Source organism: Salinicola rhizosphaerae (assembly GCF_014652715.1).
In the GTDB taxonomy this organism is placed as follows: domain Bacteria; phylum Pseudomonadota; class Gammaproteobacteria; order Pseudomonadales; family Halomonadaceae; genus Salinicola; species Salinicola rhizosphaerae.
On record NZ_BMZI01000008.1, the window covers coordinates 53,281 to 166,370 of the forward strand.

The window sequence follows — 113,090 nt, forward strand, 5'->3', positions numbered from 1 at the left end:
CGGGGTCGTCTGATTAACGATCGGAGGACGGCCTCTGCACCGATCAGCTCTCGATCTCCTCAGGCCGGCGGCGATTGCGAACCCGCAGGTAGATGGCGAAGGCGACCGAGACCGCGATCAGCACCCACAGGAAGGCGGCAATTGGGCTCTTGGTGAAGAAGATTGTCAGGTTGCCATAGGATTCGATGCTCTTGACGAAATAGACCTCCGCCGACTTGCCGAGAATGAAGCCGATGATCAGCGGCACCGTTTCCAGTCCAACCTTGTGCGCGACCCAGCCGAAGACACCGAAGATCAGCAGCGTCCAGACGTCGAACATGATCCCGTAGTTGATCGCATAGGCACCGACCACGCACATCATGATGATCAGCGGGTAGAGAATGAACTTCGGCACCTCGATCACCTTGGCGATGTGGCGAATCGCGAAGTACATGATGCCGAACATCAATACGTTCGCCGCCACCAGCGCGATCATCATCAGGTACCAGGTATCGAGATTATTGCCGATGAACAGCGGCCCCACCTGGATGCCCTGCAGCGTGAAGGCACCGATCAGGATGGCGGTCGTGGAATCGCCAGGTATCCCGAGCGATAGCAGCGGCACCAGCGCACCCCCGGTCAGTGCATTGTTGGAGGACTCGGAGGAGACGATGCCCTGCGGCGCGCCCTTGCCCATCTGGGAGGAGTCGCGCGAGAAATTCTTCTCCTGACTGTAGGCGAGCACCGACGCCGCGCTGCCGCCAACGCCCGGCAGAATCCCGATCAAGGTGCCGATACCGGAAGACCGTACCAGATTGAGCAGCTGTCCCTTGAAGACGTTGAAGCGAAACTTGGCACCACCCTTCAAGGAAATCTTGCCCTGGACCGCGTCGTCCTTGAAGCCTTTTTCGGCGTCGAGCAGCACGGTCGTCAGTCCGAACAGGCCGATCAGCACGGGCAGCAGCGAGAAGCCGTCAACCAGATAGTACTGCATGAAGTCGAACATCAGGCGCGGCTCGCCGTTACCGCCTTCCGTGATCGAATAGGTACCGATCAGGCTCAACCAGACCCCGAGCACGCCACTGAAGATACCCATCAGCATGTTCGAGCAGAGCGAAGCGATGACGGTCAGTGCCAGCAGGATGATCAGGAATTTTTCGACATAGGAGAACTTGATCGCGAAGTCCGCCAGCACCGGCGCGAAGAAGAAGAGTACCGCCGCACTGAACAGACCGCCGAAGACCGAGGCGACGATGCCGATCTTGAGCGCTCTCTCCCCCTCCCCACGCTTGGCCATCGGATAGCCATCGAAGGTCGTGGTGATCGACGAGGGTGTCCCCGGTATGTTGATAAGAACAGCAGGCACCATGCCGCCGGAAATCCCCCCGACGTAGAGCCCGAGTAGCAGCGCAATACCGTTTTCCAGACCAAAGGCGTAAGTCAGCGGCAGGCAGACCGCAACGGCCATGGTCGCGGTCATGCCGGGTATGGCGCCAAAGATGATGCCGATCAAGGTCCCCGCGGCGATTAGCCCGAAGAACATCGGCGTGAGATGGGACAGGATATCCATGAGAGTCGGCTCCGGCAGTCAGGTCGATGTGATCAAGGCAGCGTGATGCGAAACAGTTCGGCCAGCACGTACCAGGCCAGCGCCGGCGCGATCAGCGCGTTCAGCACCAGAATCACGAACAGGCGCCGTGTGAGATGATCGACATAGAGCAGCGACAGCAGAAAAACGAAGATCACCGACATGATCAGAAAGCTGTAGCCGGTGTTGGGGAAGACGTCGCTCAACACGCCCATCAGGTAGAAGTAGGCCGTGGTCAGCGCCAGCGTGCCGAAGAAGCGCTTGTGGTCGAACGCCCCTTCGCTACCGACCAGCACTCGCCCGGCGCGCTTGATCGCCGGCGCGATCATGCGAAAGCGGGTCACCACGATCACCAGCAGCAACCCCACCAGAATGGTGGTGACGATGCGTGGAAAGAACAGATGCGATTGGTCGAAGTCGATGGTGACATCGAACATCGACAGCCAGTGACTTTCCATGGAAAGCGACTCCTGCGCCGGCGCACTGCCGGCTTGCGTTCGGACGGAGGCGCCGGCCGATCAGGATCGGCCGGCGGTGACGAGAATCAGCCCTCGAGATCGTTGATGATCGTCTGGTTCTGATCGTTCTTCTCTTTCAGGTAGGAGGACGCTTCCTTGGAGGGCTTGAAATCCGGCACGAAGAACGCCTTCTTCAGCTGCTCCTGAATCTCGCCCTGGTCGTAGATGTCGCTCAGCGCATTGTCGATGCAGTCGATCGCCGCGGGGTCCATATCCTTGTTGTAAAGGAAGAAGAACTCCTTATCGAAGGTGAAGTCCTGGCTGTCGTCCATCGGCACGCTGACGTTCGGCGTGGTGTAGCCGAGCAGCTGCTCGCGCGTGGTATCGCCCATGCCCGACTCGTTGGTCTGCTGGATCGTATCTTCGCGCGCCGTGAGCCAGACGAATCGCATCGCCTTCTGATCGTCGGCCGGCAGTTGGGTGTACTGCTCATTGGCCTGCACGGAGCCGTTGATCATATCCACCGCACCATCGAACAACAGCTGGTTCTTGTCAGCCTGCGAGCCGGTGTTGACCGCGACGATGTTGCTCTCCTTGCCGGGATATTTCAGGCGCACGGCATTCTTGAGTGCGGAGAAGCCAATCTCGGAGACGCTGCCTGGCTGAATCGCGACGCGGATCTGCTTACCGTTGCCCGCCGCCTCGATGACGTCGCTCATCGACTCGTAGGGCGAACCCTTGGGCACCAGATAGGCGTTGCCGGGATTGATGGCAATGGTCGGCCCGACGACATACTGATCGAAGATATTGGGATAGCCGTTCACGCCGTAGAGATTGCCGAGGTAGGCGCCATCGTGAAAAATCATGATGGTGTTGCCGTGGCGACTGCGCTGGAGCGCCTGGAAGCCAGGCATCACGCCCACCGCATCGACTTTGGCATTGATGTCCAGCTTGTCGGCGAGTTGATCGACAACCATGCTCGAAACCTGGTAAGTGTCGCCACCGGTCGAGGTCGAGCCGATCACGACGCGCAGATTGCCGGGCAGCGGACAGTCGTCGGCAGCCTGTGCGGATACGCCGACACCCATGGCGGCACTAACGACCAGTGCCAGACAGGTTTTGCCCCAAATCGGTTTCATCTCGTTCTCCCCCAGTCCGTCCCGTTAGTCCGGATTCGTGGCCTTGGCCACACTCGCTCTACCGGCGGGCATTGAATGATAGCGTTATCATCGAACGCGTCTCGAAAGGTAAAGAAGGTCACTTTGTCAGACAATTGGACTTAGGTAGGTCGACCAAAGTCGAAGTCAAAAACTGCCAGTGGGTCAAGAACCTAGCGCGACTCGATGCTCGGCAGATGACGATGGTCGCATTGGTTGCAGAGAGAAGATGGCTTGGCAGAGGGGGAAAACGTGACGACAGAGGGGTTAACGACAGGAGGGCTGAAGACTCAAGGGGGCTACGACATAAGGGACTAAAGACATAAGAGACCAAAGACAAAGGGCCCACCGAGGTGGGCCCTTTGTCGATTCAGACGTCAAGCGTCAGGCGACGGTGACATCCTTGGAGAGGTAGACGTCCTGGATGGCGTTGAGCAGCTCCACGCCCTCTTTCATCGGTTTCTGGAACGCCTTGCGCCCGGAGATCAGCCCCATGCCGCCGGCACGCTTGTTGATCACCGCGGTACGCACGGCCTCGCCGAGATCGGAGTGCCCCTTGGAACCACCACCGGAGTTGATCAGTCCGGCGCGCCCCATGAAAGAGTTGGCGACCTGGTAGCGCGCCAGATCGATCGGATGATCGCTGGTCAGCTCGCTGTAGACCTTGTCGTGAGTGTGGCCAAAGCCGACCGCTTTATAACCGCCGTTGTTCTCCGGCAGCTTCTGCTTGACGATGTCGGCCTTGATCGTTGCCGCCAGATGGACCGCCTGACTGGTCAGGTCGGAAGCGACGTGATAATCGGTGCCGTCCTTCTTGAATTCCGGGTTGCGCAGGTAAGCCCACAGCACGGTGACCATGCCCAGTTCGTGGGCGCGTTCGAACGCCTCGCTCACTTCCTGAATCTGACGACGGCAGTCTTCGGAACCGAAATAGATCGTCGCGCCGACGGCGACGCAGCCCATGTCATGCGCCTGTTCGATCTGCGCGAACATGGTCTGCTCGTACATGGCCGGCAGCGTCAGGCTCTCGTTGTGGTTGAGCTTGAGCATCAACGGAATCTTGTGCGCGTAGCGGCGAGCCACCGAGGAGAGCACCCCGAGCGTCGAGCAGGCGCAGTTGCAGCCGCCCTGAAGAGCGAGCTCGACGATGTTCTTGGGGTCGAAGTACATCGGGTTCGGCGCAAACGAGGCGCCCGCCGAGTGCTCGATCCCCTGATCCACTGGCAGAATGCTGAGATAGCCCGTGCCACCCAGGCGGCCGAAGTTGAACATCGTCTGAAGATTACGCAGCACGTGCGGACTGCGGTCGTTGTCGGCGAAGACACGATCGACGAAGTCCGGGCCAGGCAGATACAGATCGTCTTTCTTGAATCCGCTGCAGGTGTAGCTGAGAAGGCTGTCGGCTTCGTCGCCCAGCAACTTGGCAATATCGGTCATGTTACGTTTCCTCTGTCCTCTAGATGGGTCATCCGGGGAATGCTCGACTTGGACTGCTTCCCTGCCATTTACCCGATGATGGAGCCCGGTACCCGGTGGGTGACGCTTTACCCGTCCCCCACTGGCCCGACCCGAGCTGTCAGTCTTGTTGTCAGCGGACTCTTGAACACCATCCGCCGCCACCTCGGCCACCGCCTACGCTCCCTCGAGCGTAGCGAGCACGCCGCCCGCGGCGTGCGCTGCCCGCTGGCTCGAGCCCTCTGCGCCTCCGCGTGAAGGTGCCCAACTCGCGGAAAGCGATGATCGACCAATGGCGTAAGCCACCGCCAAGAATAAGCGACAATGCGCCACAGTTCACGCCCGTGCACGGTATCTGCGCCCGATGTCGGTACATTGCCACGCGAGAGCGCCGCCGGAAGCCTTGCGGTAGCGGGCGCGTCCAGATTGTCACGTTTCGTATCCCCGCGCTGACTGAAAATCGTCATGGGAAAGTCTGGCGACCTGGCTCTCGTCTGGGTTCTGGTATCCTTGCCGCTCTTCTCCGCTGACTGAAAGCGACACTCAGGAACGACCCATGTCCGTGATGCGCGGCTTTCTATGGCTGCTGATTTTTCTCCTGCTGGGACAGACCACGGTCGAACTGCTGGCCCTGCCCATGCCGAGCGGCGTCATCGGCATGCTGCTGATGGCGCTCTGGTTCGTCTACCGAGGTGGCATGAATGCGGACATCGTCCACGTCAGCCAGCCGCTGATCGCGATGCTCGCGCTGCTGGTCATGCCGGGCGTTGTCGAGATATTTTTCGTCGCCGGGCGATACGCGAGCCAGGGTGTCTCGATCATCGCGGCGCTGGTTGTCGGCACGCTGCTGAGCGTACTCTCGAGCCTTCTGCTGATGCGCCGGTTCATGCCCCGGCTCGCCATCGACGAGCAGCCCGATGAGTGACGCGCTGGCGAGACTTCATCGGCTGCCCGGTCTCTGGTTCGACTCCCCCGTCGCCGCCATTGCGCTGACGCTCGGGGCCTACTTCTTCGGCATCTGGCTATTCAAGCTGATCCGCCGCCCGAGCTGGTGTCCGCCTCTGCTGATCGCTGCACTGGTGATCGCCGGCGTCATCGCCCTCTTGCCGGTCGATATCGAGGATTACAATCGCGGCGCCGCCTGGCTGATGCTGCTGCTCGGCCCAGCGACGGTCGCGCTTGCCGTCCCGCTCTACCAGCAGCTGCCGCAGATTCGCGCCCTGTGGAAGCCGATCCTGCTGACGCTGCCGCTGTCGGCAACGCTGGCCGCCTTCTATGCGCTGCTGATTGCCTGGAGCCTGGGAGCGTCGCACGATGTCCTCGCGTCGCTGGCGCCCAAGTCAGTGACCTCCCCCATCGCCTTGAGCCTCGCCGCACAGCTCGGCGGCTCCGCTGCACTGCTGATGGGCGCGCTGCTGGTCACCGGCATGACCGCGATCTTCGGCGTCGAATGGCTCGGGCGACTGCTGCGTATCCACGACCATCGACTCCTCGGCCTGGCGCTCGGCATCAACGGCCATGCTCTGGGCACCGTCCGCGCCTTCGAGCTCAGCAGCGTCGCCGGCGCGTTTGCCTCGCTCGGCATGAGCCTGACCGGCGCCTTCACCGCCGTGGTGCTGCCCCTGGTTTGGCATCTGCTGTTCTGATCGTACCTTCGGACATGACCGTTCCGCGCTGTCGCCAGCTCGGGTACCGACGTGTCGCAACTACAGGCGGATGCCTGACAACAGCCGCCGGCCAGCTACGCTGTAACGGACATGGACTTGGCACGGAGGCCAACCAATGACCCTTGCTAGCGACACCCGACAGGGCAACCCGACCCTGGTACTGATGCACTTCTTTGGCAGCTCTCACCACGAATGGGCACCGGTGCTGCCGCTGCTCTCTGCCGATATCCGCGTCGTCACGCTGGACATGCCAGGCTTTGGCCGGGCCAGCGACGTGACCGGGTACGACGTTGCCGCCATGACGCGGCATGTGCGGGATGCGATCGAATCCGCCGAGCTCGAGAACGTGATTCTCGTCGGCCACTCTTTCTCGGGCCGCATGGCGATGACCGTCGCCGCCGAGCGGCCAGACTGGCTGCGCGCGCTCGTCCTCGTCGCGCCGTCGCCTCCCGGCCCGCAGCCGATCAGCAACGAGGAACATCGATTCCAGCTCGACTTCGACTTCAGCGAAGCGCAGGCGCGTCAGTTCATCGACGGCGCCAGCGCGGTCACTCTCGCCCCGCACCTTTACCAGCAGGCGGTCGAGGATGCGATCAACGCCAACCCCGCGGCGTGGCGCGCCTGGCCCAGCGAAACCTACGCCGAAGACTGGGCCGACCGGGTCGGTACGCTCGACTTGCCGGCCTGGGTGCTGGTCGGCGACAAGGACCCCTCTCTGCCGCCATCGACCCAGCGCGAACTCGTCATGCCGCACCTCGAGCACGGCGAGCTCGAGGTCTTTCCGGGTTACGGCCATCTGCTACCGATGGAGATGCCGGAAACATTGGCCGAGCGCCTGCAGGCGATCGCCGCCAGGTTCGCCTGACGGATTCCCGGCTGGCGATACAGGTCGAACTCGACTCCCGGAGCGATCGACTGTGTCAAATTGGAGCGAGCTCGGCTTCCGGTACGATCAGTGAAGTCGGGTTGGAGTGAGGTCTGCTCCCAAAGGCGTTGGTCGCAGCGCCCGTCTAGGTCTGGCCGAACAAAAGCCGCCACAGGTTCAGCGCCTGATGCGCTCACGGCCCGGGAGGAATGCGCTACCATGCGCACTTCCGTTCCCCAACTGCGGCAGTGCGCCCCATGACCTACCGAGTCGCCATCAACGGCTACGGCCGTATCGGCCAGAGCGTGCTGCGCGCGCTGGTCGAGCGGCCCGACCTGCCTCTGGAAGTGGTCGCGATCAACGAGCTTTCGGATCTCGAGACGATCGCCTATCTCACTCGCTACGACACGACACATGGGCGATTTCCCGGTCGCGTCGAGACGCGTGATGGCTGCCTGATCATCAACGGCAGCGCGATCCAGATTTGCAGCGCTCCCGAACCCGAGGCGCTCGACTGGGCGGATCTCGGTATCGACCTGGTACTGGAGTGCTCGGGCAGCTTCAAGGATCGCGCTACCGCCGAGCGTCATCTCGACGCCGGGGCGGCAAGGCTGCTGTTTTCGCAGCCGGCCGAGGCAGACGTCGATGCGACCGTGGTCTACGGCGTCAACCACCACGTCATTGCACCGGCCATGCGCATCGTCTCGGCGGCTTCGTGCACGACGAACTGCCTGGTGCCGATTCTCGATGTGCTCGAACGCCACTACGGCGTCTCGCATGGCGTTACGACCACCATTCACTCGGCGATGAACGACCAGCCAGTGATCGATGCCTACCACCGCAGCGACTTACGTTTGACGCGCTCCGCGATGCAGTCGATCGTGCCCGTCGACTCCGGCCTGGCACGCGGTATCGGACGCCTGATGCCGCACCTTGCCGAGCGCTTCGAGTGCCTGCACGTGCGCGTGCCGACGATCAACGTCTCGGCCATGGACATGGCGATCTCGCTCGAGCGAGACGCCGATGCCGCCGCCATCAACGCCTGTCTTGCCGAAGCGAGTCGCGAACGCTACCTCGGACTGCTCGGTATTACCGTCGAGCCGATGGCCTCGGTCGACTTCAACCACGACCCGCGCTCGGGTATCGTGGATGCCACTCAGACCCGGGTGGCCGGCGGCCGCCTGCTCAAGCTGCTTTGCTGGTTCGACAACGAGTGGGGGTTTGCCAACCGTATGCTCGATGTCGCCCGTCACTGGCTGGAACTGCCGTCGACCGACGCGGCAATTCCCCACCACAAGGAGTGGAGTTCATGACCGTACGCAAGATGACCGATCTGGACCTGTCCGGAAAGCGCGTGCTGATCCGCGAGGATCTGAACGTTCCCGTCAAGGGTGGCAAGGTCACCAGCGATGCGCGCATCCGCGCCAGTCTGCCGACCATCCAGGCCGCGCTCGATGCCGGCGCGAGCGTCATGCTGATGAGCCACCTGGGTCGCCCGACCGAGGGCGAGCCGGCGGACGAGTTCACCCTCGCGCCGGTGGCAGCGCACCTCTCCGAACTGCTGGGCAAGCCGGTACGACTGGAGAAAGACTATCTCGGTGGCGAGGTCGAGATCGACGCCGGCGAGATCGTGCTGCTCGAGAACGTGCGCTACAACCCGGGCGAGAAGAAGGACGACGAGGCGCTCGCCAAGGCTTACGCCGCGCTCTGCGACGTCTACGTCATGGACGCGTTCGGCACCGCCCATCGCGCCCAGGCCTCGACCCACGGAGTGGCGCGCTTCGCACCGCAGGCGTGCGCGGGGCCGCTGCTGGCCGGCGAACTCGACGCGCTGGAAAAGGCGCTGAGCTCGCCCAAACGCCCGATGGCGGCGATCGTCGGCGGCTCCAAGGTGTCGACCAAGCTCGACGTGCTCTACTCGCTGGCCGACAAGTGCGATCAGCTGATCGTCGGCGGCGGGATCGCCAACACCTTCATCGCCGCGGCGGGGTACAACGTCGGCAAGTCGCTCTACGAAGCGGACCTGGTCGGCAAGGCCAAGGAGCTCATGGCCAAGGTCGAGATCCCGCTGCCGAGCGACGTCGTGGTTGCCACCGAATTTTCCGAATCCGCGGAGGCGGTGGTGAAGCCGGTCGATCAGGTCGGTGACGACGAAATGATTCTCGATATCGGCCCCGATACCGCCAAACGCCTTGCCGGCCTGCTCAAGAATGCCGGCACAATCCTCTGGAACGGCCCCGTCGGCGTGTTCGAGATCGACCAGTTCGGCAAGGGCACCGAAGTGATATCCCAGGCGATCGCCGCCAGTGACGCCTTCTCCATCGCCGGCGGCGGCGATACCCTCGCCGCCATCGACAAGTACGGCATCGCCGATCGGGTCTCCTATATCTCTACCGGTGGCGGTGCCTTCCTCGAATACGTCGAAGGCAAGACGCTCCCGGCGGTCGCGGCGCTGGAAGCGGCTGCCGACTGATCACCAAAGACAGTCGCCGGAAGACACTCGCCGCCAAAGGAAATCACGTGCCAGGGAAGGCCACCACGCTAGACGATTCACCCCTCGCGCCAGCCAGCCGCGGCGTACGGCTGGCCTCCATGGGCATCCTTCTTGCCGGCGGGCTCTGGGGCTTCTACTGGCTGCCGGTTCGCGAACTCGAGCAACACCACCTCGGCGGCGTGTTCGGCTCGCTGATCATCGCCGTCACGGCATGCCTGCTGCTGTTGCCCTGGGCTTGGCACTATCGCCATCGCCTGCGCCGGGCCTCGGCCAAGGGACTGGTCTCCGTGGCCCTCGGCGGCGCCGCTTTCATGCTCTACTCCATTGCGCTGGTCTACGGTCAGGTCGCGGTGGTCATTCTGCTGTTCTATCTCACGCCGGTGTGGAGCACGCTGATCGAGCGGTTCTGGTGGCGCTGGCCGCTGACCGGCCGCCGAATGGCAGTCATCGCGCTGGGGCTCGGCGGGCTGGGGCTGGTCATGAGCGGCAACGGTTCGCCGCTACCGCAAGGGCCGGGAGACTGGCTTGGCCTCGCTTCCGGCGCCCTCTGGGCCATCGCGTCCAGCGGCATGCGGGAGCACAACACGCTCGGCCCCGGCGAAGGGAGTTTCCTGTTTGCCATCGGCGCCGTGATCGCCGCCCTGCTGCTGATGCCGGCACTGTCTCCGGAACTGATAGTGCCCGACCTGCTGGTCAAGCGGCTCTCGATAATCGACGCGCCGTGGACTGCCGCCGGCTGGGCACTCGCCGCCGCGGGCGTATGGTGGGCCGCTTCGCTCGCGATCGTGGTCTGGGCAGCCGGCCATCTCGCCCCGGCCCGCCTCGGCATCCTGATGATGAGCGAGGTCCTCGTCGGCGTCTTTTCCGCCGCCCTTTTCGCCGGCGAACCGCTTGCCATGATCCAGATCATCGGAGCGGCGTTGGTCATCACTGCCGCCGTGATGGAGGTGATACCAACACCACGCACGGCAACGGGCTGAGAAACGCCCCCGGCCGCGGAAATCGAGGCCGAAGGCGAGCACAAGCAACCGCCAGGACCGGGTTTTGTCGCCGCCGGTGGCCTACCGGAAGCCCACCAGGGGACGAGCGGACACAAAAAAACCGGCTGCGATGAGCCGGTTTCTTCATGTTTGGCGGAGAGGGAGGGATTTGAACCCTCGATACCCGCGAAGGTATGCCGCATTTCGAGTGCGGTGCATTCGACCGCTCTGCCACCTCTCCGAATCGCTTCGGCTCATCGTCGCCGGTCGAGTAACGCGGCGGAGCCTCATCGAGGGGGCGCATCATAACAGAAAAACCGGTCCGCATGTGAAGCCTTCGTGACTCGCCTCGATGCCCTCGACATCCGCCTCGCGGACGCTGGGCATCTCGGCGCTCAGGGCGCCTCCTGCGCCTCTGACTGACCGCTTTCGAGCAGGCCGCGCTTGACCTCGCCTTCGCGCTTCATGCGCGCCAGAAATCGCTCGACGTAATCGGCCGCGGCCGCGTAAGCCTTGGGGATCGCCATGCACTGCTCGATGGTGGTGAACTGTCCGGGCAGCACGCGGAAGTCGGCATGCTCGCTGGCGTATCGTTCCAGCGGCTGGCGCACGCCCGCCGCGGCATCCAGGCGCTCCTCCACGAACAGTTTGATCGCCGCGGCAGAGGTCGGCGCCCGCTTCAGCGTGGCATGGCAAAGCTCGCGCGAGAGAAAGAGGTCATAGGCAGCGCCCTGCCCGACGGCGATAGTCACACCTTCGGCATCCAGTTCGCCGATATGATGGAACGGCGAATCCCGACGGACCAGATAAGTGCCTTCGATGATCACGTAGGGTTCGGTGAAGCGGACTTTTTCCGCGCGAATCGGGTCTCGCGCCAGGAACCCCAATCGCCAGCCGGCCTCGTCGACCGCCTTGAACGCCTCGCCGGCGGCGTCGAACGTCACGAAGTCGAGCTCCACCTCGAGCTCGGCCGCCAGCGACCGCGCCAGAAGTGCGGAAACGCCGACCGGCTGACCCTCCTTGCCGCGCTGAGCCAGCACCGGATTGCCGTAGTTGATGGCCACGCGCAGCTCGCCGTGCGGCGCGAGCTGTTCGCGTACAAAGGCTATTTCTCCGCTTTCGCTCGTCATACCGACTCTCCTTGCGCTGCCTTGCCTCGCGCCGCCTTGCCTTGCGCTGCCGCCGTGCGGTCTCCCGTTGATAACGTCTCGAACTCTTCGCAGCGGCATCCTCACGCAACGCCGAGACCACCCGGGAATCGTTGCCAGCGCTTTATCAAGGTAGCCGCTGCACGCACGCGGTGTTAGACCGCAAAGGTCTTAGCCCATCGCCGACAGACCGATCGCGTGCCCAGACGCGAGAAGCCCCCGCCGAAGCGAGGGCCGTCCACTGCTGCCAGCGCATCACGCCATCCCGGTATTAGGGCGCCTTGGCCGCCGGCAGGAATTTCGCCTTGAGCTTGCCAGCGACCAGCGGCAGGAAAGCGACCAGCGCGGCGGCGACCCAGAGCCCGATGGAGAGTCCCGACTGCCACAGGATCGCGGCATCCCCGCCGCTGATCGAGAGCGCTCGACGCAGATTCTCCTCCATCAACCCGCCCAGCACGAAGCCGAGTACCACCGGCGCCAGCGAGAAACCGAATTTGCGCAGCAGATAGCCGAACACGCCGATGACCAGCATCAGGTAGATCGCCATCAGATCCGAATGGAGCTGGTAGACGCCGACGAAGGCGAGAATCGCGACGCTCGGCACCAGAAGCCAGCGCGGCACCTGCAGCACCCGGGCAAAGACGCCGGCCAGCGGCAGATTGAGCAGCAGCAGCATCACGTTGCCGATGTAGAGCGAGGCGATCAGACCGCCGACCACCACTGGCTGCTCGCGAAACATCATCGGGCCCGGATTGATGTTGTAGAGCATCAGCGCGCCAAGAAGGATCGCGGTCGTGCCGGAGCCGGGAATCCCGAGCGTCAGCATGGGCACGAACGACCCCGCCGCCGAGGCGTTGTTGGCCGCTTCCGGCGCCGCCAGACCGCGCATGTTGCCGGTGCCGAAGCTGTTGTCATGATCGCTGATACGCTTCTCCGTGGTATAGGCCACCGCACTCGCCACCGAGGCGCCGGTTCCCGGCAGGATACCGATGACGAAGCCAATCACGCTGGAGCGTAGAATCGCCCACTTGCAGTGGAGCACTTCGCTTAGCTTGACCATGACGCGGCCGATCGGCGCCATCTCGCCGTCCTGATCGTGACGGAAGGCGTGCTCGAGCATCAGCAGAATCTCGCTGACCGCGAACAGCCCGATGATCATGACGACGAAATCGATACCGTCGTAGAGCTCGGGCATGTCGAATGTGAAACGCAGGACACCGGTGCCGGAGTCGACGCCCACGGTAGAGATCAGCACGCCCAGCACAGCGCCGATCAGCGTCTTGAGCGGGTCCTTGCCCATCATTGCGGACATCGACGCGAAGGCGAAGATCATCAGCGCGAAGAACTCGGCGGGGCCGAATTTCACCGCGACGATCGCCAGCAGCGGCGCGAACAGCGTCAGGCCGAGGATGGCAACGGTCGCACCGATGAACGAGCTGACGGCCGAGAGCCCCAGCGCCGGCCCGGCAAGCCCCTTCTTGGCCAGCGGGTGGCCGTCGAGCGTGGTCATCACCGCGCCGGCATCGCCCGGCACGTTGAGCAGAATGCTCGACATGCGTCCGCCATATTCGGACCCGGTATAGATGCCGGCGAGCAGGATCAGCGAGGATTCGGCCGGCAGCCCCAACGTATAGGCCAGCGGCATCAGGATGGCGATGCCGTTGATCGGGCCGATGCCGGGCAGCGCACCGAACAGCGTACCCAGCAACGCGCCCAGGAACGCCAGGCCGAGATTGAGCGGCGTCAGCGCGACGCCGAAGCCTTGAATCAGAAAATCGAACATCAATTGGCTCCCAGCAACGGCTCGATCCAGCTACCGGTCGGCAGCGAGATTCCCAGGGCGTAGGTGAACAGCAGGTAACTGCCGGCGGCGAGCAGCACACCGCCGATCAGCGCCTTGAGCGGCGTCGCACCGAACAGCCAGGCGATCGCCACACTGACGATTGCCGTGGTCGCCAGAAAGCCGAGATCGACGAACAGCGCGGCATAGACGAACAGCAACACCAGCGTGAACAGCAGACGCAGCAACAGCGCCCCGCTCGGCCACTGACCGCTCGGCCCCGGGCGCACGAACAGCACCACCGCCAGAATCGCCAGGAGTGCCGAAAGAATCAGCGGAAACGCCTTCGGCCCTACCGGGTCGTAGCTGAACGGCACGTCGAGATGCCAGGCCTGGACGGCGATGAACGCCGCCAGACCGAGCAACAGAAGACTCAAGATTCGGTCGGCGGCTAGATTCATTGGGTCAGACCCACGTCCTTGGCCAGCTGGGTGAAATCGGCAACCTGCTGGGTCACGTACTGGTGGAAGTCGTCACCGAATTTCGACATCGGAAACAGCCCACGACCTTCACGCAGCTTGGCGAAGCTCTCGGTCTCGCTGAGCTGCTCGAGACGATCCGCCCACTTCTGATACTCCGCGTCAGAGACGTTCGGCCCCATGTAGTAGCCACGCCAGATCGGCCACTCGACGTCGTAACCCTGCTCTTTCGCCGTGGGAATGTCGGCATAGGGCCCGCCCATGCGTTCTTCGGAGAGGGCCGCCAGGATGCGGATCTCGCCGCTGTCGAGCTGCGGTTTGAGCTCGGCCAGATCGCCGGTGAAAACCTGAATGTGCTCGCCGAGCAGCGCAGCCAGGGCCTCGCCGCCCCCCTCGAAGGAGACATAGCGCAGCTTGCGCGGGTCGACATCGTCAGCCTTGGCCATCAGCGCGGCTTTCATCCAGTCCTGACTGCCGATAGTGCCGCCCGCGCCGATCACCACGCTGGAAGGGTTCTGCTTCATCGCCTTCATCAGCTCGTCGAGGTTCTGCCACGGCGCGTCCTTGCGTACCACGATCGCGCCGTAGTCGACCCCCAGCGCGCCAAGCCAGCGCACGTCATCGACCTTGTGCTGCTGGCCGAACTTGCCCAGTGCCAGGTTGAGCGCCGCACCGGTACTGGCCGCCACGATGAGGTTGGGATCGTCGTCACGCACGCCCGTCACGTGGTTGTAGGCGACGGCACCGATGCCACCCGGCATGTAGCTGACCATCATCGGCTCATCGATCAGCTTGGCGTCCTGCAGGCCATTGGCGGCCAGTCGGCAGGTCAGATCGTAACCGCCGCCCGGTTTGGCCGGGGCGATACATTCCGGCGGCTTGGCCTGGGCCTGAACGGCGCCGGTGAGCAGCGCGCCGCCAGTCACGGCGGCGACCAGCCAGCGGCGGAGAGAGATAGATTTCGGCATGCTCTGCGTCTCCTGGGTTGTTATGCTCGCAAACCTGATCGCGGCTACCGGACTGACGCCGGTTCGAGCCGCATCGTGGCGATGCTAGAGCGCCAACCTGTCGCCAACCTGTCATCTAGTCCTTTGGTCTTATAAGACATTGGTCGTAGAGCCCGCGCCCGACTACCGCATCCGGCGGCCGTCAATCGGCTCGGTCCCACATAATGACCCTGCTCGAGGTTTCGACATGCACCTGCTGGTGATCGAAGACGATCCGCTGCTTTCGCGCTCGCTCTCCCAGGCGATGTCGCGCCACGGCTATACCGTCGATGCCTTCTCGAGACTCGACCAGGCCAACGGCGCGCTGAAACAGAGCCGCTTCGATCTGGTACTGCTGGATCTCGGCCTGCCGGATGGCGACGGTCTGTCCCTGCTGGCGACCCTTCGCGACCGACACGACGCCACGCCGGTGCTGATTCTGACCGCGCGCGACGCGCTGGAGGACCGCGTGCGCGGATTGGATCTCGGCGCCGACGACTATCTCGCCAAGCCGTTTTCGATCACCGAGCTGGAAGCTCGCGTGCGCGCCCTGCTCCGGCGCAGTCAGCAAAGGCTCGATAACAGCCTGCGCTTCGGGCCCCTCGTCCTCGACACCGGCTCGACCAGCGCCTGGCTCGCAGGGTCGCCGCTCGACCTGCCGCGACGTGAGTTCAGCCTGCTCGAGGCACTGATGCTGAGCACTGGCCGTATCGTGCCCCGCGAAACGCTCGAGGGCCGCCTGTTCGGTTTCGAGGCCGTGGGCGCCAATGCGCTCGACGTCTACGTCAGCCGTCTGCGCAAGCGGCTCGCCGGCAGCGGACTCGCCATCCGCACACTGCGCGGCCTGGGCTATCGTCTCGAAGAGACGCGAGAACAGCGCGCCGCAGGGCATGAAGAGGCAACCCGCAAGTGATGCCGGCCCCGGTCTCGCTCAAGCGTCGCCTTACGCTGTGGCTGGTGATCATCGTCGCCGGGCTGGGGACGCTCCTGCTGATCGAGGCCTGGACCAGCGCACGCAAGGCCGCGGATCGTGCCATGGACGGTCAGCTCGAGGCGGCCAGCCTGACCATCGCGGAGTCACTGCAGTGGCCCGACGGTACGCCGACGCTCGAAATACCCGCCTCGGCACTGCAGATTCTCGCCACGCGCTGGCAGGAGCGGGTGTTCTACTGGCTCCAGGCGGATAACGGTCGCATCATCACCCGCAACGCCGACCTGCCGATCACGCAAGTGATGGAGCAGCAGGCCCGATCCGGCCCCGTCTATCGCGACGCCGAGTTCGAAGGCGCGCGGATTCGGCTGGCCGGACGCGAAGTCGACTCCGCCGGCTGGGATACCCAGGAGCCGGTCCAGCTATGGGTCGGCCACACCCGTCACGGCCGCGACGTGCTGGCGGGCGAACTGTTCGAGAAGAGCGCCACCCGATTCGTTGCCATGGTGATGATCACGGCCGCGCTGGTCACCATCGCCATGCTCACCGCGCTGTCACCGCTCAAGGCGTTACGGCGGACGCTGCGGGCGCGTCGTGCCGATGACATCAGCCCGATCGAGCTCGGCGTGCCACGCGAGATGCAGGAGCTGCTCGATACCCTCAACCGACTGTTCGCCGATCAGCGCGGCCAACGCGACATGCTGCTGCGCTTCATTGCCGATGCGTCCCACCAGCTCAAGACACCGCTGGCCGGCCTGCAAAGTACCAGCGAACTGGCGCTGGCGGTCGAAGACCCCGCCGAATGGCGTCGCGCGCTGACCGCCGTGCAGGCAAGCGCAGGGCGCACCAGCCGCCTGGCAGGCCAGATGCTGAGCCTGACTCGCCTCGACCACCTCGGCCCGACACACGAGCGCCGCCCGCTGGCGCTCGATCGGCTGCTGCGCGACATCGTTATCGAGTGGGCCGAACGCGAGGCCAGTCAGGCGCACGACCTGGGGCTTGCGATCGAGGCATCGACGCCGGTGTGGATCGACGGCGAGGCCTGGGCGCTGGCCGAGCTGCTCCATAACTGGATCGACAATGCCTGCCGATATACCCCGCCCGGGAGCACGATCACGCTGAAGCTCGCGGCGATCGGCGACGACGTGCGGCTGAGTATCGAAGACGATGGCCCGGGCGTGCCTGCCGATGCCGTCTCGCGTCTGACCCGGCCATTCGAGCGCGCGCAGCGTCAGGACACCGAAGGCTCCGGGCTGGGACTCGCCATTGCCGATTCAATCGCGCAGCGACACGGTACACGACTACGGATCGAGACATGCCAGCCTCGTGGCCTGCGTTTGTACATCGATCTTTCACGTAGTGCCTCACCCCCGGAGTCCGCGGCATGAAGCATCGATCACCACCCCGTTTCCGCCTGGTGACCTGGCTGCTGGTCGGACTCTCTGTCGGCCTGATGGCGAGTTCGGCGGCGCGGGCCGCAACGCCGCTGATCATCGAAGCCGCGCTGGACCGCGACGTCTTCGAGCCGGTGCTCGAGGCGTTCGCCGCGGAGAATCCCCGGATCGAGCTCGACTATCGCGACCGCTCGACGCTGACCGTGGATCAGCGCGCCCGCGACACTCGCGATCCGCCGGACGTGGTGATCAGCTCGGCCATGCCCTGGCAGATGGCGCTGAGCAACGAGGGAGTGGCACAGCCGCTCGACGCCCCGGAAGCGGATCAGTGGCCAGCGTGGGCGAAGTGGCGAGACGAGGTCTTCGGTTTTACCTTCGAGCCCATCGTGATGGCGTATCGACTGGAACTCGCTTCGCACATGCCGCCACCGGAGACGCACCGCGACCTGCTCCAACTGCTTACCGACTACCGCGAGTGGCTTGATGGGCGTGTGGTGGGCTACTCCCCGCGTGACAGCGGCGTCGGCTATACGCTCTATCAGCAGGATGCGCGCTATACACCGCGAGTCTGGGATCTGGTCGCGGCCATGGGCGCGGCCGACGTGCATCTCGAGAAGACCACCCGAAAGATGCTCGAAGGGTTGAGCGATGGGCGCTATTGGCTCGGTTACAACCTGCTCGGCTCCTACGCCATGGTCTGGGCGCAGACGCATCCCGACATCATCGTGCAGGTGCCCAACGACTATTCGCTGGTGCTGATGCGCATGGCGTTCGTGCATCGCGACGCCCCGCATCCCGAAGCCGCGAAGCGCTTCGTCGCGTTTCTGCTGAGCCGTCGCGGACAGCACATTCTTGCCGGGCAGACGCCGCTGTTCAGCGTGCGCGATGACGTCGTCGGCCCTTACACCGCACAGCGACTGCGCGATCAAGTCGGCGATCACCTCTACCCGATTCCGATCAACGCCTCGCTGCTCGCCTTCGTCGATGCGCTGCGACGCCAGGCGTTCCTGCGCCGCTGGGACCGTGAACTGCATATCCTGACGGAGTGAACGTGCCGACGGCATGACCTCACGTTTGCCCCCACGCTTGCCCCACACTTGCCCATTCGGATAGCGCTTTCGCAGAACACCGAAAACCGCGCGTCAACGCCGACCTGCCTCGGCGGCCGCAATCGCGTAGAATGCGCTCCCCGGTTTTGGACGTGGCACCAGCGGCCACGGTCTTGACCTTCACCATTCATGTCATGGCACTACGCGTGCCGCCAAGCGGGAGAGCAGGATGAGCGTATCGGCCGTGCCTACGCAGTCGCTAACGTCCACCAGTCAGGCCAGACGTGCCGCCATCGGCAGTTTCGTTGGCGCCGTCGTCGACTGGTATGACTTCCTGCTCTACGGCATCGTCGCCGCGCTGGTGTTCAACTCACAGTTCTTTCCCAACGTGAGCCCGGCGGCTGGCACGCTGGCGGCGCTGGCGACCTTTGGTGTCGGCTTTCTGTTTCGTCCGCTCGGCGGGGTCGTCTTCGGCCACTTCGGCGATCGGCTCGGACGCAAGCGCATGCTGATCCTGACCGTCGTAATGATGGGTGGCGCCACGGCGCTGATCGGCCTGTTGCCGACCTACGCGAGCATCGGCGTGTGGGCGCCGATCCTGCTCGTCACCCTGCGCGCGATTCAGGGCTTCGCGGTCGGCGGCGAGTGGGGCGGCGCGGCACTGATGGCCGTCGAGAGCGCGCCTCGCGGCAGGCGGGCGTTCTACTCGAGCGGCGTGCAGGTCGGCTACGGCGTCGGTCTGCTGCTCGCCACGGGCAGCGTGTCATTGCTGAGTCACTACCTGGACGACGCCGCGTTCAACGCCTGGGGCTGGCGTCTGCCGTTTCTGTTCAGCGTGGTGCTGGTGCTGATCGCGCTGAAGATTCGCTCGAGTCTCGAGGAGTCACCGGAGTTCATCGCCGCCGTGAAGCAGGCGGATGACAAAGGGGCCGCCGAGCAGCCGACAAAACCGCCGATCGTCGAGGCGATCAAGCGTCATCCGAGCGCGTTCGTCACGATCATCGCGATGCGCCTGGCCGAGCTGTTCACGATGTATATCGTGACGACCTTTGCGCTGAGCTACTCGACCGGTTATCTCGGGCTGTCGCGCGACCTGTTCCTGCATATCGGTCTGCTGGTCGGCGCGATCAGCTGCGTCACCATTCCGCTATTCGCGTTTCTCGCCGATACCCTCGGACGTCGCCGCGTTTATCTGACCGGCGCACTGATCGGCGTCGCCGCAGCCTTTCCGTTCTTCAAGGCACTGGAAGCCGGATCGGTCGTCTGGATCGTCGTGTTCGCGGTAGCGCTCGCCAATCTCGCCCATGACATGGTGGTCTGCGTGCAGCAGCCGATTTTCGCCGAGCTGTTCGGCGCCAGCTATCGCTACAGTGGTGCCGGCGTCGGCTATCAGGTCGCCAGCGTCATCGGTGGCGGGTTCACGCCGTTCATCGCCGCGGCGCTGGTCGATCTCGCTGGCGGAAGCTGGACACCGGTCGCGGTTTATCTTGCCGGCGGCTGTCTGCTCTCGTTCGCCGGCGCGGCCTGGATGCTCAGACGGCGATAGGCCCCTTGCCTGTCCGCGGCCAGCGGCTCATGCTGCGGACATTCACTCGCATTCGACCGGAGTCACGTGAGCACCATCCTCGGCGCCATCATCCCTATCTTCGTGCTGCTGGGCATCGGCTATCTGGCCGTGCTCAAGCGTGTCGTCGACAAGGCGCACGTTCAGGGTATGGGCCGCTACGTGATCAACATCGCGCTGCCGGCACTGGTCATCCAGGCACTGCTGGAGCGGCCGCTGGGCGAAGTCTTCAACATACCCTACCTGCTCGCCTACGGCCTGGGGTCGGGGCTCGCCTTCCTGGCGATGTTTCTCTGGGTCAGCTGGCGCAGCGGCCAGCCGCTGGGACGCCGCGCGCTTTACGCGCTGGGGGTTTCCGCGTCCAACAGCGGCTTCATCGGCTATCCGGTCGCGGTGCTGGTGATCGGGCCGACCGCCGGTATCGCGATGGCGCTCAACATGCTGATCGAGAACCTGCTGGTGATTCCCACGGCACTGGTGCTCGCCGAGTTGAGCGAGAATCGCGGCGGCGCCTTCTGGCCGACGCTCAAGCCCGTCGCGCTTAGAGTGCTCAGGCATCCGTTGATTCTTGCCATCGTCGTCGGCACGCTGCTGGCGGCACTCGATCTGCACCCGCCCGCGCCACTCGCTCGCGTCCTCCAGATGCTGGCGGCGTCCTCCTCGCCGGTCGCGCTGTTCGTGATCGGCGGCACCCTCTGCGGGCTGCGCGTGCGCGGCATGGCTGGCGACGTGGCGCAGATCGCGCTGACCAAACTGACGCTGCATCCGCTCTGCGTGCTTTTGATGATCGCGCTGACTCCCGGCCTGACACCGGTCTTCGCCACCGCGGCACTGGTCTTCGCCTGCGCGCCGATGCTGTCGATGTATCCGCTGCTCGGTCAGCGCTACGGATTCGCCGATCTGGGCACGGCCGCCATGGTGATGGCGACAGTGCTCTCGGCACTCACGCTGGCGCTCGGCATCTGGTTCTCTCACGCCTTCCTGATGGTGTGAAATCGCCGCACTCGCAGCGCGCATGCGCGGCTGAAGCTGCGCGGCCCATGATCGCGTCGCTTCAGCCGCGGTTGGCGAGCGCGGTCTCCAGAGCGTCCTTGCCCTGCAGCGCTGAAATGCCCGTCGGCATCACGCTCAGAATGTCGCTGAAGACCTCGAGCGAGACCGTGCCCCGATAACCGGTCCTGTCCAGCGCCGCGAGAAACGCTTCGACGTTCAGCTCGCCATCACCGGGGAAGGCACGGCGGTGGCGGCTGATCGATTGCAGCGCCTTTTGATCGTCAGGGACGGGCCGCACCGTGGCATCCGCCAACTGGACCAGCCCGATGCTCTCGGCCGGAATAGTCGCCAGCGTCTTGAGCTCCAGATCGCGGGCGAGAATGTGATAGCTGTCCAGCACGATCGATAGTGCCGGATGATCGACCTGTCGGACGAGCTGCCAGGCCTCGCGGTAATCGCAGACGTGTCGCCCCCAGGCCAGCGCCTCGTAGCCGATGCGCATGCCATGCTCGGCGGCCAGCGTGGCAAAATCGTGAAGCGTGGCAGCGATATCGTCGGGCGCTTCGCTGGCGTCTTCGCGCGTGTTGCTGCACAGCAGCAGGAAGTCGCCGCCCAGTGTCGCGAGGGTCTCGAACTGTCGGCGCGCCGCCTCGAGTTTCTGACGGTGGGCCGGCGCCGGGAGTCCGTCGGCATCCCGAAACGGCTGCAAGGCGACCACCGCGAGTCCAAGGTCCCGACAGCGCTCGCCGACTTCCCTCGCCGTCAGCGCGCTGCCGTCCAGGTCGTCGACGAAGATTTCCACGCCGCCGAATTCGGCTCGCGCAATGGCTTCCAGCCTGGCATCCAGTTCACCGCTCAAACAGAGCGTGGCCATCGATCTTTTCATGTCACCGTCTCATCCTGACTGTCTCATCCCTGGGGAACGTTGCCTCAACATAGACCCCGCCATGGCCAGAACGCCAAGGCATCCAGCAACGGCCGAACAGCGTATGAGTGACTACCCTTGTCAACAGTCACCGCAGGAGAGTCATCATGTTGATCAAGATTGCCAAACCCAGCGATCTGCGCGAATCGGACGTCACCCCGGAATCGGTTTATCTTTCGCGCCGGCGCTTCATGGGGGGCGTGATCGGCGTCGGTGCAGGGCTGGCACTGGCTGGCCGCGCCCAAGCCGCGACCGGACCGGACTACGCGGATGTTCCCGCGGGCAACCCGCCTGGCTGGTTCGGCCCCAAGCTCGAGAATGCCAAGTGGGGCGCCGTCGTTCCCGCCGACCGCGACCTCGACAAGAACACCCCGTTCGAGGATGCGACCCACTACAACAACTTCTACGAGTTCGGCACCGGCAAGAGCGATCCGTCGAAGCGAGCAGGGTCGCTGGAGACCCAGCCCTGGAGCGTGGTGATCGACGGTGAGGTAGGCAACGGCGGCCGCTTCGCGCTCGAGGATATCGTCAAGCCGTCGCAGCTTCAGGAGCGCATCTATCGACTGCGCTGCGTCGAGGCGTGGTCGATGGTGATTCCGTGGCTCGGCATCCCGCTGAGTGAGGTGATCAAGCGCGCCGAACCTACCTCGAAAGCCAAGTACGTCAAGTTCGAAACCCTGGTACGACCCGAGCAGATGCCGGGACAGGACTCCTCGTTCGCGCTGATCGACTGGCCCTACACCGAAGGGCTGCGCATGGACGAGGCGATGCATCCGCTCGCCATTCTCGGGCTCGGCATGTATGGCCGCGAACTGCCCAATCAGAACGGCGCACCCTTCCGGCTGATCGTGCCTTGGAAATACGGCTTCAAGAGCATCAAGTCGATCGTGCGCATTTCGCTGGTCGAGCAGCAGCCGGTCAACTCCTGGCAGGCGATCGCCCCGGACGAGTACGGCTTTTACGCCAACGTCAATCCGAACGTCGATCACCCCCGCTGGAGCCAGGCGACCGAACGGCGCCTGCCCAACAGCCTGTTCAATCCGAACATCATCGATACCCGAATGTTCAACGGCTACGCGGATGAGGTCGGCAGTCTCTATGCCGGCATGGATCTGAGGAAACAGTTCTGATGGCGACTTCCCGTCGGATGCTCACGCTATGGCGTGTGGCCGTCTTCATCGCTGCGTTGGCGCCGCTGGTCTACTGGGGTTGGCAGGTCGCCATCAACGCCGCCGGGCCGGAACCGGGGCGCTACCTGCTGCTCAACATCGGCCAAGGCATTCTGTGGATGCTGCTCTTGACGCTCTCGTTGACGCCGCTGACCAAGCTCACACGCTGGAAGGGGTTCACCTTGATCCGTCGCCAGCTCGGTTTGTGGACGCTCGCGTACGCGGTGGCACACCTGCTCTGCTACGCGCTGTTCATTCTCGGTCTCGATCTTTCCCGGCTCGGCAGCGAGATCGTGCGTCGGCCCTACATCATCGTCGGCATGCTGGCGCTGGTCGGGCTGATCGTGATGGGGGTCACCTCCAACAAGTGGTCGATGCGCAAGTTGGGCAAGCGCTGGAAGACCGTTCACAAGGTCGTCTACCTGGTACTCGGACTCGGTCTTCTGCATTTCCTCTGGGTCGTGCGCGCCGATCTCGAGCAGTGGAGCCTCTATGCCGCCGCCGGCGCGCTGCTGATGGTCCTGCGCATTCCCCCCGTTGCCCGCCAGCTGCCGAAGATTCGCCAGCTCGGCAAGCGCCATCAGGGTGCTCGAGCCTGAGGAAAAAGAGCATCTCCACTAGACTTTGGTCCCAAGACCCCGGCATTGCGCCGGGGCTGTCGGTTAGGCTTGAGTCCCTCTAAGCAAATCCATCCGACCGGAGAGCTGTTCCACTATGAGCAAGAGCAAGCGCATTCTGGCGTATCGCCGCCTCAACGATCAGCAGCTCGATCAACTTCGCGAGAACTACCACGTCGATTATTTCGGCAAGCTGGAGTCACCCGACGATCCCGCCTTTCGTGAAGCGCTGGGCGAAGCCCATGGGCTCATCGGTGCCGGCGTCAAGATCACGCCCGAACTGCTCGACGCCGCCCCGCATCTCGAGGCGATCGCCAGCATCTCGGTCGGCGTGGATAGCTACCCGGTCGAGGAGCTGACCCGGCGCGGCATTCTGCTCTGCAATACACCGGACGTGTTGACCGAGACCACCGCCGACACCGGCTTCTCGCTGATCATGGCAAGCGCGCGACGGGTCGTGGAGCTGGCCGAGTACGTCAAACGCGGCGACTGGAAAGCGAGTATCGGCCCGGATCTGTTCGGTAGCGACGTCCACGGCAAGACGCTCGGTATGGTCGGCTTCGGTCGTATCGGCCAGGCGATCGCCAGACGCGGCGCACTGGGCTTCGGCATGAAGGTGCTCTACTCCAACGCCTCGCCCAAGCCGGAGATCGAGCGCGAACTCGGGGCGCGGCGCTGCGAATTCGATGAACTGCTGAAAACGTCGGACTTCGTCTGCACGATCGTGCCGCTGACCGACGAGACTCGCCGGATGATCGGGGCTCGCGAGTTCAAACTGATGAAGGAGAGCGCCATCTTCATCAACCTCGCCCGTGGCCAGGTGGTCGACGAAGCGGCGATGATCGAGGCGCTGAAAAGCGCTGAGATACGTGCCGCCGGTCTGGACGTGTTCGAGCAGGAGCCGCTGCCGGCCGACTCCCCCCTGCCGCAGATGGCCAATGTCGTGGCACTGCCGCATATCGGCTCTGCCACCCAGGAGACACGCACGGCGATGGCCCAGCGCGCCGTCGACAACATTCTGGCCGCACTCGATGGTAAGCGCCCGCTCAGTCCGTTCAATGTCGAAGCCTGGGGCGATCGGCTGGACTGAGTCTCTTGCCCTGCCACCACGTGTGACCTCAACGAGCCCGCGGTGTCGCCGCTGCGGGCACTTCCTGTCACTGCGCTACACGACCTTCCACCAAAGATGGATAGGCGCCACGCTCGCCCACCGCTAGCCTGCTTCCAACCCTTTTGGATCGATCCAAATCACGGAAGCCGCCATGCCGGACTCGTCTGAAGATCAGCCGTCTGACGTTTCAGAAGCAGCGTCCCCTCCAACGCGCGTGACGCTCAAGGAGATCGCCGCTCACGCCAGCGTCTCCCGCTCGACCGTGTCGCTGGTCATGCAGGAGAGTCCGCTGGTGGCGGCACAGACACGCGAACGCGTTCGCGCAAGCGCGCAGGCCCTGGGCTATGTCTACAACCGCGGTGCCGCCACGCTGCGGAGCGCTCGCACCTCGACGCTCGGCGTCATCGTCCACGATATCGCCAATCCGTTCTTCAGCGCGATGGTCGCGGGCATCGACGAGACGCTCCAGCGCAGAGGCTACGTGCCGTTTCTCGCCACCAGCGGCGACAGTCCCGAACGCCAGGCGCGCCTGATCGCACGGCTGCGCGAGCAGCGGGTCGATGCGCTGCTGCTCTGCCCGGCCGAGCAGACGCCTGCCTGCGTGATCGCCTCGTTCGCCGGCTGGCATATGCCCTGCGTCGAGGTGATGCGTCACGTCGGGGAAACGCCGCACGGCGACTTCGTCGGCGCCGATATTCCCAGCGGCATCGCCGCCGCCGTCGCCCACCTCTTCGCACAAGGCCATCGACGAGTCGCGCTGCTGGCCGGCGCCGGCGACCACTCCGCTGACCGCCAGCGTGTCACGGGTTATCGCGAGGCCATGCAGCGAGCCGGCCTCGAGACCGAGATTCGCGTGCACCGCGGCGAGCTTTCCCGGCGCGCCGGACTCGAGCGAACGCTCGCGCTGATGCAGTCACCATCGGCGCCGACGGCGCTGATCTGCCACAACGATCTGGTGGCACTCGGGGCGCTGCTGGCCCTGCAGCGTCTCGGGCTGGAGGCCGGCCACGACTGCGCCGTCGTCGGCATCGACGATATCGACGAGGCAGCGCTCGCCGAGCCGGCCTTGACCAGTATTGCCACCCAGCCTCGCGACATCGGTCAGGCCGCAGCCGAATTGGCGCTGGCGCGCATCGACGATCCCCGGGGGGATCGACGCCGGATCGTGCTGCCGGCACCGCTCGAGATTCGGGCGACGACTGCCTTTCCGCTCGGAACCCCACAGGAGTCCTCATGAGCCATCGCCACCTCTTCGCGCGAGCCCTCGGCCACGTCTTGCTGTTGCCGCTGCTACTGGCCGCGCTGATACCCACCGCGGCCCAGGCCCGCGAGCTGATTTTCGGCCACGGCGCCACCGAGGAGACCGCCTATCACCTGAGCGCGGAACGCTTCAAGCAGCTGCTCGAGGAGAAGACCGACGGTGAACTGACGGTCAGCATCTACAGCAACTCGGTACTCGGTCACGAGACGGAGATGTTCGAGCAGCAGACCGCCGGCGCGCTCGATCTCTCCATCGTCAATCCGGGCCTGATCTCGGAGTTTTCGCACACCGCCAGCATCTTCTCGATTCCGTTTCTCTACCGTGATCTCGACCACTGGCGCCATGTGCTCGACGGCCAGCCGGGGCAGGTGATCGCCGAACGCATCGAGGACGAGACCGGCGTCAAGGTACTCGCCTACTACGGCGGCAGTACACGCCAGATCGTCAGCACCCGACCACTCGAGAGCCTGGACGATCTGCAAGGCATGAAGCTGCGCACCAACCCGACCCGGCCGATCATCACTGCATGGGCGGCACTGGGCACGCAGCCGACGGTGATGGCCTACAAGGAGGTCTACACCGGCCTGCAGCTCGGCGCCATCGATGGCTTGCTCAATGAAGCGGAGTGGATCTACCGCATGCGGTTTCACGAGGTCGCGCCCTATATCGGCCTTTCCGGTCACGACATCACCGTGCGGTTGCTGACGATATCGGACGACACCTGGGATTCGCTGTCGCCGGACGAACAGCAGGCCGTGCAGGCCGCCGCCGATGAGAGCGAGCAATACGCCCGCGACCTGCAGATCCGGCTCGACAAGGAGTCGCGCGACAAGCTCAAGGAGGAAGGCGCCACCTTCTATCCGATGGATCGCGAACGCATGCAGCAGATCGTCGCTAAACCGCTCGGCAAGGTGATCGACGACATGGGCCTGCGCGATCTCTACGAACTCATCATCAACACGGATTGAGGAGACACTCATGGCATTCGCAACGGCTCTCGGCCGCGTCAATCGCCAGCTGGAGCGCGTCCTCAATGGCGTGCTGCTGTTTCTGCTGGCCAGCTTCATCGTGCTGATCGTCTATCAGATCGCAAGCCGTAACCTGGGATTCATGCCACGACTCTACTGGACCGAAGAGATGAGTCGCTTCGCCTTCCAGTGGATGATCATGCTGGGCACCGCGATCGGCGTGCTGCACGCCGATCACTTCGTGCTCGAAGCGTTTCCACGTGGCTCCTGGCCGGATCGCATTACGCGGGTGATTCGCGATATCGCCTGCCTGATCGTGGGCCTGATCTTCGTCTTTCTCGGCTGGGGTTTCGCACTCTCGGGATTCAACCGCATCGCCAGCGCCTCGCAGCTGCCGATGGTGGTGACCTACTCGACTTTCTTCGTCAGCGGCGTGCTGATCGTGCTGTTCAGTCTGCAGCGGTTGCTGTCGACGATGAGCCAAGGCCTCGACGCCATGGAGCGCGAGCTCGATACGCCGTCCGAAATCGATGCGCCAGGAGACGCGCCGCCGACGCAGACAATCGCCACGCCGGAGAAACGATCATGATGCCGACCGACTGGTTACCCATGCTGCCGTGGCTGCTGTTCGTGCTGCTCGGCGTGTTCATCATTCTCGGCGTGCCCATCGCCATGTCGCTGGTGCTGACATCGTTCTCGATCATCGTCCTCGACCCGCGCCTCATTCCGTGGGTGATGTTCCAGCGCATGTACTACGGCATGGATTCGTTCGTGCTGCTGGCGGTGCCGCTATTTCTGCTCGCCGGCAACCTGATGAATGCGGCCAGAATCACCGATCGATTGATCACGCTATGTCTCAATTTGGTCGGCCACGTCAAAGGCGCGTTGGCCCACGTCAACGTGCTGGTGAGCATGCTGTTTGCCGGAGTTTCAGGGTCGTCTACGGCAGACAGCGCCGGCATCGGTACGGTGCTGATTCCGGCGATGAAGAAGGAAGGCTACCCGACCCACTTCAGCGTGGCGGTCACCGCGGCCTCTTCGGTGATGGGCATCATCATCCCGCCGTCGATCAACATGATCGTCTGGGGCGCGTTGACCAGCACCTCCATCGCCGGGCTGTTTCTCGGTGGTATCATTCCCGGCGTGCTGATCGCCGTGGCGCAGTTGGCGATGAATCTCGGCTACGTGCGCCGCTACGACGTGCCGACCCGCCAGCGCGCCACTCTCAGGCAGCTCGCCAGTTCCGGCAAGGACGGTCTACTTGCCGCCGGCATACCGGTGCTGATCATCGGTGGCATCACGCTCGGCATCGTCACGCCTACGGAAGCCGCCGTCATGGCCGTGCTCTACGCCCTGCTGCTCGGCTTCGTCGTCTATCGCGAACTGACACTCAAAAGCGTGCTGAACGCCTCCACGGATACCGTTCGGCTCTGTTCGCTGTCGCTCTTCAGCCTGGTGGGTGCGGCAATCTTCGGCTATCTGATCAGTTTCTATCGCATTCCGCCGCAGCTGATGGCGGGCGTCGAGATCACCGATCCGACCACGCTGCTGATCGTCGCCACCATCGTCATGCTGCTGGTCGGCACCTTCATGGACTCGCTGCCGGCGATGGCGATCCTAGCGCCCATCTTCCAACCACTCGCCGCTCAGGCCGGCGTCGACCCGCTGCAGTTCGGCGTCATCAGCGTGATGGCGCTCGGTCTTGGCCTGATCACCCCACCCTACGGCCTGTGCCTGATGATCTCGGCCAAGATTGGCGGAATTCCGCTGCTCAAGGCGCTGGGCACCACGATGATCTATCTGCTGGTGATGCTGGTCGTCATTGGCCTGCTGATCGCCTTTCCTGACCTGATTCTCTATCTGCCTCAGACTTTCGGGCCTGACGCCGGGTGACGGCGTCCGGTCACAAAGTGTGCAAATAGCGCAACGTCTCCCGTCTCCGCTTGTCAGGGGACGACGGGGCGACTAAAGTTCAACCATCAGATGAAAACAGTGTTCCAAAACCTTGAAGTCGACACCCGTGGACGCCATGTTCGCATCCGCGCTCAACCATCGGGTCATCGACGCCGATAACACGGCAAGGCAACCGACCCTATTCATTCACTGACCGCGCCCTCGAGGCGACTCATCATGCCCGATCCGCTCTGTCTTCTTTTCGATTGCGACGGCACCCTGGTCGACAGCGAACCGCTGCTCGCCGAAGTCATGGCCAAATACCTCACCCAGGCTGGCCTGCCATTTCACGCCGATGATTACATGACCGATTTCCGCGGCTCGCGTTTCGCCAACATCGTGGCGCATCTCGAGCGAGTTCATGGCGAGATCGACGATGCGCTGCGCCAGCGGATCGAGACCGCCATGCGGGCCGAGATGCACGAACGCATGACCTCCGAGCTCGAGCCGATCGATGGCGTCGTGCCAGCACTGGAGGCGCTCGGGTCGCTGCCGCGCTGTGTGGCCTCCAACGGGCCGGAAACCAAGATCCGCCGCGCTCTCGACAGCACCGGCCTGCGCGGCTTCTTCGGTGACAACATCTACAGTGCCTACACCGTGGGTAGCTGGAAACCGGAACCGGGGCTTTTCCTTCATGCCGGGCGAGACATGGGCTTTGTCCCCGCCGACTGTATCGTGATCGACGACGCTGCCGTTGGCGTGCGCGCTGCGCTGGCTGCCGGCATGCGGGTCATTCACATCAATCGGTTCCCGGATCGCGAGCGCACCCCGGCAGGCGCGATCGGCATACACGGCATGCATGAGCTGCCCCGGGCGGTAGAGCGACTGATGCCCGCCGTGGCGGCCGCCAACCTCTAGTCGCCGCTTCCCTTGCATTGAACCGGACAGGGCCGAACTCGCACGAGTTCGGCCCTGTCGCGTCTGCGCTGCCTGTCGCCAGATTCGGCACTGGCCATCCATCGGCGTTATCATTTTCCAAACCGTTCCACCAGGTATCTGCATGCCATCACTACAGGATCAACTACGCGGTCTGGTCTACTCCACCGAGCACGGCGAAACCTGCCCCGACTGCCGCCAACCGGTCGCCGAGTGTGACTGCCGCGACCGCGAGGAAGCCGAGCGGCTCGCGGCGCTCGACGGCATCGTGCGCATTCGCCGGGAAACCAGCGGGCGCAAGGGTAAAGGCGTGACGACGGTTCAGGGCGTGCCGCTACCCAGCACCGAGCTGAAGGCGCTCGCCAAGGCCCTGAAGCAGCGCTGCGGCACCGGCGGTGCGGTGAAGGAAGGCGTGATCGAGATCCAGGGCGATCATCGCGACGTGCTGAAAAGCGAGCTCGAAGGACGCGGTTACACGGTCAAGCTGGCCGGCGGCTGACGCGTGAAGTCAGACGATAAACGGGAATTTTTCTCCGCGCCGTCGGTCCCATCGCCATCTCTACCTTAGAGAGATTCGATGAACGATACGAGAAGGATTTCGATGCTCGCCTCTCTTTCACTAGCCCCTGTTTCACTCACGCCATGTTTGCCACGCCGCCGGTTCATGTTCCGCTGGATTCTGGCCTTGCTGGCGTTGACCGCGCTGGCCGGCTGCGCCAGCGGGCCCCAGTTCGACACACTCGCCGCTCGAGTGGTCTCGAAGCAGCCGATTACGCTGCCCGCCGACGCCACCCTCGAAGTGCAGCTCACCGACGAGTCCACCGGCGACGTGCTCGCCAGCAGCCGCTACGAACGGCTGGGCCAGCTGCCGATCCCCGTGACGCTGCAGTACGCGCCCGAAGCGATCGACATCGACGATATCTATCGACTCAGCGCACAGATTCGCAGCAACGGCCGCATCGCCTATCTGAGCGATCAGCCGGTCTCCGTGTTCGGCCGCGACGACCCAAGTGAACCGGACATTCCGGTCGTGACGACTGGCGCGGACTCCACGCCGACAGAGGAGTCTGCAACCTCGCCTTGATAGCGATCGCATTCGGAACCACGCTGAAGCGGACGACCTTCATCTCGAGGAGAGAGACATGGAGAAACGCAAGCTCCCCGGCACCGACATCGAACTATCGCGCGTCGGACTCGGCACCTGGGCCATGGGCGGCCGCCTGTGGGGCGGCGCCGATGATCCGTCGGCCATTCGCACCCTGCATGCCGCCATCGAGCGCGGCGTCACGCTGATCGACACCGCACCCGCCTACGGCTTCGGTCACGCCGAGGAGATCGTCGGCAAGGCCGTGGCCGAGAGCGGGAAGCGCGACAGCCTGGTCCTGGCGACCAAGGCAGGCCTGGAATTCGAGAGCGGCGCGCCGGCGCGTAATGCCACCGCCAAGCGACTGGAAACGGAGCTCGAGGATTCGCTGCGCCGTCTGCAGACCGACTATATCGATCTCTACCAGATTCACTGGCCGGACCCGCTGGTCGAAATCGAAGAAACCGCCGAGGCCATGGCGCGGTTCTATCGCGACGGCAAGATTCGCGCCATCGGCGTCAGCAACTTCTCGCCGGAACAGTGCGACCGCTTTCGCGAGGCGGCGCCGCTGCACACGCTGCAGCCGCCGTACAACCTGTTCGAGCGCGATATCGATGACGATATCCTGCCCTACGCCGAACGCAGCGATCTGACGCTACTCACCTACGGCGCGCTGTGTCGCGGGCTGCTGACCGGCAAGATGTCCGAGGGCTACGCCTTCGAGGGCGATGACCTGCGCAACAAGGACCCCAAGTTTCAGCCGCCCCGATTCGCACAGTATCTGGGAGCGGTCGCCGCGCTGGAGCGGCTCGCTCGCGAACGGCACGACAAGAGCGTGCTGGCACTGGCCGTGCGCTGGATTCTCGATCGTTCGTCCCACACCGTGGCGCTGTGGGGAGCTCGCAGGCCGGCACAGGTAGAGCCGCTCGATGAGATCGACGGCTGGTCGCTGACCGACGCAGACATGGCCGATATCGATGCCATTCTCGCCGAACACGTGACCGACCCGATCGGCCCCGAATTCATGGCGCCGCCGGCCCGCCAATGAGCGTTACAGGCGCTTGCCGATCTCAGAACCCGGCTTCAGCCGGGTTCTGTCGTTTTCGTCCATCGAGATGATCGACCATTGCCGTCAGAGTCGGCCCGATCGCCGCCGAGACCTTGATGTCATAAAGCGCGTCGGCCCGAGTCGCTCCCAGGTTGAGGCAAGCGATCGGCTTGCCGTTGGCAGCGGCATGACGCGCGAACCGAAACCCCGAATAGACCATCAGCGACGAGCCGACGACCAGCATCGCCGAGGCCTCGTCGAGCGCGGCAAATGCGGTCTCGCTGCGCGCCTTGGGGACGTTATCGCCGAAAAAGACGACGTCGGGCTTGAGAATGCCGACGCGGCAGCGCTGACACGCCGGCACCTCGAAGTTCGAGAAATCGTGCCCATCGAGGTCGGCATCGCCATCCGGCCCCACCTCCGCGCTCAGCGAAAGCCACTGCGGATTGCGCCGCGCCAGCTCGTCATGGAGAGCGTGGCGCATCAGCGTGGCGCCACAGTTCATGCACTTGACGACATCCGCCTGCCCATGCAGATCGGTAACCCATCGCGACCCGGCCCGCTGATGCAGACCATCGACGTTCTGCGTCACCAGGCGCACGATACGTCCCTGACGCTCGAGCGTTGCCAGCGCGATGTGTGCAGGTCCCGGGTGGGCACCGGCCAGCGCACGAAAACCGACCAGGCTGCGCGCCCAGTATCGGCGCCTCACTGCCGCGCTGCCCATGAACGCCTGGTGGCTGACCGGCGGCGGCCGCTTCCAGTCGCCGCGAGCGTCACGATAGTCGGGAATGCCGCTATCGGTGCTGACGCCCGCCCCGGTGAGCACGAAGAGCCGGGGATGCGCGTCGACGAACGCGGCCAGCGCCTCGATGGAAAGTGTCGGATCCTCTGGCATGTCGTCTCTCGCTGCCGGACTCGGAATGCTTCACCATAGACGTTAGCCGCCAGCGTGCCGAGCCCGATCGTTCATCGACATGCCCGGCATCGCAGCCGATGCTCGACCTCGGCTAGAATGGGGCATCCTCTCGTCCAAGCTCCAAGGATCGATGCATGGCCTGGTTGGAGTACGTGCTGCCACTGATCTTTCTGACACCGCTGGGTGCCGCCGCCCTGGTGGCCATCACCCTGCGCGACGTGCAGACCGTTGGCCTGCGCTCGCCGCACGACGGTGAACCGATTCGCGAGATCGCCCAGGCCCATCGGGATCGGCTCGAGAAAGCGCGCATGGTGTTCTTTCTCGATGCGACACTGGCGCCGACACTGACGCTGATGCCGCTGGTCTACGGCATGGGCCGCATTCTCTTTGCCGAGGAGCAGAGCTGGCTCGAATGGTCACTCTACGGCGTCGTCAGCACGCTGCTGGCCATGCTGTTCTGCTTTCTGATCCTGCGCGACGTGCAGCGTATGCGGCGGCTGACTCGCAGCCTCGCCTGCGAGCTTGCGGTGGGACAGACGCTGGATCATCTGATGCGTCCGCTCGCCAAGCCTTATTTCGTCTTCCATGACTACCCCGCCGACAGTTACACCATCGACAATGTGCTGGTCACGCCACAAGGGGTGTTCGTCATCCAGACGATGGCAAGAGACTTCCCGCTCGACCTCGAAGGCCGACCCAACAACGTCGTCTCCGTCGAACACGAACGCCTGCGCTTCCCCGGCTGGAGCGAACGCGAGGTGCTGCGCAAGGTGCGTCTGTCGACCGTCTGGCTACGCCAGTGGCTGACACGCCATGCCAGGCTTTCCGTGCCAGTGCGCGGCATTCTGGTGCTGCCAGGGTGGTCGATCGATGACGAAACCGGTGCCAAGGCCGAGACGCGCGACGTCTGCGTCGTCGATGGTGCCGACCTGTCGCTACAGCTTGGCGACGCCAGCGACGAAGCGATCGACGACGCCACGCGCCAGCAGCTGGTCGAGGCGCTCGACAAGCGCTATCAAGCTTTCGCGCGGACCCTGACCAAGCACTGATCGCTGACCGGTAGTGCTTCTGCACCTCTCTTCCATCATTCGCAAGGAAACGCCATGCCCTCCCCCGATACCGCGACTTTCGATGTTCTCACCTTCGGCGAAGCCATGGCGCTGTTCGTTGCCGACGAGACAGGACCGCTGGATCGCGTCGCCCAGTTTCATCGTCGGACCGCCGGCGCGGATACCAACGTCGCGATCGGACTCTCTCGTCTCGGTTTCGACGTGCGCTGGCTATCGCGCATCGGCGCGGATCATAACGGTGCCTTTCTCCAGCGCGCGCTGGAGGCGGAGGGACTGGATTGCCGGCATCTCAAGCGGGATGACCAGCATCCGACCGGGCTGGTGTTCAAGGAGCGGGCCCTGGATGGCGCCGATCCGCACGTCGAATACGTGCGTTGCGGCAGCGCGGCGAGTTACCTGAGCATCGAGGACAGTCACGATGTCTCGCTGACGTCTGCACGTCACCTCCACGCCACCGGCATTCCCCCGGCCATTTCGGCGAGCGCCCGAGAGCTCTCCTTTCACCTGCTGAGCGAAGCTCGCAAGGCAGGGCTCTCGATCTCGTTCGATCCCAACCTTCGTCCGACGCTCTGGCCAAGCGAGGCGATCATGATCGAAACGCTGAACGCGCTGGCCGCGCAGGCAGATATCGTCATGCCGGGGCTCGCCGAGGGGCGTCTGCTGACCGGGCGCGATACGGCACGTGATATCGCCGCGGACTATCTGGATCGCGGCGCCAGGGCCGTTGTCATCAAGCTAGGACCGGAGGGGAGCTACTTCCGCACGGCGGATGCCGAGGGGACCGTGGCAGGTACGCCGGTCGCCAATGTCGTCGACACCGTTGGCGCGGGCGACGGCTTCGCCGTCGGCATCGTCAGCGCCTATCTCGATGGTCTCGACTGGCCGACCGCGCTTCACCGCGGCAATCTCATCGGCGCGCGCCAGGTCCAGGTCATCGGCGACATGGAAGGCCTGCCCAATCGCGCAGAACTCACCGACATGGAGCGCAGCGGCAGCGCGCTCTAGGCCCGCGATCGACGATTACTGCGAAAGCCTGCCAAGCCCGGCCAGTACGGCGGGCTTGAGCATTCCCAGCGCCTCGCCCGAGAGGCCGCTGAGCACGATTAGCCGGGTGCGCCTGCCATCGCGATAGCCCAACCACAGCGGCAGCTCGATGCGACAGAGCGTTTCCGGCTGCACTCGTAATACCCAGCGTCGCGGCTTCGCCAATCGCTCCCACAGCCACCAGCGTTCGAACTGGGCCGCGCTGGGTTGCCCGCCGCCCTCCAGCGGCAGGGCTTCCTGACTGCCGAGCGGATCGGTGCGACGGGCGCTCGGTTCATCACAAAGCCGTGCGCTCGGCAGCAGCAGCGCCCGCGAAAGATCGCTCGACCCGACCAGCCAGGCCGACGGCGATCGAGGAACCTTGCCGATTGCCATCGCCCATAGCGACAGCCGCGCCGGCTCGAAACGGTCGGCGCCGAAGCGCCCCAGCCGCTTGCGCACGTCCGCGGCGTCGAGCCGGTGAGATAGCCGCAGTGGCCTGTCGCTGTCATCTTTCTGCTCACGCTGCCGCAGCGTTCGAGGTTCACCCATTCGCCCAGCCCTGCAACAGCGCCAGTGCCGCCAGCGTGACGAAAAACCAGATCACCAATCCGATACAGCGCCGCCGCGTCAGCCTTGCATCGCGCCCGAGCGAAGCGGCGTTGGCACTGCGGCCTTTCAAGATCGCCTGCATATCCGGCGCGCTCTCGTCCATGGCGACATCCGCCAGCTGCTCTCGCGTCGGTGCCGGCGCGCTCAGGCTGACCAGGAAGCCTGCGACCAGCGAGACGATCAGGCCGACGAAATTCTGGTAGAGCCAGGAGATATCGGTATTCGAGACTGCCCAGACCGCCGCCATGCCGAACACGATACCGGCGACGGCTCCGCGGCCGTTGCTGCGGTGGCTAAGAATCGCGAGCAGGAACACGCCAAGCAGCGCGCCGTAGAACCAGGAACCGATGCGATTCACGGCCTCGATGACGGGCCCCAGGTTGCCGGCGAAGAAGGCGAAAAGGGTCGCGTAGATCCCCCAGAAGATCGTCGCCCAGCGCGAGGCCTTGAGATAGTGGCGCTCGTCGGCCTCCGGTTTGACGTAGCGTGCATAAAAATCGCGCACGGTGACCGCCGAGAGCGAATTGAGCGCCGAGTCCAGACTCGACATCGCCGCGGCGAAGACGCCGGCGATGACCAGGCCCGTAACGCCAATCGGAAATGCGTTGACCACGTAGCGCGGAAACAGCTCGTTGAGATTGTCCGGCGCCGTCATGCCATGCTGCTGATAGTAGGCCGCGAGCATCACCCCGATGAACAGGAACAGCAGCATCTGCGGCACCAGCAGATAGCCGCCGATCAGCAGCGAGCGCTGCCCCTCGGCAATCGAGGGGCTGGTCAGCACGCGCTGGATCTGGCTCTGATCGGTACCGAAGTAGGCGATATGCAGCACGATCCCGCCGATCAGACCGGCCCATAGAGAGTAGGTCACGGTGGGATCGAGCGAGAGATCGATGGTGTTGAACATATGATTCGCCGCGCCGAAAGCGAACACGTCACTCCAGCCGCCGGGCAAGCTGCCGACCATCAGCACCATGCTGAGGATGGCGCCGAGCCAGAGCACGAACATCTGGATCACATCGGTCCAGATGACGGCGCTGATACCGCCCAGAACGGTGTAGCCGACCGCAATGACCGCCATCAGAACGATGGTCAGATTGACGTTCCAGCCGGTGACCACGGCGAGCACGAGCGCCGGGGCGTAAAGCACGACCCCGGTCGCAAGCCCTCGCGCGATAAGGAATAAAAGCGCCGCCAGCGAGCGCGTCGCGAGGCCGAAGCGTCGCTCGAGCAGCTCGTAGATGCTGTAGATACCGGCGCGGTGAAAGATCGGCACCAGCACCACGATCAATACGGCCATCGCCAGCGGCACGTTGATAAAGGTCGCCAGCCGCTCCAGCCCGCCCTCGAACCCCCAGCCCGGCGCACCGATGAAGGTGATGGCGCTCGCCTGCGTCGCCATCACCGACAGGCCGATCGCCCATCCAGGGATCTTGCGGCCGCCGAGAAAGTAGTCCTCGGTATTTTCCTGATCCTTGCCGAAACGGACGCCGACCCAGGCGATGCCCATTACGTAGACGATCAGTACAACGGTATCCACCCAGGTAAAAGCGCCCACATCCCTGTCCTCGCACTGTTATTGTCGAATCGACATCGCCGTTGCCGTCGAACTGGGCATGTCGTCGAATTCGCATGGTTGTCGAATCGGCGTTGTCGTCGAACTCTTGCCCTCAACAAATGGCTTCTCCGTGAATCAACCATAGCACGCTCCGATCGGATGATCGGACGGGGCCATGGTCGTAGGGACGCCCAAAAAGAGACCGAACGCCGATAAAGGGAGCAAAAAACCAGGGTTAGTTTTCGCCACGGGGCTGGCCTCAAGCAAAGCGACCCGATAAGCGCAACGACCCGATAAGCGCAGCTGACAGAACGGTGACGTACAAAAAAGCGACCCCGGCCAGATGGCCGGGGTCGCTCGCAGAGGCAGTTGACAGTGGTCAGCCTGGCGGCTGTTCCGGGCTGTCGGGCATGTTGATGCTGCCCGGCTCCTCACGGTTGAGGTGCAGGAACTGCAGATGACGCTCGTACTGATCGAGGATGTCGTCGATGACCTGCTCGCGGGTATAGCCCATCAGGTCATAGCCCTGACTACCTTCGAGCAGATAGACCTCGAGCCGGTAGTAACGACCGCTACTGCGCGGCGTGCGCATGGCGAACGACGGCGTCGAGAACGGATGCGTCCAGATCTGGTAGGCGAAGTTCTGCTCGCTGCCGAGATGAACATAGATGGCCAGATACTCATCGCCGTTCTGTTCACCTTCATTGATCTCGACTTCAACCCCCTGTTTCACCAGCTCGTCGCGCACCGACTCCATCGCAGGGCGCCCGGTGTCATTCAAGAACGCCTTCGCTTCCTTGAAATCGGGGAACGACATGCTGCGTTTGAGACGCGTCTTCCAGTCGAAACCCTTCTCGCGGCTACCGGCCGACATTCTGCCAGAGAGCGAGCCCGCCAGGCTGAGCCGGTGGCTGTCTTCCTTGAAGGCTTCCACTTTCAAGGCCTTGTAGAGACCCGCGATCATGAAGAACAGCACCACCGAGAACGGAAGCCCGGTAATCACGACCGCGCTCTGCAGCGTGGTCAGTCCGCCAGCCAGCAGCAGCGAAAGCGTCAATACGCCGATTACGGCGGACCACAGGATACGCATCCAGATCGGGGCATCGCTGTTGACGTCCTTGAGCTTCGACGTGAAGTTCGACAAGACCAGCGCCCCCGAGTCCCCCGAGGTCACGAAGAACACGATGGCCAGGATGCTCACGGCGATCGTGGTGAAGACCGGGAACGGATACTGCTGCAGGAACAGGTAGATCCCCGCCGGCGGCGTCTGCATCACCTGCTGACCGAATTCGCTCGCCCCGTTCATCGCCATGTCGATGGCGCTGTTACCGAGGATCGACATCCAGATCATCATGAACGCGATGGGCAGCGTCAGCGTACCGGCCACGAAGGTGCGGATGGTGCGCCCGCGCGAGATACGTGCGAGGAACAGACCGACGAACGGGCCCCAGGCGATCCACCAGGCCCAGAAGAACAGGGTCCAGGCATTGAGCCAGTCGGTGGGCTGGTCGAAGGCGTAGGTGTCGAACGACATCGAGACGAATCCGGAGAGATAGTCCCCGATGTTCATCACCAGCGCATTGAGCAGGAAGATCGTCTTGCCGGCGAAGAGCACGAACAGCAGCAGCGCGATCGCGAGCAGGATATTGAACTCGGAGAGCCGGCGAATACCCTTCTCGACCCCGGTAACGGCCGAGATGGTCGCGAAGAGCACGATGAGCAGCACCAGAACGGTCTGCGTCCAGGCGCTCTCGGTAATGCCGAACATGAAGTCCAGCCCGTAGTTCAGCTGGATGACGCCGATGCCGAGACTCGCCGCGATGCCGAAGACGGTACCCAGCACCGCTGCGATGTCCACGGCGTGGCCAATGGGCCCGTAGATTTTCTTGCCAAAGATCGGATAGAGCGCGCTCGAGATGGTGAGCGGCAGATTGTGACGATAGCTGAAGAACGCCAGCGACATGCCGACCAGCGTATAGATGCCCCAGCCGGACAGACCCCAATGGAGGAACGTCAGCTGCATCGCGTGGCGTGCCGCGGCGATCTGATCGTCGGGCGCGTTCGGCGCGTTGTAGAACTGGGTCAGCGGCTCCGCCAGGGCGAAGAAGATGACGCCGATCCCGATCCCGGCCGAGAACAGCATGGCGGACCAGGAGAAGATGTTGAAATCCGGCCTCGAGTGCTCTGGCCCGAGCCGAATCTTGCCGAAGCGAGAGACGCCGAGGAACAGCACGAAGGCGAGATAGATGACGACTGTCAGAAAGTAGTACCAGCCGAATGTGTTGGAGATCCACCCCAGCAGCGCATTGATGATGCCATTCGCTTGCTCGGTAGCCACCATCGCCCATACCGAAAAGACGACGATGCCAATGACCGACCCATAAAAGACGACTGGATTCAGCCTGTCCCGGGCCGGAGAATTATTATCAGGGCTTGTGCTCATGCGGCTCCCATCATGTTGATAGTTAGCGTTGACGAACCGGCGCCGAAACGTGCGCCATCGCAGCAGCGTGATCGGCCGGGCCGTTCGTTTCCGTGTTCCCGCCGCGAGGCCTTGCGACCCCTCATGGAGTTAAGTCGACTTCGTCCGTTCCAGCCAGTCGATCATGCGTTCCGACATGATCTCTTCACTCTGGCGGCCGACGCATGGCCTTGTTCGTGAGTGCCGATCATCCAACGCTGACTGGATCGAGTACCGGCGGCCCCGGTCAGCGTAAATGGGCCCAGCCGGGCACCGGCGCTCTCTAGCAGTGCGACGGGCGACGAGCCACGAACAGACCTAGACGACTTGGCACGACCATCGATTTTTATTGATTGATCGTTCAATAAAAATACGGTGTTATGAAAATAGTTTCAACCAATAAGCAGAGATTACCGAGCTTCAGGCAAACCGCTCCCGCACCGCATCATTGTTCGATGAGGCGCGGAGAGAAAAATCACGGTCGGGCGCGATGAACTGCGCGAAAAGGACAGACGAGTATTGGCACTACTCGCCCTTGAGGCGTCCGCCCATCTCCTGAGCAAGTTCGACGGCATAGTGATCCGTCATACCGCCGATGAAATCGAGCATGCGGCGATAGCTGTCGTAGAGGGTCCAGGAGGGCTTCGGCGTATTCTCGCCGATCAGCGCCAGCACGCGCTGGTGCTTGAAGGAGGATTGGCCGGTGTGGTGCAGCTCATGGGCCGCGCCGATGAACGCCTCGAGCAGAATGCCGAGTGTCGTGTAGGCGCCGATCTCGAGCTTGGCCTTGCGCTCGTTGCGGAAAATGCGCTCACGCGCGAGCTGCTTGGCGGAGGAGACGCCCCAGGTCAGATCCGGATGGCACAGATCGAGCAGATCGTCCTCCAGCGCGCCATTGAGCAGTGCAGTCTCGTGCTGCACGAAGACGTCGCCGACCTCGTTGACCGCCCGCTCCATCGCCGCGCCACGCAGTGCCGCGATGCGTCGGCGCTGGGAGACACCGGCCGCCTCCATCTTCTCGTAGCCGGCCGGCGCTTCTCCGGCGATCGAAAGCAGCACCTTGGCCACCTCCTCGTAGCGCAGAATGCCCATTTCCAGGCCATCTTCGAGGTCGAGCAGCGCATAGCAGATGTCGTCCGCGGCTTCGACCAGGTAGGCGAGCGGATGGCGACACCACTTGTTCTCCCCCGCCTGCTTCATGCCGAGGCGTTCGGTCAATTCGATCAGCAGCGGTTTCTCGGACTGATAGCAGCCGAACTTGCCCATCTTGCCGCCGTGCTCGACGGTCCACGGATATTTCAGCAGCGTGCCGAGTGTCGCCGCGGAGAGCCGCATCCCCCCCTGGAACTGGTTGTATTCGATCTGGGTAACGACTCGAAACCCCTGGGCGTTGCCTTCATAGGTCAGAAGATCGCGCCGCTGCGCGTCATCGAGACCCTCGAGCAAGCCACCGCCCTGCTGCTCGGTCCACTTGAACCAGTCGCGAATGGCGTACTCGCCAGCGTGGCCGAACGGCGGGTTGCCGATGTCGTGACCGAGACAGGCAGCTTGCACGATCACCCCGAGATCGGCCGGGCTGACCCAGGCCGGCAGGCGCTCGCGAAGCTGCTCGCCGACGATCATGCCGAGACTTCTCCCCACACAGCCGACCTCCAGCGAGTGGGTCAACCGGGTGTGGATATGATCGTTGTCGGTGAGCGGATGCACCTGGGTCTTGCGGCCCAAACGGCGGAACGAGCCGGAGAACACGATGCGGTCATAATCCTTGTGGAATGGACTACGACCGATCTCGCCCCGCGAGGTGCGCGCGTCGTGCAGACGGACAGGATCGAGCAGGCGCTCCCATTGCATGGCGGTCATCGGGGTCTCCATAAAAAGTCAGCTGCGAGCTGCGAGCTGCGAGCTGCGAGCTGCGAGCTGCGAGCGAAACAGAATGACGCGCTTCAGTCTTGAGTCAAGTCGTCAGGCCGACGGCCAGCATATCGAGGATCGGCTCGTGGCTCGCAGCTCGCGGCTTATTCCTTCACGTCCATATATTCACGCGCCCAGATCCGGTACTCATCCAGTGTCGAATAGCGCGTCGAGAGCTGCGAGGCGTCCAGATCGTTGGTGGCGATGTTGCGCTGTTCGCGCAGACAGTCATAGGTTGCCTTGATCGCGGCGAAGTAGGCGGCGTGACCATTGACCACGACGCGCACGCCGAGCTTGGCCAACCGGGCACGATCGCGCAGCGCCGGATTGTCATAGGTGACCAGCATCAACGGCACGGTCAGCGGCTCGGCGAGCGTTTCCAGATGCTCGAAATCGCGCACGCCAACCAGGCAGACTGCATCGACGCCGGCAGCCTGATAGGCGCGAATGCGAGCGACGGCGGACTCATCGTCGAGCTGGCCGGCATTGGTGCGGGCGATGATCGACAGTGCCGGGTCGATACGCGCTTCCAGCGCCGCACGCATCTTGCCGACGCCCTCTTCCACCGAAATCAGATCGGTGGACTTGTGGCCGTACTGTGCCGGCAGCAGCGTGTCCTCGATCGTCAGCGCCGCCACGCCGGCCCGCTCCAGCTCGGTGATCGTACGCATGGTGTTAAGCGCGTTGCCGTAGCCGTGATCGGCATCGGCAATGAACGGCAGTCGGGCGACGCGGCCGATGCGCGTGGCCTGTTCGACGAATTCACTCAGCGTGATTAGGGCAAAATCCGGCGCCGCCAACACCTGCAGCGAAGCGACGGAGCCACCGAGAATACCGACTTCGAACCCGAGATCGGCGGCGATGCGCGCGGACATCGGATCGAAGACCGAAGCGGTGTAATAGCAGTCGTCGCTCTCCAGAAGCTGACGAAAGTCGTTGCGTAGATCGTGCTGGGAAGGACTTGCCACGAAACACTCCTATTAAGGACGTCGCGCAAGAGAAACACCCGCGCGGCGAAGAGGTGAAAGCCGCCGATAGCCGATGACACGGCGAACAGAGTGTCGACGGAATCGAAAATTCTACCACTAAAGTCTGACCAGGAGGTCGGGTGGCGCGAGGCCTGGCGCATCACCATGAATTGCCTGCATGTCGCTCATGAGAGGCCTTCACTGGCCGGTCGCCACGCGAGCCCGCATCATTAGCGGACTCAACAATCTATCGCGCCTAGCCGCATCATGACCATGGCGCATCTCGAGAGGCTTTCTCATGTCGCAGACGCATCCCCCATTCCGAGCCGATATCGTCGGCAGCTTTCTTCGTCCCGCCGCACTGAAAGAAGCGCGAGCTCAATTCCAACGCGATGACATCGACGCAACCGCGCTCAAGGCGGTGGAAGATGCGGAAATACGCCGCGTCGTCGAACAGCAGGAAGCGCTCGGCATGAAAGTCGCCACCGACGGCGAATTTCGCCGCTCCTGGTGGCACTTCGACTTTCTCGAGCACCTTGAAGGCGTGACCGGCTATTTCGGCGACCAGGGTATCCAGTTCCAGGGCAAGGAGACCTCGGCCAAGCAGATCCGGGTCGACGGCAAGGTCGCCTTCAACCCGACGCACCCGATGCTGGATCACTTCCGCTATCTGGCCAGCGTGACCCGCGTGATGCCGAAGATGACGATCCCCAGCCCCAGCGTTCTGCACTTCCGCGGCGGGCGCAGGAAGATCGACAGCGGCATCTATCCCAGCCTGGACGCGTTCTTCGCCGATACGGCCGATGCCTATCGCGATGCCGTTCGTGCCTTTTACGACGCCGGCTGTCGCTATCTGCAGCTCGACGACACCGTGTGGGCGTATCTCTGCTCCGAGAAGGAGCTGCAGGCAGCGCGGGATCGCGGTGACGACCCGGATCGACTGCAATCGATCTACGCCGAGATGCTCAACCACGCGCTGGCCGACAAGCCGGACGATCTCTACGTCGGTCTGCATGTCTGCCGCGGCAATTTCCGCTCGACCTGGATCAGCGAAGGCGGCTACGAACCCGTCGCCGAGACACTGTTCGGCAAGGTCGGCGTCGATGCCTGGTTCCTCGAATACGACAGCGAGCGTGCCGGCAGCCTCGATCCGCTGCGCTTCATTCCCGAAGGCGCTCAGCAAGCGGTACTGGGTCTGATCACCACCAAGGTCGGCGAGCTCGAAAACCCCGATGCCGTTCGAGCGCGACTCGACGAAGCGACGCAGTACGTCGATAAATCCCAGATCTGCCTGAGCCCGCAGTGCGGATTCGCTTCCACCGAAGAGGGCAACGACCTCGCCGAGCAGGCCCAGTGGGACAAGGTTCGCCTGGTGCACGATATCGCCAAGGCGTATTGGCCCGACGCCTGATCGCGATCATGCGGCAGGCGCCGGCCCAGAAGCCGACGCCTGCACGTTTCCGAGCTTCTCGGGACCGGATCAGCCGGTCGGGTTGCCGTCGTCCTGCCCCATCAACGACCCCAGCAGGCGACTCAAGAAGCCCTTGCGCTCGGGATCGGGCTCCTGCTCGATCAGCGCCTTGGGATCGATGCTGTCACGCTCGACGTGGATGAACGCAGCCTGGAACGGCGGCAGCGTCAGCGTGCCTTCGCGCAGATGAGCCGTAAACCCCTCGTGATAGACGATCTGTCCGGCACCCTCGGGGAGTCGGGTCGTGCGGGTGTCGTCGGTCAGGTTGAACACCGCCAGAATGGCCTGATCTCGCGAGACGCGCAGCCAGCCGAGCAGGTCGTCATCGAAGTCGCTCAGAATCAGCGTGCCCTCGACCATCGCCGGCTGTGACTTGCGCCAGTGCAAAAAGGAGCGCGTCACGCTCAGCGTGCTGTCGGCCTGCGTCTGCTGGCGCTCGACCGACAGACGCCGATGATGGAAGTCGACCGGCAGCCACGGCTCGACGGTCGAGAACCCGCCGCGTTCGCCGTCGCTCCACGGCATCGGCGTCCGGCAGCCGTCGCGCCCCTTATATTCGGGCCACAGCGCCAGGCCGTAGGGGTCGACCAGGCGCTCGTAAGGCACATCGCCTTCGGTCAGCCCCAGCTCCTCGCCCTGGTAGAGACAGATGCTGCCGTAGAGCGAGCAGAGCATCACGGTCGCGACCTTGGCCACCAGCGGACCCTGCTGCTCCATGTGCTCGTGGTTCGCCCAGCGAGACACAACGCGAGTGACATCATGGTTCGAGAGCGCCCAGCAGGGCCAGGCGTCGCCGGCGTAGTACTGGAAGTGCTCGATGATGTCGCGCAGCTGCTTGGCCTCGAATCGCGCATCGAACAGGTCGAAGGTGTAGGCCATGTGCAGGCGATCGTTGCCGATGGTGTACTCGACCATGCGCTCCAGCGGCCGGTCGTCCGAGATTTCGCCGACGGTCATGGTGTCGGGATATTCGTCCATCAGCGCGCGCAGCTCGCCGAGAAAGCCGAGATTCTCCGGCTGGCTGATATCGAACTGATGACGCTGCATCGAGTAAGGGTTGGACGCGGGCACGCTGGGCGTCTTGAGTTCGTGGCTGCCGAGCGCCGGGTTGTCCTGCAGTGCGACGCTGTGAAAGTAGAAGTTGGAGGTATCCAGACGAAACCCGTCGACGCCGAGATCGAGCCAGAAACGCGCGTTATCGAGCTGCGCCTTGCGAACCGCCGGATTGTGGAAATTCAGATCCGGCTGACACGACAGGAAGTTGTGCAGATAGTACTGCCGGCGCCGGCTATCGAAGGTCCAGGCGCTGCCGCTGAAAAACGACAGCCAGTTGTTCGGCGGCGTGCCGTCCGGCTTGGGGTCGGCCCACACGTACCAGTCGGACTTCTGATTCTGACGCGAGCTTCGGCTCTGCACGAACCAGTGATGCTGGTCGGACGTGTGGCTGAGCACCAGATCGATGATCACCTTCAATCCCAGCTCATGGGCGCGCTCCAGCAGCGCCTGAAAATCGTGAAACGAGCCGAACATCGGATCGACGCCGCGATAGTCGGTCACGTCGTAACCGAAGTCCTTCATCGGTGAGGGAAAGAACGGCGAGATCCAGATTGCATCGACGCCAAGCTCCGCGACGTAGTCGAGCTTGGCGGTGATCCCCGGCAGGTCACCGATCCCGTCGCCACGGGCATCCATGAAGCTTCGCGGATAGATCTGGTAGATGACGCTGCCACGCCACCATTGGCTCATGTCGGGCATGGATTCTCCACGGTTTCTCGCATGACGGACGTCTGCTGCCGCGCGCCGACGGCAACAGGAGACGACAGCGCCCGGCGAATCGCCGGGCACTCGTTAACAGCCTAGACGCTTTTCTTAATTCAAGTTAAGTGCTGAGACAGGTCACCATCCGACGCGTTCAGAAAACCGACACCGTCGCCTGCGGCGAGTGATGTCGTCGCTCGGTCAGTCGTCGGCCAGCGCCGGCAGCAACACCTTCAGCTTGCGGGTCAGCGTATTGCGGCCCCAGCCCAGGAGCTCGGCTGCCTCGCCCTTGCGCCCACCGGTGTGCTTGAGCGCCGTCTCGATCAGGATGCGCTCGAAATCCGGCACCGACTCTTCCAGCAGATGCGTGTGGCCGGACGCCAGCGCGCGGTCGGCCCACTCACGAAACGCATTGCGCCAGTCGCCACCGCTGGTCTCGGTGCCCTCCAGATCGCGCAGCTCCGGCGGCAGATCGTCGACCAGCACCTCGCGTCCGGAGGCCATCACGGTCAGCCAGCGGCAGGTATTCTCGAGCTGGCGCACGTTGCCTGGCCAAGGCAGTCGCGTGAGGTGCGTTTCCGCTTCCTTGGTCAGCACCTTCGGTTCGGTGGAGAGCTCCTTGGCCGCCTCGGCCAGAAAGTGCTGAGCGAGCCGCGGGATGTCCTCGCGACGCTCGGACAGCCGAGGCAGGTGAACGCGAATGACGTTGAGGCGGTGGAAAAGATCCTCGCGAAACCGCCCTTCGGCGACCAGCTTCTCGAGATTCTGGTGGGTGGCGGCGATGATGCGCACGTCGACCTTGACCGGCGTGTGGCCGCCGACGCGATAGAACTCGCCGTCGGCCAGCACGCGCAGCAGCCGCGTCTGCGTGTCCGCCGGCATGTCCCCGATCTCGTCGAGAAACAGCGTACCGCCATCGGCCTGCTCGAAACGTCCGCGACGCTGGGCGGCGGCGCCGGTGAAGGCGCCCTTTTCATGGCCGAACAGTTCGGACTCCATCAGGTCCTTGGGAATCGCCGCCATGTTGAGCGCGATGAACGGGTTTCCGGCACGCGGACTGTGCTGATGCAGCGCCTGCGCCACCCGCTCCTTGCCGGTTCCCGACTCGCCGTTGATCAGCACCGTGATGTGGGATTGCGAGAGCCGGCCGATGGCACGAAAGACCTCCTGCATCGCCGGCGCTTCGCCAATGATCTCGGCTGACAACCCCTCCGGCATCGCCGCGGGCGAACGGCGCTCGCGGGCATGAGCAACGCCACGGCGAACCAGCGCCAGCGCATCGTCGACATCGAACGGCTTGGGCAGGTACTCGAAGGCACCGCCCTGATAGGACGCGACGGCGCTGTCCAGATCGGAGTGGGCCGTCATCACGATAACCGGAAGATCGGGATGGTTCTGACGGATCCTTGCCATCAGATCGAGACCGTCCAACCCCGGCATGCGGATGTCGGTCAGCACCACGTCGGGCGGCTGGCGCTCGATCGATTCCAGCGCGGCATCGGCCCGCTCGAAGGATTTCACTTCCAGATCCGGTTGCGCCAGCGCTCGCTCCAGTACCCAACGAATCGCACGGTCGTCGTCGACGATGACAATACGAGCGACATCGGTCATGACAGTCTCCAGTAGGACGGTCCAGCAGAATAGGGAATCGCGCTCTCGGCGACCTCGATAGGGCGCGCCGTGACGCGCGGGGCGGAACAGACGATCGCGTTCACTGCGGCGCCTCGAAGGGAATCAGCAGACGGAATTCGGTGGCGCCAGGGCGGGACTCGCATTCGATCAGCCCCTGGTGCTGATGCAGGATCGACTGCGCAATGGATAGCCCGAGACCGCTCCCCTCGGCGCGCCCGGAGACCATCGGAAAGAACAGCGTCTCGCGTATGTGCTCGGGGATTCCCGGCCCGTTGTCGATGATCGCCACCTCGCACACCAGGCGATGACGCTCTGCCCCGAGCGTAAATTGACGCCGCACTCGCGTACGCAGCAGCAAGTGCGGCGCCGGCGTGCCGAACTCCTCCATCGCCTGCACCGCGTTGCGAGCGATATTGAGCGTCGCCTGGATCAGCTGCGCCTCGTCGCCGATCAGATCGGGCACGCTGGGATCGTAGTCACGCTCGAACGTCAGCTGGTGGTGCTCCACCTCAAGCAGCGCCCGCACGCGCTCCAGCACCTTGTGCACGTTCAACGGCTCGTGATGCACCAGCGTGTTGGGGCCGAGCATCCGGTCGACGAGGTCGCGCAGCCGATCCGCTTCCTCGACGATGATGCGGGTGAACTCGGTCAACTGGGGGTCGGGCAAATCTCGTTCGAGTAGCTGCGCCGCACCGCGAATGCCGCCCAGCGGATTCTTCACTTCGTGGGCAAGCCCCCGCGTGAGCACCTTGACCGTCTCCTGCCGGGCGATCAACGCCTCTTCCCGCGAGATACGCAGCAGCCGGTCCCGCGGCTCGATCTCGAGCAGCAGCTCGCGGCTGGTCATCGGCGTAGCGGTGAAATCGACGGTAATGACCTCACCGGTCGCCAGTACCAGTGCGGCCTCCCGCTGCGTGTAGGGGTGAAACTCCACCATCGCCTTCTGCAGCACCTGACGGATGACGCCATCCTGGCCCTCGAGGCAGTCGAGCCACTGTCCGACCACGCGGGGGCGACTGGCGGCAAGAAGCGCCTCTGCGGCGGGATTCAGCCAGCGCACGTGAAGCGCGTCGTCCAGCAGAACGACGGCGGTCGTCAAGTGCTCCAGCAAGCGTTGATACATACGTTGTTCCATCGTGGTGATCCGGTATGTGCTTATACAGTGCAAAAACCGCGCCACTCCCCGAATTGGCCCAGAGACGGAGGGTGGACGATGGAGGCGCGTCTAGTGTGCACCAGTTTGGGGCAACAAAGTACCGGCGTGCTTACCGATTGGGATTATTCGGATTCCTGGGCAGGTTCACGCTGGCCCGCTGGACGTAGATCGTGACCGGCGGCGTTGCCAGTCGCGTCTGGCCCTGCCCGTCAACCAGCTCGGCCTGCAGGCGATGCTCGCCGCGTTCGAGCTGACTCAGCGCGAATACGCTCGAGTGCATCGGCGACTGGCGGACCTTGCCATCCACGCGGAGCTGAACCCGATCTTGCCGGCGCAGCGCTGGCTCGATCGAGAGCTTCACCTGAACATTGCCCGCTTGCCCGGTCGGAATCGTCTGTTCGTTGCCGGGGCTTGCGATCGCGAAGCGCGCGTACTCGAAGGCCGCCTCCGGCGACGGAGCTGGCGTCATCGACCTCACGCTATCCGCGTCATGGGGCGCACTCGGATCGACCACCGTAATCGGCGCGAGATCCACGCGACTGCCGGCCTGCGGCTCGTCGCTGTAGACGACGTTGCCCTGGGCATCGATGTGGCGATACACCGGCGCCGCGAGGGCCAGCGACGTCAAACTGCCGAGCGCCAGGCTCGTCAGTACCGGCCACGCCAGCACCTGCCTCGTCAAAATCTTGCTCATCTTGATCTTGCGCATCGTCCGACTCCCTTCGCAAATGAACAGGCCTTGAAAAAGCTGCCGCGGGGCGCATCAAGCAGCGCTCGTCGGGGGCATTCTTGCTGTCTATCGGCCCGATACGATCACTCTGCACCACCGGCAAAGGCCCCCTCGATGCAGACCGCGAGCAGATCGACACAGGTTATGAGCACATCACCGATGGCTTGGCATCACCTTGCGCCGCTCGGCCAACGCTGTCGCTCGCCACCGAAGATCGACCCAGACGAAAAAGCCCCACCGAAGGGTGGGGCTTGTGCACAGCATGACTCGTCGCCGAGGCGACGGACCGCAATCAAACGCTGTAGTAGAGCTCGAACTCGACCGGGTGAGTCGCCAGGCGCAGACGCTCGACGTCTTCACCTTTCAGCTCGATGTAGGCATCGATCATGCTGTCGGTGAAAACACCACCTTCGGTCAGGAAGGCACGATCGGCGTCCAGAGCTTCCAGTGCCTGATCCAGGCTGGTCGCGACGGTCGGGACTTTCTTGCCTTCTTCCGGCGGCAGGTCGTAGAGGTTCTTGTCCATCGCGTCGCCAGGATGGATCTTGTTCTTGATGCCGTCGATGCCGGCCATCAGCATCGCCGAGAACGCCAGATACGGGTTGGCCGTCGGGTCGGGGAAACGCGCTTCGACTCGCTTGCCTTTCGGGCTGGCGGTGTACGGGATACGGATGGACGCGGAACGGTTACGCGCGCTGTAGGCGAGCATGACCGGCGCTTCGAAGCCCGGGACCAGACGCTTGTAGGAGTTGGTCGAAGCGTTGGTGAAGGCGTTCAGGGCACGCGCGTGCTTGATGATGCCGCCGATGTAGTAAAGCGCCATCTCGGACAGGCCTGCGTACTCGTCGCCCGCAAACTGGTTGCTGCCGTCTTTCCAGAAGGACTGGTGGACGTGCATGCCGGAACCGTTGTCACCGACCAGCGGCTTGGGCATGAAAGTTGCGGTCTTGCCGTAGGCGTGGGCGACGTTGTGGATGACGTACTTCATCTCCTGAACTTCGTCAGCCTTCTTCACCAGCGTATTGAACTTGACACCGATCTCGTTCTGACCGGCGTTGGCCACTTCGTGGTGATGGACTTCGACGCCCTGACCGATCGCCTGCAGCGTGTTGCACATCGCGCTGCGGATGTCGTGGAAGCTATCGACCGGCGGGACCGGAAAGTAGCCGCCTTTGACGCGCGGACGGTGGGCCAGGTTGCCGCCTTCGAACTGACGATCGGTCGCCCAGGCGCCCTCTTCGGACGAGATCTTGTACATCGAGCCCTCGATATCGGACTTGAAGTGCACTTCGTCGAAGATGAAGAATTCGGGTTCCGGGCCGAAGAAGGCGGTGTCACCCAGGCCGGTGCTCTGCAGGTAGGCTTCGGCGCGCTTGGCGATAGAGCGCGGATCACGCTCGTAACCCTGCATGGTGGACGGCTCGATGATATCGCAGCGCAGGATCAGAGTGGCGTCTTCGGTGAACGGGTCGAGGAAGGCGGTGCCGTCTTCCGGACGCAGGATCATGTCGGACTCGTTGATGCCCTTCCAGCCTTCGATGGAAGACCCGTCGAACATCTGGCCATCTTCAAAGAATTCCGCATCGACGGCGCTGGCCGGGATCGTGACGTGCTGCTCCTTGCCCTTGGTATCGGTAAAGCGCAGATCTACCCATTTGACGTCGTGTTCTTCAATCAGGGCGAGGGTTTTCTCAGACATGATGTCCTCCACTGTGAGCCTTGGCTCGATTCGTTGGCGAATGTCCAACACCGCTTTGTAGCATGCATCTTTGTATCATGGGTCAGCGGGGCTTGCCCACGCGCACGGCATTTTCCTCTGCTTATGCAGAGAATGTGCCAAAATGGAGCATGCCGCCTTCTACAAAAGACAAGATTCTGATTTGCAATAGACTTTTTCGGTTTCGCGACGACAGGCTACGGCGTGGGAGGCACTGCCGCGGCGAGTCACTTCGGTGCTCAAGGGCTTGTAAGCACCTTTTTGGTTCACTATTTAAGCCAAACGCACCAAAATGAAACATTAATTCCTCCAGCTTTACCTGCTGGTGCTACCGCGCCAATACTGTACCGATGACGAGGCAGAGCGGATTGCCTCGAGGATGAGACAAGCGGATGCCGGCTTGACCGGCCCTCCGGACCTTGTGAATCGAGATGGCGCCGGTGCCATCTTGCGAAGGGAATCGACTCATGCCCAAGCTCGATAGCCCCCAGAGCGTGGTCAAACGCCTGCGCGGACACTGGCGTCTGAGTCTGAGCGAACCGCTCTACGGACGCAGCGCGATCGTCGTCATCCAGCGCGTGCTGGATGACGAGGACGAAGCTCGTCTGCCCCATAGAACCGACTGGTGCCTCGGACCGGAGAGCTTCCGTCAGCTGCTCGACTCGCTCGCCGAGAACGCCCAGGTGGTGAGTCTGGCCAGCGCGCTGCAGCAGCACCATGACTCGCGCCCGCGAATCGCCTTGACCTTCGATGGCGGCTGGCAGGATCTGAATCGCCAGGTCGCGCCGGCGCTGGAGAAGCTGGCATTGCCGGCCAGCGTCTTCATTCCGCATGCGTCGGCGCCTCACTTTCGTGCGCCCTGGCGCGCCGTGCTCAGCGAAGCGCTGTGGCAGGCAGAGATCGACGGCGAGGCCTTCCAGGCGTTCGTGGCCGCAGGGCTGGCGCCACCGCCGGTTGGCGGGCCGCACCGGGATGAAGCCGCCAGCCGAGCGATTCGTCTTTACCTCGAACAGCAGACGCTCGCCTCGAGCGTTCAGAGCCGACTGGAGAGTCTCGCCGAAACCCTGCTGCCCGCCTCTGGCCTGATGCGCCAGGCACTCGACCCTTTCAGCATCCGGCGTCTGGAATCGGGCGGATTGATTCGCTTCGGTTCCCTGAGCATGCCGGTTCCTGGCGACGTCCACTCGTTGCATCGGCTTCGCCACAGTCGCCATCGCCTGGCCAGTCTGTGCCAGCAGCCGCTCGACATCGTGGCGTGCGCCAGCGATGACGGAGATGCCACGCTGGTCCAGCTGGCGGAGAAGATGGGCATCCAGCACGTCCTGACCCGCCAACCGGGGTGGCTACCCCCCTCGCCCCGCCACATTCGACTACCGCGATTCTCGATCACGCAGCCGCTGGCGAGCAGTCCGGGAAAGCTGTTCGACTGGCTACTGGGCTATCTGCAGTAGCGCGGGCAGCCCTCTTCAGTCGAAGTCCCGCGCCGGCATGAGAAGCGCGGGCCAGCGCGTCTGCCACTGCTTCTCGAGCGCGCGACGCCGGAGCACCTCGGCATCGCCGTGCAGCGGATTGAGCGTGACGCGCCCTGACATCAGCGTCTCGATACCGAACGGGGCCAGCAGACGCAGCCGATCCCGCTCATCCAGCGTGACGCCGACAGCGGTCTCGCACTCGACCCAGAAGCGCATCGCATCGAGGGTGGATCGATAGGGCTCGTGACCGTGACGGCAGTGCATCCGCGCCTGATTCTTGACCGACCACGGCGCGCCGCCGTGCGCCTGCAGCCGCTGCGTCAGCTCGCGATCCCGCGCACTCGAATCATCCTCACGATCGAAAAAGATGAGGTCGATGTCGTTCAAGGGCGTGGGAACGTCATGCGCATGCAGTCGATCCCATACCAGGTTGCGCACGAACCCCGCCGCCAGCGCCCACTGCGGCAGTGCCAGCTCGCGCGCCTGGCGGAGCCGCGTCATGCGCTCCGCGTCTTCCCGAACCCAGCCGAGCAGCCGCGCTTCGAGCGTCGGGTTATCGCCCACTACCGGCCATCGGCGTCGAGTCGCCTCAGACGCACACGCCGCACCCGGTGTCGCTCGACGTCGCGAATCTCGATCCGCCACGGTTCTACATCCACCGTGGCGCCGATGTAGGGCAGTGTCTCCAGGCGGTCGATCACCAGCCCGGCGAGGCTGGTGTAGTTGCGATCGAGCGGCAGCGGCTCGGGGAGTTGCTGATTGACGTCGACCATGTCCTCGCTGGCATCGACATCGTAGACGTCGTCGCCGATACGACGGATACGTGCTTGCCCGCCGGGCGCCGTCAAATCCTCCTCGGAGAGATCGCGCATGATATCGAGCAGCGTAGCGACGCCTTCGAGCGTGCCGAATTCATCGACCACGAAGGCGATCATCTCGCCACTGCGCTGAAACTGGCCGAGCGCCTCGACCAGACTGGTGTTCTCCAGCAGTACCAGCGGCTGTTCGATCAGCACCTCGATCTCGGCGGGCTGACCGTCCAGCAGCACGTCGAGCAGCCGCTTCTTGTGGATGACGCCGAGCGGCGAGTCGCTTTTCCCCTCGCGGATCACCACCAGGCTCGCATGCCGACTGGCCCGCAGCTGTTCCAGCCGCTTCGGTTCGGCATCGGCCAGATCGAGGCAGTCCAGATCGCGGCGCAGCGTCATCACCGCGCTGATCGGCTTGTCCGCCATCGACAGCACCCCGCGAACCATGCGCTGCTCCTCGGCGCCGAACATCGTCGCGGCCACGCCGGTGTCGCGCTGCTCGATGCCCACGTTGCCGCCACTGATCAGCCGCATCACCGCGTCGGCCGTGCGCGTGCGCCGAGTGGTACCACGCGCTTCGACGCGGGTCCGGCGTCGGCGCCACTCCTCGAGCAGTTCGATGACGATCGAGAAGCCGATCGCGCCGTAAAGGTAGCCCTTGGGAATGTGCAGCCCCATGCCCTCGGCGACGAGGCTGAAGCCGATCATCAAGAGAAAGCCGAGACAGAGCAGGATCACGGTCGGATGCTGCCCCACGAATCGCGTCAGCGGCTTGCTGGCCAGCAGCATCAGGCTGACGGCGATGATCACGGCGATCATCATCACCATGAGATGTTCCGACATGCCGACGGCGGTGATGACCGAATCGATCGAGAACACGGCATCCAGCGCCACGATCTGCGCGACGACGACCGAGAACGCGGCATAAGCCCCTCGTGCCGCGCCGCCATGGGCCGTAGTGGCATTGATGTGGTCGTGCAGCTCGCTGGTCGCCTTGTAGATGAGAAAGAGACCACCGCCGATGAGGATCAGATCTCGGCCGCTGAAACCGTGTTCGAAGACATTGAACAGAGGCCGCGTCAGCCCCATCAGCCAGGAGATGGCCCCGAGCAGGACCAGGCGCATGATCAGCGCGAGCGAGAGCCCCATGAGGCGAGCCCGGTCGCGCTGGGCCGGCGGCAGCTTGTCGGCCAGAATGGCGATGAATACCAGGTTGTCGATACCCAGCACGATCTCGATGACGACCAGCGTCGCCAGGCCCGCCCAGGCGGCCGGATCGGCGATCCAGGAAAATTCGAACCACCCCATCAGTGAAGCCTCCCGGACAAGACGCGGGACGCATCGGTGGCGGTAAAGAAAGTCGGAAACGGGGAGAGAACGCCGGTATCGACGGCGCGGAAAGACAGGGAGCGACAACAGTCGTCGTCGATTGACGTGGCCAAGCCAGGTTCCTCGAGAATAGAGAACCGTCCATTCTATGGCGCTCTCGCGTGGAGGGGAATCCCGTCACGATCCCGTCGTTTCGACGAAAGTAGCCAGTCTCGCGCCCTTGCCTGTACAATGCGCGCCCAGCCTTCCTACCCGTGCCCAGGGGGACTCGTCGATTCGCGCTCGAAATGCCGGTCGCCGATAGACAACATGGGCGCCTACATTTTTACGATGGATAAAGCCCCATGAGTGACAACGCCGCTGACGCTCGCATCGAGAGCATTAGAAACATTGCCATTATCGCGCACGTCGACCACGGCAAGACCACGCTGGTCGACAAGCTGCTCCAGCAGTCCGGCACCCTGGATCGCAAGGCCGAGGGTCAGGACCGCATCATGGACTCCAACGACCAGGAGAAAGAGCGCGGTATCACCATCCTGGCCAAGAACACCGCGATCCGCTGGAACGACGGCAACGGCCGCGACTACCACATCAATATCGTCGACACCCCGGGACACGCCGACTTCGGTGGCGAGGTCGAGCGCGTCATGTCGATGGTCGACTCCGTTCTCCTGCTGGTCGACGCGGTCGACGGCCCGATGCCGCAGACTCGCTTCGTGACCCAGAAGGCGTTCGCCCAGGGCTTGAAGCCGATCGTCGTGGTCAACAAGATCGACCGCCCGGGTGCGCGCCCTGACTGGGTCATCGACCAGATCTTCGATCTGTTCGACAACCTCGGCGCTTCCGACGAGCAGCTCGATTTCCCGATCATCTACTGCTCGGCGCTCAACGGCATCGCCGGCATGGAGCCGGACCAGCTCGCCGACGACATGGACCCGATGTTCCACTCCATCGTCGATATCGTCGAGCCGCCCAAGGTCGAGATCGACGGCCCGTTCCAGATGCAGATCTCCGCGCTCGACTACAACAGCTACGTCGGTGTCATCGGTCTCGGTCGCATCAAGCGCGGCAGCGTCAAGCCGGGCCAGCAGATCAGCGTCATCACCAAGGAAGGCAACACCCGCAAAGGCAAGATCGGCCAGGTCATGACCCACATGGGTCTCGAACGCGTCCAGACCGACGAAGCCACTGCCGGCGACATCGTCTGCATCACCGGCATCGAGGATCTGGCGATCTCCGACACCTTGTGTGACGTCAGCGCCGTCGAGGCACTGCCGGCGCTCACCGTCGACGAGCCGACCGTCTCCATGACCTTCCAGGTCAACGACTCGCCGTTCGCGGGCAAGGACGGCAAGTTCGTCACCAGCCGCAACATCAAGGAGCGTCTGGATCAGGAGCTGATCCACAACGTCGCGCTGCGCGTCGAGCAGGGCGACAGCGCCGAGAAGTTCAAGGTCTCCGGCCGCGGCGAGCTGCACCTCTCGGTGCTGATCGAGACGATGCGTCGTGAAGGTTTCGAGCTGGCCGTCGGCCGCCCCGAAGTCATCATCAAGGAGATCGACGGCGTCAAGCAGGAGCCGTACGAAGAGGTCATCATCGACTGCGAAGAGCAGCATCAGGGTTCGGTGATGGAGGAGCTCGGCTACCGCAAGGGCGAGCTTTCCAACATGAACCCGGACGGCAAGGGCCGAGTGCGCCTGGACTTCATCATTCCGGCGCGTGGTCTGATCGGCTTCCGCGGTCAGTTCCTGACCCTGACCTCCGGCACCGGCATTCTGACCAGCCGCTTCGACCACTATGGCCCGCTGAAGCCGGACGCGCAGATCAAGCGTCGCAACGGTGTGCTGGTGTCGATGGTTTCCGGCAAGGCGCTGGCCTACGCCCTCTACGCGCTGCAGGACCGCGGCAAGCTGATCGTCGAGCACGGCACCGAGGTCTATGAAGGCATGCTGATCGGGATCAACAACCGCGCCGAAGACATGGTGGTCAACCCGACCAAGGCGAAGAAACTCGACAACATGCGCGCCTCGGGCAACGACGAGAACATCGTGCTGACGCCGCCGGTGCGCTTCACGCTGGAGCAGGCGATCGAGTTCCTCGACGATGACGAGCTGGTCGAGATCACGCCGAACCATATTCGTCTGCGCAAGAAGTTCCTGACCGAGAACGAGCGCAAACGCGCCAAGAAGAACTGATCAGCGATCTGTTCTCCAGAGACACCCGCCTCCCGGCGGGTGTCTTCGTTTACGCTGCCCGTCGTTGGCGAGGCGTTTAACGAAAAGGCTACTCACGCGAACTGACGCCTGTACAATCGGCAACATTGGTCGCGCCCGCCCCGCGCCGGAGGGCCAATCCCCATCGCAGCACCGACAGCAACAACAACTGCGCATCAAGGAACCCCGATGACCCCGATCATCGATGTCCGTAACATCAAGAAGTCGTTCGGCGGCCTGACCGTCATCGACGACTGCTCCATCCAGGTCCAGAAAGGCTCGATCACCGGCATGATCGGCCCCAATGGTGCCGGCAAGTCGACGCTGTTCAATATCATCGCCGGCAGCCTGCTGCCGGATAGCGGCGAAGTGCTGCTCGATGGCGAACCGATCACCTGGCTCTCCGCCAACCACCGTTTTCACAAGGGACTGCTGCGCACCTTCCAGATCGCGCACGAGTTCAGCCATCTGACCTCGCTGGAAAACCTGATGATGGTGCCACCGGCGCAGGAGGGCGAGAACCTCTTCAGCACCTGGTTCAAGCCGGGCGAAGTCAAGCGTCAGGAAGCGCAAACCCGGCGCCGGGCGCTGGAGGTACTGGACTTCATCGGCCTCTCGCACGTGCGCAACGAGCTGGCCGGCAACCTTTCCGGCGGCCAGAAGAAGCTTCTGGAGCTCGGCCGCACGATGATGACCGACGCCCGCGTGGTCCTGCTCGACGAGATCGCCGCCGGCGTCAACCGCACCCTGCTGGGCGATCTGATCGACAACATCGAGCGCCTGAATCGCGAGATGGGCTACACCTTCCTGGTCATCGAGCACGACATGGAGATGATCGCGCGGCTTTGCGATCCGGTGATCGTGCTGGCCCAGGGCCAGGTCATGGTCGAAGGCTCGATTGCCGATATCCAGAACAATCCCGAGGTCATCGAAGCCTACTTCGGCGCGGAACCGGCCTGATATCGCCGTCGATATCAGACGCTCACACCCGATTCCCGGACCGGCACGACAACGATAGAGCGACAGATGCCAATACTCGAAGCGATCGACGTTCATGGCGGCTACGGCGGCATGAACATTCTCAACGGCGTCGACATGGCGATCGAAGCCGACGAAGTCGGCGTCATCGTCGGCCCCAACGGCGCCGGCAAATCGACCATGCTCAAGGCCGTGTTCGGCCTTTTGACCATCACCGGTGGCGAGATCCGCCTACGCGGCGAGCCGATCACCAATCTCTCGCCGCACAAGCTGGTCGAGATGGGCATGGGATTCGTGCCGCAGGAGAAGAACATCTTCCCCAGTCTCTCGGTGGAAGAGAATCTCGAGATGGGCGCCTTCCTCAAGCCGGCCACGGCGTCACGGCTGAAGCAGCAGATCTTCGAGTTCTTTCCTCCATTGAAGGAGAAGCGCCGACAGCCCGCGGGCGAGCTCTCCGGCGGACAGCGCCAGATGGTCGCCATGGGCCGCGCACTGATGAACGAGCCCAGCGTGCTGCTGCTCGACGAGCCGACCGCCGGCCTCTCGCCGCTTTACATGAACGAGATTTTCGAACGGGTGAAAGCGATTGCCGCCTCCGGCGTCGGCGTGCTGATGGTCGAGCAGAACGCCAAGCAGGCGCTGCGCATCGCGCACCGAGGCTTCGTGCTGGCCGCCGGGCAGAATCGCTTCACCGATACCGGCGAGGCGCTGCTCAACGACCCGCAGGTGGCCAGGAGCTTCCTCGGCGGCTGAGACTGTTTGGCGTCGCGCGCTTGGCCGCGGCCGGCGTTAACTCGATTTTCCGGGCTATTCCATCAAAGAGATGTCGTCGTGAATGAGCTGATCTACTTCTTTAACTATGTCGTGGTCGCCGGCAGCGTCACCGGCTGTATCTACGCCATGGGCGCGGTCGGCGTGACGCTGATCTACAGCATTCTGCGCTTCGCCCACTTTGCCCATGCCGACATGATGACGCTCGGCACCTTCGTCGTGCTGCTGCTGACGATGCTCTTTCCCCACGCCGGCGATGCCCTGGGGCTGCCCACGGCCATCGTCATGCTGCCGATCGGCATGGTCTTCACCTCGCTGGTGGCCGTGGGCATCGACCGGGCCTTCTACCAGCCGCTGCGCGCGCACAAGGTCAAGCCGATCGTCATGGTGATCGCCTCGCTCGGCGTCACGCTGATGCTGCAGGGGCTGATCCGGCTCTTCGCCGGGACCGGCGCGCAGAGTCTCTACGTCGATGCGCGCAAGGAGATCTTCCGTATCGATATTCCGGGCGTGACCCGGCCGATCATTCTCACCGAACCCCAGATTATCCTGTTCGTCGTCACCATCGTCGCGGTCGTCGGCCTGCATCTGTTTTTGACTCGGGCCAGACTCGGCAAGGCGATGCGAGCCATGTCTGACAACCCCGATCTGGCGCGTGCCTCGGGCATCAATACCCAACTGATCGTGACACTCACCTGGGTCATCGCCGGCGGGCTTGCCACCATCGCCGGCACGCTGCTGTCGCTGGACGTCGCGTTCAAGCCGGACCTGAGCTTCTTTCTGCTGCTGCCGATCTTCGCCGCGGCGATCGTCGGTGGCGTCGGCCACCCGCTCGGCGCCATCGCCGGCGGCTTTCTGGTCGGTTTCGCCGAGACGCTGGCGGTCTTCAACTGGTCGGTGCTGCTGCGCCCGATTCGGGATAGCCTGCCGAGCTGGATCGAACTGCCCAACAACCTCGCGATCGTCGGTACCGAATACAAGATCGTGGTGCCCTTCTTCATTCTGGTAGCGGTGCTGATCTGGCGCCCGACCGGCATCTTCAAAGGGAAGGTGATCTGATGAACGATTCCGATTCGACGTCCCAACCTCGCCGCAGCACGCCGCAACCGAGTCAGAACGCCTCCCAGCATCGGCGTGATGCCCCCGCACTCGCTCGGCCGACACTGCCGCTACGGGAACTGGTGCTGTTCGGCGGTCTGGCCGTGATCGTGCTCGGCGTCTTCTCGATGATGGGGCCGGCCTACGCCACGCGCATGCTGGTCGAGGCTTCCTGCTACGCCATTCTGGCGCTGGGGCTGACCATTCAGTGGGGCTACGCCGGCCAGTTCAACGCCGGCATCATGGGTTTCGTGGCGCTCGGTGGCTTCTCAGCGACCTTCTTCAGCATTCCGGTCAATCACGCCTTCTGGCAGAGCGATCTCCCCGCGCGGCTCGGCTGGGTACTGCTGGCGATCATCGCGGTCGTCGCCATCGTCTTTGCCATCACTCGGCTGGACCGCATCGGCGTACCCAAGCTGCTACGTACCATCCTCGCCGTCGTCGCTGGCCTGATCGGCTATCTCGTGGTGGTGAGCTGGCTGCGTAGCGTGACCGGCGATATCGAGTCGCAGGTCGAATTCATCGGCGGTCTCGGTCTGCCCGTCTGGCTCGGCTGGATCGTCGGCGGCGCGCTCGCCGGTGGTATCGGTTACGTCATCGGCCATATCTGCCTGGGGCTTCGCAGCGACTACCTGGTCATCGCGACGCTCGGCATCGCCGAGATCATCAAGGCATTCCTCAAGAACTCGGACTGGCTGACCCGCGGGACCGCCACCATCTCGCCGCTGCCGTGGCCCGTTCCTACACCGGGCGATGTCGGCTTCCTGAGCGCCCGCGCGTTCTATCTGGCGGTGACCGTGGTCATGATCGCGGTAATCTTCTTTCTGCTCCATCGCGCCTATCACGCACCCTGGGGCCGCATGATCCGCGCTATTCGCGACAACGAAGTCTCCGCCGCCGCCATGGGTAAATCGATCAATCGCCGTCGCCAGGAGATCTTCGTCTTCGGCTGCATTCTGATGGGCGTGGGCGGTGCCGCATTGACCAGCTTCAACGGCATTTTCGATCCCCAGGGCTACCTGCCGCTCAACCACACCTTCCTGGTGCTGGTAATGGTGATCCTGGGTGGACCCGGCAACAATCTGGGTACGCTGTTCGGTGCCGTGCTGGTCTACGTGATCTGGATCATGTCCGGCCCGCTGGCGCTGGCGCTGATGCATCTGGTCACGGCGCTCGGCGGTGACTGGTTCGGCTGGCAGCCCGGTAATCTCGACAGTCGAGCGCTACAGGCTCGCGTCTTCGTCATCGGCCTGCTGATCCTGATGGTACTGCGCTTCGCGCCCCGCGGCCTGATCCCGGAGAAGGTCGCTCAGCACGATTGAGTCTTGCTCCATTACAAGGACGCTCACAACGACGCTCACAAGAGCGGACTTTTGACACACGCGGAAATCGCCCTCATGAACGCAAAATCCCGAGCCAAGGCTCGGGATTTTGCGTTTAGGTAGAACCGACAGGAGAAAGGGAATGGCTCGCCGATCGGCCCTTTGGTGACGCTATTCATTCACCAACCGGCCCCTTGGTGACGCCATTCATTTACCAACCGGCCCTTTGGTGACGCCATTCATTCACCAACCGGACCCTTGGTGACGAACTTGCCATCCTCGACCGCCATCTCGACCACGATGCCCGGCACGTCGCCGTTGTCGTCGAACTCCGCACCGCCGGAGGCACCTTCATAGTTGATCTCCTTGCCTTCGTCGATCAGCTTCTTGGCCTTCTCCCATTCGCCCGGCAGGATCGTTTCGCCCGGCGCGGTCGCGACATCACGCAGCGCCTCGGAGAGCCCGTCGCGATCGGCACTGCCGTTCTTCTCGATGGCCAGCGCCAGCAGGAAGGCCGCATCGTAGGACTGTGCGGCAAAGACGGCGCTGGGGTCGATGCCCGCCTTGTTGGCCAGGTCGGTGAAGATATCGGTTCCCGGCGTGTCCGGCGAGCCGGGACGCGTGGCGATCATGCCCTCGAGCACATCGGCACCGACGGCCTCGATCAGCGAATTGCCGACCATGCCGTCGCCACCGGCGTACTGGGTGAAGGCGCCGCTTTCATAGGCTTGACGCAAAATCGTCTGGCCGGAGGTATCCGCGTAGGCGAGCACCACGAGCGTCTGCGAGCCACCGGCGGAGAGCTGACCGATTTCGGAGCGATAGTCGGCGCGGTTGTCTTCATGCGCCAGGTTGACCGTGACCGAGCCGCCTTCGGCTTCGAACGTCTTGGTGAAGGCGTCGTCGAGCCCCTGGCCGTAGTCGTTGTTGACGTAGGTGACCGCGACATCCTCGATGCCCTTGGAGAGCAGCAGCTTGGCCAGCTGCTCGCCCTGGAAGGCGTCGGACGGAACGGTGCGGAAGACGAGATCGTTGTCGTCGAGATCGGTGACGGCCGGCGCGGTCGACGCCGGTGACACCATGACGACGTTGCCCGGAATGGCGGCATTATTGGCCGCCGCAATGGTGGCGCCAGTACACAGCGCACCGACGATCGCGGTGACCTTCTCGCTATTGACCAGGCGATCCGCCGCGTTGGAAGCCGCCGAGGCGTCCGAACAGGTCGTATCGCCCGACGGCATCGCCATGTCTTCGCCGTCGAACAGACCACCCTGCGCGTTGACTTCGGCCATCGCCAGCTTGGCGCCATCGAAGATCGGCGGCGTCAGACTTTCGATCCCCCCGGTGAATCCGCCGAGAAACCCGACCTTCACGTCTGCCTGCGCGACACCGGCACACGCGGTGGTGGCGGCGACGGCGAGTGCCAGTACTGTCTTTTTCATCGCTTTGATCGCTCTTTGTGAGTTGCGAATTGTTCGTTGTGAAACTCGTCGTGAATAGACCTGCTGGTTGCGAAGAAACGCTTGAATGAACCTCGTTCACTTTGCTGTCAGCGCCGCCAAAAGACAAGCCGTTCGTAACGGTTCGTGTCCACGACGATAGACGAAAGCGCGGACCCTAGGCCACGGCGCCAACGTCGATTCCGCGCTACGCTGAAGGCGCCAGATTCACAATGAGCAGGAGAACGCCATGCACAAGCACGTAGAGTGGGATACACCGGGAGACGCCAGCGTCGATGCGCACTACGCCAAGGACGAACAGCACCGCGTCACGCCGCAGCCAGGCATGATGCTGACCGCGCGTTATCACGGCGCCAGCGTCCGCGTACAGGTCGAGGCCTACAAGGACGGCGTCAGTATCGGCAAGGTCGCCGCACTGGTCGGCGACGATGGCAAACGCCATGACAGTCTGGGCGAGTTGAGCGTCGGAGATTTGGTCCGCCTTCCGGATGACAAGCGCGCGTTTCAAGCCCCGCCGGAAGATGACGAGGACTAGTCCCACATCGCGCGCCAGATGTCGCCTGCACAGTGCTCGCGACGCACAAGAATGCGACGCCCGACAAGGCGGCAGCGGTCTGCCGGAACTTCTCTACCGGGCATCGGTCAGCGACCGAGATCGTAGGCTTCCGGCCTGACCAGCCCCTCAGGCTTTCCCAGTAGATGGAAATCGATTCTCGACACGATCTCGTCCAGCGGTGTGCCGTTGGCACCGTTGAAGACGACATGAACGCGCGCCGGCTGCCCGGTTTCCGTCAGCGCCATTACCCAACCCAGAAATCCTCGCGAAAAACGGATCAGACTGCCGATGGGGTAAAAGCCTTGTCGCTGGATATAACGGGTTACCCAGTGCCTGTCGAAGGTCTCAGGGCGGTGATAGAGGTACCGGTAGACCTCGATGGCCGTTAGCGCCTTCCGGTCTCCACGGGCACGTGTCATGGCATCGATGACATCGACGACCGCCGCAGCGCGAGCCAGCGGAGACAGGCTCTCCGCCTGTAACTGTCGAGGATATCCGCTGCCGTCCAAGCGCTCGTTGATCTGCTCGATCACCAGTCGTGTCGCTGGCTTGCCCTTCCACCCCACGGCATCGAGACGCTCCGCGAGAATGCCGACGTGTCCCCGGATTTGCTGTTTCTGGGGGCGAGAGAGCGCACCGATCAACGAGGGCAGCGTATTGCTGAGCAGCATGGCCTTGCCGAGATCGTGGAGCAGTGCCCCCACGATGGCATCGCGTGACAACGGCGCCAGCGTCTGCTCTGCCATCATCAGATCGGCCAGACGCCCTGCCACGCAGACCGAATGCTGAACCCAGCCCGGCTCGTCGTCGAGGCAGTGGAGCGAATAGAGAAAGTCCTGCCGGTTCTGTTTCAGCAACTTGAGAAGCTTGTCGGCCGACAGATACAGCATCGCCGTCGGCAGCGGCCGGCGCTGGTGAAGTTTCAGTAAGGACAGATGGATCTGCCGGGAAACTTCACGGATGGTCGGCACCATCGGCGGCTCTTTCACCTTGCCGCGTCGGCGCTCCCGAAAACGCCCTGCGCGAGCCGCATCGAGACGATAAAGCGGTGACGGCCATGCCAGCCGCCCCGTCTCACGCTGGCGATAGCCAATTTCCTGCTCGGTCTCGTCGACGAAGTGCACCACCCGCTGCTGCTGTTCCGGAGAGAGATTCTCGAACGAGAACCCCACCAATACCTGATTGGACCGTCCCGGCGCCGTAACATGGCGAATTCGAGCCTCGACCGAGAGTCTATCCCCATTGGGAAAGGCGAGTTCGAGCGAGGGGATCAACATGTCTATCCGAAACGGTGCGCTATGGCGCAGCGGGAAAGCGACCAGGCAGCCGCCGACGGATAGATTCTTCAACCGCGTCACGATCGGAGGCTGGCCCTCGAGCACCGTTACCGTCGCACGCGCCTGCATCCCGTTGATCAGTGACGCCCGGACCTCCCGCCGCTTGGACTGCGTGAGCATGCGTGTCGGCATGCCGCAGACCAGATTGACGTTATCCCCCCGACGCCCAGCGTCGACGATATCGCCACCCTCGAACGTGACCGCTTCAGAAAGACGATCAACGCGCAGCGACAGCGAGCTACCCGCCAACGTCCGTAGATCGAGCGATTGTGCATCCACCGCCTCGAGAGAAAGACTCCGAGAAGCGAACTCGATATCGCTCAGCGTGGCGGGAAAGTGCGTCTCGTCCCGGCCGAACGACACCGTCAACGAATAGATATCGTCCTGTATCGAGGACAGAATTCGGGAAATATCGGAGGCGTCTTCCAGCGTCACGACGTCTGTAGGAGTGGAATCGGCACCCATGGCGATCCTGGCCAACGCAAACGGAGATTGAATGAGCTATCGGCGGCGGTGACATTTTGTTGAGCATTCCGGACCATTGAAGCCCAGCGCCCCGGCATCGAGGCCTAAAACACCCCGGCTTTGCTGCTGGCCGGGGAAGACAGTGACCACCGCGATGCCTCTCTGCTCGGTCAGAACTCGCGCGCTGTGCTCTGACCGTCTTGCGTGCTTTCCAGCGCCGCTCGATGCCGTGCATGGCGACGAAGGCTGCCGGTACCGAGAGAATTACCGCCACCGGCAGAAACCAGCTCTCGTACTGCGCCGCCAGCAGCAGATAGACCAGAACCAGCGAGAGGCCAAAAGCCCAGTAGATCTGGCTGCCGGCAATCGACTCCTGATAAGTGATTCCTTCCCAGTCGAGCCCGGCGGTCTCGGCCGGTAGCGTCTGCCGCGCCGCCTCGGCGACTCGCGCCATGACCTCACCGGAGCTCAGCGATGCCGCCTGGCCGACCAGCGTGGCCGATGCCTTGAATCGACGGCGGCGGTTTGCTGTGCCGCGTCACCCTGCCGTTGGCTGATATCAGGCACTCGCTTCGCTGACACGAAAAACGGCCATGCCTTACCGGCATCAACGACGGAGCCACCGACCATCGATGCTTTACGTGGTCATAGTGCCAAAATAGCCCTCCAGCCCTTGGACGGGACCGCGTCAGCGCTAGACCCCAAAACCCCTTCCCACCCGTTTTGTTATGATATAACCTCCTCGCCTCAAGCTTGAGGTCTCTTTCATGTCACACCGTCATCGACACCGCCCGGACGGGCCGTGTCATTTTTCGCTGATGTCGCTCGGCGCGGGGCGCCGCGTGCTGCTGGCGCTGCTGCCCGTTGCGTTGCTGTGGCTCGTCGCCGCTTGGGCGGCCGGAGCGTGGAGCTGATGGCTGCTGTGCTCACGCTCGAATCGCTGTCGCTGGCGCAGGGCAACCGTCTGGTGCTGGAGAACGTCGATGGCCATTTCGAGGCCGGGACGATCACGGCGCTGGTCGGGCCCAACGGCGCCGGCAAAAGCACGCTGGTGCAGGGCATCATGGGTGTGCTGAAACCGATCGCGGGGCGCGTGCGCTGCGAGGTGCCCAAGGCGAGACGCGCCTGGCTGCCGCAGCAGCTGGCGCTGGATTTGAGCTTTCCGATGAGCGTCGAGGAGCTGGTGATGAGCGGCTGCTGGCCGACGCACGGCAGCTTCAAGCGTTATGGCTCGGCCGAGTATCGCCGCGGCCAGCAGATCATGCATCGCCTTGGCCTGCAGGCGCTGGAACACCGCCCGCTGGGCGAGCTCTCCGGCGGTCAGCGCCAGCGCGCGCTGCTCGGTCGCACGTTGATGCAGGAGGCGCAGCTGTTGCTGCTCGACGAGCCCTTCGCCAACGTCGATGCGGCCACCATCGATATTCTGATCGAGGTATTGCGCGACATGGCGGCCAGCGGCGTCTCGATCATCGTCGTGCTGCACGATCAGGATCAGCTGGCGCGGCTGGCGGATCGCGTTCTCCATCTGGATCGTGGCCATGCGACCTGGACCACACCGAACGCGCAGGCGAGCGCCGCCCCCGCGCCGCTCGCGCATCGCTCGCGTACCGCAGGAGGCTCGGCATGATCGACTGGCTGGTGTCCCCCCTTGTCGATTTCGGCTTCATGCGTCGCGCGCTCGTGGCGGGGCTGGCGCTCTCGCTGGTCGCGCCGCCACTCGGCGTGTTCCTGACGCTGCGCGGCATGAGTCTGGTCGGCGACGCCATGGCGCATGCTGTGTTGCCGGGTGTCGCGGTCGGCTTTCTACTCGCGGGTTTCTCGCTGCCGGCGATGAGCGTCGGCGGGCTGATCGCGGGGCTGCTGGTTGCCGGACTGGCCGGTGGCGTGTCGCGCTTGACCGGCCACCGGGAGGATTCGGCGATCGCGAGCTTCTATCTGATCTCGCTGGCGGCGGGCGTCATGCTGATTTCGATGCGCGGGTCGAGCGTCGATCTGACCCATGTGCTGTTCGGCTCGATTCTCGCGGTCGACAGCACGGCGTTATGGCTGATCGTCGGCGTCTCGAGCGCCACCTTGATCGTACTCGCCGCCATCTTCCGCATTCTGGTGGTCGAGTGCCTCGACCCGCTGTTCCTGCGCGGTCAGGGCATTCGCGGCGGCGCCGTGCACGGGCTGTTTCTCGGTCTGATGGTGCTCAATCTGACCGCCGGCTTCCAGACGCTCGGCACGCTGATGGCCGTGGGGCTGATGATGCTGCCGGCGACGGCGGCACGCTTCTGGTCCAAGCGGCTCGAGGGGCTGATGGGGCTGGCGATTGCGGCGGGCATGCTCTCGAGCGTCGGCGGTCTGCTGCTCTCCTACCACGCCGGGTTGCCTTCGGGCCCCTGCATCATCCTGCTCGCGGGCGCCATCTATCTGTTTTCGGCGCTGTTCGGCCGGTATCACAGTGTCTTCGCCCGTTGGCGACGTCGGGTACAGCCGATTCTGCCCCCCGACGCTCACGGGTAAGGGGGACGACCCCTCGTGCATCTCAGGCCATCGAAAGGAATGAAAAAAATGCCACAAGCTCCGCTTCGCACGTTGCTCATCGGCGCCCTCGGCGCGACTGCGCTGACCGCGACTCACGCCTACGCCCAGGACCCGCTCAAGGTCGTGACCAGCTTCAGCATTCTCGATGACATGGTCGAAATTATCGGCGGCGATCACGTGTCGGTGGATTCGCTGGTCGGCCCGGACGGCGACGTGCACGCGTTTTCACCCAAGCCGGCCGATGCACAGTCGCTGGCCGACGCCGATCTCGTCGTCATCAACGGCCTGCAGCTCGAAGGCTGGATGACCCGTCTGATCGACGCCAGCGGTTACGACGGCGACGTGGTCGTGGCCAGCGACGGCATCAAGACGCGCCCCTTCGACGGCCATCATGACGAGGGCGAGGAAGGCCATCATGACGAGGGCGAGGAAGGCCATCATGACGAGGGCGAGGAAGGCCATCATGAGCATGAAGACCACGATCATGACCACGGCCATGACGAGGACGGTCACGATCACGACGAGGATGGCCATCACCATCACGGTGATACCGACCCACATGCCTGGCAGGATCTGGAGAACGGCGAGCAGTACGCGCGCAACATCCGGGATGCGTTGATCGAGGTCGATCCGGACAACGCCGATGACTACCGCGCCAACGCCGAACAGTATCTCGACCAGATGGCAGCGCTGGATGAAGAGACCCATGAGCGCCTTTCGGCGATTCCGGCATCCGATCGCCTGATCATCACCACGCACGACGCCTTCGGCTACTTCGGCGATGCCTACGGCCTCAAGCTGCTGTCGCCGGTCGGCGTCAACACGCTCGACGAGCCGAGCGCCAGCGACATGGCCGCGCTGGCCAAGCAGATCGAGTCCAGCCACGCCAAGGCACTGTTCCTCGAGAACATGAGCAATCCGGCGCTGATCGATCAGCTGCATGAAGAGACCGGTGTGGTCATCGGCGGCACGCTCTACGCCGATGCCCTGACGCCGGATGGCGAAGGCAGCACCTACCTCGGCATGTTCCAACACAACGTGGATACCCTGGTCGACGCGCTGACCGCGCAGGACGACTGAACGCCTCGGATCTCGGCCGGCGGCGCCTGTCGCTGGCCAGATCCCGGCTGCTGATCGACACTGGGGCGTGAATCAATCCTGGTGCCGATCCGCATGCCCGAAGCCCTCTCTTCTCCCCCGCATTCGCTGAGCCAGGCGCAAGCGCGCCGCCTCGCGCTCAAGGCGCAGGGTTTTACCTCGCCTCATCCCCAGAGCATCAACCGCGGGCATCTCAGGCGGCTGCTGGATCGACTGGGGGTGCTACAGATCGACTCCGTCAACGCGCTGACGCGCTCCCACTATCTGCCGACATTCGCCCGGCTCGGGGCCTACCCGTGGCGATTGCTCGACGAAGCATCGTGGAGCGCCAATCGCCACCGCTACCTGTTCGAATACTGGGGGCACGAGGCGTCGCTGCTGCCGCTGTCGCTCTACCCGGCATTTCGCTGGCGCATGAGAGACGCGCGAGACGGCATCGGGATCTATCGCCATCTGGCACGTTTCGGTCGCGAGCGCCAGGAGCTCATCGCACGCGTGTCGGCGAGCGTTCGCGAGCACGGCCCCGTCAGCGCTGGCGCGCTCAGCACACGCGATACACCGGCGGGACAGTGGTGGGACTGGAGCGATGAGAAACTGGCACTGGAGTGGCTGTTTGCCGCCGGCGAGATCACCGTCGCCCATCGGCGTGGTTTCGAACGGCGCTACGATCTGCCGGAACGCGTGCTACCTGAGAGCGTGCTGGAGGCAGCGGAGCCAACCCGACTCGAGGCACACCGCCAACTCATGAAGCATTCGGCCAGCGCCCAGGGAGTCGCCACCGAGAAGGATCTTCGCGACTACTTCCGGCTCTCCCCGCGAGACACGCGCGAGGCACTGCATACACTGATCGAGGAGGGCTGCCTCACGCCGGTCTCCGTCGAGGGGTGGCGCCAGACGGCTTTCATGGTGGGCGAGCCGGTCATCCCGCGAACAGTCACAACCTCCGCGCTGCTGTCGCCGTTCGACTCGCTGATCTGGTATCGCGAGCGGACCGAGAGGCTGTTCGGCTTTCGCTACCGGCTGGAGTTCTACACGCCGGCGCACAAACGCCGGTTCGGCTACTACGTCATGCCGTTTCTCTTCGGTGACCGTCTGATCGCGCGGGTCGATCTACGGTCTCGTCGCGGCGAGGACGAGCTGAAGGTGCTGGCGTTGCATCCGGAGCCCGGCCAGACGATCGGCGATGACGCGCTCTCCGCGCTGGCCGACCGTCTCGAGGCATTGGCGAACTGGCTCGCACTCGGGCGAATTCACCTCGCCTGCCCCCGGCCGCTCGCCAGCTCACTGGCCCGGCACTGGCCGTTGGATCGCCAGAACCGGTTCGCGCTGGCTTGAGGGCGGTAGCCGTCGCGATCAGGCGCTCTTGAGCGAAGCCATGTCGATGACGAAGCGGTATTTGACGTCACCCTTCTGCATGCGATCCCAGGCTTCGTTGATCTGATCGATGTTGATCATCTCGACGTCGCAGGTGATGCCATTCTCGGCACAGAAATCGAGCACTTCCTGGGTTTCCGGCATGCCGCCGATCAGCGAGCCGGCCAGCACGCGGCGACGGAAGATCAGATTGGCGCCGGAGACGGCAGGCTCGAGCGGCTCGAGCAGACCGACCAGGATGTGCGTGCCATCGGGCTTGAGCGCGGCCAGATACGGGTTGATGTCGTGCTGGACCGGAACGGTGTCGAGCATGAAGTCGTAGGTTTCGGCGACCGCTGCCATCTCATCGTCGTTGGTCGAGATGACCACGTGATCGGCGCCCTGCTTTTTCGCCTCGGCCTTCTTCGACTCGGAGCGGGTGAACAGCGTGACCTCGGCCCCTAACGCCTTGGCCAGCTTGACGCCCATGTGGCCGAGACCGCCCATGCCGATCACGCCGACCTTGTGCCCCGGCTTGACGCCGTAGTGCTTGAGTGGCGAATAGGTGGTGATGCCGGCACACAGAATCGGCGCGGCTGACTTGAGATCGATGCCATCCGGCATCTTCACGACAAAACGCTCGCTCACCACGACCTTGTCGGAGTAACCGCCCTGCGTCAGCGTGCCGTCGTGCTTGTCGGGGCTGCCGTAGGTCATCACGAAGCCTTCGGCGCAGTAGTTCTCGAGGCCATCGTTGCACGCCTTGCACTGACGGCAGGAGTCCACCATGCAGCCCACGCCCACGAGATCGCCGACCTGATGGTTCTTGACCTCGCCGCCGACGGCGGTCACGCGACCGACGATCTCGTGCCCCGGAATGACCGGATAGGAGGCCATACCCCAGTCATCGCGGGCGAAGTGCAGGTCACTGTGACAAACACCGCAGTAGAGAATCTCGATCGAGACGTCGTCCGGCCGCGGCGCACGGCGCTCGAAGTTCCACAGTTCGAGCGGACTGGAATCGGAATGGGCAGCGTAGCCCTTTGCAGGTGTCGCGGTAGTCATGTCACATCGTCCTGATTGATGAATACAGTGGATCAGTCGCCCGAAAGTCTGGTTCATGACCCCGTGATGCGCCATGCCGAATGCTGTACAACGGCTGCCATATCCTCTTTAAAATCGACGTTTTGTTACTGTATAACTTAAATAACGTGCATAATACGATGATATCCGCCAACCCGGCGCCTTCTCTGCGATGCGAGGAATTGCCATGCTCGAACACTCCATTCCGCCGATGCTTCGCGATCGACAGGTCTCGGATGCCGGCCGCGCCGGAACGCTTCCTTCCGAGGATTGGGCTACCAGGCTCGCCTCGACACTCGAGCCACTGGTCCAGCAGGAGGGGTTTTCCGAGACCGCCATCGACGGCGTCCGGCTGATCGCGTCCCGCTGTAGTCACCCACGCACGCCGCTGATCTACGAACCCGGGTTATTCTTCATCGCCCAGGGCGACAAGATCGGCTATCTCGAAGGTCGCACCATCCATTACGGCCCCGGCAACTACCTGGTCCAGGCCATGCCGCTGCCTTTCGAGTGCGAGACACTGGCACGCCCGGATGCGCCGCTGCTGGGCATCTCCATTGCCGTCGATCCGCTGACGCTGAGCGAGCTGGTACACCAGATGCCGACGAGCCTGTCGGATGACGACGCAGCCCCCATGGCCGCCGTGGCGCTGGATCGCACGATGGCAGAGGCCGTGCAGCGCCTTGCCGATTGCCTGCACGACGAGGCCGCGAGTCGCGCGCTCGGCGCGGGCCGCGTGCGCGAGGTGCTGTTCGCGGCGCTCAACGGCCCCCAGGGCCAATCTCTGCGCCAGCTCGTCCAGCGACAGGGCCACTACGCCCGGATTGCCGAGTCGCTCGACTATCTCCATCGCCACTTCGCCGCACCGCTGACGGTCGAGGCACTGGCCGCCCGCGCCAACATGAGTGCCTCGCACTTTCATCACCACTTCAAGCGGGTGACGCAGGTCTCGCCGGTACAGTATCTCAAGCGGCTACGGCTGCTGCGGGCGCGGGTGCTGCTGTCTCAGCAGCGGGTCAACGTGGCCCGGGCAGCCAGCGAGGTGGGCTACCGCAGCACCTCGCAGTTCAGCCGCGAGTACAAGCGCTATTTCGGTGTCAGCCCTTCGCAGGACTAATCACCGCCGCCACGCGATGCGCGCGCGGAGGCTGCCCGCAGCCAGGGCAAAGCGGCCAGGTCACCAGCGTGAAATCACAGCAGACCGAGAACCCCGCGGACCAGGTAGTACCCGCCAACCACGGTGACGATCCAGCGTGTCCAGGTGCGAAATCCCGTGTCGGTGAGGCGAGAAAGCAGCAGATTTCCGCTGCGCGTGCCGAGAAAGGCGATCGGGATGCCCAGAAGGACCCAGCCCCACTCGCCCGGCCCTAGCACCAGCGCCGCGCGCCAGTAAAAGACGATCTTCAGGGCGTGGGAGATCACCTGAATGATCGCCTTGGACGCGACCACCGTACGCCGGTCGAGCTGGGTGCGGATGAAGCCGATATCGATCGTCGGCCCCGAAACGCCGACGGCGATGGTCAAACCGCCGGAGATGATGCCGCAGACCACGGCGTGCGACGGCCGGGCAACGTTGAAGTGAAACCAGCGCTTGGGAATCCAGACCATGATCGGCATCAGTCCGAGCACGATCAGCACCACGGTCTCGCTGGGGTGATACTCGACCAGCGCCAGCACCAGGGCCGCAATTCCCACGCCCACGGCGATGCCAGCGACGATGCGCCAATCGATATAGCGTCGCGATAGCCAGGCCCGCGACGCATTCGAGGAGAGCTGGATCACCCCATGCACCGCAATGGCCGTCGCTGGCGGCAACCAGGCGAGCAGAAACCCCAGCAGGATGAGTCCGCCGGCCATGCCGAAGACGCCGGAGAGCAGTGCCGTGCAGAACACGACGACGAGAAACAGCAGAGAAACCGTTAGCGCCATGCAGGGTTCGGACCGGTGGTTGAGTGGAAATTCCGAGCGGCGATCTATACTGCGGGACGCATTGTCATGGACGGGGCATCCGCCGCGGTGATCACGCCCGCCCTGTCTTCACATTCACGGCTGAAGGAGCGCTCGTCATGCGCCATCTCCTGCTCACCCAACGTCACGCCCTGGGATTTTCCGCTATCGCGATCGCGTTGGCGTCCGCCGCCGCTCACGCCTCGAGCGATGATGCCTGGGAAGCGCAGCGCCAGGATCTCGTCGCGCAGTGCGAGGATGCCAGCCAGTTCCCGGATGCAGCCCCCGCGGGAGAGCCGGTGATCTTCGACGACGAGGCGGGCATGACCGCCCTGCTGATTCAGGGCCACTACCCGCAGGCACATATGAACGGTCAGGCCGGTCAGGAACTCTGCCTCTATCTGCGCGCCAGTCAGGAGGTCTACATCGCCGACGCCGACAAGCTGGCAATCGGCTCTGACGCCCTGCCGAGCACGCCGACCGATGCGATGAACGCCTCTCCCGACGCCGCCGCCGCCGCGAGTGACGACACCCCCGCGTCACCGTGAGGCCGCGGGCAGTGCGCGTCTCACGCCGGTCTGTGCCGTTATCGCGACCGCGCTTCGGGATGCTCGGGCGTCGTCAGCAGTTTCTGGTAGAAAGCCAGGTCGAGCCAGCGGCCGAACTTGAACCCCGCCTCGCGCACGGTACCGGCTCGCTCGAAGCCGAGCTGCTCATGTAGCGAAATGCTGCCGGCATTGGCGGCATCGATGCCGGCAACGAGCGTGTGGTACTGCTGCTGCTCGGCGCGAACGATCAGGGCCTCCATCAGCACCCGGGCGACGCCACGGCGGCGAAAATCGACATCGACGTAGACCGAATGTTCGATGCTGTAACGGTAAGCCGCGTGGGGACGGAAGGCGCCGTAACTGGCAAAGCCCATCAGCCGTCCGCTCTCCTCGTCCACGGCGCCGAGCACCGGGTAGTCGGCGTCGCGCTTGGCGTGAAACCAGCCTTCCACATAAGCCAGCGTTCGCGGCTGATATTCGTAGAGCGCGGTGGTGTTGAGAATGGCGTGGTTGAAGATCGCCAGCACCGCATCGCCATGCGCCGAGAACTCACAGTCGATCAAGCGCATGACATCTCCCCTTCGACCAAAAAGCGCTGCCGACGGTACCTGGCCGCCAACGCCCGCGCAGGACGAAACGGTCGCTCAGGCGGTTGCTCAGTAAAGTGCATTGGCTGTCAGCTCCGCCAGCGGATTGGATTCGTCATCCTCGAGGATCAGCCGGTCGCCGACAATCTCGTAGCGCGCCACCCGACCGAGGCTCTCCATCCAGCGCTGCTCCTGAGTCATGAGCGCGGCGGCGCACGCCATGCGGGTCGAGGCGAGCGAAGAGAGCGTGATCGCCTCATCCCGCGTCTCGAAGCCCGCCGTCAGGCGGTTGCAGCCGGTCGAACCCATCAGCCGATGATGGCGGTCGAACACCAGGTGCGGCTCGCGCTCGTTATCGCCCACCACGACGTCCTTGCCGTCGAGCTGCGCGAGCTTCCAGTAGGTGCCGATCAGCGGCTCGGTGGGCGGCTCTTGCCCGCCATCGGCGGCGCAGCCAGCAAGCACGAGCGAGGCCAGAAGCAGCCCCGCGCCAAGAGAAGCGATCTCTTTCACGATGCAGATCTCGTCAATGTCGCGGTAACGACCGCGACGCGTGAATAAGAAGATGGCGAGGATCGAGAGGACAATAGATTGCGCGAGCGGCCCGCGTCGCGCAATGCATCCGCCCCACGGACCGCTCGCCCAGGATCAGTGGTTCTCGATCATCGCCGTAACATCGTCGGCGATCAGCGGCAGTGTCTGGCGCCAGGAGAGATACGGCGTCGAGGCAGTGCCGTTGACCAGCACCGAGAAGCTGCCCCAGCGACCGCTTTCGGTGCGGAAGTAGCCAGCGATGGCGCGAACGGTCACCGGCTCGTTGAGTGTCCCCGTCTTGAGCATCACGTGATCCTGGAAGGTCTGACTGCCGCGGCGGATGAAGTGCATCGGGCCGTTGGTCGGCACCTGCATGCCCGCCACGAAGGTCGGAAATAGCGAGGCGCGGCCGTACATTGCCGCCAGCAGGGCGTTGACGTCCTGCGCCGAGACCCGGTTCTCCGGCGTCAGGCCACTGCCGCTGCGCAGTGTGACCGGCCCGGAACCCGACAGGCCCGCAGCGAACTGCTCGAGCACATGCCCCGCACTCGGCAGGCTCTGCTGGGAACCGGCGGTCAGGTCCATCGCCAGCGTATCGGCCATGAAGTTATTCGAATAATTGAGCGTGCGCAGCAGCAGCTCCTGCAGCGGTTTGCCCTCCACCGCCGCCAGCGGCTTGGCGCTGATCGGCGGCGGCTGCTGACTGACCGTGTAGCCGCCGCCGATCTGGATGCCGGCCTGCGAGAGCAGCGAGTAGAGTGTCTGCCCCGTCTGATCCGCCGGATTGGAGCTCGACTTGTAGACCGGGCGCGGATAGGTACCGGCGGGAATCTGGCCGCTGACGCGCAGCGTATCGCCGCTGCTATCGGTCACGCGCTTGGCGTAGAGACTGGCCGCCTGCCCCGCAGCGACGGTCTTGACGTCGTTGTCGATCCGCAGGGTCGGCGCCACCGTGTCGCAGCTGGTGATATGCGCCGGCTGACCGACCTGGGCCGGCATCACCGTGGCGCACCAGCTGGCGTAGTTGACCGCCGCCGAGGAGAGCAGCGCCCCATAGGCGTTGGTGCCCTCGGTCTGCGTCTTGCAGCGATCGGTGGTTTCGCAGCCGACCGGGCCGAAGCGCCACTGGCTGACGACCAGCTGCCCGTCGATGCGATGAATGCCGCGCTCGCGCAGTTTCTGGATCAAGAGCCACAGCTCTTCGGAGGTCAGCGCCGGGTCACCGCCGCCATCGAGCACCAGATCGCCGTGCAGCACGCCGTCGCTGCCGACATCGCCAGTAGAAACCAGGCGCGTGGTGAAGCGGTGCTGCGGGCCCCAGCGGTCGAGCGATGCGGCAGCCGTGTAGAGTTTGGTCACCGATGCCGGCGACAGCGGCTGGGTCGGGTTGAGCGCGCCCAGCACGTCGCCGCTATCCAGGAGCCGGGCCTGGGCGCTGATCACGAAGCCCTTGTCGGCCAGTTTGGCGACGTGATCGAAGCCGGCCGCCTGGGCAGCGAAGGAGAGACAGGTAAGAGAGAGAACGGAGGTAACCAGACAACTTCGAATCAACCATCGCCGCATGATGACTTTCTCGCGCCAGAGATCGGGATTGAAAAACAGGAGAAACGACCACGCGCAGCGTATCAATCAATTCAGTCTCAGTGCGACGAGATGCGTGAGAAAATTTGAATGACGCCAACGCCGGCGATGATCAGTCCCATGCCCAGCAGTGCCGGAAAATCGGGTTTCTCGCCGTAAACGAAGATACCGATCAGCGTGACCAGCACGATGCCGAGCCCGGCCCATATCGCATAGGTGATGCCGACCGGTAGCGTGCGCAGCACCAGCGACAGCGCATAGAACGAAAAGGCATACCCCAGCACGACGATGACACTGGGCAGCGGCCGCGAGAACCCGGCAGAAGCCTTGAGCGAAGTCGTCGCGATCACCTCCGCCAGGATGGCGAGCGCCAGCAGGAGATAACTCATGGCCGCGCCCCCGCCATGTGGGCGTCGAAGCGCCCCGCTCCCAGGTCCACTTCCAGCCACCACAGCGTCTGTCCGCTCTCGACGTATTTCTGCTCGAAGGGCGTCAGGAACTCACCGGCCGGGTCGAACTCGCGCGGTGCTGGCCGATGCCCCGTCAGCAGCTCGACGGCCATCGCGAATTCCGAGACGTAGATCGACCAGTTGGAGCGCAGTTCGAGCCGCCCTCCCAGCGCCAGCACGGTCGGGAAAACCGGGTGCCCGTGCCAGCGACGCTTGAGCTGCGTGCTCTTGGGATAAGGATTGGGGTACAGCAGATAGTGGCGCGCCGGCCGCCAATCGGCCTCTCGCGCCAGTCGCCAGAAGTCGACCAGATCCGCTCGCACCAGCAGCGCATTGTCGCCAATCGCGCCGTGATCTCGCGACAGTCGCTTTTCGCTGCGGTCGACACCGATGACGGCGTGGTCGGGAAAGCGCTGGGCCAATCGCCGCGTCGACAGCCCGACACCGCAACCGGCATCCAGGATCAGCGGTCGATGCTGGTCCGCCAGCCAGCGCTCGGCCTGCGCGAAGGCGAGTCGGGTATGTTCGGCGGATGGCCGACGCCACTCCCCGTCACGCGCCCGCAGAACGCGACGCTCGAGATCCTGGTGCGGGCCGAGCTGCGAAGAGGAGATGGTGCGCGAGGCTGCTTGCATGGTGGTCCACGATCGAGGTGAAGAGAGGATGAGTGGCGTCGAGATTGGCGATCGTCATCGACGCCCTCGCCCCGGCGACAGAGCCGCGCATTGTAGCATCCGAGGCCAGCCTGCTCTCCGGCGCCCGAACTCCGACCTGAGCCATGACCTGAGCCTGTAGCTGCGCCGCGGCATGACGCCGCGTGCGCGCAGGTGTATCATCCGAGCCCACATTCAGCCAATCCTGGCAATACGGCCTTCGATGGCATGCGCGAGCGACGTTGCCCGTCGGCGCGACGTCGGCGACTCTGCGCCTCCCGGCCCGAGAGGCCCTTTCATCGCAGTCGCGCCATCCCCATGTCATCAGGCATCGATTGCCCCAATGTTCACGAGGGACGTGGCTTGTCACATTTACCGGTAATCGTCGGTATGGGCGGCATCAACGCCGCCGGTAGAAGCTCAGGGCACCGCGGCTATCGCCGCACGATTCTCGACGTGCTGCCCGATACGGAGCAGACCCGGACACTGGTCGCGCTGGCCGCGCTGATGCAGCTGGTCAACCGGGACGAAACCGGCCAGTGGCGCGACGCCGACGGCACGCGGCTCGGCGAGCGGGAGATCGTCGAGCGCTATCGCGAGCGCATACTCGCGCATACCCTGATCCGGCGTATCGAAGACGACGCTTTTCAGCAGGCCGGCATCCCCGGCAACCGCGAGCTGACGATGACGCTCGAGGCGCCGCTGCGCTTCACGACATCGCGCCGCCAGCTGCCGCAACCGCTGCCGCCCGGCTGGGAAGTCCACGAGCAAGACCGTCACAGCGTCGAGGTCAGCGTACCCGCCGGCGATCTTCACGCGCTGCTGCCGGAGCATCGTCAGGCGCAGGTTCGCGCTGCCGGCCAACTGCCCCAGGGCTTTGCGCCGGACACCTTCTACCGCAGCGTGCATCATCCGCGCGGGCTGTCGATGGCGATCTTCGGTGTCAGTGACTGCCTCGGCCAGAGCGGACTCGATTGGGAGGCACTGCGCGACCGTCTCGACCCGGACGCCATCGCCGTCTACGCCGGCAACTCCATCGGCCAGCTCGATGACGCCGGCTGGGGCGGCATGCTCAAGAGCTACGTTTCCGGCAATCGGGTGACCTCCAAGCAGATGCCGCTGGGCTACGGCCAGATGCCGGCCGATTTTCTCAACGCCTACGTGCTCGGCAGCGTCGGGGCGACCGGCGCGATCCAGGGTGCCTGTGCCACCTTCCTCTACAACCTGCGCCTCGGCGTCGAGGAGATCCGCCAGGGCCGCCGCCGCGTGGTCATGGTCGGCACCAGCGACGCCCCGATCACGCCCGAGATCATCGAAGGTTTCCGCGCCATGAGCGCGCTGGCCGACGACCAGAGCCTGATGGCGCTCGACGCTCTCGAGCTGCTCACCGACGCCGACTACCAGCGCGCCTGCCGCCCGTTCGCACGCAACTGCGGCTTCACCATCGCCGAAGCCTCGCAGTTCGTGCTGCTGATGGACGATTCGCTGGCGCTCGAGACCGGTGCGCAGATTCTCGGCTCGGTGCCGGAGATCCACGTCAACGCCGACGGCTGGAAGCGCTCCATCTCGGCGCCCGGCATCGGCAACTACATCACGCTCGGTAAATCGGTCGCGTTGGCACGTTCGATTCTGGGCGACGAAAGCGTGCGCCACCGCACCTATCTTCACGCCCACGGCACCAGCACGCCGAAGAATCGCACCACCGAGTCGCATATCTTCGACCAGATCGCCCGTGCCAACGGCATCGAGAACTGGCCGGTCGCCGCGATCAAGGCCTTCATCGGCCACTCGCAGGGCAGCGCCGCCGGCGATCAGATGGCCAGCGCGCTGGGCACGTTCGCCCACGGCTGGGTGCCCGGTATCCCCACGCTGGATGCGATTGCCGACGACGTCTACGCCGAACGTCTACGCTTCTTTCGCGAACCGCTCGAGTTCGGCGCCGACGCCACCTTCGTCAACGCCAAGGGGTTCGGTGGCAACAACGCCACCGGCCTCGTGCTATCGCCCGCGGTGACCGAGCGTTTGCTGGTCAAGCGTCACGGTCAGCGCGCCGTGGACGACTGGCGTCATCGACGCGAGCAGACGTTGGCAGCCGCCGAGCGCTACGAGGCCAAGGCGGATGCGGGCCATTTCGAGGTGATCTACCGCTTCGGAGAGGGCGTGCTGGAGGGCCCGGAACTCACGATCGGCGCAGACGCGATCGAGATCCCCGGCTACGCCAGCCCGGTCTCGCTGAAAACGGACAACCCCTTTGGTACGCTCGATTGATTGGCCGCCGCGAAGCCCGTGGCGGGAAGCCCGCGGGCGCGGAATGAACAGGGAGCGCATGGCATGAACACGGTCGTCTACCCCGGCACTTTCGATCCGATCACGAACGGGCATCGCGATCTGATCCAACGCGCCGCGCGGATCTTCGACAAAGTGGTGATCGCCGTCGCTGAAAGTCCGCGCAAGCAGCCCGCGCTCTCGCTGGCCACACGCGAGTCGCTGGCGCGGGAGGTCGTCGCCGAGTGGCCCAACGTCGAGGTGATCGGCTTCGACGGCCTGCTGACGCAGCTGCTCGAGCGGCTCGATGCGCGGATCATTCTGCGCGGTCTGCGCGCGGTCTCCGACTTCGAGTACGAGATGCAGCTTGCCAACATGAATCGCGCTCAGGCGCCGGACATCGAAACGCTGTTCCTGACGCCGGAGATCGAGAACTCCTATATTTCCTCGACCATCGTGCGCGAGATCGCGCGCCTCGGCGGGGACGTCTCGAAACATGTATCGCCCTGCGTCGTCGACGCACTGCGCGAGCGATTTACCGTGAACGCCACGGGAGGAGAGTGACATGGCGCTGATGATCACCGACGAATGCATCAACTGCGATGTGTGCGAGCCGGAGTGCCCCAACGATGCCATCTCGCCGGGCGAGGAGATCTACGTCATCGACCCCGCGCGCTGCACCGAGTGCGTCGGCCACTTCGACGAGCCGCAGTGCCAGCAGGTCTGCCCGGTCGACTGCATTCCGCTCGACCCGGAGCGCGAGGAGACCCAGGATCAGCTGATGGAGAAGTACAAGATCATCACGGCGGCTTGAGGCGTCTGCGGTCATCGTCTAGACGACACTGACCTTTACCCACCGCACCGTCTCAATCGCCCCATCCAATCCAAGGAACGCCGTGGCCAGCCCGCCAACTGCCCGCTATACCACTCGCCATATCTGGACGCTGGCCTGGCCGATCATCCTGTCGAACATCACCGTGCCGCTGCTGGGTCTGGTCGACACCGCAGTGGTCGGGCATCTCCCGGATTCGCGTTACCTGGCCGCGGTGACACTGGGTGCAACGCTCTTCAGCTTTCTCTACTGGGGCTTCGGTTTTCTGCGCATGGGCACGACCGGTCTCACGTCGCAAGCGGTCGGGCGCGAGGACGACAGCGACGTCCGCCAGCTATTGGCGCAGTCGCTGGTGATGGCGGGTGTCATCGGCGCGCTATTGATCCTTTTCTCGACACCGTTGATCGATTTCGGCCTGTGGCTTCTGGACGGTAGTAAGGAGGCGATGTCGCTGGCCGCCAGCTACGCCCATATCCGCATCTTCTCCGCACCGGCCGTGCTGGCCAACTACGCCATCCTTGGCTGGTTCATCGGCCAGCAGAAGACGCGCATCACGCTGGCGATTCTGCTGCTGACCAACGGCGTCAACATCGCGCTCGATCTCCTGTTCGTCGCCGGTTTCGGCATGGCGAGCGACGGCGTCGCCTGGGCCTCGCTGATCGCCGACTATAGCGCGCTCGCCTTCGGACTCTGGCGCGTCGCCGTGCACTGCGGTCATCTCGGCGGCCGGCTCGATCGCGCCGCGCTCAAGGCATGGTCTCACTACGCGGCGCTGATCGGCGTCAATCAGCATCTGTTCGTGCGTACGCTCGGGCTGCTCTTCGCCCAGGCGTTCTTTACCGCGCAGGGCGCCAACTTCGGCGACACCGTGCTGGCCGCCAACGCGGTGCTGCTGCAGTTCATCATGCTGACCTCGTTCGCGCTCGACGGCTTCGCCAATGCCGCCGAGGCGCTGACCGGGCGCGCCGTCGGCAAGCGACACTGGGACGACTTCGGCGATGCCGTACGGGCCGCCGGCAAGCTCTCGCTGCTGGTTGCCGGTGCCGCCATGCTGCTGTTCGCCCTCGGCGGCAACGCGCTGATCGCTCAGCTCACCGATCTGCCCGAGGTGCGCGCGACCGCCGCCGACTATCTGCCGTGGATGATCGCGATGCCCGCGCTGGCCGTCTGGAGCTATCTGCTCGATGGTGTCTTCATCGGCGCCACCGCCAGTCGCGCCATGCGCGATACCGTCTGGCTCGCCATCGCCTGCTACCTGCCCGCCTGGTGGTTGACGCAGAGCTTCGGCAACCACGGCCTGTGGTTCTCCTTCCTGCTCTTTACCTTCGTGCGCTCCGCTTCGCTCGGCGCCTGCTATGTCCACTATCGACGAACGCGGTGGCGCGCAGGCGTCGCCGCCTGAGCTACCGCTCGACCAAGGTTGACTGCTGGGCGCTCGAGGGATGCGCTAGGCTCGCGCTGAGTCCTTCAGAACAAGAGCCCACGCGATGCTGCTACGAATCTCCCGCCCGGCGGTCAAGCTGGTCGAGCGCTATTTGCCCGACCCCTATATTTTCGTGCTGCTGCTGACGATCATCGCGGCGCTCGCTGCCATGGGCTTCGAGCAGCAGTCGCCGTTGGCCGTCATGCGCTACTGGGGCGACGGCTTCTGGGGGCTGCTCTCGTTCTCGATGCAGATGCTGATGGTGCTGGTCAGCGGCTTCATGCTGGCCAGTTCGCCGCCGGTCAAGCGTCTGCTCGACGCTCTGGCGGGGCTCGCTCACTCGGCCGGCGGGGCGATCGTGCTGGTCACGCTGGTGTCGCTGGCCGCCAGCTGGATCAATTGGGGCTTCGGCCTGGTCATCGGCGCACTCTTTGCCAAGGCGCTGGCTCGGCGCATTCGCGTCGATTATCGGCTGCTGATCGCCAGTGCCTACTCGGGGTTCGTGGTCTGGCACGGCGGCCTGGCCGGCTCGATTCCGCTGACGATCGCCACGCCGGGCCACTTCAGCGAAGCGCAGATCGGCATCATCCCGACTTCGCAGACGATCTTCTCGGCCTACAACCTGATCATCGTCATCGCGCTATTCGTGATCATGCCGCTGGTCAACCGCTGGATGCTGCCGTCGGATGGCGAAAGTATCTTCGTGCGGGCCGAACAGCTCGCGGAACCCGAGGAAGCCGAGGCCCCCACGCACACGCGCCCCGCTGACCGGCTGGAGAACAGCACGTTGCTCTCCTGGTTTGTCGGCGTGCCGGGGCTGCTCTATCTGGTTCATGACTTCGGCTTTGCCGGCGGCGGGCTCAACCTTAACAGCGTCAACTTCCTGTTCCTGATGCTCGCCATTGTGCTCCATCGCACGCCTCGTAGCCTGCTCACGAGCCTCAACGAGGCAATCAAGGGTGGCGCCGGTATCGTGATTCAGTTTCCCTTCTATGCCGGCATCATGGGCATCATGATGCAGTCGGGACTGGCCCAGTCGCTCTCCGAGTGGTTCGTCACCATCGCCAACGCCGACACGCTGCCGTTCTGGTCGTTCATCAGCGCCGGCGTCGTCAATCTGTTCGTGCCCTCTGGCGGCGGTCAGTGGGCGGTGCAGGCGCCGGTCATGCTGCCGGCGGCGCAGGCACTCGGCGCCGATGTCTCGCGCGTTGCCATGGGCGTTGCCTGGGGCGATGCGTGGACCAATCTGCTGCAGCCGTTCTGGGCGCTGCCGGTGCTTGCCATCGCCGGCCTGAATGCCAAGGACATCATGGGCTTCTGTCTGGTTCAGCTGGTCGTTACCGGGGTCGTGATCGGGCTGGGTCTGACGCTGCTGTAGATGCCAGGCTATCGACCCGATCAATGGGCAGCGGTCGACAAACGTGGTACATCTGCACCCAGAGCCGATCTGACTGCATCGGCTTACCTGACTCGACCTGCTTCAAAGAAAAACGATGCCAGATGAGGACTCCGTGATAGCCGACGACCTGCCACGACAGCATGAGCTGTCGATGACCGTCTTGATGACCCCCGACATGGCCAATTTCAGTGGCAAGGTGCACGGGGGCGCCATTCTCAAAAAGCTCGATGAGGTGGCCTACGCCTGTGCCAGCCGCTATGCCGGCAGCTACGTCGTGACACTGTCGGTGGACCAGGTACTGTTCAAGCAGCCAATCCACGTCGGTGAGCTGGTCACCTTCCTGGCCATGATCAACCACGTCGGACGGTCGTCGATGGAGGTCGGTATCAAGGTGCTGGCGGAGTCGATCCAGGGTCACGTGATCCGCCATACCAACAGCTGCTATCTGACGATGGTGGCGGTGGACAGCGACGGCAAACCAGTCTCGGTGCCGCCGCTGGAATTGAAGACCCCGCTGCAGAAGCTACGCTTCGAGAAGGCCGCGCTGCGCAAGAAGCTGCGCAAGCAGGAAGCCGAGGAAGAGCGCCACGCCATGGCCGAGCATCTCAAGGCGTATCCCTCCGAACGCCTGGACTAGCGACCGTCTCATAACCCTTCGCCGAACAAGGATGTTCGATGTCAGCCCCCAGTACCCGCACTCCCATTCCCAACCGCGCCGGCGAGCGCCTGCTGGTCGCCTGGGATGTGGCGATCGTGGTCCTGGTAGCGATCAATCTCGGCCTGTTGCTGTTCGACAGCCTCTACCTGATTCCGCCGCTGAACAGCGCCTTCCACGCCATCGCGCCCGACCTGCACGATCTCTACGACCGCACGATTCGTGCCAACTTCTTCGAGATCGATCTCTGCTTCGTCGGCATCTTCATGCTCGATGTGCTGCTGGGCTGGATCATCGCCATCGTCCAGCGCCGCTACGTGCGCTGGTTCTTCTACCCCTTCGTGCACTGGTACGACGTGCTCGGCTGCATTCCGCTGGCCGGCTTCCGCTGGCTGCGCGTGCTGCGCGTGATCTCGCTGATGATTCGCCTGCAGCGGCTGGGTGTGATCGACGTGACCCACTGGTGGCTCTACCGTTTCTACCGAACCTACTACGGTGTCCTGATGGAGGAGCTTTCCGACCGCGTCGCGGTCAAGCTCTTGAGCGACCTGCAGGACGAAGTTCGCCACAGCGACCATCTGACCCAACGTATCTCGCAGGAGGTGATCCAGCCGCGCAAGCAGGCGCTGGTCGACGAGGTCGCAGCGAGGCTGGAGCGCACCATCGACAAGAGCTATGCGGAAAATCACCAGCAGGTGCATCGCTACGTTGCCGCGCTGGTGTCGCGCACGCTGGAGGAAAACGCGGAGCTCAAGCGGCTGAGGCGGCTGCCGATGGGCGACAGCGTGGCGGAGAGCCTGGAGCGCAGCTTCAGCAACATCGCCAGTCGCGTGGTCCACGAGGCGATCGATGGGCTGCGCTCACCGCAGTTCCATTCGCTGCTGGCCGACCTCGTCGGCAGCGGCATCGATGCCTGGCTGCGGGTCGACAAGACGACCGACAAGGTCACCCAGCAGGTGCTGATCGACATGCTGGGCCTGCTCAAGGAGCAGGTCGCCGTACAGCGCTGGAAGAGCGAGCTGGATACGGCCCATGGCACGGCTGCCGGGGTGGATAGCCAGAAAACCCCGGTCAGCGCAGGCGAGCCCGGCACCGGCAGCACCACGAAAGCACCTCGCTAGCGCGGATCCTCGCGGCCGACCATGCGCCGTAGCGTGCCGTCGCGGCGGCCGAAGTGATGGTGTAATGCCATGGCAATGTGGCCCACGATGAGTGCACTCAATACCCACGCCACCGGGCCGTGCCAGGCATGGAAAGCACTGGCCCAAGCGACGTCGGCTCCCTGCGGCAGCAGCATCGTGCCAAACGCCTTGACGCCATAGCCGCCGCCCCAGCTCATCAGCACGCCGGAGAGCGGCATCAGCACAAGCAGAACGTACATCGCCACGTGGCCCGCCACCGCCAGCCGTCCCTGCGTTCCCTCGTGGCTGGGGCGACGCCGAATCTGGGTCAACGCCCACAGTACCCGCGCGACGATCAGGATCAGTAGCGTCACACCCAGCGTCTTGTGCCAGGGTGCGAGCAGCGAATAGATCGCATTGCCCTGCCCCAGTAACGTGGTAGAGAACATGCCGGCCAACTGGATCAGCAGCAGTACGGCAATCAGCCAGTGCAGCGTCCGCGTCACGACACCGTAGACCCGAGGGGAATCCTTCAACATCGCCTGCCTCCTTGCGTGGTCGAAAAAGGAATGGCGGCAAGCTCGACCATCGAGCCCCGCTCATAGGCGACTACGCGGGGTCCGGCGTCCTGGACGCATCAGGGCCTGGGCGTGAGGCGCATCAGCGTATAAGGCGCCTCGCAGGCGTCGCGTCGGTCGCGCTCATCGATCGACCCGAGCGACATGTCGCGGTCGTTGTCATAGGCGACGAAGACCCGCGTCGCGTCGAGGACCGCCAGGCCTTCGGCCTTATGCTCGAACTCCAGCGCATCGCCGTGAGCGTTTTCGACAATCGATGGCACCTGATCCGCATGAAAGTCGGCGAGCGGCATCGACCAGAGATAGCCGCCGATCTGCTCACCGTGATTGGTGTCGACCTCGAAGCTCGCCATCAGATAGAGGCGTTCATTGAACGGGTCGTACTCCAAACTCGAGAGACCGCAGACGTGCCGCACGCCGTCGTAATTACCCGGTGAAAACCGGTAGCGCTCCTCGAGCTTGTCGACGAAGGTCAGATTGCCGCTGTCGGTAACGCGGTAGTGAGCGCCGACGACGCGGCAGACATACTCGAAATTCTCATGATCCTGGCCCTGCTCGCGCACGCCGAACAGCAGCAGACCATCGCTCGGCGTCGCCAGATCCGGCTGCGACGGCACGGCCGCCAGGCCTTCGATCTTGTAGTAGGGCAGACCGATCGCCTCGTCGAGCTTGCGCCGGAGTTCCAGCGAGCCCTCGACGCCATCCCGCGGGTCGGGATCGACCACCTGAACCCGATCGGGTTCGCCGATCGGCCAGATCAGCAGATGATTGTAGGCATTGAGATCGTGACTCTCGCCATCGATGCGATCGAAACCGGTCGTCGCCAGAATATGGCTGCCATCGGCGGTCAAGGCGAAATCCTCGTACTTGATCGCACGCTTGATGGCCGCTGCCGTCAGGAATGTCAGACTCTCCGGAACCGGCTTGCCGTTTTCGAGCGCCACCGCGAACGCCGCGGAGCGCGATTCGCCCGGAATCGGTTTGTCACTGGCCAATATCAGGCGCTCGCCGTCGAACACCGCCGCCGACACCTCGACGTTGACCGGCGAGCCGTCGTCATAGGTCAACCCGGGTTCGAAGCAGGTCAAGGTCCCTTCGTCGATCACTTCCGCACGCAGCATGTCGCACTCCTTTGCACTGGAACCGTTTCAGGAAACGCCTGATTCAGCGTTTGAAAGCGGTTTGAAAAGCACGCTGATCGCCGCGGCCGCGCATCAGCGTGAACGACGAAGGCCGGCATCGAGCCGGCCTTCTGGATAGCCTGGTTGCCGCCGGCCGCTATCGGGGAGATCAACCGCAGGTGATGTCGGTGATCCGGTTCTGGTCGTCGACCTTGATGTCGAGACGGTCGGCGCGGTAATCCATGGTGTAACCCTTGCCGGGCTCCATGACCCGGATGCTGCCGGCGCGCGAACGATCCTCGATCCAGGTGCGGGTCTCGTCGTCGAGAATCTGCCCGGTGATGCTGCCGACTGCCTGGGCGCCGCAGCTGTCCTCCGGGGCATTCTTGATGCTCGGCGGCGGCGGTGGCGCCTCGTCCGGTGCGGGCGCCGTACTGCACCCCGCCAACAGCAGACCGCTTACGATCAATGCCGCTCCTGTCCCTTTCATGCGCTTCTCCTCGAATGCGTGGATCTTGACGTTCCAAGCCTAGCAGCTCGGCGCCTCGTTGGGCACGAGCGCCAGCGTCGAACCGACATCGCGCCGGCTGGTGGAGTCATGCCACGGCCGCTAGACTGATTCGACAGGGAACGCGTCCGTGTTCGCAGTCACGCTCACTCGTCGATACGACCGAGCCAAGACATAACGCAAAGGAAAGCCGCCATGCGCCACTCGCTCATTGCCAGTCTGATCACCGCCGTCACGCTCGCCACCGGGGCGGGGCAGGCGCTGGCCCAATCCGATCAGAGCCCCATCCGGGTCGGCTCGAAGATCGACACGGAAGGATCGCTCCTCGGCAACATGATCGTCGACGTGCTCGAGAATGCCGGACTGCCGGTCGACAGCAAGCTTCAGCTCGGCCCGACCAACATCGTGCGGCAGGCCTTGCTCTCGGGCGATATCGACCTCTACCCCGAGTACACGGGCAACGGGGCGTTCTTCACCGATACCACCGACGACCCGGCATGGAAGAGCGCCGAGGATGGCTACGCCAAGATCCGCGAAGCCGACAAGGCCAACGACCTTGCCTGGCTGACGCCGGCACCGGCGAACAATACCTGGGCGATCGCCGTGCGCCAGGACGTCGCCGATGACAATGATCTCGCCAGCATGGCTGACTTCGGCCATTGGGTCAGCGATGGCGGCGACGTCAAGCTCGCGGCCTCCGCCGAGTTCGTCGAGAGCGACGCGGCACTGCCGAGCTTCCAGCGCGCCTATGACTTCACGCTCAGCGAAGATCAGCTGCTGGTGCTTTCCGGCGGCAATACGGCCGCCACGATTCGCGCTGCAGCGGCCGGGACGAGCGGCACCAACGCCGCCATGGTCTACGGCACCGACGGCGCCATCGCCGCCGCCGGTCTCAAGGTCATGGATGATCCGAAGGGCGTGCAGATGGTCTATGCACCGGCGCCGGTCGTACGCCAGAGCGTGCTGGACGCACACCCCGAGATCGCCGATCTGCTGGCCCCGGTATTCGAGTCGCTCGATCGCGAGACGCTGCAGACGCTCAATGGCAAGATCCAGGTCGACGGCCTGCCGGCGGACCAGGTCGCCCATGACTATCTCACCCAGCAGGGCCTGCTGGACTAGCGCCCGGTGATGTCGAAGGTCGATACCCGCAGCGATCGGGCGCTGCGAACCTCGTCGCGCCCGATCGTCGGTAATCGCGTGCTGCTGACGCTGCTGATCATCGCCCTGGCGAGCGTGGCGTTTCTGCCCTTCGCGACGCTTTCGCCCAATCGGCTGGTTTCCGGCCAGGCAGTCATGCTCTGGCAGGCTTGTCGGCCCTGGCAATGGATCGCGCTGGCGGCGCTGGGCGCGCTTCTGCTGGTATCAGCCGCCGGCCGCCCATTGGCGGCGCGCCCTGCATGCCGGGTTGCGCTGCTGACGAGCCTGCCGCTCATCGCGCTATTGCTCATCTCGCTGGGTGACTATGCGCATCGGGCCCTGAGCGACGCTTCCCCGGCCGCCCGGGTCTCCCAGAGCGCCAGTTTCTGGGTTTTGCTGTTCGTGGGGGCGCTGGTCGCGGTCGATGCGCTGCAGCGACTGCGGCTTGGCCTGGTGCCTCGTCTGGGGTTCGCGCTCGTTGCCGTGGTGCTGGTCGCGGTCTGTCTCGCCAGCGACCTGCTCAGCGGGCTCTCGATCATGCGCGAGTTCGCCAATCAGCGCGCCAACTTCCTCGACCAGCTCGTCCGGCATCTGGTGCTCGTCGCTGGCGCGCTGATTCCAGCCCTGCTCGTCGGGCTTCCGCTCGGCCTTCTCGCAAGGCGCCGCGAGGCATGGCGCAGTGGGCTTTTCAGCGTTCTCAACGTATTTCAGACGCTGCCATCGATCGCCGTCTTCGGTTTACTGATTGCGCCACTGGCCGCCCTCGCGCGTGCCGTTCCCTGGCTCGCTGAGCTGGGTATCGGCGGTATCGGGCTGGCGCCGGCGATCATCGCACTGGTGATCTATTCGCTGCTGCCGATCGTGCGCAACACCTACGCGGGGCTGGCCGGCGTGCCTGCCGGCACACTCGAGGCCGCCCGCGGCATGGGCATGACGCCCACCCAGATTCTATGGCGCGTGGAGGTTCCTCTGGCGCTACCCGTGATCCTCTCGGGGCTGCGTATCGTCACGGTGCAGGCGATCGGCCTGGCCGTCGTTGCGGCCTTGATCGGTGCCGGCGGATTCGGGGCTTTCATCTTTCAGGGCCTCGGTCAGTATGCGATCGATCTCGTGCTGCTCGGTGCGATTCCCACCATCGTGATGGCGGTCATCGCCGACTTCATCCTGCAGATTCTGGTCAGCCTCAGCCGGCCGGCGGGCACTCGATAAGGAGCCATCAGCCATGATCGAACTCAAGGGACTGACCAAGCGCTACGCCGGCAAGAGCGTGGTCGACGATATCTCGCTGACGCTCGAGGACGGCGAATTCGGCGTATTGATCGGCCCCTCGGGCTGCGGCAAGTCGACCACGCTGAAGATGATCAACCGGCTGATTCCGGCCAGTGGAGGTCAAATTCTGCTTAACGGGGACGATGTGGCCGATCTGCCCGTGGAGCAGCTCAGGCGGCGCATCGGCTACGCGATTCAGTCGACCGGGCTGTTTCCCCACTGGGACGTGGCGCGCAACATCGCCACCGTACCGCAGCTGTTGAAGTGGCCGAAGTCGCGCATCGACGACCGTGTCGACGAGCTGATGGCGCTGTTTCACCTCGACCCGGCCGAGTTTCGCGGCAAGTATCCGCATCAGCTATCCGGTGGCCAGGCTCAGCGGGTCGGCGTGGCGAGAGCGCTGGCCGCGGATCCTGAGGTGCTGCTGATGGACGAGCCCTTCGGCGCCGTCGACCCGTTGACCCGCGAAGTGCTTCAAGCCGAAATGAAGCGCGTACACCAGCAGACCGGCAAGACCATCGTCTTCGTGACCCATGACATGGACGAGGCGCTGTCGCTCGCCACCCGCATCGCGCTGCTCAATCAGGGCCGGCTGGTGCAGTACGACCGCCCCATCGAACTGATGGTCGAACCGGCCGACGATTTCGTGCGTGAATTCATCGGCCAGGCTGATCTGGGGCTCAAACTGCTGTCCCGACGCTGGGTGCATCAGTATCAGCGCGAGGCTCGACTGCAGCAGACCGAAACGCTCGACTCGCTGCACGCGCACGGCTGGCTGATCGACGATCAGGGGCGTCCTTCCGCGCTCGCTGGCGCGCGTCTGGATGACGCCGACGCCATCACCCGCGTCAAGCCGGAGTGGATCGCCACGCCGGAGATGAGCATGAAGGAAGCGCTGTCGCGCATGGTCTGGTATCGCGTGATGGTATTGCCGGTGGTGGATGATGCCGGCAAGTTGATCGGCGAAGTCGGCATGCAGGGCGTCATGGGCATGCAAGACGAACCCGAGGGGGCGCTTTCATGAACGCGCCGGTTGCCTCATCCCATCGTGCGTCTCGACTGACCCAGGTGCGCGCCCGCGCGAGCGGCAATCTCGTCCTAGGGGGTCTGATCATTGTGCTGGTGGCGCTGACGCTTGGCATGGGCGCGCTGGAACCGCTCTTCCACGCGCTTTTCCCAGAGTTACGCAACCCGCTCTACGCGCGAGACAGCTTTCTCAACCTGATGCTCGCGCATATCGGGCTGGTACTGGTGTCGTCGCTGATCTCGGTGACCATCGGCATCGCCGCCGGGCTCTTCGTGACGCGCCCGGTCGGCCGCGAGTTCGAACCCATGGTCTCTTCGCTCGCCGCCATCGGGCAGACATTTCCCCCCGCCGCCGTACTCGCGATCGCCGTGCCGCTGGCCGGTTTCGGCTTCGCCCCGACGATCATCGCCCTGTCGCTCTACGGCCTGCTGCCGGTCATCCAGAACACCATCGCCGGTCTCGGCACCGTGCCGCAGACAACGCTGGAAGCCGCCCGCGGCAACGGCATGAGCCGCACGCAGATTCTGATGCGCGTGGAACTACCGCTCGCCATGCGCGTGATCATCGCCGGCATCCGTGTCTCGGTGATCATCAATATCGGCACCGCCACCATCGGCTCCACCGTCGGCGCCAAGAGTCTCGGTACCCCGTTGATCGCCGGCCTCGTCGGCAACAACCTCGCCTACGTGATTCAGGGCGCACTACTGGTCGGCCTGCTCGCCATCGTCACCGATCTGCTGTTCGAACGCCTGGAGCGGCGCTACTCGTTCGGGGGGTGAGTACCGCGCGAGCGCAGCCGCAGCGCCGGGCTGGCGCCGCCGTTTGGGGCGGTGGCGATGAGGTTCAGCGCTTCGAGTTCGGTAGCGGCGCGACGCACCAGGGCATGCTCGACGCCGAGCCTGCGTGACAGCGCAGCCGTGGTGACGCCGTTGCGCTCGGCGTTTTCTTCGTAGGAAGCATCCGCATGGCGAACCGCCAGCAGCACCAGGGCTGCCAGCGGGTCGAGTTCGGGATGTCGGGCCTGCAACGCCTCGAGCTGGCGCTGCAGTTCACGCTGGTCGGCGGATTCCATTAACGCCTCTCGCGCTCACGCCAGTCGCGTACTGGCCTGAAGCTTGACCGCGATCGACTTGGACGCCGGCGTATGACTGAAATCGCCCTTGTGATCGAGCGGGATCAGGGGGTTGGTTTCCGGATAGTAGGCCGCCGCACAGCCCTGAGGCGTGTCGTAGGCGACGATCTTGAAACCGTCGACGCGGCGCGTCACGCCGTCCTCGGACTCCCCGATCAGATCCACCCACTGCCCGGCCTCGAAGCCCAACCGGGCGATATCGTCCTGGTTGAGGAAGATCACCTGACGGCCATTCTCGATGCCGCGATAGCGGTCATTGTAGCCGTAGACAGTCGTGTTGTACTGATCGTGCGAGCGCATGGTCTGCAGCGTCAGCCAGCCGTCGCGCGCGGCGAGCCGCTGGTGCATCACTTCCTCGGGTAGCTCGGTATCGGAAAATTCCGCCTTGCCGCTGGCCGTCGGGAAGCGCAGCTCGTACGCCGGGTTGACCAGCCAGAAACCGCGCGGCTTGCGCACGCGCTGGTTGAAGTCGACGAAGCCGGGGATGACGTCGGCGATATGGTCGCGGATCACGTCGTAATCCTCGCGCATCGCAGCCCAGTCCACCAAGTCGCTCGCCAGCGGATCGTCGGCGAAAAGCCGCTCGGCGATGCCGGTGAGAATGCTGATCTCGGAGCGTAGGGATTTGTCCGCCGGCTTGTTGATGCCGGCCGAGCCGTGAACCATGCTCATCGAATCCTCGACCGTGATCAGCTGCGACTTGCCGGCTGCGTTACGGTCGATCTCGCTGCGCCCGAGGCATGGCAGGATCAGCGCCTGGTCACCGGTAATCAGGTGGCTGCGATTGAGCTTGGTGCTGATGAAGGCCGTCAGTCGGCAGTTGGCCATCGCCCGCTCTGTGACGACGCTATCGGAGATGGCACGCGTGAAGTTACCGGCGAGCCCGATGAAGACCTTGCCCGGTGCGTCGCGCATCGCTTCGACCGCGGCGACGGAGTCGACACCGAACTCCCGTGGCATCGGCCGGCCGTATCTCTTCTCGAGCGCGTCGAGGAGCGCCTTCGAGGGTTTCTCGAAGATGCCCATGGTGCGATCGCCCTGGACGTTGGAGTGACCTCGCACCGGTGAAGTGCCGGCACCGGGCTTGCCCAGGTTGCCGCGCAGCATCAACAGGTTGACGATCTCGCGAATCGTCGCCACCGAGTGCTTGTGCTGGGTAATCCCCATCGCCCAGCAGGCGATGCTCGCCTTGGAGCGGGCGTAGAGCTCGGCCGCTTCCTCCATCTCGCGTTTCGATAACCCCGACTGCGCCTCGAGCGACGCCCATTCGGTCGCCTCGACGCGTGCACGATAGGCGTCCAGATGCACCGTGTGCTCGGCCATGAAGGCGTGGTCGAGCACGTCCTCGCCGGCGGCGTCACGCTCGAACAGCGCCTTCGCCATGCCACGCACCACGGCCATGTCGCCACCAAGTTTGGGCCGGAAGTAATGCGAGCTGATGCGGTGGCTGCCGTTGTGCAACATCTCGAAGGGCTTCTGCGGATCGGCGAACTTCTCCAGACCGCGCTCCTTGAGCGTATTGAACGTGACGATGTTGGCCCCGCGCTCCGCCGCCTCACGCAGCACGCCGAGCATTCGTGGGTGGTTGGTGCCCGGGTTCTGGCCGAAAACGAAAATCGCTTCCGCCTTCTCGAAATCCTCGAGCCGCGCACTGCCCTTGCCGATGCCAAGCGCTGCGTTGAGCGCGACGCCGCTGGCCTCGTGGCACATGTTGGAGCAGTCGGGCAGGTTGTTGGTGCCGTAGAGTCGCGCCAGCAGCTGGAAGACGTAGGCGGACTCGTTGCCCGCCTTGCCGGAGGTATAGAAGATGCCGTCGTCCGGCGTCGGCAGCGCCTTGAGCTCGGCGGCGATCAGGTCCAGCGCGGCTTCCCAGGCGATCGGTTCGTAGTGATCGGTCTCGGCGTTGTAGCGCATCGGTTCGACCAGCCGCCCCTGATCCTCGAGGCGATAGTCGTCCCAGGTCTTGAGTTCGCTGACGCTGTGCCTGGCGAAGAAGTCCCGCGTCACGCGTTTGGCCGTCGCTTCCCACGTCACCGCCTTGACGCCGTTTTCGCAGAATTCGAATGAAGAGCCATGTTCCGGGTCGCCCCAGGCGCAGCCCGGGCAGTCGAAACCATCCGGCTGGTTGAGCTTGAACAGGGAGCGCGCGTTGAGCGCCGGCGAGCGACTGTGCAACAGGTGCTTGCCTACGGACATCAGCGCCCCCCAGCCACCGGCGGGGTTGTGATACTCGAACACCTTGGGGTCGTGCTCAGCGCTCGGCGTGATCGCCTGCGGTTCTTGGCTGGACTGGGACATGGCTCTACTTCTCCCGAATAATGAAGTCACGACGGCCGGATCGCTGATCTGAGCACCGATCCGGCCGTCGTCATCAATAAAAAATCGATCAAATAGCACCGTGAATCAAGCCGGGTGAATCAGGTCCCGGTGATTCTGGCACCTGTCGACTCAGGCCGTTTCGGCAGCGCGCGACTCGCTGGCGGCAACGCTGGCCTCTCCTTGGGAAGCCTTCGCCTGTGCGACAGCGGCTGTCGCCGCCGCCGGGCGATAGGCGAGATGATAAGCGAGACCGACGAACAGCGCGCCGCCGACGGCATTGCCCAGGAACACGGCAATGAAATTGGGCAGGTATTCACCCCAGGTCACTGCACCGGCGAAAATCGCGGCGGGAACCACGAACATGTTGGCGACGACGTGCTGAAAACCGATCGCCACGAACGCCATGACCGGAAACCAGATACCGAAGATCTTGCCGGCCACGTCCTTGCTCGCGTAACCAAGCCATACAGCCAGACAGACGAGCCAGTTGCAGCCGATCGCGGAGACGAACGCGTGACCGAAGTCGGCAGCGACCTTGTGCTGAGCGACCGAGACCGTCGTGGCCAGAAAATCCCCTTCGGTCAGGCCGAGATAGTGTCCGAAGAAATACGCGACCGCCACGCTACCGACGAAGTTGGCGACGGTGATCAACACCCAGTTGCGCACGAGAGCGGCAACCCCGATCTGACGCGAAAATAGCGCCATGGGCAGGGTCATCATGTTCCCGGTCAGGAGCTCGCCGCCGGCGATCAGCGTCAGCACCAGCCCGATCGGGAACACCGAGGCGCCAATGAAGGTACGCAGGCCGCCCCACTCGGCCGGCATGGTGCCGGTCACTCGAATGTCGAGCAGAAAGCCGATGGCGATGAAGGCCCCGGCCAGAAATCCGAGCACCAGCAGCGGGATCAACGGGATCTGGGTTTTCTTGAAGCCGGCCGAGACCGCTTGAAGCGCGGTTTCCTGAGGTGAATTGAAAGACATGGGAGCCTCTTGGGCGGTCGATATGTGAGAAAAGGTTACCCGACTGCGTCAGGTTGTCGCAGTTTACCACGCCAGTTAACTATTCGCGTGATCAACAATTCGTTGGATAACCTATCTGTACAGGCGCAATTCCACCGTTCCAGCGAACGCTCAAGCGTCGCCGCGGCTGAGCAGCTCCAGGCGTCGACCACGGTGACAGTTGATCAGCGTCAGATTGCAGCTCCGCGCGACCTCGACGGCCAGTCGCGATGGATAGGAGAGCGTCGCCAGCGCCGGGACGCCAGCGCGCACGCTTTTCTGCACGAGTTCCAGGCTGCAACGGCTGGAGGTCAAAATCAGGGACGGCATCTCGCTGCGCGCCAGATGTTGACCAATGACCTTGTCTAACGCGTTGTGGCGTCCGATATCCCGACCGACCGCCATGACCTGGCCCTGCACATCGAGGCTCAGCGCCAGATGCATGCCCGCCGCCGCTTCGTCATCGAGCGCTCGCAATCCACTTGCCAGCACGACGGGTGACGGCAGCGCGACAGACGGCAGACGCGTCAGGCCAAACAGCAGCTGCGACTCTTCCTGCACGCCGCAGGCGCCGCAGCCGCTGGTGGACAATGTCGCGCGCGATTGGCCCGCAGCTCGACGCGCGATGCGCGCAGACACCTCGAGGCGCACCCGGAACCCGTGGCGACTGCGTTCGACCTGGATCGCCTCGACCTCTTCGCGTCGGTCGATCAGCCCTTCGCTGTGGGCGAAGCCAATCGCGAGATAATCGAGCTGGTCCGGCGTCGCCAGCAGAGTGGCATAGGCCGTATCGTTGAAGACCAGCGAGATCGGGCTCTCCACAGGCCCGGGCAGGTCGTTCAGACCTCGGGAACTGGCATCGTCGAAAGAGACGGCGTCGATCGAATCGTGGCGCTTCTGTTGGGAGGGCTCGGGCACCGTGTCGCTCCTGCCTTCAGGGGGAAAGTCACGATAGCACGGTCATGATCTCGATCAGCAGAGGTCGATCAGCAACGTGGCAACGCTTGGCCCCCACCAGACGCGGGGATTGGCCGCGACGGCACTGGTGATGGTCGAGAGACAGCGGGAAGCAAACGAGAGAAAGAGGCAGGAAAAAGCGGGAGTCCAGGGATGCCCGATCCGGGTGGACCGGGCACTCGAGATCAGCTGGCGGCGTCCTGCACGGCTTCGCCACCGTCTTCGATATCCTGACCTGCGCCGTCGACGGTGTTGCAGCCCGTCAGGATACCGGCACCCAGCAGCGCGAGCAGAGAGAGTGCAATCAGACGTTTCATGGCGTCGTTCTCCTTAACGTTAGGGAATCGGCAACTCGAGTTTGCCGCGGCCATTATTATTGGCCTTTCATCAACATAGCAGAGCGTGGCAAAAATGCCTCGCTCGACGCAAAGCGCCTGCGAACCTTACAGTAGCGCTTTCCGACCCGCTCAGGAGATCCCATGTCGACCTTCACTCTCGATGCCCGCCTGGCGCAGGACAGCCTGCATATCGCTGACCTGCCGCTGTGTCAGGTGCGACTGAGCCGCGATGCGCGCTATCCCTGGGCCATTCTGATTCCACGATGCGCCGACACCGTCGAAATCTACGATCTTTCGACGGACGATCAGGCAACGCTCTGGCGCGAAGCTTCGCGTCTGGGTGAGGCCATGATGCAGCATTTCGAGGGCGACAAGCTGAACATCGCGAGTCTGGGCAACCTGGTAGCGCAGTTTCATCTGCACGTCATCGTACGCTTCGCTGGCGACGCTGCCTGGCCGGGGCCGGTATGGGGCCAGGGCGAGGCCGAACGCTATACGGAAAAGGGCTTGTCCGAACGCCGCGACGAGATCGCCGCACTCGTGGCCGCGCTGCAGCTCTGAAGCCGCGTATCACTCCCATCATCGAGCCCGTCAGCTCACACTCGGCGACTCGATTACGGCGCGCGCTTCATTCCGCGGCCCGAACCCGCCGCGCTAGCCACCCAGCACACGCTATCCACCCAGCGGCCCGAGGCCCCCGCTTTTAGCGGACGGGCTGGGTGGTGTGCCCAGCATCGGCGGTGCACTGCTGCCGCCTTGCTGCCACTGAGCGGCCGTCAATGACAATCCGAATGCGAGAATCAGCGTGCCGCCCAGCAGCCCGATCCACCCCTGCCATACATGTGGCCGCTTGGCCGGTTTGAGGTGGCGCTTGACCCAATCCCGTGCGAACACGCTCAACAGCGCGAGCGACGAGACGGTCAGCGACGTGCCCAGCGACATCGCCAGTACCGCGACCACACCCTTGCCGAACTGATCGAGCAGCGCGGCGGCGCCGAGCAGCAGCACGGCACCGCTGCAAGGCCGGATGCCGATCGACAGCACCGTGATCAGTGCCACGCGCCAGTCGCTCGCGGTGTGCGGATCGATGTGGTGATCGTGCCCGCAGCCGCAGCCCGTCCCATGGGCATGGTGAGGCGTTTCGGCGCGACTCGGTGCGAGCGGGCGGACGGGAGACGGCGAAAAAGAGATCGATGCGGCCGCTGTCGAGCGAGCCATCGGGGTCAGCGTCGAGCCGGCGTTGGCCGTGAATGGCACCGCCGCACTGCCCTGCCCTTCGGTAGATGCCGAGCTTGCCTGCGGCAGACGCTCGAGTACGTAAAGGCGCCTCAGCGATCGTACGCAGAGCCAGAGCCCCACCAACGAGACGACGACAAAACTGACCAGCTCGGCCTGGTCGATACTGCCCATCGCCTGTCGCGTCAGCCAGCCGAGGCCGAAGACGAGCACGCTGATGATCGCGATCGCCATCACGCCCTGGAGCAGAGAGGCCAGCACGGACAGCCCCAGAGCGCGTCGCCAGGCGCCGCCCTGAGAGGCCAGATAGGTGCTCAATACCACCTTGCCGTGTCCCGGCCCGGCGGCATGAAAAACGCCGTAGCCGAAACTGACGCCCAGCAGGACACCCCAGGTGGTCAAGGTCGGCGCTTGGTGCAGCGCGGTCATCGCCTCGACCAGCTCCCGGTAGAGCTTCCCCTGCCACAGCACGACCTGAACGGAAAACTGCTGCCACCAGCCCAGTCGATAGACCAGGGCTGCCAGCGCGACGACGGCGGCCAGCGGTACCCAGAAAGCAGGCCTGGCTATCACCCGGAACACGTGATCTCTCCCGTCTCGGCGAAAAATCGGCCGATATTGGGCTCGGTCTGCTGGGTCGCGTCGATCATCGAAGCTTCCATCACTTTTTCCGGATCGGGCTTGGCCTTGACGATGTCGGTGGTGCAGCCGGCCGGTGCGTCCGCCATCGTCAGCGCATCCGGCAGCGGCTGCGAGCCGTCGGCGTTGGCCTCATGCAGCATCTCGATGTAATAAGTCGCGTCATAGACCCGGTAGCGCAAGGTATGACCGGCCATCGGCTGGGCGTGCGCGAGCGGCAGCACGAAGCTGAACACCAGGCGCTCGTCACGATATTCGGTATTGGTGTCGGTGACTTTGCCCTGAGCCACCGGCTGTCCGTCGAGGGTGATGTGGGTGAGGTTGTTCTCCTTGGCAAGGTTGTCACGAATCTCGACACCCAGAGCGTCGAGACGCTGCGCCATGGTGGAACCATCCTTGACGCTCGCCATATCCTCCATCACCACCTGACTGTAGAACGGGTCCATGCGCCAGCGCTGACGCAGCGCGGTCAGCTCGCCCCGATCGTCAAATATCCCTTCCACGCTGACATCGACCCAGCCGTGGGGGTGCGCCAGCGCCGCGCTCGGCAGGCCTAGCATCAGCAAGACGGGCAGTACCGGCAGCAGACGCCCGGCAAGCCGTCGTCGTGAAGACAGCGCGAAATCCATGAAGACGTCCATAAAAGAGGCGAAAGCAGGCATCAAGGCAGGGTGCTCAAACGTTGCTGGACATCGATGAACAGCGGGTCGAGAGACTCGGCGCCGAGCGGTTGTCCGCCGCGACGACCGCTCAGGGTCAGATAGGTCGAGCCGGGCTGGATCACACCCACCGGCCGTGGGCCGCCGCTGGTCACTTCGGCGTGGATCTCATAACCGGAGCGGGACGCAAGCACGGCGTCGATCTGGCCGAGATCGCCATCGCCATGGCGGATGACGAAGCCGCGTTCGGCCAGCATGGAAAGCGTCGCCTTGAGCGTCTGCTCGGCGTTGGCCTCGACGGCGATGCTGCGCGGCTCGGCCTGCGGTACCACCGCACAGCCGGTCAGCGTCAGCGACAACAGAAGACCCGCAGTGGCCACAGGCGAACGCACCAGCCTCTTCAGGCATTTGCCCAGACGGCAGAAACGATCGGTCATGCTCATGGTGTGAGCCCTCCGCCGGCGCCCTGGCTCGGATTCAGTCGCGATTCGATCCCCTGCTTGAGCTGCTGACAAAAAGAGGGTTGGTTCCAGGAACGGGCATCGATCAGATACCCGTTGTAGTCGACCACGACGGAATCCCGATCGACCAGCGTCGTCGCGTCCGGCGTGACCACGGAGACACGTTCTATCTGGATCGGATCGGTGTTGTAGCCCCCGCCGAAGCCCTGGATCACGCCGAGCGAATAGCCATGATGGCCGCCAAGGCCGAACCCGCCCCAGAAACCGCTGCGTCCGAATGGGCGATCCACCGCGCCCAGGCCGGGCTGCGCCGTCTTGCGCTCTGCGCTGACGAGCCCGAGTTTGGCATCGGTATCGAGAATCGCGTAGCCCTGACTCTCCAGCGCGTCACGCGTTGCGCGCAGGCGATCGAGCGTCTCGCCCGTTGCCGGCCAACGGCAAGCCGCAGGCAGCGCGTTACCGCCGGCAGGATCGACCGGCCCCGGCGCGGAGATCGACTGGCAGCCGCCGAGAACCAGCGACGCCAGGAGCGCGGCGACGATGCCGAACGTCTTCATCACGGCTGCCCCTGGGCTCCAGACCCGATTGGCGCCCATGTCCCGCTTCTCGTCTCGGATCATGAAGAAAGCCTCGCTCGTACCACGATGCGTCACCGAATGGGCGTTCAGCATGCCAGCACCCGGGCCCCGTTACCATGCTTCGTTAGCGGTGGCAGCCAGGACGCCGAGAACCGCTCTGGCCGCTGTTCAATGACTTGCCATCGGGCTGCAGGTTGTCCCGGCAGACGCCGGCACCACCACCCAGTAAACTATCGGCACCCCTCATCCATCGGTTTCGGGAAGATCCGCCATGCTCTATCTCGCCATTCTGGCGTTGTTGATCGTTTTCATCGTGCTCATGACAACGCGATGGCAGCTTCATCCGTTCCTCGCGCTGCTCGGCGCCGCGGTCATCGGTGGCTTCGCCTACGGACTGCCGGGCAGCGATATCGTCGATACCATCGGCAGCGGCTTTGGCAAGATTCTCGGCGGGATCGGCCTGGTGATCGCCTTCGGCACCATCATTGGCGTGATCCTCGAACGCAGCGGGGCCGCGCTGACCATGGCAGAGACCATCGTCCGCCTGCTCGGTGAACGCTTTCCCACGCTGACCATGACGCTGATCGGTTATCTCGTCTCGATTCCCGTCTTCTGCGACTCCGGTTACGTCATCCTCAACTCGCTGAAGAACGCCATGGCCACCAGACTCAAGGTCTCGGTGACGGCCATGACCGTGGCGCTCGCCACCGGCCTCTACGCGACCCACACCTTCGTTCCACCCACGCCCGGCCCTATTGCCGCTGCCGGCAACCTGGGGCTTTCGCACAACCTGGGGCTGGTCATCGTGATCGGTATCGGCGTCGGCCTGATCACGGCGCTGGCCGGTCTGCTCTGGGCCAACCGCTTTCGTCGACTTCACGATGCAGATGCAGGCTTGCTGACCGATGCCAGCGACATGCCCGGAGACACCGCCGATGCAGACCCGTTTGCCGCCTTCCGTCGAGAGCACGGCGAGCTGCCGGGCGCCTGGCAAGCCTTCATGCCGATTCTGCTGCCGATTGCCCTGATCTGCCTGGGTTCGATCGCCAGCCTGCCCGCCGCGCCATTGGGCAGCGGATGGCTGCAGGCGCTGCTCGAGTTTCTCGGCGATCCGTTGATCGCCCTGGCTGCCGGCCTGCTCGTCGCCACCCGTCTGCTGACCTCCGGACAGCGCCTCACCGAATTGAAGGAGCGCGCCGGCGAGGGTATCACCGCCTGCGCCCCGATCCTGCTCATCACCGGCGCCGGAGGTGCCTTCGGAGCGGTGCTGCAGGCGACGCCGCTCGGCGACTATCTCGGCCGCACGCTCTCCGAACTGGGCATCGGCCTATTCATGCCGTTCTTGGTCGCAGCAGCACTCAAGACAGCCCAGGGGTCGTCGACCGTTGCCCTGGTCACCACCTCGGCGCTAGTCGCCCCGATGATGAGCTCGCTGGGGCTCGACAGCGAGATCGGACGCGCGCTTGCCGTCATGGCAATCGGTGCCGGCGCCATGACCGTTTCCCATGCCAACGACAGCTTCTTCTGGGTGGTGACGCAGTTCAGCCGCATGCCGGTCTCACTCGGCTATCGCGCTCAGACTACCGCCACGCTGATCCAGGGTATTACCGGCATCGTCGTGGTCTGGCTGCTGAGTCTCGTTCTACTTTAAAGCCGTGGTTCGAACATCTCCGATACTCCGATCTCAGATACCCGCACCGAGAGGACGCCATGAACATTGTCATCGCCCCGGATAGCTTCAAGGATGCGCTGTCGGCGCGAGATGCCGCCGCGGCCATCGCGCGTGGCATCGCGCGGGAATTGCCGACGGCCACCCTCCATCAGTGCCCGATGGGAGACGGTGGCGAAGGCACGCTGGACGCCCTGCTCGCCGCCACCGGCGCCGAGCGGCGCGAAGCGAACGTTCAGGATGCGCTCGGGCGAGAGGCCGTCGCCGCCTGGGGTTGGCAGGCCGATACCCGCACGGCATTTATCGAGCTCGCCGAGGCGAGTGGTCTGCAGCAGCTGAAACGTGATGAGCGCACCGCGCTTCACAGCACCACTTACGGCGTCGGCCAACTGATTCTGGCAGCGCTCGACGCCGGCGCGAATTCGCTGCTGCTGACGCTGGGCGGCAGTGCCACCAACGATGCCGGTGCCGGCATGCTGGCAGCACTCGGTGCGCGACTGCTCGACGCCGACGGCAATCCGCTGGCGCCCGGCGGCGCGGCGCTTGCCCGCCTGGCAACTCTCGATCTCGCCGGCCTCGACCCTCGGCTCGCCGCGCTCGAGGTGCAGACGGCCGTCGACGTCGACAATCCGCTGCTCGGCCCGCGTGGCGCCAGCGCCATCTTCGGGCCGCAGAAGGGGGCCAGCGACGCGGACGTGGCGACACTCGATCGCTCGATCGCACACTTCGCCGATCACGTCGCCCGCGCACTCGGAGAGGATCATCGCGAACTGGCTGGCGCCGGTGCCGCCGGCGGCATGGGCTTTGCTGCCCGCGCCTTTCTCGGTGCGTCGCTGCGACCCGGCATCGAGCTGGTGATGGACCAGATCGGCTTCGACGCCCTGCTCGCCGACGCCGACTGGGTCATCACCGGCGAGGGTCAGCTCGATGGCCAGAGCCTATCGGGCAAGACGCCGATCGGCATTGCGCGTCGCGCCGCCAGTCACGGCGTGCCGACCGTCGCCCTGGTCGGTCGACTCGGCGACCAGTGGCAGGCCGCGTTCGATCATCACATCACCGCCGCCTTTGCCCTCGCCGATGGGCCGATGACGCTGGACGAGGCGCTATCGCGCTGCGACGCACTGCTGAGCGATCGCGCCCAGTCGCTGGCGCGACTATGGTGCGCCAGTCATTCAATGTCAGGATAGACAGCGGCTCGAAGAGAGACGTTTTCACCAACACAAAAACTATCGACCGCGCCGATTGAATAGCACTTCTCTATTGTCGCCATATCGACGCTTGTCTAGGGCATCGACAAGCGGACAGATACACTATCGCCAGTCACTTCCTCTTCAGCGACCGGGGATCGCCCCGTAGCCCGCGTAACCGCATGAACTACTGCCAGGGAGCTACCGTCATGCCCGATATCGACACCAATGCCATCGGCCTGCACGCCTCGAGCGCTGCACTACTCGCCGACAAACTGAACGCGCTGCTGGCCAACTATCAGCTCTTCTACATGAACGCCCGCGGCTACCACTGGAACGTCAAGGGTGAGCAGTTCTTCGAGCTGCATGCGAAGTTCGAGGAGATCTATACCGATCTGCTGACCAAGGTCGATGAAGTCGCCGAGCGCATCCTGACGCTGGGGTACCAGCCGCTCCACGCCTACAGCGACTACGCCAAGGTTTCACAGATTCAGGAAGACAAGGACGTCGCCGATGGCAAACGGTGCGTGAAAGGCCTGGTTGCCGGCTTCCAGGTGCTGATCGAGCTGCAGCGCGACATCCTTTCGCAGGCCAGCGATGCCGACGACGAAGGCACCGCTTCGCTCGCCGGCGACTACATCCGCGAGCAGGAAAAGACCGTCTGGATGCTCAACGCCTACCTCGGCTGAACCGTGAGCGCATCGATGATTCAGCTCACCGGTGCGCCGATGGATTGCCGAGTTCGATGCCGGATTCGATGCCGCCTTCGGGCGGCAAGCCAGGATCATTCCCGCTCGGGCAACTCGCCATTGCTTCCCTCGTCCGAGAAGCGACCACCCCGCTCGATCTCTTCTCCACCGGATGCATCTTCGTGCTCTTCCGCCTCCCGTCGGAGATGTGCCGGCAGTTCGCGCTTCATGCGCACGCCAAGCTTCTCAAGCGCCAGCGCCTGGCTGACGAGACTGCCCTGACCGTTGGAGAGACGCGCCATCGCCTGATCGAAGCTGCCCTGAGCGCGGCCGATATGCCGGCCGACATCTTCCAGACTTGAGACGAATCCCTGGAACTTGTCGAGCAGCTTGCCGGCACGGTCGGCGATATGGCGAGCGTTCTCGTTCTGTCGCTCGAGATTCCACAGGCTCGCCACCGTACGCAGACTGGCCAGCAGCGTGGTTGGCGTGACCACGACGATGTCGCGGGAAAACGCATCCTGGAACAGCGTCTCGTCATGCTGGAAGGCGACGGCAAACGCCGGCTCGACCGGCATGAACAGGAACACGAAGTCGGGTGAGCGCAGCCCAGGCAGGTGCGGGTAATCTTTCCCCGACAGCGAATCAATATGGGCGCGAACCGCCTGCACGTGGGCGCGCAGCGCCTGTTCGCGTTCGGTGTCATCCTCGGCGTTGACGTAGCGCACATAGGCGTTGAGCGACACCTTGGCGTCGACGATCAGATGCTTGTCGTCAGGCAGGTAGATCACCGCATCGGGGCGCTGACGCCCGCTATCGCCTTCGATCGAGACCTCGCGTCGGTACTCGATATCGCGCCGCAGTCCGGAGCGCTCGAGCACCGATTCGAGCATCACCTCGCCCCAGTTTCCCTGCATCTTCTTGTCGCCCTTGAGCGCGCGGGTCAGGTTAGCGGCCTCTTCGGTGATCTGGCGATTGAGGCTCGCCAGCTGGTCGATCTGCACCTTGAGCGTGGTGCGTTCGCGCAGCTCCTGGCCGTGGATCTCCTCGAGCCGCTCGCGAAAGCCGGAAACCTGTTCGCGAAACGGCTTCAGCAGTGCTTCGAGACTATCCCGACTCTGGGCGCTGTAGGCCCGGTTTCGCTCGTCGAAGATACGCCCGGCCAGCGCCTCGAATTCATGGCCGAGCCGCGTCTTGGCCTGTTCGAGCAGTTGGAGCTGCTCCGCGTGCTGACTCTGCTGATGTTCGTGGCGCGTCTCCAGCCTTCCATACTGCTCCCGCAGCGTCGCCACACGCTCATTGAGCGTCTCGAGCTGAGTTTCGCGCGCCGAGAGCTGGCGCTTGAGCTCCGTCTGCTGCTCGCGCAGCTCATCCTGCTGGGTATCGCTCTGCGCCAGTTCCTGCTCGAGCCTGCGACGTTGGGACTCGCTCTCCTCGAGCGCAGTCCTCAGTCGTACGCGCTCGACGCCCATCACACGGCGCTGCCAGATCAGCACCAACGCCAGGCCCGCGACGACCATAGCGAGCGCAAGGCCGACTGCGCCTGGCCACTGCCCCATTCCCGCTTCCATTGCACTCTCCTTCCACACCAGCCTTCCACACCAGGCCTAGTTTCTTCCCGGCCGGGCCGACCCGGCGGCCACACCATCGACGAGAAGCCGTGCCGGCGCAAGCGCAACCAGGGTTTATTCGACGTTTGCGGCGATGACGCCTCCGGACCTCCAAGCCCCGGAGACCCTTGCCGATGCCCATCCCCGGCGCTGATGCGATTATTTGATCTGGATCATTCCAGTCGGATCATCGCGATTCGTCCTTGAACTCTCGCCACGTTATCCCAAACTTTTTAGGTAAGCCGAGACATGGACCGGGATGGCCCATGGGCTTTTCATCCAACGTTCGATACATCACGACCAGGAGGTCAAGATGGCTCAGCAACTCAACGGTAAACGCGTCGCCATTCTCGCCGCAGATGGCTTCGAAGAGTCCGAACTCGCCTCACCGCGCGCCGCCCTGCAAGGCCAAGGCGCGGAAACTCACGTCATCACGCCGGACGGCAAGGGCATCCGCGCCTGGGCGGAAACCGACTGGGGCGACACCTATGAGGCAGACAAGAGCCTCGATGACGTGAAGAGCGAGGATTATCACGCACTCGTCCTGCCCGGCGGCCTGTTCAACCCGGACACCCTTCGCCTGAACGAAAAAGCGCTCGCCTTCGTGCGTCACTTCTTCGAAGCGGGCAAGCCGGTCGCCGCGATCTGCCACGCGCCGTGGATCTTGATCAACGCCGGCGTCGTTGAAGGCCGCAAGATGACTTCCGTGCCGTCCGTCGCTCAGGACCTCAAGAATGCGGGTGTCACCTGGTTCGACGAAGCTGTCGTCGTCGACAGCGGTCTGGTGACCAGCCGCACGCCCAAGGATCTCGACGCCTTCAACGCCAAGGTGCTCGAAGAGATCGCCGAGGGCCGTCACAGCCATCAGCACGCCTGATCGGCACTGGAAAGCTTACGGATTGCCCGCCGAATGTTCGCCATCCGGCGGGCATTTTCGTGAGCGGCCGAAATCCAGACAGCGCGCGATCTTTGCAGGATGCCGCTCGCCTTCCCATACTCTCTGGCAGCCCCGCACTTCAGTGCACTTAACTTTTGCCAGGGAACGAACACAGACGTGCCATATTCCACCGACACCGCCGACTCCGGTTCCCGATCGCTGCCGCGACTGTTCGTGACCAAACTGATCCACTTCATCAAGAAGCTGGTGCGCCTGTTCATTCGCCCGATGCGAGGCGACAAGGGCGAGGGCGGCGTCATAGTGCATCCTTATCGCGGCTACGGCTCGCACTCCGAAGCTTTCATCATGGGGCGGGTGTTTCGCCAGCCCGGGCGTCTGGGGCGCTGGAAACGCGGTGGCGTAATGCGCGACCTGGTCGATGTCGCCCGTCGCGTGGTGAGACACGGCGTCGCCGACGCCAGAGTCGACATTCGACTCGGGGCCACGCACGCCACGGTCAACACCGATGCCGACGGCTACTTCTACGCCCATATCGAAATCACCCATACGCTGCCGGCAGAAGCCATGTGGCACACCGCCAAGCTCCGCGTGATCTCGGAGACGGACGCCATCAGCACCGAGACCGAAGTCTACATTCCGCCGGCAAGCACCGACCTGCTGGTGATCAGCGATATCGACGACACCGTGATGTACACCGGGGTCGCCAACAAGCTGAAGATGCTCTATCGCCTGTTCATGGAGAAGGCCCATCGACGCACGGCGTTTCCGGGGGTCGCGCCCTTCTACCGTGCGCTCTACGCCGGCGCCGAGGGCAATCGCCAGCGCCCCATGCTGTATGTCTCGCGCGGGCCCTGGAGCATCTACGAAATGCTCGAGATGTTCTTCAACATGAATCGCATTCCGGTCGGACCGATTCTGTTCCTGCGCGAGTGGGGAATGAGCCTGAAACGGCCCTGGCCGCGCAAGGCGGAAGATCACAAGACCGACGTGATTCACAACATGCTCACGCTTTACGACGAGCTGCCGTTCATCCTGATCGGCGACAGCGGCCAGCGCGACCCCGAGGTCTACGCCGAGATCGTCAAGGCCTACCCGGATCGGGTGCGTGCCGTCTATATCCGCAAGGTCGACAACGATCCGGAGCGCGACGCTGCCATCGAAGTCCTCGCCAACGAGATGCGCGAGAGCGGTTGCGAGCTGGTGCTGGCCCGCGACAGCGCCAGCATGGCCGAGCACGCGCTCGCCAACGGTTTCATCTCAAATGAGGGACTGGAAGAGGTGCGACGCGACCAGCAGCCCTGGTCACGCCGCGCGAGCGATGAGTAGCGAGCAGCCGCTCGGTGCGGCAGGCATCGTACTCGCAGCGCAGAAACATTATTCGTAGTGGCTCCAGAGCCTAAGAACCTTGACCACTTTTTCGTCGTCGAGCACCTGATAAACCAGCCGATGCTGAATATTGATGCGACGCAAGTAGGCACCCGCAAGATCGCCGATGAGCTTCTCGAACGGCGGCGGCTTGCAGTAAGGATCTTCCGCGATCAGTGCCAACAGCTCCTCGGCCTTGGGTTTGAGGCCACTGGAAGCCAGTTTCTTCGCATCTTTCTGAGCCTGCCGAGTGAAAGCCAGCCTCCACGTCACCAATCCAGCTCCGCATCACAGTCGTCCACCGGCGTCTCCATCCCCTCACGGATCGACTCCCGCATGCCCGGTACGGAGAGCAGATAGAGCGTCTCCTGAATGGCCGACCAGTCTTCTTCGGCGATCAGCACTGCCCGGTTACGTTTGCCCGTGATGACGATCGGCTGATGTGACTCAGCAGTCTCGTCGATCAACCGGTAGAGATTGCTACGCGCTTCAGTCGCGGTTACGCCCGTCATGACGCCCCCAGTCAATGGTCAAGATCCTACCGAAGTGTACGCTTTTCCGTACGTCCGTCAAGACGAACGTCAAGAGATACCGCGAGCCACGGTGTCAGGCAGCCTTGCCAGAGCCGATGTCCGCAACCAGCGCCTTGAGCACTTTCCAGAACTCCTCGACCGAGGCGAGTTCGGTGCGCTCGGTCGGCGAGTGGGCGCCGCGAATCACCGGACCGAACGAAATCATCTCGAGCTGCGGATACTTGCCCCCGATGATGCCGCACTCGAGCCCGGCGTGAATGACCTCGACCGCCGGATCCTCGCCGATGAGTTCCTGGTGCAGCCGGCGGAAGCGCGTCAGCAGCGTGCTGTCGGCGCTCGGGGTCCAGCCGGGGTAGGCGTTCTCGACCCGGGTCTGCGCACCGATCAGCCCGAACAGCGCGGCAAAGCGATCGGCCAAGTTCTGCGTGGCGCTGTCGCGCAGCGAGCGCACCAGCGCACAGAGGTGGAAACGTCCATTCTCGAGCGAGACGACACCCAGATTGTTGGAAGTCTCGACCACGCCAGGCACTTCGACGCTCATGCGTTCGACACCGTAGGGGGCGGCGTGCAGCGCGGCGACGAGGAGCTGGGTGGCGGTATCGGTCAGGGCTTCGGCCTCCTCGCAGGAGGTCGCGGCCGGCGCTACCGTCAGCGTGACGTTGTCGTCGACACCGGCAAGCTCCTCGCGATAGAGCGCCTGCTGTTCTGCCAACCGCAGCTCCAGTGCCGGCAGGTGGTGCTCGTCGATGGCGATGGTCGCGAAGGCTTCACGCGGCAGCGCATTGCGCAACGTGCCGCCACGATAGTCGACCAGCCGGATCTCGAGCTCGCCCAGCGCCCGTAACGCGCGCACCAGCAACTGGTTGGCGTTACCCAGCTCCTTGTGAATATCTGCTCCGGAGTGACCGCCGACCAGGCCGGTCAGCGCAATCTGGCGCATCACTTCCTCGTCGTCACAGCCGCGCATGGGCAGATCGGCATCGACCACCACGTCCGCGCCGCCGGCGCAGCCGATATAGACTTCACCACGATCCTCGGAGTCCAGGTTGAGCAGATACCGCCCTTCGAGCCAGTCCTCGTCGAGAGAAAGTGCCCCCTGTAGCGAGGTCTCCTCCTCCAGCGTGAAGAGCGCCTCGACCGGCCCGGTCTCGATATCGTCCGCCTCAAGAATCGCCAGGGCGGCGGCGACGCCGAGCCCATTGTCCGCGCCAAGGGTCGTGCCGCGCGCGTACAGCCAGCCGTTCTCGACGTAGGTCTCGAGCGGGTCGTTGAGGAAATCGTGCGGATGATCGGCGTTGGCCTGGGTCACCATGTCGAGATGCCCCTGCAGGACGATGCCGGGCACCGATTCACGGCCGGGGCTCGCGGCGCGTCGAATGCGCAAATTGCCATAGCTGTCGCGGTCGTGGGCAAGGCCTTTCTCGTCGGCCCAGCGCTCGAGCACCTCGACCAGCTGCGCCTCGTGGCCGGAAGGTCGCGGCGTATTGCACAGCGTGCGGAAGTGGCGCCAGACGGGTTCAGGAGCCAGTGTCAGCAGATGATCGTTCATGGTCGGTTTCCTGCGTGTCGCCGGTTGGCGATCGAGCGGCCGCCGGACGAGCGAGGCAGCCGTTTATCATCATGGTATATGCACGAAAATCACGCGCACGAGATTCAAGGTGCCAACACCTTACTCGTCGGCCCGACGCTTGACCATAGGGGAGCCGCCAAGCGATTGGCGGCAACGCCAGCTCCGCGGTGAGCGGCGTTCGCGAGCGTCACTTCCCGCCGAGAAGCCGGCGCGCCCACTGCCTGGCCGTCGCCTCCCGCTCGCGCCGCGCCGCCGCCGGCAACCCCGCCGATACGTCGGCACGAAGCGCAAACAGCATCGCCGCCATCGCGGCGATATCGGTACCGGTGAGCGCATCGCACGCGTCGAGCTTCTCCAGCGGCTGACGACGCCACCACGCAAGCCAGGCCTCGCGCAGCCAGGGCCTGACCAGCGGCAACGCCCCGCCACCTTCGGCAAACCAGCCGAGCCGTCGCTCGATCTCGGCGTCGATCGCCGGCGCACTTCCCTCGTGGAGCAGCAGCGCTGCGGTGAATGGCTCGATGCTATCGAGCTCGGTCGCCAGCAGATCCGGCAGCAGGCGCACGAAATCGTGGTTCATCCGCGCTATCGTCGACTGCGCTTCAGCGGTCAGACCGCGCCCCATCATCAGCGCCGGCTCGCCGCTGGAAGCCTCTCGCGTCAGCCCGATGCGCAGTGAACGGAAATCCTGCGCACGCCAGAACCGTATCAACTCGGGCTCGGCACCGAAGCTCGCGCCGAGATGCTCGATGCCGTGCGCACGCGCGGCCTTGGCGGCACGCTCGATCAGCCCGGCGCCGACACCCTGGCGCCGGGCCTCGGGATGCACCGCGATACGCATGACTCGCCACAAGTGCGCCTCGGCCGCTTCCAGAAACCCACCATGAGCCGCCAGCGACTGCGCCAGCAGGTGACCGCGCGGCCGCCGCCGTCCATGATGAATCTCTCCGGCCAGCGCGGCATCGAAACCGCCCTCCTGCTGCACGACGCAGAGCCCGACCACGAGTCCGCCAGCTTCGGCGGCCAGCAGATGAACGTCGGGGCCGTCCAGCAACTGGCGCAGATCGCTCGGCGCCGTTCGGTAGTGCGCCTGTACCAATAGACCGAAGACACGTTCGAGCAGCGGATCGTCCGCCGCCAGGGCGTCGCGATCCAACCAGCGGTAACCGACGGCGGCGTTTTCCAGCGCGCGCGTCACGCGCGGTGGCCTGGCGATGTCGGCATCGAGACAGAGCAGCGAGCGCGTCAGCGCTTCCAACGGGTCATCGTCGCCCCAGCGCACCGGCGTTTTCATTTCGAGACGGCGCCAGTCCGGCGTGACGCTGTCGAGCCGCGCGCGCAGTCGGACCTCGAAGCCGCGGCCGGTTCCCTCGTAGCCGTGCACCGTCGTGGCAAACGCCAGCCGGGGAAAGCGCTCGAGCCAATCACCGAGCCGTGCCGCGGGAATGGCGGCGGCCTCGTCGACCCACAGCGTCGGCGGTGCGTGCCGGTCGATTGATGCGTCCGCGAGCGCCGGCACCACCGCTTCCGGCGCCAGCCACGCCACGCAGCAGTTGCGCCCATCGATGACGACCTCGAAGCGATGTTCGCGACGAACACCGCACGGCAGCAGCGCGGCGAGCCGTGCGAACAGCGCCTCCACCGAGTCGACGCTCGGCGACGTCACCCACAACCGGCTCTCGCCCGCGCGCAGCCGCCGGGCAGCCGCGATACCAAGTGCGGCGCTCTTGCCGCGACCACGATCAGCGATCAATACCACCGGCCGCCGCCTACGCAGCTTCGCCAGCCGCTCGACGGCCAGTGCCTGATCCTGAGTCAGACAGTCGGGATCGACCGCCACGCCACCTTCGGAGCCGACGGGCTCAGGCCAATGCGGCAAGGAAGGCAGATTGCCATCCGCCCAGGTCGCCAGCGCCGAAAAGGCGCGCAGCCATCGCGCGCACCGGGCCAGATAGCGAGCGTCGAGCGTCTCGGGCTCGTGGGGCCAGTGCGCAAGGCGGCGATAGTCGGCATCGCCGCGCCAGTCCACGTGCTTGGCGTCGAGCCAGTGCGCCGGTGTCAGCAGTAGCAGCCAGCCTCCGGCTTTCACCGTGCCGCTGACCGCACCGAAGGCATCCGGGTCGAAGCCGCTACCTCCGCCGCCGGTGTTGCCACTGCAGGCATCGAAGACGACGAGATCGTGCTCGCAGCCGAGGCGGCTGCGTGCCCGTGCGTGGGACAGTGAGGGGATTTCGCCGTCGAGCGATGAGGGCCGCTGGCCAACCCAGAGCGGCGAGCGCCAGGCTCTCCTTTCACCCCCGGCCACAGTCGCGATCGCACTCTCAGTCGCAAACCAGCGTGCGGCCCTGGCGGCGGCGAGGCCGGCACCGTCATCGGCGATCCAGACCACGCCGCGCCAGCGCCGCGCCAGCAAGATCGTCTCTTGCTGGCGCCGCCAGGCGAGAAGTTCCGCCGTATCCGCGATCACCGTATTCAGCCAAAAACGGCGCCGAGATCCGGCTTCATCGTCGGGCAGAAACGCGCCGCGACGACGCCCAGCACGACGCCTCCCAGCGTCAGCAGAACCGGCAGCCAGGTCAGCGCCACGCCGGAGGAGACATAGAGGTAGAGAAAGAACACGGTCAGCACGCCGCCGCCCAGCAGGCGTCCGGCCTTGACGCCCGCCAGGTAGACGCTGACCAGTACGCCGACGAAAGGAATCAGCACGCTGAAAAGATTGATGGCGAAGCCATGTCCGCCCTCGCCCATCCCGGGCAGGATGAAGCGCGCGACCAGCTCCCAGGCGAGCAGATAGAGAATCACCGGTGCCGCGAATGCACCGATCAGACGCAGCACGGTACGCACGGGTTCATCGGCGCCGGGTCGCGGCGGTTGAGGATTGTTGAGCGACATTCGGCGCTTCCTGGTTGGCAAAGGATCGCGCTATTGAATCATCGCCGCCGGACAATTGCACAGCCGAGTCAGTGCTCGATCTTCTTGAGCAGAAACACCAGCGGCACGCTCAGCAGATAGATGCAGCCCATCCAAAGGAAGATATCGTTGTAGGCGAGCACCTGGGTCTGGATACCGACACGCTGACCGAGCTGAGCGACGGCGCTGTGGTAAGGGTCGGCAACGTGGCCGACCAGCATCGACTGATAGTTCTCGATCTGCTGCTGAACCACCAATCGCCCCTGGTTCAGCGAGCCGATCAGCTGATTCCAGTGGAAGTCCTCGCGCCAGTCACGCACGGTATCGAGCATAGCCAACCCCACCGCACCGCCAAGGTTGCGCATCACGCTGAAGAGCCCTGCCGCGTTGCCGAGCTCCTGCGGTGGCAGCGTGCCCATGGCAATACGCGAAGCGGGGATGATGCACATGATCATGCCGATGCCACGCACGATCTGCGGCCAGAAGAACTGCCAGAAGCCGGACTCATCGGTCAGATTCGAGTTCATGGCCGTGCCGATACCGATCAGCAGAAGCCCCATGAACAGCAAAAGGCGCAGGTCGACCGAGTTGGTCAGGCGCCCGACGAGGGGGGCGGTGAAGAACATCGACACGCCGGTGACGAACATCACCTCGCCGATCTGCAAGCTCGAATAGCCGCGCACATTGCCGAGAAAGAGCGGCATCAGATAGACCAGGCCATACATCGCGATACCAACGATGAAGACCAGGCCGGTGCCGATGGAGAAGTTGAGGTTCTTGAACGCGTGCAGATCGACGATGGGATAACGCGCCGTCAGCACGCGCCAGAAGAAGCCGATGCAGGAAACGACGCAGAGCAGCGTCAT

106 protein-coding genes, 1 tRNA gene and 1 pseudogene (1 of these 108 running past the window's edge) are annotated in these 113,090 nt (G+C 64.1%); 56 read left to right on the forward strand and 52 right to left on the reverse strand.

Features of this window, described 5'->3' with window-relative positions; all coding sequences use genetic code 11:
* Window positions 1-43: 43 nt before the first annotated feature.
* The 4 genes from IE125_RS16895 to IE125_RS16910 all read right to left on the reverse strand — a co-directional run bounded on the left by IE125_RS16895 (window position 44) and on the right by IE125_RS16910 (window position 4,619).
* Window positions 44-1,549, reverse strand: a complete 1,506-nt coding sequence (locus IE125_RS16895) for a tripartite tricarboxylate transporter permease (protein ID WP_189445860.1) — start codon at window positions 1,547-1,549, stop codon at window positions 44-46.
* A 32-nt stretch (window positions 1,550-1,581) separates the two neighbouring features.
* On the reverse strand, window positions 1,582-2,025 hold the full coding sequence (locus IE125_RS16900) for a tripartite tricarboxylate transporter (protein ID WP_189445861.1): 444 nt from the start codon (window positions 2,023-2,025) through the stop codon (window positions 1,582-1,584).
* Between the two features lie 86 nt (window positions 2,026-2,111).
* Window positions 2,112-3,164, reverse strand: coding sequence for a type 2 periplasmic-binding domain-containing protein (locus tag IE125_RS16905; protein ID WP_189445862.1), 1,053 nt, complete (start codon window positions 3,162-3,164; stop codon window positions 2,112-2,114).
* A gap of 402 nt (window positions 3,165-3,566) precedes the next feature.
* Entirely contained in the window at window positions 3,567-4,619 is a 1,053-nt protein-coding gene (locus tag IE125_RS16910; protein WP_189445863.1) for a class I fructose-bisphosphate aldolase, read from the reverse strand.
* Between the two features lie 574 nt (window positions 4,620-5,193).
* Between IE125_RS16910 and IE125_RS16915 the strand changes: the two genes are divergently transcribed.
* From IE125_RS16915 to IE125_RS16940, 6 genes are all read left to right on the forward strand, one after another.
* Entirely contained in the window at window positions 5,194-5,562 is a 369-nt protein-coding gene (locus IE125_RS16915) for a CidA/LrgA family protein (RefSeq protein WP_189445864.1), read from the forward strand.
* Window positions 5,555-6,283, forward strand: a complete 729-nt coding sequence (locus IE125_RS16920; protein ID WP_189445865.1) for an LrgB family protein — start codon at window positions 5,555-5,557, stop codon at window positions 6,281-6,283. Before IE125_RS16915 ends, IE125_RS16920 begins: the two co-directional genes overlap by 8 nt.
* A gap of 136 nt (window positions 6,284-6,419) precedes the next feature.
* Window positions 6,420-7,169 carry an alpha/beta fold hydrolase gene (locus tag IE125_RS16925; RefSeq protein ID WP_189445866.1) on the forward strand — a complete coding sequence of 250 codons (750 nt, stop codon included), beginning with the start codon at window positions 6,420-6,422 and terminating at the stop codon, window positions 7,167-7,169.
* A 257-nt stretch (window positions 7,170-7,426) separates the two neighbouring features.
* Window positions 7,427-8,482 (forward strand): type I glyceraldehyde-3-phosphate dehydrogenase, encoded by a 1,056-nt coding sequence (locus IE125_RS16930; RefSeq protein WP_189445867.1) that lies wholly within the window; start codon window positions 7,427-7,429, stop codon window positions 8,480-8,482.
* Window positions 8,479-9,642 (forward strand): phosphoglycerate kinase, encoded by a 1,164-nt coding sequence (locus IE125_RS16935; protein WP_189445868.1) that lies wholly within the window; start codon window positions 8,479-8,481, stop codon window positions 9,640-9,642. Before IE125_RS16930 ends, IE125_RS16935 begins: the two co-directional genes overlap by 4 nt.
* Window positions 9,643-9,689: 47 nt before the next feature.
* Window positions 9,690-10,643, forward strand: a complete 954-nt coding sequence (locus IE125_RS16940; protein ID WP_229809178.1) for a DMT family transporter — start codon at window positions 9,690-9,692, stop codon at window positions 10,641-10,643.
* 151 nt (window positions 10,644-10,794) lie between these two features.
* Here IE125_RS16940 and IE125_RS16945 read toward each other — a convergent pair.
* From IE125_RS16945 to IE125_RS16965, 5 genes are all read right to left on the reverse strand, one after another.
* Window positions 10,795-10,884 (reverse strand) — tRNA-Ser (locus IE125_RS16945).
* A 154-nt stretch (window positions 10,885-11,038) separates the two neighbouring features.
* Window positions 11,039-11,773, reverse strand: coding sequence for a transporter substrate-binding domain-containing protein (locus IE125_RS16950; RefSeq protein WP_189445869.1), 735 nt, complete (start codon window positions 11,771-11,773; stop codon window positions 11,039-11,041).
* A 289-nt stretch (window positions 11,774-12,062) separates the two neighbouring features.
* The gene (locus IE125_RS16955) at window positions 12,063-13,574 is read right to left on the reverse strand and encodes a tripartite tricarboxylate transporter permease (protein WP_189445870.1); all 1,512 of its coding nucleotides are present in this window, start codon (window positions 13,572-13,574) and stop codon (window positions 12,063-12,065) included.
* Window positions 13,574-14,032, reverse strand: coding sequence for a tripartite tricarboxylate transporter TctB family protein (locus IE125_RS16960; RefSeq protein WP_189445871.1), 459 nt, complete (start codon window positions 14,030-14,032; stop codon window positions 13,574-13,576). The genes IE125_RS16955 and IE125_RS16960 overlap by 1 nt, the downstream gene beginning before the upstream one ends.
* Complete coding sequence (locus IE125_RS16965; protein WP_189445872.1) at window positions 14,029-15,018, reverse strand: Bug family tripartite tricarboxylate transporter substrate binding protein; 990 nt, start codon at window positions 15,016-15,018, stop codon at window positions 14,029-14,031. The genes IE125_RS16960 and IE125_RS16965 overlap by 4 nt, the downstream gene beginning before the upstream one ends.
* Window positions 15,019-15,244: 226 nt before the next feature.
* Here IE125_RS16965 and IE125_RS16970 point away from each other — a divergent pair, with 226 nt between their 5' ends.
* The 5 genes from IE125_RS16970 to IE125_RS16990 all read left to right on the forward strand — a co-directional run bounded on the left by IE125_RS16970 (window position 15,245) and on the right by IE125_RS16990 (window position 20,967).
* Complete coding sequence (locus IE125_RS16970) at window positions 15,245-15,949, forward strand: response regulator (protein WP_189445873.1); 705 nt, start codon at window positions 15,245-15,247, stop codon at window positions 15,947-15,949.
* Window positions 15,949-17,355, forward strand: coding sequence for a sensor histidine kinase (locus tag IE125_RS16975; RefSeq protein WP_189446058.1), 1,407 nt, complete (start codon window positions 15,949-15,951; stop codon window positions 17,353-17,355). The genes IE125_RS16970 and IE125_RS16975 overlap by 1 nt, the downstream gene beginning before the upstream one ends.
* A complete protein-coding gene (locus IE125_RS16980; protein ID WP_189445874.1) occupies window positions 17,352-18,410 on the forward strand; it encodes an ABC transporter substrate-binding protein in 1,059 nt (352 codons plus the stop codon). The genes IE125_RS16975 and IE125_RS16980 overlap by 4 nt, the downstream gene beginning before the upstream one ends.
* A 229-nt stretch (window positions 18,411-18,639) precedes the next feature.
* The gene (shiA, locus tag IE125_RS16985; RefSeq protein ID WP_189445875.1) at window positions 18,640-19,956 is read left to right on the forward strand and encodes a shikimate transporter; all 1,317 of its coding nucleotides are present in this window, start codon (window positions 18,640-18,642) and stop codon (window positions 19,954-19,956) included.
* Window positions 19,957-20,022: 66 nt separating this feature from the next.
* Window positions 20,023-20,967: an AEC family transporter gene (locus IE125_RS16990; RefSeq protein WP_189445876.1), complete on the forward strand. Its 945-nt coding sequence runs from the start codon at window positions 20,023-20,025 to the stop codon at window positions 20,965-20,967.
* A gap of 61 nt (window positions 20,968-21,028) precedes the next feature.
* On the opposite strand, the gene IE125_RS16995 is transcribed toward IE125_RS16990, so the two are convergent.
* Complete coding sequence (locus tag IE125_RS16995) at window positions 21,029-21,853, reverse strand: sugar phosphate isomerase/epimerase family protein (protein WP_189445877.1); 825 nt, start codon at window positions 21,851-21,853, stop codon at window positions 21,029-21,031.
* Between the two features lie 146 nt (window positions 21,854-21,999).
* On the opposite strand from IE125_RS16995, the gene msrP reads away from it, so the two are divergent.
* From msrP to IE125_RS17050, 11 genes are all read left to right on the forward strand, one after another.
* Window positions 22,000-23,022 (forward strand): protein-methionine-sulfoxide reductase catalytic subunit MsrP, encoded by a 1,023-nt coding sequence (msrP, locus tag IE125_RS17000; protein WP_189445878.1) that lies wholly within the window; start codon window positions 22,000-22,002, stop codon window positions 23,020-23,022.
* The gene (gene msrQ / locus IE125_RS17005; RefSeq protein ID WP_189445879.1) at window positions 23,022-23,660 is read left to right on the forward strand and encodes a protein-methionine-sulfoxide reductase heme-binding subunit MsrQ; all 639 of its coding nucleotides are present in this window, start codon (window positions 23,022-23,024) and stop codon (window positions 23,658-23,660) included. The genes msrP and msrQ overlap by 1 nt, the downstream gene beginning before the upstream one ends.
* Before the next feature lie 115 nt (window positions 23,661-23,775).
* Entirely contained in the window at window positions 23,776-24,768 is a 993-nt protein-coding gene (locus tag IE125_RS17010) for a 2-hydroxyacid dehydrogenase (RefSeq protein ID WP_189445880.1), read from the forward strand.
* A 172-nt stretch (window positions 24,769-24,940) separates the two neighbouring features.
* The gene (locus IE125_RS17015; RefSeq protein WP_189445881.1) at window positions 24,941-26,026 is read left to right on the forward strand and encodes a LacI family DNA-binding transcriptional regulator; all 1,086 of its coding nucleotides are present in this window, start codon (window positions 24,941-24,943) and stop codon (window positions 26,024-26,026) included.
* Window positions 26,023-27,018, forward strand: coding sequence for a TRAP transporter substrate-binding protein (locus IE125_RS17020; RefSeq protein ID WP_189445882.1), 996 nt, complete (start codon window positions 26,023-26,025; stop codon window positions 27,016-27,018). Before IE125_RS17015 ends, IE125_RS17020 begins: the two co-directional genes overlap by 4 nt.
* A gap of 10 nt (window positions 27,019-27,028) precedes the next feature.
* Window positions 27,029-27,607, forward strand: a complete 579-nt coding sequence (locus IE125_RS17025; RefSeq protein WP_189445883.1) for a TRAP transporter small permease — start codon at window positions 27,029-27,031, stop codon at window positions 27,605-27,607.
* Complete coding sequence (locus IE125_RS17030) at window positions 27,604-28,911, forward strand: TRAP transporter large permease (protein ID WP_189445884.1); 1,308 nt, start codon at window positions 27,604-27,606, stop codon at window positions 28,909-28,911. The genes IE125_RS17025 and IE125_RS17030 overlap by 4 nt, the downstream gene beginning before the upstream one ends.
* Window positions 28,912-29,148: 237 nt before the next feature.
* The gene (locus IE125_RS17035) at window positions 29,149-29,829 is read left to right on the forward strand and encodes an HAD family hydrolase (RefSeq protein WP_189445885.1); all 681 of its coding nucleotides are present in this window, start codon (window positions 29,149-29,151) and stop codon (window positions 29,827-29,829) included.
* 142 nt (window positions 29,830-29,971) lie between these two features.
* Entirely contained in the window at window positions 29,972-30,346 is a 375-nt protein-coding gene (locus IE125_RS17040) for a translation initiation factor Sui1 (RefSeq protein ID WP_189445886.1), read from the forward strand.
* Between the two features lie 165 nt (window positions 30,347-30,511).
* Entirely contained in the window at window positions 30,512-30,931 is a 420-nt protein-coding gene (locus IE125_RS17045; RefSeq protein WP_189445887.1) for a YbaY family lipoprotein, read from the forward strand.
* A gap of 58 nt (window positions 30,932-30,989) precedes the next feature.
* Window positions 30,990-31,979: an aldo/keto reductase gene (locus tag IE125_RS17050; protein WP_189445888.1), complete on the forward strand. Its 990-nt coding sequence runs from the start codon at window positions 30,990-30,992 to the stop codon at window positions 31,977-31,979.
* A gap of 22 nt (window positions 31,980-32,001) precedes the next feature.
* On the opposite strand, the gene IE125_RS17055 is transcribed toward IE125_RS17050, so the two are convergent.
* Window positions 32,002-32,877, reverse strand: coding sequence for an NAD-dependent protein deacetylase (locus IE125_RS17055; RefSeq protein ID WP_189445889.1), 876 nt, complete (start codon window positions 32,875-32,877; stop codon window positions 32,002-32,004).
* 155 nt (window positions 32,878-33,032) lie between these two features.
* On the opposite strand from IE125_RS17055, the gene IE125_RS17060 reads away from it, so the two are divergent.
* Entirely contained in the window at window positions 33,033-33,947 is a 915-nt protein-coding gene (locus IE125_RS17060; RefSeq protein ID WP_189445890.1) for a nuclease-related domain-containing protein, read from the forward strand.
* Between the two features lie 54 nt (window positions 33,948-34,001).
* Window positions 34,002-34,973, forward strand: a complete 972-nt coding sequence (locus tag IE125_RS17065) for a sugar kinase (protein WP_189445891.1) — start codon at window positions 34,002-34,004, stop codon at window positions 34,971-34,973.
* A gap of 15 nt (window positions 34,974-34,988) precedes the next feature.
* On the opposite strand, the gene IE125_RS17070 is transcribed toward IE125_RS17065, so the two are convergent.
* The 5 genes from IE125_RS17070 to IE125_RS17090 all read right to left on the reverse strand — a co-directional run bounded on the left by IE125_RS17070 (window position 34,989) and on the right by IE125_RS17090 (window position 42,501).
* Entirely contained in the window at window positions 34,989-35,543 is a 555-nt protein-coding gene (locus IE125_RS17070; RefSeq protein WP_189445892.1) for a hypothetical protein, read from the reverse strand.
* On the reverse strand, window positions 35,536-37,161 hold the full coding sequence (locus IE125_RS17075) for a sodium:solute symporter family protein (protein WP_189445893.1): 1,626 nt from the start codon (window positions 37,159-37,161) through the stop codon (window positions 35,536-35,538). The genes IE125_RS17070 and IE125_RS17075 overlap by 8 nt, the downstream gene beginning before the upstream one ends.
* Window positions 37,162-37,540: 379 nt before the next feature.
* Window positions 37,541-39,604, reverse strand: a complete 2,064-nt coding sequence (betT, locus tag IE125_RS17080; protein ID WP_189445894.1) for a choline BCCT transporter BetT — start codon at window positions 39,602-39,604, stop codon at window positions 37,541-37,543.
* Window positions 39,605-40,147: 543 nt separating this feature from the next.
* Window positions 40,148-41,482 (reverse strand): deoxyguanosinetriphosphate triphosphohydrolase, encoded by a 1,335-nt coding sequence (locus tag IE125_RS17085; protein ID WP_189445895.1) that lies wholly within the window; start codon window positions 41,480-41,482, stop codon window positions 40,148-40,150.
* A 155-nt stretch (window positions 41,483-41,637) separates the two neighbouring features.
* Window positions 41,638-42,501 carry an oxaloacetate decarboxylase gene (locus IE125_RS17090; RefSeq protein ID WP_189445896.1) on the reverse strand — a complete coding sequence of 288 codons (864 nt, stop codon included), beginning with the start codon at window positions 42,499-42,501 and terminating at the stop codon, window positions 41,638-41,640.
* A gap of 298 nt (window positions 42,502-42,799) precedes the next feature.
* Between IE125_RS17090 and IE125_RS17095 the strand changes: the two genes are divergently transcribed.
* Window positions 42,800-43,912 carry a cobalamin-independent methionine synthase II family protein gene (locus IE125_RS17095; protein ID WP_189445897.1) on the forward strand — a complete coding sequence of 371 codons (1,113 nt, stop codon included), beginning with the start codon at window positions 42,800-42,802 and terminating at the stop codon, window positions 43,910-43,912.
* 69 nt (window positions 43,913-43,981) lie between these two features.
* Here IE125_RS17095 and IE125_RS17100 read toward each other — a convergent pair whose 3' ends face one another.
* The 5 genes from IE125_RS17100 to glnA all read right to left on the reverse strand — a co-directional run bounded on the left by IE125_RS17100 (window position 43,982) and on the right by glnA (window position 50,947).
* A complete protein-coding gene (locus IE125_RS17100; RefSeq protein ID WP_189445898.1) occupies window positions 43,982-45,727 on the reverse strand; it encodes an alpha-amylase family glycosyl hydrolase in 1,746 nt (581 codons plus the stop codon).
* Window positions 45,728-45,931: 204 nt separating this feature from the next.
* Complete coding sequence (gene glnG, locus IE125_RS17105) at window positions 45,932-47,341, reverse strand: nitrogen regulation protein NR(I) (RefSeq protein WP_189445899.1); 1,410 nt, start codon at window positions 47,339-47,341, stop codon at window positions 45,932-45,934.
* Window positions 47,342-47,441: 100 nt separating this feature from the next.
* Window positions 47,442-48,485: a nitrogen regulation protein NR(II) gene (glnL, locus tag IE125_RS17110; RefSeq protein WP_189446059.1), complete on the reverse strand. Its 1,044-nt coding sequence runs from the start codon at window positions 48,483-48,485 to the stop codon at window positions 47,442-47,444.
* 142 nt (window positions 48,486-48,627) lie between these two features.
* Window positions 48,628-49,227 (reverse strand): DUF4124 domain-containing protein, encoded by a 600-nt coding sequence (locus tag IE125_RS17115; RefSeq protein ID WP_229809179.1) that lies wholly within the window; start codon window positions 49,225-49,227, stop codon window positions 48,628-48,630.
* Window positions 49,228-49,540: 313 nt separating this feature from the next.
* The gene (gene glnA, locus IE125_RS17120; RefSeq protein WP_189445900.1) at window positions 49,541-50,947 is read right to left on the reverse strand and encodes a glutamate--ammonia ligase; all 1,407 of its coding nucleotides are present in this window, start codon (window positions 50,945-50,947) and stop codon (window positions 49,541-49,543) included.
* Window positions 50,948-51,432: 485 nt separating this feature from the next.
* Between glnA and IE125_RS17125 the strand changes: the two genes are divergently transcribed.
* On the forward strand, window positions 51,433-52,416 hold the full coding sequence (locus tag IE125_RS17125; protein WP_189445901.1) for a polysaccharide deacetylase family protein: 984 nt from the start codon (window positions 51,433-51,435) through the stop codon (window positions 52,414-52,416).
* Between the two features lie 15 nt (window positions 52,417-52,431).
* On the opposite strand, the gene IE125_RS17130 is transcribed toward IE125_RS17125, so the two are convergent.
* Both IE125_RS17130 and IE125_RS19455 read right to left on the reverse strand, forming a co-directional pair.
* Complete coding sequence (locus IE125_RS17130) at window positions 52,432-53,001, reverse strand: nucleotidyltransferase family protein (RefSeq protein ID WP_229809180.1); 570 nt, start codon at window positions 52,999-53,001, stop codon at window positions 52,432-52,434.
* Window positions 53,001-54,554, reverse strand: a complete 1,554-nt coding sequence (locus IE125_RS19455) for a TerC family protein (protein ID WP_189445902.1) — start codon at window positions 54,552-54,554, stop codon at window positions 53,001-53,003. Before IE125_RS19455 ends, IE125_RS17130 begins: the two co-directional genes overlap by 1 nt.
* Window positions 54,555-54,919: 365 nt before the next feature.
* On the opposite strand from IE125_RS19455, the gene typA reads away from it, so the two are divergent.
* From typA to IE125_RS17160, 5 genes are all read left to right on the forward strand, one after another.
* Window positions 54,920-56,770, forward strand: coding sequence for a translational GTPase TypA (gene typA / locus IE125_RS17140; RefSeq protein ID WP_189445903.1), 1,851 nt, complete (start codon window positions 54,920-54,922; stop codon window positions 56,768-56,770).
* 207 nt (window positions 56,771-56,977) lie between these two features.
* Window positions 56,978-57,748 carry an ABC transporter ATP-binding protein gene (locus tag IE125_RS17145; RefSeq protein WP_189445904.1) on the forward strand — a complete coding sequence of 257 codons (771 nt, stop codon included), beginning with the start codon at window positions 56,978-56,980 and terminating at the stop codon, window positions 57,746-57,748.
* Between the two features lie 66 nt (window positions 57,749-57,814).
* A complete protein-coding gene (locus tag IE125_RS17150) occupies window positions 57,815-58,519 on the forward strand; it encodes an ABC transporter ATP-binding protein (RefSeq protein WP_189445905.1) in 705 nt (234 codons plus the stop codon).
* A gap of 78 nt (window positions 58,520-58,597) precedes the next feature.
* Window positions 58,598-59,596, forward strand: coding sequence for a branched-chain amino acid ABC transporter permease (locus tag IE125_RS17155; RefSeq protein WP_189445906.1), 999 nt, complete (start codon window positions 58,598-58,600; stop codon window positions 59,594-59,596).
* Window positions 59,596-60,957 carry a branched-chain amino acid ABC transporter permease gene (locus tag IE125_RS17160; protein WP_189445907.1) on the forward strand — a complete coding sequence of 454 codons (1,362 nt, stop codon included), beginning with the start codon at window positions 59,596-59,598 and terminating at the stop codon, window positions 60,955-60,957. The genes IE125_RS17155 and IE125_RS17160 overlap by 1 nt, the downstream gene beginning before the upstream one ends.
* 239 nt (window positions 60,958-61,196) lie before the next feature.
* Here the strand turns inward: IE125_RS17160 and IE125_RS17165 are convergent, their stop codons facing one another.
* Window positions 61,197-62,399 carry an ABC transporter substrate-binding protein gene (locus IE125_RS17165; protein WP_189445908.1) on the reverse strand — a complete coding sequence of 401 codons (1,203 nt, stop codon included), beginning with the start codon at window positions 62,397-62,399 and terminating at the stop codon, window positions 61,197-61,199.
* Window positions 62,400-62,646: 247 nt separating this feature from the next.
* Here IE125_RS17165 and IE125_RS17170 point away from each other — a divergent pair, with 247 nt between their 5' ends.
* Entirely contained in the window at window positions 62,647-62,952 is a 306-nt protein-coding gene (locus IE125_RS17170; RefSeq protein ID WP_189445909.1) for a hypothetical protein, read from the forward strand.
* 107 nt (window positions 62,953-63,059) lie between these two features.
* Here IE125_RS17170 and IE125_RS17175 read toward each other — a convergent pair whose 3' ends face one another.
* On the reverse strand, window positions 63,060-64,775 hold the full coding sequence (locus IE125_RS17175; protein ID WP_189445910.1) for an HD domain-containing phosphohydrolase: 1,716 nt from the start codon (window positions 64,773-64,775) through the stop codon (window positions 63,060-63,062).
* Between the two features lie 250 nt (window positions 64,776-65,025).
* A pseudogene (locus IE125_RS19460) lies at window positions 65,026-65,277 on the reverse strand (efflux RND transporter permease subunit); the annotation flags it as partial.
* 265 nt (window positions 65,278-65,542) lie between these two features.
* Between IE125_RS19460 and IE125_RS17180 the strand changes: the two are divergent.
* From IE125_RS17180 to IE125_RS17200, 5 genes are all read left to right on the forward strand, one after another.
* Complete coding sequence (locus IE125_RS17180; RefSeq protein ID WP_189445911.1) at window positions 65,543-65,689, forward strand: hypothetical protein; 147 nt, start codon at window positions 65,543-65,545, stop codon at window positions 65,687-65,689.
* Window positions 65,689-66,402, forward strand: coding sequence for a metal ABC transporter ATP-binding protein (locus tag IE125_RS17185; protein WP_189445912.1), 714 nt, complete (start codon window positions 65,689-65,691; stop codon window positions 66,400-66,402). Before IE125_RS17180 ends, IE125_RS17185 begins: the two co-directional genes overlap by 1 nt.
* The gene (locus IE125_RS17190; protein ID WP_189445913.1) at window positions 66,399-67,283 is read left to right on the forward strand and encodes a metal ABC transporter permease; all 885 of its coding nucleotides are present in this window, start codon (window positions 66,399-66,401) and stop codon (window positions 67,281-67,283) included. The genes IE125_RS17185 and IE125_RS17190 overlap by 4 nt, the downstream gene beginning before the upstream one ends.
* A 48-nt stretch (window positions 67,284-67,331) precedes the next feature.
* On the forward strand, window positions 67,332-68,384 hold the full coding sequence (locus IE125_RS17195; protein WP_189445914.1) for a metal ABC transporter solute-binding protein, Zn/Mn family: 1,053 nt from the start codon (window positions 67,332-67,334) through the stop codon (window positions 68,382-68,384).
* A gap of 93 nt (window positions 68,385-68,477) precedes the next feature.
* On the forward strand, window positions 68,478-69,737 hold the full coding sequence (locus IE125_RS17200) for a winged helix-turn-helix domain-containing protein (RefSeq protein ID WP_189445915.1): 1,260 nt from the start codon (window positions 68,478-68,480) through the stop codon (window positions 69,735-69,737).
* Between the two features lie 18 nt (window positions 69,738-69,755).
* Here the strand turns inward: IE125_RS17200 and IE125_RS17205 are convergent, their stop codons facing one another.
* A complete protein-coding gene (locus tag IE125_RS17205) occupies window positions 69,756-70,820 on the reverse strand; it encodes an NAD(P)-dependent alcohol dehydrogenase (protein ID WP_189445916.1) in 1,065 nt (354 codons plus the stop codon).
* Window positions 70,821-71,025: 205 nt separating this feature from the next.
* On the opposite strand from IE125_RS17205, the gene IE125_RS17210 reads away from it, so the two are divergent.
* Window positions 71,026-71,955 carry an AraC family transcriptional regulator gene (locus IE125_RS17210; protein ID WP_229809181.1) on the forward strand — a complete coding sequence of 310 codons (930 nt, stop codon included), beginning with the start codon at window positions 71,026-71,028 and terminating at the stop codon, window positions 71,953-71,955.
* A 74-nt stretch (window positions 71,956-72,029) separates the two neighbouring features.
* Here IE125_RS17210 and IE125_RS17215 read toward each other — a convergent pair whose 3' ends face one another.
* The gene (locus tag IE125_RS17215; protein WP_189445917.1) at window positions 72,030-72,767 is read right to left on the reverse strand and encodes a sulfite exporter TauE/SafE family protein; all 738 of its coding nucleotides are present in this window, start codon (window positions 72,765-72,767) and stop codon (window positions 72,030-72,032) included.
* 137 nt (window positions 72,768-72,904) lie between these two features.
* Here IE125_RS17215 and IE125_RS17220 point away from each other — a divergent pair, with 137 nt between their 5' ends.
* Window positions 72,905-73,333 carry a hypothetical protein gene (locus IE125_RS17220; protein WP_229809182.1) on the forward strand — a complete coding sequence of 143 codons (429 nt, stop codon included), beginning with the start codon at window positions 72,905-72,907 and terminating at the stop codon, window positions 73,331-73,333.
* A gap of 38 nt (window positions 73,334-73,371) precedes the next feature.
* On the opposite strand, the gene IE125_RS17225 is transcribed toward IE125_RS17220, so the two are convergent.
* The 5 genes from IE125_RS17225 to trmB all read right to left on the reverse strand — a co-directional run bounded on the left by IE125_RS17225 (window position 73,372) and on the right by trmB (window position 77,119).
* Complete coding sequence (locus tag IE125_RS17225) at window positions 73,372-73,902, reverse strand: GNAT family N-acetyltransferase (RefSeq protein WP_189445918.1); 531 nt, start codon at window positions 73,900-73,902, stop codon at window positions 73,372-73,374.
* Window positions 73,903-73,989: 87 nt separating this feature from the next.
* Window positions 73,990-74,433, reverse strand: a complete 444-nt coding sequence (locus IE125_RS17230) for an META domain-containing protein (protein ID WP_189445919.1) — start codon at window positions 74,431-74,433, stop codon at window positions 73,990-73,992.
* Between the two features lie 135 nt (window positions 74,434-74,568).
* Complete coding sequence (gene dacB, locus IE125_RS17235) at window positions 74,569-76,017, reverse strand: D-alanyl-D-alanine carboxypeptidase/D-alanyl-D-alanine endopeptidase (RefSeq protein ID WP_189445920.1); 1,449 nt, start codon at window positions 76,015-76,017, stop codon at window positions 74,569-74,571.
* A gap of 77 nt (window positions 76,018-76,094) precedes the next feature.
* Window positions 76,095-76,424, reverse strand: coding sequence for a DMT family transporter (locus tag IE125_RS17240; protein WP_189445921.1), 330 nt, complete (start codon window positions 76,422-76,424; stop codon window positions 76,095-76,097).
* Window positions 76,421-77,119 carry a tRNA (guanine(46)-N(7))-methyltransferase TrmB gene (gene trmB / locus IE125_RS17245; protein ID WP_189445922.1) on the reverse strand — a complete coding sequence of 233 codons (699 nt, stop codon included), beginning with the start codon at window positions 77,117-77,119 and terminating at the stop codon, window positions 76,421-76,423. The genes IE125_RS17240 and trmB overlap by 4 nt, the downstream gene beginning before the upstream one ends.
* A gap of 408 nt (window positions 77,120-77,527) precedes the next feature.
* Here trmB and IE125_RS17250 point away from each other — a divergent pair, with 408 nt between their 5' ends.
* From IE125_RS17250 to IE125_RS17280, 7 genes are all read left to right on the forward strand, one after another.
* Window positions 77,528-79,405, forward strand: a complete 1,878-nt coding sequence (locus IE125_RS17250; RefSeq protein WP_189446063.1) for a beta-ketoacyl synthase — start codon at window positions 77,528-77,530, stop codon at window positions 79,403-79,405.
* Window positions 79,406-79,468: 63 nt separating this feature from the next.
* Window positions 79,469-79,966, forward strand: a complete 498-nt coding sequence (gene coaD / locus IE125_RS17255) for a pantetheine-phosphate adenylyltransferase (protein WP_189445923.1) — start codon at window positions 79,469-79,471, stop codon at window positions 79,964-79,966.
* A 1-nt stretch (window position 79,967) separates the two neighbouring features.
* Entirely contained in the window at window positions 79,968-80,216 is a 249-nt protein-coding gene (locus tag IE125_RS17260; protein ID WP_189445924.1) for a YfhL family 4Fe-4S dicluster ferredoxin, read from the forward strand.
* Window positions 80,217-80,298: 82 nt separating this feature from the next.
* Window positions 80,299-81,636 carry an MATE family efflux transporter gene (locus tag IE125_RS17265; RefSeq protein WP_189445925.1) on the forward strand — a complete coding sequence of 446 codons (1,338 nt, stop codon included), beginning with the start codon at window positions 80,299-80,301 and terminating at the stop codon, window positions 81,634-81,636.
* 85 nt (window positions 81,637-81,721) lie between these two features.
* The gene (locus IE125_RS17270) at window positions 81,722-83,035 is read left to right on the forward strand and encodes a short-chain fatty acid transporter (protein ID WP_189445926.1); all 1,314 of its coding nucleotides are present in this window, start codon (window positions 81,722-81,724) and stop codon (window positions 83,033-83,035) included.
* Between the two features lie 115 nt (window positions 83,036-83,150).
* Window positions 83,151-83,693, forward strand: coding sequence for an acyl-CoA thioesterase (locus IE125_RS17275; RefSeq protein WP_189445927.1), 543 nt, complete (start codon window positions 83,151-83,153; stop codon window positions 83,691-83,693).
* Between the two features lie 38 nt (window positions 83,694-83,731).
* Window positions 83,732-84,832 (forward strand): ion transporter, encoded by a 1,101-nt coding sequence (locus IE125_RS17280; RefSeq protein ID WP_229809183.1) that lies wholly within the window; start codon window positions 83,732-83,734, stop codon window positions 84,830-84,832.
* Here IE125_RS17280 and IE125_RS17285 read toward each other — a convergent pair.
* From IE125_RS17285 to IE125_RS17295, 3 genes are all read right to left on the reverse strand, one after another.
* Entirely contained in the window at window positions 84,829-85,371 is a 543-nt protein-coding gene (locus tag IE125_RS17285) for a cytochrome b (RefSeq protein ID WP_189445928.1), read from the reverse strand. The two genes, IE125_RS17280 and IE125_RS17285, sit on opposite strands and share 4 nt — an antisense overlap.
* A gap of 98 nt (window positions 85,372-85,469) precedes the next feature.
* Window positions 85,470-86,531, reverse strand: coding sequence for a hypothetical protein (locus IE125_RS17290; RefSeq protein WP_189445929.1), 1,062 nt, complete (start codon window positions 86,529-86,531; stop codon window positions 85,470-85,472).
* Window positions 86,532-86,700: 169 nt separating this feature from the next.
* Window positions 86,701-87,021 carry an I78 family peptidase inhibitor gene (locus tag IE125_RS17295; RefSeq protein ID WP_189445930.1) on the reverse strand — a complete coding sequence of 107 codons (321 nt, stop codon included), beginning with the start codon at window positions 87,019-87,021 and terminating at the stop codon, window positions 86,701-86,703.
* A gap of 213 nt (window positions 87,022-87,234) precedes the next feature.
* On the opposite strand from IE125_RS17295, the gene osmF reads away from it, so the two are divergent.
* The 4 genes from osmF to IE125_RS17315 are packed head-to-tail and all read left to right on the forward strand — an operon-like array spanning window position 87,235 to window position 91,254.
* Entirely contained in the window at window positions 87,235-88,161 is a 927-nt protein-coding gene (gene osmF / locus IE125_RS17300) for a glycine betaine ABC transporter substrate-binding protein OsmF (RefSeq protein WP_189445931.1), read from the forward strand.
* A 9-nt stretch (window positions 88,162-88,170) separates the two neighbouring features.
* A complete protein-coding gene (locus IE125_RS17305) occupies window positions 88,171-89,388 on the forward strand; it encodes an ABC transporter permease (RefSeq protein ID WP_189445932.1) in 1,218 nt (405 codons plus the stop codon).
* A gap of 13 nt (window positions 89,389-89,401) precedes the next feature.
* A complete protein-coding gene (locus IE125_RS17310; RefSeq protein WP_189445933.1) occupies window positions 89,402-90,472 on the forward strand; it encodes an ABC transporter ATP-binding protein in 1,071 nt (356 codons plus the stop codon).
* A complete protein-coding gene (locus tag IE125_RS17315) occupies window positions 90,469-91,254 on the forward strand; it encodes an ABC transporter permease (RefSeq protein WP_229809184.1) in 786 nt (261 codons plus the stop codon). Before IE125_RS17310 ends, IE125_RS17315 begins: the two co-directional genes overlap by 4 nt.
* On the opposite strand, the gene IE125_RS17320 is transcribed toward IE125_RS17315, so the two are convergent.
* From IE125_RS17320 to IE125_RS17340, 5 genes are all read right to left on the reverse strand, one after another.
* Complete coding sequence (locus IE125_RS17320) at window positions 91,236-91,547, reverse strand: MarR family transcriptional regulator (protein WP_189445934.1); 312 nt, start codon at window positions 91,545-91,547, stop codon at window positions 91,236-91,238. The two genes, IE125_RS17315 and IE125_RS17320, sit on opposite strands and share 19 nt — an antisense overlap.
* Before the next feature lie 15 nt (window positions 91,548-91,562).
* Complete coding sequence (locus tag IE125_RS17325) at window positions 91,563-93,905, reverse strand: FdhF/YdeP family oxidoreductase (protein ID WP_189445935.1); 2,343 nt, start codon at window positions 93,903-93,905, stop codon at window positions 91,563-91,565.
* 150 nt (window positions 93,906-94,055) lie between these two features.
* On the reverse strand, window positions 94,056-94,907 hold the full coding sequence (locus IE125_RS17330) for a formate/nitrite transporter family protein (RefSeq protein ID WP_189445936.1): 852 nt from the start codon (window positions 94,905-94,907) through the stop codon (window positions 94,056-94,058).
* A 150-nt stretch (window positions 94,908-95,057) separates the two neighbouring features.
* The gene (gene fdhD / locus IE125_RS17335; protein WP_189445937.1) at window positions 95,058-95,843 is read right to left on the reverse strand and encodes a formate dehydrogenase accessory sulfurtransferase FdhD; all 786 of its coding nucleotides are present in this window, start codon (window positions 95,841-95,843) and stop codon (window positions 95,058-95,060) included.
* A 224-nt stretch (window positions 95,844-96,067) separates the two neighbouring features.
* Window positions 96,068-96,199, reverse strand: coding sequence for an entericidin A/B family lipoprotein (locus IE125_RS17340; protein WP_189445938.1), 132 nt, complete (start codon window positions 96,197-96,199; stop codon window positions 96,068-96,070).
* Window positions 96,200-96,361: 162 nt separating this feature from the next.
* On the opposite strand from IE125_RS17340, the gene IE125_RS17345 reads away from it, so the two are divergent.
* Window positions 96,362-96,781: an HIT domain-containing protein gene (locus tag IE125_RS17345; protein WP_189445939.1), complete on the forward strand. Its 420-nt coding sequence runs from the start codon at window positions 96,362-96,364 to the stop codon at window positions 96,779-96,781.
* A 111-nt stretch (window positions 96,782-96,892) separates the two neighbouring features.
* On the opposite strand, the gene IE125_RS17350 is transcribed toward IE125_RS17345, so the two are convergent.
* Genes IE125_RS17350 through IE125_RS17365 form a run of 4 tightly spaced genes read right to left on the reverse strand, consistent with a single transcriptional unit; the run spans window position 96,893 to window position 99,886 of the window.
* Complete coding sequence (locus tag IE125_RS17350; protein WP_189445940.1) at window positions 96,893-98,038, reverse strand: nickel/cobalt transporter; 1,146 nt, start codon at window positions 98,036-98,038, stop codon at window positions 96,893-96,895.
* A complete protein-coding gene (locus tag IE125_RS17355; RefSeq protein WP_229809185.1) occupies window positions 98,026-98,724 on the reverse strand; it encodes a DUF1007 family protein in 699 nt (232 codons plus the stop codon). The genes IE125_RS17350 and IE125_RS17355 overlap by 13 nt, the downstream gene beginning before the upstream one ends.
* 32 nt (window positions 98,725-98,756) lie before the next feature.
* Entirely contained in the window at window positions 98,757-99,197 is a 441-nt protein-coding gene (locus IE125_RS17360) for a hypothetical protein (protein WP_189445941.1), read from the reverse strand.
* Window positions 99,194-99,886 (reverse strand): hypothetical protein, encoded by a 693-nt coding sequence (locus tag IE125_RS17365; RefSeq protein ID WP_189445942.1) that lies wholly within the window; start codon window positions 99,884-99,886, stop codon window positions 99,194-99,196. The genes IE125_RS17360 and IE125_RS17365 overlap by 4 nt, the downstream gene beginning before the upstream one ends.
* Before the next feature lie 178 nt (window positions 99,887-100,064).
* Between IE125_RS17365 and IE125_RS17370 the strand changes: the two genes are divergently transcribed.
* The 3 genes from IE125_RS17370 to IE125_RS17380 all read left to right on the forward strand — a co-directional run bounded on the left by IE125_RS17370 (window position 100,065) and on the right by IE125_RS17380 (window position 103,338).
* Window positions 100,065-101,444 carry a GntP family permease gene (locus IE125_RS17370; protein ID WP_189445943.1) on the forward strand — a complete coding sequence of 460 codons (1,380 nt, stop codon included), beginning with the start codon at window positions 100,065-100,067 and terminating at the stop codon, window positions 101,442-101,444.
* Between the two features lie 59 nt (window positions 101,445-101,503).
* The gene (locus tag IE125_RS17375) at window positions 101,504-102,649 is read left to right on the forward strand and encodes a glycerate kinase (RefSeq protein ID WP_189445944.1); all 1,146 of its coding nucleotides are present in this window, start codon (window positions 101,504-101,506) and stop codon (window positions 102,647-102,649) included.
* A gap of 209 nt (window positions 102,650-102,858) precedes the next feature.
* Entirely contained in the window at window positions 102,859-103,338 is a 480-nt protein-coding gene (locus tag IE125_RS17380) for a Dps family protein (protein WP_189445945.1), read from the forward strand.
* Window positions 103,339-103,433: 95 nt separating this feature from the next.
* On the opposite strand, the gene IE125_RS17385 is transcribed toward IE125_RS17380, so the two are convergent.
* A complete protein-coding gene (locus IE125_RS17385) occupies window positions 103,434-104,909 on the reverse strand; it encodes a DNA recombination protein RmuC (RefSeq protein ID WP_229809186.1) in 1,476 nt (491 codons plus the stop codon).
* Between the two features lie 352 nt (window positions 104,910-105,261).
* On the opposite strand from IE125_RS17385, the gene IE125_RS17390 reads away from it, so the two are divergent.
* Window positions 105,262-105,825: a type 1 glutamine amidotransferase domain-containing protein gene (locus IE125_RS17390; RefSeq protein ID WP_189445946.1), complete on the forward strand. Its 564-nt coding sequence runs from the start codon at window positions 105,262-105,264 to the stop codon at window positions 105,823-105,825.
* A gap of 288 nt (window positions 105,826-106,113) precedes the next feature.
* On the forward strand, window positions 106,114-107,172 hold the full coding sequence (locus IE125_RS17395) for an App1 family protein phosphatidate phosphatase (protein WP_189446067.1): 1,059 nt from the start codon (window positions 106,114-106,116) through the stop codon (window positions 107,170-107,172).
* A gap of 48 nt (window positions 107,173-107,220) precedes the next feature.
* Here the strand turns inward: IE125_RS17395 and IE125_RS17400 are convergent, their stop codons facing one another.
* The 6 genes from IE125_RS17400 to IE125_RS17425 all read right to left on the reverse strand — a co-directional run.
* On the reverse strand, window positions 107,221-107,484 hold the full coding sequence (locus IE125_RS17400) for a Txe/YoeB family addiction module toxin (protein ID WP_189445947.1): 264 nt from the start codon (window positions 107,482-107,484) through the stop codon (window positions 107,221-107,223).
* Window positions 107,481-107,723: a type II toxin-antitoxin system Phd/YefM family antitoxin gene (locus IE125_RS17405; protein WP_189445948.1), complete on the reverse strand. Its 243-nt coding sequence runs from the start codon at window positions 107,721-107,723 to the stop codon at window positions 107,481-107,483. Before IE125_RS17405 ends, IE125_RS17400 begins: the two co-directional genes overlap by 4 nt.
* A gap of 94 nt (window positions 107,724-107,817) precedes the next feature.
* Window positions 107,818-109,293 carry an aminoacyl-histidine dipeptidase gene (locus IE125_RS17410; protein ID WP_189445949.1) on the reverse strand — a complete coding sequence of 492 codons (1,476 nt, stop codon included), beginning with the start codon at window positions 109,291-109,293 and terminating at the stop codon, window positions 107,818-107,820.
* A 208-nt stretch (window positions 109,294-109,501) separates the two neighbouring features.
* Complete coding sequence (locus IE125_RS17415; RefSeq protein WP_229809187.1) at window positions 109,502-111,781, reverse strand: GNAT family N-acetyltransferase; 2,280 nt, start codon at window positions 111,779-111,781, stop codon at window positions 109,502-109,504.
* A gap of 5 nt (window positions 111,782-111,786) precedes the next feature.
* Complete coding sequence (locus tag IE125_RS17420) at window positions 111,787-112,206, reverse strand: hypothetical protein (protein WP_189445950.1); 420 nt, start codon at window positions 112,204-112,206, stop codon at window positions 111,787-111,789.
* A gap of 68 nt (window positions 112,207-112,274) precedes the next feature.
* Window positions 112,275-113,090, reverse strand: partial view of a DHA2 family efflux MFS transporter permease subunit gene (locus IE125_RS17425; protein WP_189445951.1) — the 3' portion only. 750 nt of this gene lie beyond the right edge of the window; the window shows 816 of its 1,566 coding nt (coding positions 751-1,566); the start codon falls outside the window, past its right edge; its stop codon occupies window positions 112,275-112,277.

What these genes read in the sequence shown, in the direction of transcription:
- IE125_RS16895 (WP_189445860.1), bottom strand. Translation starts at nt 1,549, where the DNA reads ATGGATATCCTGTCCCATCTCACGCCGATGTTCTTCGGGCTAATCGCC.
- IE125_RS16900 (WP_189445861.1), bottom strand. Translation starts at nt 2,025, where the DNA reads ATGGAAAGTCACTGGCTGTCGATGTTCGATGTCACCATCGACTTCGAC.
- IE125_RS16905 (WP_189445862.1), bottom strand. Translation starts at nt 3,164, where the DNA reads ATGAAACCGATTTGGGGCAAAACCTGTCTGGCACTGGTCGTTAGTGCC.
- IE125_RS16910 (WP_189445863.1), bottom strand. Translation starts at nt 4,619, where the DNA reads ATGACCGATATTGCCAAGTTGCTGGGCGACGAAGCCGACAGCCTTCTC.
- IE125_RS16915 (WP_189445864.1), top strand. Translation starts at nt 5,194, where the DNA reads ATGTCCGTGATGCGCGGCTTTCTATGGCTGCTGATTTTTCTCCTGCTG.
- IE125_RS16920 (WP_189445865.1), top strand. Translation starts at nt 5,555, where the DNA reads ATGAGTGACGCGCTGGCGAGACTTCATCGGCTGCCCGGTCTCTGGTTC.
- IE125_RS16925 (WP_189445866.1), top strand. Translation starts at nt 6,420, where the DNA reads ATGACCCTTGCTAGCGACACCCGACAGGGCAACCCGACCCTGGTACTG.
- IE125_RS16930 (WP_189445867.1), top strand. Translation starts at nt 7,427, where the DNA reads ATGACCTACCGAGTCGCCATCAACGGCTACGGCCGTATCGGCCAGAGC.
- IE125_RS16935 (WP_189445868.1), top strand. Translation starts at nt 8,479, where the DNA reads ATGACCGTACGCAAGATGACCGATCTGGACCTGTCCGGAAAGCGCGTG.
- IE125_RS16950 (WP_189445869.1), bottom strand. Translation starts at nt 11,773, where the DNA reads ATGACGAGCGAAAGCGGAGAAATAGCCTTTGTACGCGAACAGCTCGCG.
- IE125_RS16955 (WP_189445870.1), bottom strand. Translation starts at nt 13,574, where the DNA reads ATGTTCGATTTTCTGATTCAAGGCTTCGGCGTCGCGCTGACGCCGCTC.
- IE125_RS16960 (WP_189445871.1), bottom strand. Translation starts at nt 14,032, where the DNA reads ATGAATCTAGCCGCCGACCGAATCTTGAGTCTTCTGTTGCTCGGTCTG.
- IE125_RS16965 (WP_189445872.1), bottom strand. Translation starts at nt 15,018, where the DNA reads ATGCCGAAATCTATCTCTCTCCGCCGCTGGCTGGTCGCCGCCGTGACT.
- IE125_RS16970 (WP_189445873.1), top strand. Translation starts at nt 15,245, where the DNA reads ATGCACCTGCTGGTGATCGAAGACGATCCGCTGCTTTCGCGCTCGCTC.
- IE125_RS16975 (WP_189446058.1), top strand. Translation starts at nt 15,949, where the DNA reads ATGCCGGCCCCGGTCTCGCTCAAGCGTCGCCTTACGCTGTGGCTGGTG.
- IE125_RS16980 (WP_189445874.1), top strand. Translation starts at nt 17,352, where the DNA reads ATGAAGCATCGATCACCACCCCGTTTCCGCCTGGTGACCTGGCTGCTG.
- shiA (WP_189445875.1), top strand. Translation starts at nt 18,640, where the DNA reads ATGAGCGTATCGGCCGTGCCTACGCAGTCGCTAACGTCCACCAGTCAG.
- IE125_RS16995 (WP_189445877.1), bottom strand. Translation starts at nt 21,853, where the DNA reads ATGAAAAGATCGATGGCCACGCTCTGTTTGAGCGGTGAACTGGATGCC.
- msrP (WP_189445878.1), top strand. Translation starts at nt 22,000, where the DNA reads ATGTTGATCAAGATTGCCAAACCCAGCGATCTGCGCGAATCGGACGTC.
- msrQ (WP_189445879.1), top strand. Translation starts at nt 23,022, where the DNA reads ATGGCGACTTCCCGTCGGATGCTCACGCTATGGCGTGTGGCCGTCTTC.
- IE125_RS17010 (WP_189445880.1), top strand. Translation starts at nt 23,776, where the DNA reads ATGAGCAAGAGCAAGCGCATTCTGGCGTATCGCCGCCTCAACGATCAG.
- IE125_RS17015 (WP_189445881.1), top strand. Translation starts at nt 24,941, where the DNA reads ATGCCGGACTCGTCTGAAGATCAGCCGTCTGACGTTTCAGAAGCAGCG.
- IE125_RS17020 (WP_189445882.1), top strand. Translation starts at nt 26,023, where the DNA reads ATGAGCCATCGCCACCTCTTCGCGCGAGCCCTCGGCCACGTCTTGCTG.
- IE125_RS17025 (WP_189445883.1), top strand. Translation starts at nt 27,029, where the DNA reads ATGGCATTCGCAACGGCTCTCGGCCGCGTCAATCGCCAGCTGGAGCGC.
- IE125_RS17030 (WP_189445884.1), top strand. Translation starts at nt 27,604, where the DNA reads ATGATGCCGACCGACTGGTTACCCATGCTGCCGTGGCTGCTGTTCGTG.
- IE125_RS17035 (WP_189445885.1), top strand. Translation starts at nt 29,149, where the DNA reads ATGCCCGATCCGCTCTGTCTTCTTTTCGATTGCGACGGCACCCTGGTC.
- IE125_RS17040 (WP_189445886.1), top strand. Translation starts at nt 29,972, where the DNA reads ATGCCATCACTACAGGATCAACTACGCGGTCTGGTCTACTCCACCGAG.
- IE125_RS17045 (WP_189445887.1), top strand. Translation starts at nt 30,512, where the DNA reads ATGTTCCGCTGGATTCTGGCCTTGCTGGCGTTGACCGCGCTGGCCGGC.
- IE125_RS17050 (WP_189445888.1), top strand. Translation starts at nt 30,990, where the DNA reads ATGGAGAAACGCAAGCTCCCCGGCACCGACATCGAACTATCGCGCGTC.
- IE125_RS17055 (WP_189445889.1), bottom strand. Translation starts at nt 32,877, where the DNA reads ATGCCAGAGGATCCGACACTTTCCATCGAGGCGCTGGCCGCGTTCGTC.
- IE125_RS17060 (WP_189445890.1), top strand. Translation starts at nt 33,033, where the DNA reads ATGGCCTGGTTGGAGTACGTGCTGCCACTGATCTTTCTGACACCGCTG.
- IE125_RS17065 (WP_189445891.1), top strand. Translation starts at nt 34,002, where the DNA reads ATGCCCTCCCCCGATACCGCGACTTTCGATGTTCTCACCTTCGGCGAA.
- IE125_RS17070 (WP_189445892.1), bottom strand. Translation starts at nt 35,543, where the DNA reads ATGGGTGAACCTCGAACGCTGCGGCAGCGTGAGCAGAAAGATGACAGC.
- betT (WP_189445894.1), bottom strand. Translation starts at nt 39,604, where the DNA reads ATGAGCACAAGCCCTGATAATAATTCTCCGGCCCGGGACAGGCTGAAT.
- IE125_RS17085 (WP_189445895.1), bottom strand. Translation starts at nt 41,482, where the DNA reads ATGACCGCCATGCAATGGGAGCGCCTGCTCGATCCTGTCCGTCTGCAC.
- IE125_RS17095 (WP_189445897.1), top strand. Translation starts at nt 42,800, where the DNA reads ATGTCGCAGACGCATCCCCCATTCCGAGCCGATATCGTCGGCAGCTTT.
- IE125_RS17100 (WP_189445898.1), bottom strand. Translation starts at nt 45,727, where the DNA reads ATGCCCGACATGAGCCAATGGTGGCGTGGCAGCGTCATCTACCAGATC.
- glnG (WP_189445899.1), bottom strand. Translation starts at nt 47,341, where the DNA reads ATGACCGATGTCGCTCGTATTGTCATCGTCGACGACGACCGTGCGATT.
- glnL (WP_189446059.1), bottom strand. Translation starts at nt 48,485, where the DNA reads ATGTATCAACGCTTGCTGGAGCACTTGACGACCGCCGTCGTTCTGCTG.
- IE125_RS17115 (WP_229809179.1), bottom strand. Translation starts at nt 49,227, where the DNA reads ATGCGCAAGATCAAGATGAGCAAGATTTTGACGAGGCAGGTGCTGGCG.
- glnA (WP_189445900.1), bottom strand. Translation starts at nt 50,947, where the DNA reads ATGTCTGAGAAAACCCTCGCCCTGATTGAAGAACACGACGTCAAATGG.
- IE125_RS17125 (WP_189445901.1), top strand. Translation starts at nt 51,433, where the DNA reads ATGCCCAAGCTCGATAGCCCCCAGAGCGTGGTCAAACGCCTGCGCGGA.
- IE125_RS19455 (WP_189445902.1), bottom strand. Translation starts at nt 54,554, where the DNA reads ATGGGGTGGTTCGAATTTTCCTGGATCGCCGATCCGGCCGCCTGGGCG.
- typA (WP_189445903.1), top strand. Translation starts at nt 54,920, where the DNA reads ATGAGTGACAACGCCGCTGACGCTCGCATCGAGAGCATTAGAAACATT.
- IE125_RS17145 (WP_189445904.1), top strand. Translation starts at nt 56,978, where the DNA reads ATGACCCCGATCATCGATGTCCGTAACATCAAGAAGTCGTTCGGCGGC.
- IE125_RS17150 (WP_189445905.1), top strand. Translation starts at nt 57,815, where the DNA reads ATGCCAATACTCGAAGCGATCGACGTTCATGGCGGCTACGGCGGCATG.
- IE125_RS17160 (WP_189445907.1), top strand. Translation starts at nt 59,596, where the DNA reads ATGAACGATTCCGATTCGACGTCCCAACCTCGCCGCAGCACGCCGCAA.
- IE125_RS17165 (WP_189445908.1), bottom strand. Translation starts at nt 62,399, where the DNA reads ATGAAAAAGACAGTACTGGCACTCGCCGTCGCCGCCACCACCGCGTGT.
- IE125_RS17170 (WP_189445909.1), top strand. Translation starts at nt 62,647, where the DNA reads ATGCACAAGCACGTAGAGTGGGATACACCGGGAGACGCCAGCGTCGAT.
- IE125_RS17175 (WP_189445910.1), bottom strand. Translation starts at nt 64,775, where the DNA reads ATGGGTGCCGATTCCACTCCTACAGACGTCGTGACGCTGGAAGACGCC.
- IE125_RS17180 (WP_189445911.1), top strand. Translation starts at nt 65,543, where the DNA reads ATGTCACACCGTCATCGACACCGCCCGGACGGGCCGTGTCATTTTTCG.
- IE125_RS17185 (WP_189445912.1), top strand. Translation starts at nt 65,689, where the DNA reads ATGGCTGCTGTGCTCACGCTCGAATCGCTGTCGCTGGCGCAGGGCAAC.
- IE125_RS17190 (WP_189445913.1), top strand. Translation starts at nt 66,399, where the DNA reads ATGATCGACTGGCTGGTGTCCCCCCTTGTCGATTTCGGCTTCATGCGT.
- IE125_RS17195 (WP_189445914.1), top strand. Translation starts at nt 67,332, where the DNA reads ATGCCACAAGCTCCGCTTCGCACGTTGCTCATCGGCGCCCTCGGCGCG.
- IE125_RS17200 (WP_189445915.1), top strand. Translation starts at nt 68,478, where the DNA reads ATGCCCGAAGCCCTCTCTTCTCCCCCGCATTCGCTGAGCCAGGCGCAA.
- IE125_RS17205 (WP_189445916.1), bottom strand. Translation starts at nt 70,820, where the DNA reads ATGACTACCGCGACACCTGCAAAGGGCTACGCTGCCCATTCCGATTCC.
- IE125_RS17210 (WP_229809181.1), top strand. Translation starts at nt 71,026, where the DNA reads ATGCTCGAACACTCCATTCCGCCGATGCTTCGCGATCGACAGGTCTCG.
- IE125_RS17215 (WP_189445917.1), bottom strand. Translation starts at nt 72,767, where the DNA reads ATGGCGCTAACGGTTTCTCTGCTGTTTCTCGTCGTCGTGTTCTGCACG.
- IE125_RS17220 (WP_229809182.1), top strand. Translation starts at nt 72,905, where the DNA reads ATGCGCCATCTCCTGCTCACCCAACGTCACGCCCTGGGATTTTCCGCT.
- IE125_RS17225 (WP_189445918.1), bottom strand. Translation starts at nt 73,902, where the DNA reads ATGCGCTTGATCGACTGTGAGTTCTCGGCGCATGGCGATGCGGTGCTG.
- dacB (WP_189445920.1), bottom strand. Translation starts at nt 76,017, where the DNA reads ATGCGGCGATGGTTGATTCGAAGTTGTCTGGTTACCTCCGTTCTCTCT.
- IE125_RS17240 (WP_189445921.1), bottom strand. Translation starts at nt 76,424, where the DNA reads ATGAGTTATCTCCTGCTGGCGCTCGCCATCCTGGCGGAGGTGATCGCG.
- trmB (WP_189445922.1), bottom strand. Translation starts at nt 77,119, where the DNA reads ATGCAAGCAGCCTCGCGCACCATCTCCTCTTCGCAGCTCGGCCCGCAC.
- IE125_RS17250 (WP_189446063.1), top strand. Translation starts at nt 77,528, where the DNA reads ATGGGCGGCATCAACGCCGCCGGTAGAAGCTCAGGGCACCGCGGCTAT.
- coaD (WP_189445923.1), top strand. Translation starts at nt 79,469, where the DNA reads ATGAACACGGTCGTCTACCCCGGCACTTTCGATCCGATCACGAACGGG.
- IE125_RS17260 (WP_189445924.1), top strand. Translation starts at nt 79,968, where the DNA reads ATGGCGCTGATGATCACCGACGAATGCATCAACTGCGATGTGTGCGAG.
- IE125_RS17270 (WP_189445926.1), top strand. Translation starts at nt 81,722, where the DNA reads ATGCTGCTACGAATCTCCCGCCCGGCGGTCAAGCTGGTCGAGCGCTAT.
- IE125_RS17275 (WP_189445927.1), top strand. Translation starts at nt 83,151, where the DNA reads ATGCCAGATGAGGACTCCGTGATAGCCGACGACCTGCCACGACAGCAT.
- IE125_RS17280 (WP_229809183.1), top strand. Translation starts at nt 83,732, where the DNA reads ATGTCAGCCCCCAGTACCCGCACTCCCATTCCCAACCGCGCCGGCGAG.
- IE125_RS17285 (WP_189445928.1), bottom strand. Translation starts at nt 85,371, where the DNA reads ATGTTGAAGGATTCCCCTCGGGTCTACGGTGTCGTGACGCGGACGCTG.
- IE125_RS17290 (WP_189445929.1), bottom strand. Translation starts at nt 86,531, where the DNA reads ATGCTGCGTGCGGAAGTGATCGACGAAGGGACCTTGACCTGCTTCGAA.
- IE125_RS17295 (WP_189445930.1), bottom strand. Translation starts at nt 87,021, where the DNA reads ATGAAAGGGACAGGAGCGGCATTGATCGTAAGCGGTCTGCTGTTGGCG.
- osmF (WP_189445931.1), top strand. Translation starts at nt 87,235, where the DNA reads ATGCGCCACTCGCTCATTGCCAGTCTGATCACCGCCGTCACGCTCGCC.
- IE125_RS17305 (WP_189445932.1), top strand. Translation starts at nt 88,171, where the DNA reads ATGTCGAAGGTCGATACCCGCAGCGATCGGGCGCTGCGAACCTCGTCG.
- IE125_RS17310 (WP_189445933.1), top strand. Translation starts at nt 89,402, where the DNA reads ATGATCGAACTCAAGGGACTGACCAAGCGCTACGCCGGCAAGAGCGTG.
- IE125_RS17315 (WP_229809184.1), top strand. Translation starts at nt 90,469, where the DNA reads ATGAACGCGCCGGTTGCCTCATCCCATCGTGCGTCTCGACTGACCCAG.
- IE125_RS17320 (WP_189445934.1), bottom strand. Translation starts at nt 91,547, where the DNA reads ATGGAATCCGCCGACCAGCGTGAACTGCAGCGCCAGCTCGAGGCGTTG.
- IE125_RS17325 (WP_189445935.1), bottom strand. Translation starts at nt 93,905, where the DNA reads ATGTCCCAGTCCAGCCAAGAACCGCAGGCGATCACGCCGAGCGCTGAG.
- IE125_RS17330 (WP_189445936.1), bottom strand. Translation starts at nt 94,907, where the DNA reads ATGTCTTTCAATTCACCTCAGGAAACCGCGCTTCAAGCGGTCTCGGCC.
- IE125_RS17340 (WP_189445938.1), bottom strand. Translation starts at nt 96,199, where the DNA reads ATGAAACGTCTGATTGCACTCTCTCTGCTCGCGCTGCTGGGTGCCGGT.
- IE125_RS17345 (WP_189445939.1), top strand. Translation starts at nt 96,362, where the DNA reads ATGTCGACCTTCACTCTCGATGCCCGCCTGGCGCAGGACAGCCTGCAT.
- IE125_RS17355 (WP_229809185.1), bottom strand. Translation starts at nt 98,724, where the DNA reads ATGGATTTCGCGCTGTCTTCACGACGACGGCTTGCCGGGCGTCTGCTG.
- IE125_RS17360 (WP_189445941.1), bottom strand. Translation starts at nt 99,197, where the DNA reads ATGAGCATGACCGATCGTTTCTGCCGTCTGGGCAAATGCCTGAAGAGG.
- IE125_RS17365 (WP_189445942.1), bottom strand. Translation starts at nt 99,886, where the DNA reads ATGCTGAACGCCCATTCGGTGACGCATCGTGGTACGAGCGAGGCTTTC.
- IE125_RS17370 (WP_189445943.1), top strand. Translation starts at nt 100,065, where the DNA reads ATGCTCTATCTCGCCATTCTGGCGTTGTTGATCGTTTTCATCGTGCTC.
- IE125_RS17375 (WP_189445944.1), top strand. Translation starts at nt 101,504, where the DNA reads ATGAACATTGTCATCGCCCCGGATAGCTTCAAGGATGCGCTGTCGGCG.
- IE125_RS17380 (WP_189445945.1), top strand. Translation starts at nt 102,859, where the DNA reads ATGCCCGATATCGACACCAATGCCATCGGCCTGCACGCCTCGAGCGCT.
- IE125_RS17385 (WP_229809186.1), bottom strand. Translation starts at nt 104,909, where the DNA reads ATGGAAGCGGGAATGGGGCAGTGGCCAGGCGCAGTCGGCCTTGCGCTC.
- IE125_RS17390 (WP_189445946.1), top strand. Translation starts at nt 105,262, where the DNA reads ATGGCTCAGCAACTCAACGGTAAACGCGTCGCCATTCTCGCCGCAGAT.
- IE125_RS17395 (WP_189446067.1), top strand. Translation starts at nt 106,114, where the DNA reads ATGCGAGGCGACAAGGGCGAGGGCGGCGTCATAGTGCATCCTTATCGC.
- IE125_RS17405 (WP_189445948.1), bottom strand. Translation starts at nt 107,723, where the DNA reads ATGACGGGCGTAACCGCGACTGAAGCGCGTAGCAATCTCTACCGGTTG.
- IE125_RS17410 (WP_189445949.1), bottom strand. Translation starts at nt 109,293, where the DNA reads ATGAACGATCATCTGCTGACACTGGCTCCTGAACCCGTCTGGCGCCAC.
- IE125_RS17420 (WP_189445950.1), bottom strand. Translation starts at nt 112,206, where the DNA reads ATGTCGCTCAACAATCCTCAACCGCCGCGACCCGGCGCCGATGAACCC.